This window comes from Polaribacter aestuariivivens (assembly GCF_005885675.1).
GTDB lineage: Bacteria > Bacteroidota > Bacteroidia > Flavobacteriales > Flavobacteriaceae > Polaribacter > Polaribacter aestuariivivens.
The window spans coordinates 115,344-230,686 of sequence record NZ_VANR01000004.1 but is presented as its reverse complement, the minus strand read 5'-3'; the positions used below and the strand labels follow the sequence as shown (position 1 = coordinate 230,686).

At 29.2% G+C, this 115,343-nt stretch carries 96 protein-coding genes and 1 tRNA gene (2 of these 97 cut by a window edge); 41 read left to right on the top strand and 56 right to left on the bottom strand.

From position 1 onward, the window contains the following. Positions 1–610: the 5' portion of a 3-isopropylmalate dehydrogenase gene (leuB, locus tag FDT66_RS08995; RefSeq protein WP_138535841.1), read on the bottom strand. The gene continues 512 nt to the left of window position 1, outside the view; only the first 610 of its 1,122 coding nucleotides appear in the window; the start codon lies at positions 608–610; its stop codon lies beyond the left edge, outside the window. A 120-nt stretch (positions 611–730) separates the two neighbouring features. Next, a complete protein-coding gene (locus tag FDT66_RS08990; RefSeq protein ID WP_138535840.1) occupies positions 731–1,906 on the bottom strand; it encodes a 2-isopropylmalate synthase in 1,176 nt (391 codons plus the stop codon). Between the two features lie 132 nt (positions 1,907–2,038). Here FDT66_RS08990 and FDT66_RS08985 point away from each other — a divergent pair, with 132 nt between their 5' ends. The 4 genes from FDT66_RS08985 (at position 2,039) to thrC (ending at position 8,706) form a co-directional block, all read left to right on the top strand. Next, positions 2,039–3,601, top strand: coding sequence for a hypothetical protein (locus tag FDT66_RS08985; RefSeq protein ID WP_138535839.1), 1,563 nt, complete (start codon positions 2,039–2,041; stop codon positions 3,599–3,601). Positions 3,602–3,914: 313 nt separating this feature from the next. Beyond that, on the top strand, positions 3,915–6,353 hold the full coding sequence (thrA, locus tag FDT66_RS08980) for a bifunctional aspartate kinase/homoserine dehydrogenase I (RefSeq protein ID WP_138535838.1): 2,439 nt from the start codon (positions 3,915–3,917) through the stop codon (positions 6,351–6,353). A 77-nt stretch (positions 6,354–6,430) separates the two neighbouring features. Further along, a complete protein-coding gene (locus tag FDT66_RS08975; protein WP_138535837.1) occupies positions 6,431–7,354 on the top strand; it encodes a homoserine kinase in 924 nt (307 codons plus the stop codon). Between the two features lie 68 nt (positions 7,355–7,422). Beyond that, positions 7,423–8,706: a threonine synthase gene (thrC, locus tag FDT66_RS08970; protein WP_138535836.1), complete on the top strand. Its 1,284-nt coding sequence runs from the start codon at positions 7,423–7,425 to the stop codon at positions 8,704–8,706. A gap of 2 nt (positions 8,707–8,708) precedes the next feature. On the opposite strand, the gene pdeM is transcribed toward thrC, so the two are convergent. The 6 genes from pdeM to FDT66_RS08940 all read right to left on the bottom strand — a co-directional run bounded on the left by pdeM (position 8,709) and on the right by FDT66_RS08940 (position 15,744). After that, positions 8,709–9,371, bottom strand: a complete 663-nt coding sequence (pdeM, locus tag FDT66_RS08965; protein ID WP_138535835.1) for a ligase-associated DNA damage response endonuclease PdeM — start codon at positions 9,369–9,371, stop codon at positions 8,709–8,711. 2 nt (positions 9,372–9,373) lie between these two features. After that, the gene (locus FDT66_RS08960) at positions 9,374–11,821 is read right to left on the bottom strand and encodes a ligase-associated DNA damage response DEXH box helicase (protein ID WP_222927916.1); all 2,448 of its coding nucleotides are present in this window, start codon (positions 11,819–11,821) and stop codon (positions 9,374–9,376) included. Positions 11,822–12,026: 205 nt separating this feature from the next. Continuing rightward, complete coding sequence (locus FDT66_RS08955) at positions 12,027–13,613, bottom strand: ATP-dependent DNA ligase (RefSeq protein WP_138535834.1); 1,587 nt, start codon at positions 13,611–13,613, stop codon at positions 12,027–12,029. 2 nt (positions 13,614–13,615) lie between these two features. After that, the gene (locus tag FDT66_RS08950; protein WP_138535833.1) at positions 13,616–14,635 is read right to left on the bottom strand and encodes a ligase-associated DNA damage response exonuclease; all 1,020 of its coding nucleotides are present in this window, start codon (positions 14,633–14,635) and stop codon (positions 13,616–13,618) included. A 94-nt stretch (positions 14,636–14,729) separates the two neighbouring features. After that, complete coding sequence (locus FDT66_RS08945) at positions 14,730–15,128, bottom strand: VOC family protein (protein ID WP_138535832.1); 399 nt, start codon at positions 15,126–15,128, stop codon at positions 14,730–14,732. A gap of 544 nt (positions 15,129–15,672) precedes the next feature. After that, positions 15,673–15,744, bottom strand: a tRNA-Gln gene (locus tag FDT66_RS08940). A 167-nt stretch (positions 15,745–15,911) separates the two neighbouring features. On the opposite strand from FDT66_RS08940, the gene FDT66_RS14170 reads away from it, so the two are divergent. Then, complete coding sequence (locus tag FDT66_RS14170) at positions 15,912–19,244, top strand: glycosyltransferase family 117 protein (protein WP_246034816.1); 3,333 nt, start codon at positions 15,912–15,914, stop codon at positions 19,242–19,244. A gap of 43 nt (positions 19,245–19,287) precedes the next feature. Further along, entirely contained in the window at positions 19,288–19,896 is a 609-nt protein-coding gene (locus FDT66_RS08930) for a polysaccharide deacetylase family protein (RefSeq protein ID WP_138535831.1), read from the top strand. 10 nt (positions 19,897–19,906) lie between these two features. On the opposite strand, the gene FDT66_RS08925 is transcribed toward FDT66_RS08930, so the two are convergent. Further along, positions 19,907–20,200 carry a thioredoxin family protein gene (locus tag FDT66_RS08925; RefSeq protein ID WP_138535830.1) on the bottom strand — a complete coding sequence of 98 codons (294 nt, stop codon included), beginning with the start codon at positions 20,198–20,200 and terminating at the stop codon, positions 19,907–19,909. Positions 20,201–20,287: 87 nt separating this feature from the next. Continuing rightward, positions 20,288–21,508, bottom strand: a complete 1,221-nt coding sequence (locus tag FDT66_RS08920; RefSeq protein ID WP_138535829.1) for a metallophosphoesterase — start codon at positions 21,506–21,508, stop codon at positions 20,288–20,290. Positions 21,509–21,640: 132 nt separating this feature from the next. Here FDT66_RS08920 and polA point away from each other — a divergent pair, with 132 nt between their 5' ends. The 3 genes from polA (at position 21,641) to FDT66_RS08905 (ending at position 25,771) form a co-directional block, all read left to right on the top strand. Next, positions 21,641–24,499, top strand: a complete 2,859-nt coding sequence (gene polA, locus FDT66_RS08915) for a DNA polymerase I (RefSeq protein ID WP_138535828.1) — start codon at positions 21,641–21,643, stop codon at positions 24,497–24,499. A 1-nt stretch (position 24,500) separates the two neighbouring features. Further along, positions 24,501–24,878, top strand: coding sequence for a hypothetical protein (locus FDT66_RS08910; RefSeq protein ID WP_138535827.1), 378 nt, complete (start codon positions 24,501–24,503; stop codon positions 24,876–24,878). 128 nt (positions 24,879–25,006) lie between these two features. Next, on the top strand, positions 25,007–25,771 hold the full coding sequence (locus tag FDT66_RS08905; RefSeq protein WP_138535826.1) for a hypothetical protein: 765 nt from the start codon (positions 25,007–25,009) through the stop codon (positions 25,769–25,771). Between the two features lie 129 nt (positions 25,772–25,900). Here FDT66_RS08905 and FDT66_RS08900 read toward each other — a convergent pair whose 3' ends face one another. After that, positions 25,901–26,440 carry a hypothetical protein gene (locus FDT66_RS08900; RefSeq protein ID WP_138535825.1) on the bottom strand — a complete coding sequence of 180 codons (540 nt, stop codon included), beginning with the start codon at positions 26,438–26,440 and terminating at the stop codon, positions 25,901–25,903. Between the two features lie 130 nt (positions 26,441–26,570). On the opposite strand from FDT66_RS08900, the gene FDT66_RS08895 reads away from it, so the two are divergent. After that, on the top strand, positions 26,571–27,530 hold the full coding sequence (locus FDT66_RS08895; RefSeq protein WP_138535824.1) for an L-threonylcarbamoyladenylate synthase: 960 nt from the start codon (positions 26,571–26,573) through the stop codon (positions 27,528–27,530). Positions 27,531–27,583: 53 nt separating this feature from the next. On the opposite strand, the gene FDT66_RS08890 is transcribed toward FDT66_RS08895, so the two are convergent. After that, positions 27,584–28,126: a hypothetical protein gene (locus FDT66_RS08890; protein ID WP_138535823.1), complete on the bottom strand. Its 543-nt coding sequence runs from the start codon at positions 28,124–28,126 to the stop codon at positions 27,584–27,586. A gap of 152 nt (positions 28,127–28,278) precedes the next feature. Between FDT66_RS08890 and FDT66_RS08885 the strand changes: the two genes are divergently transcribed. Further along, the gene (locus FDT66_RS08885; RefSeq protein ID WP_138535822.1) at positions 28,279–29,946 is read left to right on the top strand and encodes an RluA family pseudouridine synthase; all 1,668 of its coding nucleotides are present in this window, start codon (positions 28,279–28,281) and stop codon (positions 29,944–29,946) included. 1 nt (position 29,947) lies between these two features. Here FDT66_RS08885 and FDT66_RS08880 read toward each other — a convergent pair whose 3' ends face one another. Continuing rightward, a complete protein-coding gene (locus FDT66_RS08880; RefSeq protein WP_138535821.1) occupies positions 29,948–32,575 on the bottom strand; it encodes a DUF5916 domain-containing protein in 2,628 nt (875 codons plus the stop codon). 243 nt (positions 32,576–32,818) lie between these two features. Between FDT66_RS08880 and rplM the strand changes: the two genes are divergently transcribed. The 4 genes from rplM (at position 32,819) to tsf (ending at position 35,642) form a co-directional block, all read left to right on the top strand. Beyond that, entirely contained in the window at positions 32,819–33,274 is a 456-nt protein-coding gene (rplM, locus tag FDT66_RS08875) for a 50S ribosomal protein L13 (RefSeq protein ID WP_138535820.1), read from the top strand. Then, entirely contained in the window at positions 33,274–33,660 is a 387-nt protein-coding gene (gene rpsI / locus FDT66_RS08870; protein ID WP_138535819.1) for a 30S ribosomal protein S9, read from the top strand. Before rplM ends, rpsI begins: the two co-directional genes overlap by 1 nt. Positions 33,661–33,810: 150 nt before the next feature. Further along, positions 33,811–34,620 (top strand): 30S ribosomal protein S2, encoded by an 810-nt coding sequence (gene rpsB, locus FDT66_RS08865; protein WP_138535818.1) that lies wholly within the window; start codon positions 33,811–33,813, stop codon positions 34,618–34,620. 56 nt (positions 34,621–34,676) lie between these two features. After that, on the top strand, positions 34,677–35,642 hold the full coding sequence (gene tsf / locus FDT66_RS08860) for a translation elongation factor Ts (protein WP_138535817.1): 966 nt from the start codon (positions 34,677–34,679) through the stop codon (positions 35,640–35,642). An 82-nt stretch (positions 35,643–35,724) separates the two neighbouring features. Here the strand turns inward: tsf and FDT66_RS08855 are convergent, their stop codons facing one another. Further along, the gene (locus FDT66_RS08855) at positions 35,725–35,913 is read right to left on the bottom strand and encodes a hypothetical protein (protein ID WP_138535816.1); all 189 of its coding nucleotides are present in this window, start codon (positions 35,911–35,913) and stop codon (positions 35,725–35,727) included. Between the two features lie 192 nt (positions 35,914–36,105). On the opposite strand from FDT66_RS08855, the gene pyrH reads away from it, so the two are divergent. The 6 genes from pyrH to FDT66_RS08825 all read left to right on the top strand — a co-directional run bounded on the left by pyrH (position 36,106) and on the right by FDT66_RS08825 (position 43,530). After that, the gene (gene pyrH, locus FDT66_RS08850) at positions 36,106–36,816 is read left to right on the top strand and encodes a UMP kinase (RefSeq protein WP_138535815.1); all 711 of its coding nucleotides are present in this window, start codon (positions 36,106–36,108) and stop codon (positions 36,814–36,816) included. A 70-nt stretch (positions 36,817–36,886) separates the two neighbouring features. Then, positions 36,887–37,441: a ribosome recycling factor gene (gene frr / locus FDT66_RS08845; protein ID WP_138535814.1), complete on the top strand. Its 555-nt coding sequence runs from the start codon at positions 36,887–36,889 to the stop codon at positions 37,439–37,441. A 97-nt stretch (positions 37,442–37,538) separates the two neighbouring features. Then, complete coding sequence (locus FDT66_RS08840) at positions 37,539–39,911, top strand: efflux RND transporter permease subunit (RefSeq protein WP_138535813.1); 2,373 nt, start codon at positions 37,539–37,541, stop codon at positions 39,909–39,911. 104 nt (positions 39,912–40,015) lie between these two features. Next, a complete protein-coding gene (gene asnS, locus FDT66_RS08835; protein ID WP_138535812.1) occupies positions 40,016–41,449 on the top strand; it encodes an asparagine--tRNA ligase in 1,434 nt (477 codons plus the stop codon). Between the two features lie 24 nt (positions 41,450–41,473). Further along, positions 41,474–42,931 (top strand): RNA polymerase factor sigma-54, encoded by a 1,458-nt coding sequence (gene rpoN, locus FDT66_RS08830; protein WP_138535811.1) that lies wholly within the window; start codon positions 41,474–41,476, stop codon positions 42,929–42,931. Next, the gene (locus FDT66_RS08825; protein WP_246034815.1) at positions 42,931–43,530 is read left to right on the top strand and encodes a hypothetical protein; all 600 of its coding nucleotides are present in this window, start codon (positions 42,931–42,933) and stop codon (positions 43,528–43,530) included. The genes rpoN and FDT66_RS08825 overlap by 1 nt, the downstream gene beginning before the upstream one ends. On the opposite strand, the gene FDT66_RS08820 is transcribed toward FDT66_RS08825, so the two are convergent. The 6 genes from FDT66_RS08820 to FDT66_RS08795 form a co-directional block, all read right to left on the bottom strand. After that, positions 43,525–44,199 carry a porin family protein gene (locus tag FDT66_RS08820; RefSeq protein WP_138535810.1) on the bottom strand — a complete coding sequence of 225 codons (675 nt, stop codon included), beginning with the start codon at positions 44,197–44,199 and terminating at the stop codon, positions 43,525–43,527. The genes FDT66_RS08825 and FDT66_RS08820 overlap by 6 nt on opposite strands. A 112-nt stretch (positions 44,200–44,311) precedes the next feature. Continuing rightward, a complete protein-coding gene (locus FDT66_RS08815; RefSeq protein WP_138535809.1) occupies positions 44,312–44,776 on the bottom strand; it encodes an ExbD/TolR family protein in 465 nt (154 codons plus the stop codon). A gap of 17 nt (positions 44,777–44,793) precedes the next feature. Continuing rightward, complete coding sequence (locus tag FDT66_RS08810; protein ID WP_138535808.1) at positions 44,794–45,423, bottom strand: ExbD/TolR family protein; 630 nt, start codon at positions 45,421–45,423, stop codon at positions 44,794–44,796. Between the two features lie 4 nt (positions 45,424–45,427). After that, positions 45,428–45,889, bottom strand: a complete 462-nt coding sequence (locus FDT66_RS08805) for a hypothetical protein (protein WP_138535807.1) — start codon at positions 45,887–45,889, stop codon at positions 45,428–45,430. 11 nt (positions 45,890–45,900) lie between these two features. After that, positions 45,901–46,626 (bottom strand): MotA/TolQ/ExbB proton channel family protein, encoded by a 726-nt coding sequence (locus tag FDT66_RS08800; protein ID WP_138535806.1) that lies wholly within the window; start codon positions 46,624–46,626, stop codon positions 45,901–45,903. Positions 46,627–46,851: 225 nt separating this feature from the next. Next, a complete protein-coding gene (locus FDT66_RS08795; RefSeq protein WP_138535962.1) occupies positions 46,852–47,889 on the bottom strand; it encodes an asparaginase in 1,038 nt (345 codons plus the stop codon). A gap of 147 nt (positions 47,890–48,036) precedes the next feature. On the opposite strand from FDT66_RS08795, the gene FDT66_RS08790 reads away from it, so the two are divergent. The 5 genes from FDT66_RS08790 to FDT66_RS08770 all read left to right on the top strand — a co-directional run bounded on the left by FDT66_RS08790 (position 48,037) and on the right by FDT66_RS08770 (position 54,003). Next, positions 48,037–48,735: a zinc metallopeptidase gene (locus FDT66_RS08790; RefSeq protein WP_138535805.1), complete on the top strand. Its 699-nt coding sequence runs from the start codon at positions 48,037–48,039 to the stop codon at positions 48,733–48,735. Between the two features lie 266 nt (positions 48,736–49,001). Next, entirely contained in the window at positions 49,002–51,377 is a 2,376-nt protein-coding gene (locus tag FDT66_RS08785; RefSeq protein WP_138535804.1) for a TonB-dependent receptor domain-containing protein, read from the top strand. Between the two features lie 3 nt (positions 51,378–51,380). Then, on the top strand, positions 51,381–52,388 hold the full coding sequence (locus tag FDT66_RS08780) for a sensor histidine kinase (protein WP_138535803.1): 1,008 nt from the start codon (positions 51,381–51,383) through the stop codon (positions 52,386–52,388). Positions 52,389–52,460: 72 nt separating this feature from the next. Next, on the top strand, positions 52,461–53,225 hold the full coding sequence (locus FDT66_RS08775; RefSeq protein WP_138535802.1) for a LytR/AlgR family response regulator transcription factor: 765 nt from the start codon (positions 52,461–52,463) through the stop codon (positions 53,223–53,225). Positions 53,226–53,265: 40 nt separating this feature from the next. Beyond that, complete coding sequence (locus FDT66_RS08770) at positions 53,266–54,003, top strand: hypothetical protein (protein WP_138535801.1); 738 nt, start codon at positions 53,266–53,268, stop codon at positions 54,001–54,003. Between the two features lie 323 nt (positions 54,004–54,326). On the opposite strand, the gene lepA is transcribed toward FDT66_RS08770, so the two are convergent. The 3 genes from lepA to FDT66_RS08755 all read right to left on the bottom strand — a co-directional run bounded on the left by lepA (position 54,327) and on the right by FDT66_RS08755 (position 57,620). Further along, the gene (lepA, locus tag FDT66_RS08765) at positions 54,327–56,123 is read right to left on the bottom strand and encodes a translation elongation factor 4 (RefSeq protein WP_138535800.1); all 1,797 of its coding nucleotides are present in this window, start codon (positions 56,121–56,123) and stop codon (positions 54,327–54,329) included. A 109-nt stretch (positions 56,124–56,232) separates the two neighbouring features. Further along, positions 56,233–56,508, bottom strand: a complete 276-nt coding sequence (locus FDT66_RS08760) for an EF-hand domain-containing protein (protein WP_138535799.1) — start codon at positions 56,506–56,508, stop codon at positions 56,233–56,235. Between the two features lie 14 nt (positions 56,509–56,522). Continuing rightward, positions 56,523–57,620, bottom strand: coding sequence for a TolB family protein (locus FDT66_RS08755; RefSeq protein WP_138535798.1), 1,098 nt, complete (start codon positions 57,618–57,620; stop codon positions 56,523–56,525). A 44-nt stretch (positions 57,621–57,664) separates the two neighbouring features. Here FDT66_RS08755 and FDT66_RS08750 point away from each other — a divergent pair, with 44 nt between their 5' ends. The 5 genes from FDT66_RS08750 to dusB all read left to right on the top strand — a co-directional run bounded on the left by FDT66_RS08750 (position 57,665) and on the right by dusB (position 63,118). Next, a complete protein-coding gene (locus FDT66_RS08750; protein ID WP_138535797.1) occupies positions 57,665–58,888 on the top strand; it encodes a M28 family peptidase in 1,224 nt (407 codons plus the stop codon). Positions 58,889–58,893: 5 nt separating this feature from the next. Beyond that, positions 58,894–59,277 (top strand): DUF4345 domain-containing protein, encoded by a 384-nt coding sequence (locus tag FDT66_RS08745; protein ID WP_138535796.1) that lies wholly within the window; start codon positions 58,894–58,896, stop codon positions 59,275–59,277. A gap of 110 nt (positions 59,278–59,387) precedes the next feature. Then, the gene (locus tag FDT66_RS08740; protein ID WP_138535795.1) at positions 59,388–61,280 is read left to right on the top strand and encodes a sensor histidine kinase; all 1,893 of its coding nucleotides are present in this window, start codon (positions 59,388–59,390) and stop codon (positions 61,278–61,280) included. A gap of 2 nt (positions 61,281–61,282) precedes the next feature. Beyond that, complete coding sequence (locus tag FDT66_RS08735) at positions 61,283–62,044, top strand: LytR/AlgR family response regulator transcription factor (protein ID WP_138535794.1); 762 nt, start codon at positions 61,283–61,285, stop codon at positions 62,042–62,044. 72 nt (positions 62,045–62,116) lie between these two features. After that, on the top strand, positions 62,117–63,118 hold the full coding sequence (gene dusB / locus FDT66_RS08730) for a tRNA dihydrouridine synthase DusB (protein ID WP_138535793.1): 1,002 nt from the start codon (positions 62,117–62,119) through the stop codon (positions 63,116–63,118). Between the two features lie 30 nt (positions 63,119–63,148). Here dusB and FDT66_RS08725 read toward each other — a convergent pair whose 3' ends face one another. The 10 genes from FDT66_RS08725 to FDT66_RS08680 all read right to left on the bottom strand — a co-directional run bounded on the left by FDT66_RS08725 (position 63,149) and on the right by FDT66_RS08680 (position 75,061). Beyond that, on the bottom strand, positions 63,149–63,805 hold the full coding sequence (locus FDT66_RS08725; protein ID WP_138535792.1) for a hypothetical protein: 657 nt from the start codon (positions 63,803–63,805) through the stop codon (positions 63,149–63,151). A 17-nt stretch (positions 63,806–63,822) separates the two neighbouring features. Then, on the bottom strand, positions 63,823–65,055 hold the full coding sequence (locus FDT66_RS08720) for an ABC transporter permease (protein WP_138535791.1): 1,233 nt from the start codon (positions 65,053–65,055) through the stop codon (positions 63,823–63,825). A 9-nt stretch (positions 65,056–65,064) separates the two neighbouring features. Continuing rightward, entirely contained in the window at positions 65,065–65,460 is a 396-nt protein-coding gene (gene rbfA, locus FDT66_RS08715) for a 30S ribosome-binding factor RbfA (RefSeq protein ID WP_138535790.1), read from the bottom strand. 107 nt (positions 65,461–65,567) lie between these two features. Next, positions 65,568–65,861: a FoF1 ATP synthase subunit delta/epsilon gene (locus FDT66_RS08710; RefSeq protein ID WP_138535789.1), complete on the bottom strand. Its 294-nt coding sequence runs from the start codon at positions 65,859–65,861 to the stop codon at positions 65,568–65,570. Between the two features lie 75 nt (positions 65,862–65,936). Then, complete coding sequence (atpD, locus tag FDT66_RS08705; protein WP_138535788.1) at positions 65,937–67,448, bottom strand: F0F1 ATP synthase subunit beta; 1,512 nt, start codon at positions 67,446–67,448, stop codon at positions 65,937–65,939. Positions 67,449–67,624: 176 nt separating this feature from the next. Then, the gene (locus FDT66_RS08700) at positions 67,625–68,986 is read right to left on the bottom strand and encodes an OmpA family protein (protein ID WP_138535787.1); all 1,362 of its coding nucleotides are present in this window, start codon (positions 68,984–68,986) and stop codon (positions 67,625–67,627) included. Positions 68,987–69,104: 118 nt separating this feature from the next. Further along, complete coding sequence (gene kbl, locus FDT66_RS08695; protein ID WP_138535786.1) at positions 69,105–70,298, bottom strand: glycine C-acetyltransferase; 1,194 nt, start codon at positions 70,296–70,298, stop codon at positions 69,105–69,107. Positions 70,299–70,346: 48 nt separating this feature from the next. Next, positions 70,347–73,487 (bottom strand): UvrD-helicase domain-containing protein, encoded by a 3,141-nt coding sequence (locus FDT66_RS08690; RefSeq protein WP_138535785.1) that lies wholly within the window; start codon positions 73,485–73,487, stop codon positions 70,347–70,349. Between the two features lie 84 nt (positions 73,488–73,571). Then, positions 73,572–74,408 carry a ZIP family metal transporter gene (locus FDT66_RS08685; protein ID WP_138535784.1) on the bottom strand — a complete coding sequence of 279 codons (837 nt, stop codon included), beginning with the start codon at positions 74,406–74,408 and terminating at the stop codon, positions 73,572–73,574. Further along, complete coding sequence (locus FDT66_RS08680; RefSeq protein WP_138535783.1) at positions 74,405–75,061, bottom strand: metal-dependent transcriptional regulator; 657 nt, start codon at positions 75,059–75,061, stop codon at positions 74,405–74,407. The genes FDT66_RS08685 and FDT66_RS08680 overlap by 4 nt, the downstream gene beginning before the upstream one ends. Before the next feature lie 107 nt (positions 75,062–75,168). Between FDT66_RS08680 and FDT66_RS08675 the strand changes: the two genes are divergently transcribed. Together FDT66_RS08675 and FDT66_RS08670 are read left to right on the top strand one after the other, a co-directional pair. Beyond that, the gene (locus tag FDT66_RS08675; protein WP_138535782.1) at positions 75,169–77,412 is read left to right on the top strand and encodes a TonB-dependent receptor; all 2,244 of its coding nucleotides are present in this window, start codon (positions 75,169–75,171) and stop codon (positions 77,410–77,412) included. Further along, a complete protein-coding gene (locus FDT66_RS08670; RefSeq protein ID WP_138535781.1) occupies positions 77,413–77,892 on the top strand; it encodes a thioredoxin family protein in 480 nt (159 codons plus the stop codon). On the opposite strand, the gene FDT66_RS08665 is transcribed toward FDT66_RS08670, so the two are convergent. After that, the gene (locus FDT66_RS08665) at positions 77,893–78,435 is read right to left on the bottom strand and encodes a hypothetical protein (protein WP_138535780.1); all 543 of its coding nucleotides are present in this window, start codon (positions 78,433–78,435) and stop codon (positions 77,893–77,895) included. 127 nt (positions 78,436–78,562) lie between these two features. Here FDT66_RS08665 and mfd point away from each other — a divergent pair, with 127 nt between their 5' ends. Next, positions 78,563–81,898: a transcription-repair coupling factor gene (mfd, locus tag FDT66_RS08660; RefSeq protein ID WP_138535779.1), complete on the top strand. Its 3,336-nt coding sequence runs from the start codon at positions 78,563–78,565 to the stop codon at positions 81,896–81,898. A 92-nt stretch (positions 81,899–81,990) separates the two neighbouring features. Then, positions 81,991–82,848, top strand: a complete 858-nt coding sequence (locus FDT66_RS08655) for a DMT family transporter (RefSeq protein WP_138535778.1) — start codon at positions 81,991–81,993, stop codon at positions 82,846–82,848. A gap of 9 nt (positions 82,849–82,857) precedes the next feature. Here FDT66_RS08655 and FDT66_RS08650 read toward each other — a convergent pair whose 3' ends face one another. Further along, positions 82,858–83,925: a hypothetical protein gene (locus tag FDT66_RS08650; protein ID WP_138535777.1), complete on the bottom strand. Its 1,068-nt coding sequence runs from the start codon at positions 83,923–83,925 to the stop codon at positions 82,858–82,860. Between the two features lie 147 nt (positions 83,926–84,072). Then, positions 84,073–85,173 (bottom strand): DNA-processing protein DprA, encoded by a 1,101-nt coding sequence (gene dprA, locus FDT66_RS08645; protein ID WP_171032358.1) that lies wholly within the window; start codon positions 85,171–85,173, stop codon positions 84,073–84,075. 95 nt (positions 85,174–85,268) lie between these two features. Here dprA and FDT66_RS08640 point away from each other — a divergent pair, with 95 nt between their 5' ends. From FDT66_RS08640 to FDT66_RS08630, 3 genes are all read left to right on the top strand, one after another. Then, complete coding sequence (locus tag FDT66_RS08640; protein WP_138535775.1) at positions 85,269–86,192, top strand: HU domain-containing protein; 924 nt, start codon at positions 85,269–85,271, stop codon at positions 86,190–86,192. Between the two features lie 72 nt (positions 86,193–86,264). Continuing rightward, positions 86,265–86,774, top strand: a complete 510-nt coding sequence (locus FDT66_RS08635) for an acyl-CoA thioesterase (RefSeq protein ID WP_138535774.1) — start codon at positions 86,265–86,267, stop codon at positions 86,772–86,774. An 11-nt stretch (positions 86,775–86,785) separates the two neighbouring features. After that, entirely contained in the window at positions 86,786–87,286 is a 501-nt protein-coding gene (locus FDT66_RS08630) for a mechanosensitive ion channel domain-containing protein (RefSeq protein ID WP_138535773.1), read from the top strand. Positions 87,287–87,386: 100 nt separating this feature from the next. Here FDT66_RS08630 and FDT66_RS08625 read toward each other — a convergent pair whose 3' ends face one another. The 7 genes from FDT66_RS08625 to FDT66_RS08595 all read right to left on the bottom strand — a co-directional run bounded on the left by FDT66_RS08625 (position 87,387) and on the right by FDT66_RS08595 (position 96,226). Beyond that, positions 87,387–87,947 carry a type 1 glutamine amidotransferase domain-containing protein gene (locus FDT66_RS08625; protein WP_138535772.1) on the bottom strand — a complete coding sequence of 187 codons (561 nt, stop codon included), beginning with the start codon at positions 87,945–87,947 and terminating at the stop codon, positions 87,387–87,389. Positions 87,948–88,110: 163 nt separating this feature from the next. After that, positions 88,111–89,118 (bottom strand): mechanosensitive ion channel family protein, encoded by a 1,008-nt coding sequence (locus FDT66_RS08620; RefSeq protein ID WP_138535771.1) that lies wholly within the window; start codon positions 89,116–89,118, stop codon positions 88,111–88,113. A 9-nt stretch (positions 89,119–89,127) separates the two neighbouring features. Then, entirely contained in the window at positions 89,128–92,124 is a 2,997-nt protein-coding gene (locus FDT66_RS08615; RefSeq protein ID WP_138535770.1) for an ATP-binding protein, read from the bottom strand. 115 nt (positions 92,125–92,239) lie between these two features. Further along, the gene (locus tag FDT66_RS08610; protein WP_171032357.1) at positions 92,240–93,463 is read right to left on the bottom strand and encodes a murein hydrolase activator EnvC family protein; all 1,224 of its coding nucleotides are present in this window, start codon (positions 93,461–93,463) and stop codon (positions 92,240–92,242) included. Beyond that, positions 93,463–94,164: a DUF4292 domain-containing protein gene (locus tag FDT66_RS08605; RefSeq protein ID WP_246034813.1), complete on the bottom strand. Its 702-nt coding sequence runs from the start codon at positions 94,162–94,164 to the stop codon at positions 93,463–93,465. Before FDT66_RS08605 ends, FDT66_RS08610 begins: the two co-directional genes overlap by 1 nt. 65 nt (positions 94,165–94,229) lie before the next feature. Beyond that, complete coding sequence (locus FDT66_RS08600) at positions 94,230–95,210, bottom strand: tetratricopeptide repeat protein (RefSeq protein WP_138535768.1); 981 nt, start codon at positions 95,208–95,210, stop codon at positions 94,230–94,232. Then, positions 95,210–96,226 (bottom strand): sugar phosphate nucleotidyltransferase, encoded by a 1,017-nt coding sequence (locus FDT66_RS08595; protein ID WP_138535767.1) that lies wholly within the window; start codon positions 96,224–96,226, stop codon positions 95,210–95,212. Before FDT66_RS08595 ends, FDT66_RS08600 begins: the two co-directional genes overlap by 1 nt. A 542-nt stretch (positions 96,227–96,768) precedes the next feature. On the opposite strand from FDT66_RS08595, the gene FDT66_RS08590 reads away from it, so the two are divergent. Next, a complete protein-coding gene (locus FDT66_RS08590) occupies positions 96,769–98,634 on the top strand; it encodes an ABC-F family ATP-binding cassette domain-containing protein (RefSeq protein ID WP_138535766.1) in 1,866 nt (621 codons plus the stop codon). An 11-nt stretch (positions 98,635–98,645) separates the two neighbouring features. Here the strand turns inward: FDT66_RS08590 and FDT66_RS08585 are convergent, their stop codons facing one another. Beyond that, positions 98,646–99,362 (bottom strand): 3'-5' exonuclease, encoded by a 717-nt coding sequence (locus FDT66_RS08585; protein WP_138535765.1) that lies wholly within the window; start codon positions 99,360–99,362, stop codon positions 98,646–98,648. A 92-nt stretch (positions 99,363–99,454) separates the two neighbouring features. Next, positions 99,455–101,137, bottom strand: coding sequence for a T9SS type A sorting domain-containing protein (locus FDT66_RS08580; RefSeq protein WP_138535764.1), 1,683 nt, complete (start codon positions 101,135–101,137; stop codon positions 99,455–99,457). Between the two features lie 231 nt (positions 101,138–101,368). Between FDT66_RS08580 and FDT66_RS08575 the strand changes: the two genes are divergently transcribed. Continuing rightward, a complete protein-coding gene (locus tag FDT66_RS08575) occupies positions 101,369–102,067 on the top strand; it encodes a response regulator transcription factor (protein WP_138535763.1) in 699 nt (232 codons plus the stop codon). Positions 102,068–102,077: 10 nt separating this feature from the next. Then, positions 102,078–103,118, top strand: a complete 1,041-nt coding sequence (locus tag FDT66_RS08570) for a sensor histidine kinase (RefSeq protein WP_138535762.1) — start codon at positions 102,078–102,080, stop codon at positions 103,116–103,118. Here the strand turns inward: FDT66_RS08570 and FDT66_RS08565 are convergent. From FDT66_RS08565 to FDT66_RS08515, 11 genes are all read right to left on the bottom strand, one after another. After that, on the bottom strand, positions 103,083–104,138 hold the full coding sequence (locus tag FDT66_RS08565) for a glycosyltransferase (RefSeq protein WP_138535761.1): 1,056 nt from the start codon (positions 104,136–104,138) through the stop codon (positions 103,083–103,085). The two genes, FDT66_RS08570 and FDT66_RS08565, sit on opposite strands and share 36 nt — an antisense overlap. A 77-nt stretch (positions 104,139–104,215) precedes the next feature. After that, complete coding sequence (gene purD / locus FDT66_RS08560) at positions 104,216–105,490, bottom strand: phosphoribosylamine--glycine ligase (protein WP_138535760.1); 1,275 nt, start codon at positions 105,488–105,490, stop codon at positions 104,216–104,218. A gap of 50 nt (positions 105,491–105,540) precedes the next feature. Next, positions 105,541–106,311, bottom strand: a complete 771-nt coding sequence (locus tag FDT66_RS08555; protein WP_246034812.1) for a glycosyltransferase family protein — start codon at positions 106,309–106,311, stop codon at positions 105,541–105,543. Beyond that, a complete protein-coding gene (locus tag FDT66_RS08550) occupies positions 106,311–107,672 on the bottom strand; it encodes an exopolysaccharide biosynthesis polyprenyl glycosylphosphotransferase (RefSeq protein WP_246034809.1) in 1,362 nt (453 codons plus the stop codon). Before FDT66_RS08550 ends, FDT66_RS08555 begins: the two co-directional genes overlap by 1 nt. Then, the gene (locus FDT66_RS08545; RefSeq protein ID WP_138535759.1) at positions 107,669–108,904 is read right to left on the bottom strand and encodes a WcaI family glycosyltransferase; all 1,236 of its coding nucleotides are present in this window, start codon (positions 108,902–108,904) and stop codon (positions 107,669–107,671) included. Before FDT66_RS08545 ends, FDT66_RS08550 begins: the two co-directional genes overlap by 4 nt. A gap of 100 nt (positions 108,905–109,004) precedes the next feature. Further along, entirely contained in the window at positions 109,005–109,550 is a 546-nt protein-coding gene (locus tag FDT66_RS08540) for a putative colanic acid biosynthesis acetyltransferase (RefSeq protein WP_138535758.1), read from the bottom strand. Continuing rightward, entirely contained in the window at positions 109,543–110,622 is a 1,080-nt protein-coding gene (locus tag FDT66_RS08535; RefSeq protein ID WP_138535757.1) for a glycosyltransferase family 4 protein, read from the bottom strand. Before FDT66_RS08535 ends, FDT66_RS08540 begins: the two co-directional genes overlap by 8 nt. A 2-nt stretch (positions 110,623–110,624) precedes the next feature. Beyond that, the gene (locus FDT66_RS08530; protein WP_171032356.1) at positions 110,625–111,830 is read right to left on the bottom strand and encodes an O-antigen ligase family protein; all 1,206 of its coding nucleotides are present in this window, start codon (positions 111,828–111,830) and stop codon (positions 110,625–110,627) included. Between the two features lie 22 nt (positions 111,831–111,852). Further along, on the bottom strand, positions 111,853–112,935 hold the full coding sequence (locus FDT66_RS08525; protein WP_138535755.1) for a glycosyltransferase: 1,083 nt from the start codon (positions 112,933–112,935) through the stop codon (positions 111,853–111,855). Beyond that, a complete protein-coding gene (locus FDT66_RS08520) occupies positions 112,922–114,175 on the bottom strand; it encodes an oligosaccharide flippase family protein (protein ID WP_138535754.1) in 1,254 nt (417 codons plus the stop codon). Before FDT66_RS08520 ends, FDT66_RS08525 begins: the two co-directional genes overlap by 14 nt. Positions 114,176–114,254: 79 nt before the next feature. Further along, positions 114,255–115,343: the 3' portion of an O-antigen ligase family protein gene (locus FDT66_RS08515; protein ID WP_138535753.1), read on the bottom strand. The gene runs 243 nt beyond the window's last position; only the last 1,089 of its 1,332 coding nucleotides appear in the window; its start codon lies beyond the right edge, outside the window — the gene reads right to left on this strand; it ends in the stop codon at positions 114,255–114,257.

The window sequence follows — 115,343 nt, the reverse complement described above, 5'->3', positions numbered from 1 at the left end:
TAACGGTTTTTCTCCATAAGCGTGAGGTTTCTAACACGTTAGATTTATCTATTAATGTTACTTTTTTCTTTCTGCCTTGAGCTGCTTTGAAAGCTAAATGTGTAATTCTTGAAATTTCGTCTACTGAATAAGAACAAACATCGTAAGCATTTTTACCATCTTGACTTGTTTCTTTTTTTCCAAAATAAATTCCTGCAGTTATTTCTCTAAAAATAAGTATGTCTGTTCCTTTAATTATTTCTCTTCTTAAAGGAGAGTTTTTTATTAATTGATCGTATGCTTTTACAGGGTTTATGTTACTAAAAAGATCTAATTCTTTTCTTAATTGTAATAAACCTTGTTCTGGTCTTATTTTTAAGGAAGGATCTTTATCATATTTAGGATCACCAATTGCACCAAATAAAATTGCGTCTGCTTTTTTACAAATTTCTATTGTTTCTTCTGGCAAAGGATTTCCAGAAGCTTCAATTGCAGATGCACCCATTTGAGCTTCTTTATATAAAAAAATATGGTCATATACTTCAGCAACTGCATCTAATGCTTTTTTTGCTTGATTAGTTACTTCTGGACCAATACCATCTCCTGGAATTACCGCTATTGTATATTTCATTTACTTTATTTTGAAGATTCTTTTGAATCAAAGGTAGTTGCTAATTTACTAATTATTTGGTTGATTAAGAAATGTTACAACTACCCGTGAAAACAAAGTTTATTTTCGATTTGACTAAGATTAAGCGATTGCTATTTTAGAAACGTTGTTTACTTGTTTCATTATTTGATGAATATCTTCATCTTTTACTTCTTTTTGCTTATCCGCAGTTTCTAAAAAAGAAGTATATGCACTATCTAACTGAATTTTGGTTAATTCATACCCTATTTTTTTGGCTCTATAAGCTAGTGCTGCTCTACCACTTCTTGCTGTTAAAACAATTGCACTTTCTGTAACACCAACATCTTCAGGATCCATAATTTCATATGTTTCTCTGTTTTTTATCACTCCATCTTGATGAATTCCAGAACTGTGCGCAAATGCATTTGCACCTACAATTGCCTTGTTTGGTTGTACTGGCATTCCCATACTTTCGCGAACCATAATACTTGTATCATATAATAACTTTGTATTGATAGAAGTTTCTAAGTTTAAATACGGGTGCTGTTTTAAGACCATTACCACTTCTTCTAAAGCTGTGTTCCCTGCTCTTTCTCCAATTCCGTTAATGGTACATTCTATTTGACGTGCTCCATTAATAACACCTGCAATTGAGTTTGCTGTTGCCATTCCTAAATCGTTATGACAGTGACAAGAAAGAATTACGTTTTCAATTCCCTTTACGTTTTCACGTAAATATTTCATTTTTGCACCATATTCTTCTGGTAAACAATACCCTGTTGTATCTGGAATATTTAATACAGTTGCTCCTGCTTTGATAACTTCTTCGCAAACTTTTGCCAAAAACTCATTATCTGTTCTACCAGCATCTTCTGCATAAAACTCAATATCTTCTACAAAAGATTTTGCATAAGAAACAGCCTTTACAGCTCTTTCAATAACCTTGTCTCTTGTGGAATTAAATTTGAATTTTATATGAGAATCACTTGTCCCAATTCCTGTATGAATTCTTGGATGTTTTGCAAATTTTAAAGCTTCTGCAGCAACTTTAATATCGTTTTCTACAGCTCTAGTTAACCCACAAACAGTTGCATTTTTTACAATTTTTGCAATTTCAGAAACAGATGCAAAATCTCCAGGGCTTGAAACTGGAAAACCAGCTTCTATAACATTTACTCCAAGTAAATCTAATCTTTCAGCAATCACTAATTTCTGTTTTGTATCTAATTTACATCCAGGAACTTGTTCTCCATCTCTTAATGTCGTATCGAAAATTTGTACTTTGTTATCTTGCATAATTTCTGAAAAGATTATCTTTATTATAAATCAAATATATATCTTGCATTTTATATGTAAGGGTAATCTTTTTGAAAAGCACGATTTCTAAACTAAAAACAAATATACCAAATAATTGATTTACAGTATATTATGAGTAAAAGCATTACATTCGCCAATCAACAAAATGATGCACTTTTTGTTTTAATTAAATCTTTAACTAAGTCTGAAAAAAGACAATTTAATCTTTATGTAGGTAGATTAGGTGGTAATATTGATGCTAAATTTTTCTCTTTATTTAAATTTTTAGAAAAACTAAAAGTGTACGATGAAAAGGTAATTATTGGTAGTGGTATTGTTTCAAAACAACAACTATCTAACTTAAAAGCACACTTATACAAACAAATTTTAATTAGTTTACGTTTAAACCCTGCTCATAAAAATATTCGAATTCAAATTAGAGAACAATTAGATTTTGCAACGGTTTTATACCAAAAAGGATTGTATAAACAAAGTTTAAAATTATTAGAAAAAGCTAAAAACATGGCTTTGGATAATGAAGAAAAAAACATTGCTTATGAAATTGTAGAACTTGAAAAAGTAATTGAAACACAATATATTACTAGAAGCTTAAGCAATAGAGCAGATCAACTTTCTGTACAAGCAAAAGAATTGAGTCAGCAAAACGTAATTGCAAGTAAATTATCTAATTTATCACTGCAATTATATAGCCACTTATTACAAAACGGTTACGTAAAAAATGAAGAGGAATTACAATTTGTAAATACTTATTTTGAAGATCGTTTACCTAATTATAAATATGCAAACCTTGGTTTTAGAGAGCGTTTATGGTTATATAAAGCGCATTTGTGGCATAGTTTTTTAGTGCAAGATTTTTTACAGAGTTACAAATATGCAAGCAAGTGGGTAAATTTGTTTAAAGAAAATCAAAAACTAATAATTCTACACCCTGTCTTTTATTTAAAAGGAATTAATTATTTATTAGAAGCTTCTTTTTTTGTAAAAAAAACATCAACTTTTAAAGAAGAATTGGCTTTTTTTGAAGAAGAAATACAACAAAAAAATATTCCTTTAAATACAAATACAGAGCTTTTAATTTTTCAATACTTATACGCAAACAAATTGCATTTACATTTTTTAGAAGGCACTTTTTCTGAAGGTGAATATTTGGTAGAAATTATCAATAAAAAAATAAACGATTATAAAAACAGACTTGACAATCATTACGTGGTAATGCTGTATTATAAAATTGCCTGTTTGTATTTTGGAATGGATAAAAATGAATTGTGTATTGCCTATTTACAAAAAATAATAAAATCAAAAAATATTGGTGCTGCCGAAGATTTGCAATGTTTTGCGCGTGTTTTAAATTTAATTGCGCACTACGAATGTGGTTTAGATTACGATTTGGAAAGACAGTTTGTTGATACCTATAAGTTCTTATTAAAAATGGAGAACTTACAGGAAGTGCAAAAAGTATTTTTAACTTCTATTAGAGATTTAAGTGATGTTTTTCCTCATGAAATTAAAAATGAATTTAAGAAAATTCACGCTAAGCTAAAAGTCTTCGAAAATCATCCTTATGAAAAAAGAGCATTTTTATATTTAGATATTTTATCTTGGTTAGAAAGTAAAATTGAAAACAAATCCATTGCACAAATTATTAAGGAAAAATCACAACAACTATCCAAGTAATGTCAAATTTTAAATTTTCACTACTTGTTTTTATCAATATGATATAAATTCATTAAAAACATAAAATAAACACAAGTTCTTGTTTGCTAATTAAATATTTCTAATATTTTTGCCTTGTGAATAATTTAATAATACATACAAAACTAACCAATGCTATTTCTTTAGCAGGTATTATTATTGGCACAACTACAACAATTACCCTTTAGGGGTTTATTATATTTCATATCAGCATAGGTCATTTAAATTGTTTCGAATAATTTTGAAACAACTCTCAATAAAAAATTAATTTCACAGAATATTTATTCTTAAAAAGATGAAAGTATTAAAATTCGGCGGTTCGTCTGTCGCAAATTCAGAAAACATAAAAAAAGTTTTATCAATTGTTGAAAAAGCTTCAAAATCCACAAAAATTGCAGTTGTAGTTTCTGCTTTTGGAAAAACAACCAATGCTTTAATTGAAGGCGCAAATTTAGCAGCTTCAAAAAACGAGGACTATAAAACCGTTTTTAAAAAAATAGAGAATCTACATTTTGATATACTTAGAGAATTGGTTCTAGAAGAAAATATTTCTGAGATCAAGAATTATGTTCAAGAACTTTTAGACCATTTAGAAACTATTTACGAAGGTTGTTACTTATTGCAAGAGTTAACACCTAAAACTTTGGCAACTATTTCTAGTTTTGGAGAACTATTATCTTCTTCTATTATTGCTAAAGCTGCAAGCCTTTCTTTTGAAACTGAATATAAAGATAGTAGAGAATTAATTATTGCTTCTGATAATTATTTAAATGCAACCGTTAATTTTGCAGAAACCAATAAAAATATTGCAACTTATTTCGATGGAAACCAAAAACAAGTGACTCTTTTACCGGGTTTTGTTGCAAATACTTTTGAAGGAAAAACCACCACTTTAGGAAGAGGAGGCTCTGATTATACTGCTGCAATTATTGCTGCTGCTGTAAATGCGGAAGAATTACAAATCTGGACAGACGTTTCTGGAATGTTTACTGCCAACCCAAGTGTGGTAAAACAAGCATTTCCTATTCCACATATTTCGTATCACGAAGCCATGGAATTGTCTCATTTTGGCGCGAAAGTTATTTATCCGCCAACGATTCAGCCAGTATTGAAAAAAGAAATTCCTATTTGGATTAAAAACACATTTAAGCCAGAGGAAGAAGGAACTTTAATTGCCAAAGAAACGAGTAATAAAAAGCCTGTAAAAGGAATTAGCCATATAGAAAACATAACGTTAATTACCTTGGAAGGAAGTGGAATGGTTGGAATTCCTGGTTTTTCGAAACGTTTATTTGAAGCCATTTCTTTTCATAACATCAATATTATTTTAATTACGCAGGCTTCGTCGGAATTATCTATTTGTATTGGTATTGCAGATGAAGATGCCCAAAAAGCAAAAGCCGTAATTGATGAAACTTTCGAGTTTGAAATTGAAAAACAAAAAGTAAATCCTGTAAAATTAGAACAAGATTTATGCATTATTGCTTTGGTGGGTGATAATATGAAAAATCACCAAGGTTTAAGCGGACAAATGTTTAGCTCTTTGGGGAAAAATAATGTGAATATTAGAGCCATTGCACAAGGTTCTACAGAGAAAAATATTTCTGCAGTAATTAATAAAAGTGATGCGAAAAAAGCTTTAAATACGTTGCATGAACAATTTTTTGAGGAAAAAATTAAACAAATAAATCTTTTTGTAACGGGTGTTGGTAATGTTGGAGAACGATTTTTAGCGCAATTAGAGCAGCAAAAAAAACATTTGAAACAGCATTTAAAACTGAAAATTCGTGTGATTGGTTTATCCAATTCCAGAAAAATGTTTTTTGACGAAAAAGGAATCGATTTAAAAAACTGGAAAGAACTTTTAGAAAACGGAGAACAAACAAGTTTAGAAAAGTTCTTTAACAAAACAAAAGAATGTAATTTGAGAAATAGTGTTTTTGTAGACAATACTGCAAATCAAGCTGTTTCCGAAGTTTACGAGAATTATTTAAGACAAAGTATTGGAGTGGTAACCTGTAATAAAATTGCCTGTGCATCTTTGTTAGACAACTATAAAACGTTGAAAGAAGTTTCAAGAAAATACAATGCACCATTTTTGTTTGAAACAAATGTAGGTGCAGGTTTACCAATTATAGACACATTAAAAAACCTGATTAATTCTGGTGATAGAGTTCATAAAATTCAGGCTGTTTTATCTGGAAGTTTAAACTTTGTGTTTAATAATTTTAGTGAAAATTCAACTTTTCACGATGTTGTTGAGCAAGCACAAAAAGAAGGTTATACAGAACCAGATCCAAAAATTGATTTAAGCGGAGTTGATGTTGCCAGAAAAATTTTAATTCTTGCCAGAGAAAGTGGTTACGATTTAGAATTAAGTGATATTTCTAAAAATGCTTTTCTTCCTGAAGAAAGTTTAAAAACCAAAAATAATGATGATTTCTATGCTTCTTTAACAAAGAACGAAGCACATTTTCAACAAATTTTTAAGGAAGCAAATGACAAAAATTGTCGTTTAAAATATGTTGCAGAATTTGCAGATGGAAAAGCAAATGTTGGCTTGCAGCACATTCCTTCAAACCATCCTTTTTATAATTTAGATGGAAGTGATAATATTGTATTATTTTTTACAGATAGATATCCAGAAAATCCTTTAATTATAAAAGGTGCTGGAGCTGGTGCAGATGTTACTGCTTCTGGTATTTTTGCTGATATTATTAGAACTACTAAATAGTTATTGGTTTTTAGTTGTTGGTTGATGGTTCTCATCTGAACTAAAAACCATCAACCATAAACCACAAACCAAAATAAATGAAAACTTTAAAAATATTTTCTCCTGCAACTGTTGCCAATGTTTCCTGCGGATTCGATTCTATGGGTTTTGCAGTAGATGCCATTGGCGATGAAATGACGTTTACAAAAACAACTGAAAAAGGAGTAAAAATAACCAATATTACTGGCGCAGATTTAACCTATGATGTTGATAAAAACGCAGCAAGTGCTGTGGTTAAAAAAATATTATTAGAAGCCAATGCAAATTTCGGAATTGAACTTACCATCCACAAAGGATTTTCTCCTGGAAGTGGTTTGGGGAGTTCTGCTGCAAGTGCTGCAGGTGCTGCTTTTGGTGTAAATCAGTTTTTAGAAAATAAGTATTCTGAACTAGAACTCACAAAATTTGCGATGTTTGGCGAAGAAGTTGCTTGTGGAACTCCAATTGCCGACAATGTTGCTGCCGCAATTTATGGAGGTTTTGTGCTCGTAAGAAGTTACGAACCTTTGGATATTATAAAACTTCCAGTTCCAGAAAAATTGAGGGTGGTAGCAATTCATCCTCAAATTGAAGTAAAAACAAAAGACGCTAGAGAAGTTTTACCAAAAGAAATTCCATTAAAAAATGCCATTACACAATGGGCAAATGTTGGTGGATTAGTGAGTGGATTATACACCAATAATTACGAATTAATTAGTAATTCTTTGGTAGATTTGGTTGCAGAACCTGCAAGAAAATCTTTAATTCCATTTTTTGATGAAGTAAAAGAAAGTGCTGTAAAAGCTGGAGCTTTAGGTGCAGGAATTTCTGGTTCTGGCCCAACAATTTATGCTTTGTGCGAAGGTGATGAAATTGCAGAAAAAGTACATAATGCAATTAACGAAGCATATAAAAATACTGGAATTGATTTTGAGTTGTTTATCTCAAAAGTGAATCCAGCAGGAATGAAAATCATAAAATAGTTGCTGGTTAATGGTTTTTGGTTGATAGTCTCGCCAGAAACCGTCAACTACAAACCAAAAACCAAAAAATGAACTACTACAGTTTACATAGAAAATCGCCAAAAACAACTTTTAAAAACGCAGTTGTAGAAGGTTTGGCAAAAGACAGAGGAATTTATTTTCCGGAAACAATTACGCCACTTTCAAAAGATTTTATTGAAAATATAGAGAATTATTCCAATCAAGAAATTGCTTTTGAAGTAATTAAACAGTTTGTGGGTGATGAAATTCCGACCGAAAAATTAAAAGAAATTATTGAAGAAACGGTTTCTTTCGATTTTCCTGTGGTAAAAATTACAGATAATATTGCTTCTTTAGAATTGTTTCACGGACCAACAATGGCTTTTAAAGATGTTGGTGCCAAATTTATGGCGAAATGTTTGGAATATTTCAACCAAGGAAATGATAAAGAAGTAACAGTTTTAGTTGCGACTTCTGGAGATACTGGAGGCGCAGTTGCCAATGGATTTTTAGGTGTAAAAGGTGTAAATGTAGTTATTTTATATCCTTCTGGAAAAGTTAGCGATATTCAAGAAAAACAACTAACTACTTTAGGTCAGAATATTACAGCTTTAGAAGTAGATGGTGTTTTTGATGATTGTCAAGAAATGGTAAAAACTGCTTTTTTAGATGAAGAAATTTCTAGAACATTAACCTCTGCAAATTCAATAAATGTTGCACGTTGGTTGCCACAAATGTTCTACTTTTTCTTCACTTATAAAGAATTAAAAAAACTAAATAAAGAATTGGTTTTCTCTGTACCAAGTGGAAATTTTGGCAATATTTGCGCTGGAGTTATGGCGCAAAAACTAGGTTTACCTATCAAACATTTTGTAGCTTCTACGAATGTAAATGATACTGTTCCTAATTATTTAAAAGACGGAAAATATACTCCAAAACCATCTAAAGCAACCATTTCTAATGCAATGGATGTTGGAAACCCAAGTAATTTTATTAGAATTCAGGAATTGTATAACAACGATTTTGAGGCTTTAAAAAAGCATTTTTCTTCTTATAGTTTTTCTGACTATGAAACTCGCGAAAAGATGAAAGCGATTTACAAAGAATCTGGTTATGTTGCAGATCCCCATGGAGCAGTTGGCTATTTAGGATTGGAAAAATATGGTTTAAATGAAAACGAATTTGGGGTGTTTTTAGAAACGGCACATCCTGTAAAGTTTTTAGATGTTGTAGAAGAAACTTTGCCTGTTAAAGTGAAGATTCCAGAACAGATTCAGAAAGTAATCAATAATAAAAAAGTGGCTATTAAAGCTTCTTCTTATGAAGATTTGAAGGCTTTTTTGATGAAGTAAAATTACAACTCAAAAATTCCATCATCTGTAAAACAATAATTTTTACATTTTTTTAAACTTTGTCTTGTGTTTAAGCCAGTAAACAAACTAAATGCAGGTAAAATTAATTGATTTTCGGTTACCTGAAAACAAGGTAGTTTTATGCGTTGTTTTCCTTTTCCTTTGATAAAAACTCCTGGATGAACATGTCCTGAAATAGTGAAATAATCATTTATTTCTTCCTCAGGATCATGCACAAATTTTAACGTATTTATATTTAATTCTGACTTAAAAACCTCAATATTAAATTGCTCGTAAATTTTGTTGCTTAATCTATCATGATTTCCTTTTATCAATTGTAATTGTAAGTTTTCGAATTGCAACAACCATTCTTTGAACTCATCTAAATCAGCATTGTATTCTGCGTGAAATAAATCGCCCACAATAATTAAATTTTCTGCTTTAAAATGAAGAATTAACTGTTTTAGGCGTTCTAAATCTGTTGTTAAAACATCTTTTGGAATGGGAATGCCGCTTTTTTGAAAATGGGCAGATTTGCCAATATGCAAATCACTTAAAATTAAACTTTTTTGAGCTTCCCAATACAAAACTCGTTGATTCGTAACTTCTAAAACCTCATCTTTACAAAGTATTTTTTTAGAAATTATTACCAAAGGTTTACTCATATTTAGGCTTTTAAAGCTTGTTTTTGAATGCGTTCTATTCGTTTATTCAAATCTTCATTACTCATAGTTCCTCGTAAACTATCTACTTTTAACGGAAAACTCAAAGGTGTAAAATTTTGTGCTCTTTTCAAAATGATTTTACTTTCTGAAATTCGTTTAAAAGCACTTTGTAAGCGTACTTTTTCTAATTCATAATCGAAAACTTCGTTATAAGCCTGTTTTAATAATAAATTATTGGGTTCATGGTCGTTTAAAACTCTAAAAATTAATCCTGATGAAGATTGCAAACTCTTATTCGATTTTCGATTTCCTGGTTGTGTTTGAATCACCAAACCAGCAACCACAGCAATATCTCTAAATTTTCGAGAAGCCATTTCACTCGCATTTATACTTGCAGTTACATCCTGAATTAAATTTTCTTTCGAGAATATTTCTGCAATATTTTCTTCATTTAATGGAATTTCTTGGTCGCTTAACAACTCGAAACCATAATCGTTTTGTGCAATTGTAAACGTTCTTTTTACAATTTTACTAATTCTGTACGCAATTAAAGACGCCATAATTTCGTGCACCAATCTGCCTTCAAAAGGATAGGCAAACAAATGAAAACCTTCTTTGGTTTCTATGAGTTCTACTAAAAATTCGTCGTGTTTTGGAATGTGAGAATTGGCTTCTTGTCTTTTTAATAATGGATGCAAAAATTTGAGTTCTTTTTCTCTATTATTTGGTGTTAATGCGTCACTTAATTTCAATCTTAAAAAATGGGTTAAATAAGAAGTCAAAGGCAAACTGCCACCCATCCAACTTGGTGTAATCGCTTTTTTCTTTTGGCTTCTTTTTACCAAAACAATCATGTCTTTTATTTGTTTCATCTCTAAAACCCTTCCTCCTAAAATAAAAGCATCACCTTTTTTTAATTTTGAGATAAAATACTCTTCCACCATTCCAATATATCCACCAGAAAAAAACTTTACAAATAGCATTACTTCACTTACAATTACACCAATATTCATTCTGTGCATCATGGCTATTCTTCTACTTTTTACTCGGTAAAATCCATCTTCGTCTAACACCACTTTATGAAATTCTTCATAAGCTTTTAACGTATTTCCACCTTGTGTAATAAAATGGATACACCAATCGAATTCTTCTTTGGTTAAATAATGAAATGCGTGAATTTCCTTCACCAATTCAAAAGTTTCATCTGCTTTAAAACCTTCGCCAACTGCCAACGTCACTAAAAACTGAACCAAAACATCATAGGTTAAAACATACGGAATTCTCGACTCGATTTCATTCTGTTTTACGGCTTCTTTTACTGCAGCAACTTCTATCAATTGCAAAGAATGTGTGGGAACAGCGTAGATTTTAGAGCGCTCAAAAGGTGAATGCCCACTTCTTCCTGCTCGTTGCATAAAACGCGCAATTCCTTTGGCAGAACCAATTTGAATGACACAATCTACAGGTTTAAAATCGACTCCTAAATCTAAGGAAGATGTACAAACAACCGCTTTTAACAATCCGTTTGAAATGGCTTCTTCAATAAAATTACGTTGCACTTTATCAATAGAACCATGATGGATGGCAATTTGACCAATTAAATCGGGTTCTTCTTCAATTAAAATTTGATACCATAATTCACTCTGATTTCTCGTATTTGTAAAAATTAAAGTCGTTGTATTTTCATAAATAATCGGAATTATTTTAGAACTCATCGTTTTTCCTAAATGACCTGCCCAAGACAATTCCTCAACCTCATCTGGCAACAAAGAAATAATATCGATTTTCTTCTTTTCTTTTGCACGAATCATTGTGGTTTTTACGTCATAAGGAATTAACACATTTTTGGCTTCTTCTAAATTTCCAATGGTTGCAGAAATTCCCCAAATACGTGTTTTTGGTGATAAATTCCTGATTCTCGCAATCGCAATTTCTGTAATTACACCACGTTTTGAGCCTAATAATTCGTGCCACTCATCAACAGCAATACAGTTTACATTTTTAAACCAACGCGAGTTTTTCTTTTGAGAAAATAATAAATGAAGCGTTTCTGGAGTCGTTAAAATAACGTCTGGCATTGCACGTTCTTGACGCCTTCTATCTTTGGTGGGCGTGTCTCCATTTCGAACCTCCACTGTCCAATCTAAACCAATTTCATCTACAGCAGTGTTCATGGCTTTTGCCAAATCTTTTGCCAACGAGCGCAAAGGACTTACCCAAATTAATTTTAACCCTTTTTTATAGCTATTTTGATTGTTGAAATAATCAATTACAACCGCTAAAAAAACAGAAAACGTTTTCCCAAAACCTGTTGGAGCAACTACCATTCCACTGAAATTGTTATGATAGCGTTCCCAAGTTTGGATTTGAAAACTAAATGGCGTTTGGTTTTTTTCTGCCATCCAGTTTTCTATGATTTTGTAGCCTTGTGTTTGTTTGAAGTTGCTCAAATTAGTTGTTAGTTATTGGTTGTTGGTTTTTGGTTTTTGGTTTTTGGTTTTTGGTTTTTGGTTGTTGGTTGTTGGTTTCTATATCATTTCGACTTTATGGAGAAATATCATATAAAATAGCTTTATAAATAAAGTTTCTAATCCTCGTAATAAGATTTCTCAATTCCACTATGTTTCGCTCGAAATGACAATCGTCTTTTTAATTTTAATTGGCATCAATTAGGGCTTTAACACTTTCAATCGTATCAATATCTTTTACAGTTTTGTCTTTTCGCCAACGTTTCATTCTTGGAAAACGCAAAGCGACTCCGCTTTTGTGTCTTTTGCTATATGCTATTCCTTCAAAAGCAATTTCGAAAACCAATTCTGGTTTTACAGTTCTTACGGGTCCAAATTTTTCAATGGCGTTTTTATTTACCCAACGTGAAATTTCTGTAATTTCTACATCTGTTAATCCTAAATACGCTTTTGCAACCGTTACTAATTTGTCTTCATTTTTTACTGCAAATGTATAATCTGTGTATTTAGAACTTCTTCTTCCACTTCCTTTTTGGGCGTAAATCATTACTGCATCAATCGTTAAGGGATCTACTTTCCATTTCCACCAATCGCCTTTTTTTCTTCCAACGTGATATATAGAATCTTTTTTCTTCAGCATTAAACCTTCAGAATTAAAACTTCTTGCAATATTTCTTAAGGCATCTAATTCATCCCAATTTTTAAAATTAATGACTTCTGATAATTTTAAAATATCACTCGTATTTTGTTTGAATAATTCTTCTAATTTAACGCGCCTTTCTTCCATTGAAAACGTACGTAAATCGACTTCATTCCATTCTAAAATATCATAAATATACAAACCAACAGGCACCTCTTCCATCAATTTTTTAGTTACATTTTTACGATTCAGTCTTTTTTGTAAATCGTTAAAAAGCAACACAGCACTATCTTTTATTGCCAGAATTTCTCCATCAATAACAAAATTACCTTCTAATTGCCCAACTGCTTCTACCAATTCTGGAAATTGTTCAGTTACTAATTCCTCTCCTCTACTCCAAATAAAAACCTCTTCTTTTCTTTTTATGATTTGTCCGCGAATTCCATCCCATTTGTATTCTACTTGCCATTCGTTCGTTTTGCCTAAATCTTCCAAATCTTTCTCTAAAGAATATGCCAAACAAAACGGATAAGGTTTAGAATTATCGTAATTGATGTGTTCGCCATTCAATAAATCATCAAAGGAAATAGAATTTGGTGTCCAATTTCCGATAATACTGTGCATTAATTGGTTTGCATCAATGCCAGATAATTTTGCCAATGAATTTACCAATGTTTTTTTAGATACTCCAATTCTGAAACTTCCGCCAATTAATTTATTGAAAATTAATCGTTCTTGTGCTTCTAATCCGTTCCAAGCTTCTAAAACATATATTTTTTTTTCTTCGTCTGTTTTTTGTTTTAGGTTGATAAGTTCATCAATCCAAATATGTAAAGGTTTTTCTATTTTATATTCTGGATTTGGTAATAAAAGTGCAATGGTTTCTCCTAAATCTCCAACAGATGCATAACTTTCTAAAAAAAGCCATTCAGGAAGTTGTGTAATTTCCATCACCCAAGTTTTCATTAAGTTCGATTTTACAGGTCTTGAAGGTCTTTTTCCTGTAAATAAAGCGATTAGCCACAGTTTGTCTTTGTCTGGAGCAGTTCTAAAATAATTGACCAAAGCATCAATTTTTGCATTGGTTTTATTGGTGATTTCAATCGCGCTAATTAAGTTGGAAAAGTCTTTCATAATTACGCTTTTTCAGTTTTAATTTCTACTTCACTTGCTAATTCATCATCACCAAACTCGGTTTTTAATTCGTGCGCTTCAATGCCAATTTCATTCAAATATTTAGAAAAAACAGCTTGTGAACCATGAGTTACATACACTTTTTCTGCTTCAGTGGCTTTTACAGCTTCCAATAAACCATCCCAATCTGCGTGATCGCTCACAGCAAAACCTGCATCTACTCCTTTCCATCTTCGGTTTCCACGAATGTGCATCCAACCAGAACAAATTGCAGTTGATGCGTTCGGTATTTTCTTCAACAATCGAGAACCCAACAAACCTGGAGGCATGATTACTATTTTATTTTGAAGGTCTGCTTTTTTAAAATCGTAATTCAGTAAAGTGGTTTCTGGTAGCTCAATTCCTGAACCTGAAATAGCATAGTTTAAGTTGTGGATTGCTGTGTGTACGAAAATATCATCTACACCTTCAATCAACTTCATAATTCTTTGAGCTTTTCCTAAACTGTATCCTAAAAAAACACTTGTTCTGTTATTTTGTTGATTTTGTAACACCCAATTCTGTAATTGAGTTTGCAACGCTGCTTCTTCTTTCCACTTATAAATTGGCAAACCAAAGGTACTTTCTGTAATAAATTCGTGACATTTTACGGGTTCAAAAGGAGTGGAAATAAAATCGGGTTGTGTTTTATAATCCCCAGAAAAAACAACTACAAAACCTTTGTATTCTAACCGAATTTGAGCAGAACCAATGACATGACCCGCTGGAAAAAAACTGACTTGCACTCCATTTATATTTCTAGGTTCATTATACCTCAAACTTTCAATAAAAATATCTTGTCCTAACCTATGTTTTATAATTGCTTTGGAATCATTATGACATAAATAATGCTTATTTCCAGCTCTTGAGTGATCTGCATGACCATGAGAAATAATCGCATAATCTACAGGATACCAAGGATCTAAATAAAACTTTCCTGGAATACAATAAATACCTTTTTTTGTGAATTTTATGAGTTTCAATATAACTTCAATTATTTAAAAAAATCTTTCTATAAAAATAATGGATTACAAACAAATGCAATCCATTATGATATTCTTATTTAGAAATTTAAGATTATTTTTTGGCATTTACCATCCAATTAATTCCATATTTGTCTGTACATCTTCCAAAGAAGCCCCATTCTCTTTCTCTAAAATTATGGTGTTTAATTCCGCTTTCGGCTAGATTATTAAAAACGTCTTCTGCTTCTTCTTTATCATTAAAATCTACACTCATGTGAATTTGATTTCCACTATTTATTGGTGTATCTGGTGCAGCATCATATGCCATTAAATGAATTCCTTTTCCGATTAATTCTGCGTGTTGCAGTTTGTTTCTGAAAGAAGAAGGAACATCCATTTTTTTATCTTCGTAAGTTTCTCTATTTTCTACATTCGCATTAAATAATTCTCCATAAAAATTTAATGCTTCTTGACAGTTTCCATTAAATGCTAAATATGCTTGTACTTTCATTTCTTTAAAAAATTTAAATTAATAATCGTTTAGCAACAAAGTTAGCAGTTAAAAGAGATTTTCTTTTGCTTATTTGATGCATATGGTAACTGTATCCGTATATCAAAAAAATTTTTATAATTGAATTTAAATTATTTAATAAATCTTAAAAAAGACTTACGTTCAATCAAATTTGTTTTACTATTATGATTTCATGCTTTTTTTTGATTTCTGAAGAACTTCTATTTCAGTTGGTTTAACTTTGCACGAAAAATATGATATTGAAACCAAAGATTTAAGCAACACTTATGTACATTTAAACGTAAGTAACAATAAAGTGGTTTATTAAACGCAGGTTTCAGATCGAAAAAAAGCAAACAATTCAACTCAAAACAAAGTTCTAGAGATTTTTATAGAGTAACTATTCGATTCTAAAAAGAATCTTTAAAAAGTATTTCCTAAAAAAACAAAGAATAAACTTTAAAAATACCGATACTAATACCGACACAAAAGTCCTTAAAAAAAGAAAAGCAACTAATAATCAATAGATTAAAAGTTGCTTTTGTTGGCCTACAAGGACTCGAACCTTGAATGACGGTACCAAAAACCGGAGTGTTGCCAATTACACCATAGGCCAATGCTTAATTGCGGGTGCAAATTTAAGGTATTCTTTTAATTTTACAAACATTTTTTTATAAATTTTGACTTTAACAAAGTTTTATGAGCATTTAACTTCGCAATAAAGCTCTCAAAACACTATTTATTCATAATTATTATTAAATTCGCACACATTATTTGTTCATTATGACACCAGAAAATTTTAAAAAGTGGAACATCATTTTAGGATGGGTTACATTTGTTATTGCCTTAATAACCTATACTTTAACTATAGAGCCAACTGTTAGTGCTTGGGATGTTGGAGAATATATTGCTACTTCAGTAAAATTAGAAGTTGGGCATCCTCCAGGTGCACCTCTTTTTCAAATGTTAGGTGCATTTTTTGCAATGTTTACTTCAGATGTTTCTGAAATTGCAAAAATGGTAAATTTCATGTCTGCTCTAGTAAGTGCATTCACCATTTTATTTATGTTTTGGACCATAACCAACTTAGCCAAAAAACTTGCTATAAAAGCTGGTAAAATTACTGAGGGCAGTTATATTGCTATTTTAGGAAGTAGTATTGTTGGTTCTTTAGCTTACACGTTTTCAGATAGTTTTTGGTTTAGTGCAGTAGAAGGTGAAGTATATGCAATGTCATCATTTTTAATGGCTATTTTATTTTGGTTAGGTTTAAAATGGGAAAGTGAAATTACAACACCAAGAGGAAATAAGTGGCTAATATTAATCAGTTTTGTAGTTGGTTTATCATTTGGAGTACACATATTATCTTTACTAGTAATTCCAGCAATTGTAATGCTATATTTTTTCAAAACTTATAAAAACATTACAATAAAAACTACAGCAATTGCAACAATACTATCAGTTTTAGTATTGGCTTTTGTTTTTAAATTTTTATTTCCATTTACATTAAAATTCTTTAGTGCATCTGAGTTGTTTTTTATAAACACAGTTGGGTTGCCATATAATTCTGGATCCATAATAGCAGGTATCATTTTAATTGCACTTTTTTACTTCGGTTTAAAACAAACTCGCAAAAAAAATAAAGTACACACAAATACACTTATTTTATCGGTATTATTTATTATGATTGGTTTTTCTTCTTGGATGATGTTACCAATTAGAGCAAATGCAAATACCACTATTAACGAAAACAACCCTTCTAGTGCTCGTGAATTATTAGCTTATTACGAACGTGAACAATATGGTGATGCTAATGTGTTTTACGACACTTATTATTCAAATTCATTTCAAAGAGAGCAAGACGCAAGTAATCCCTTTAGAGATGACAAGCCAAAGTACGAAAAGAAAAATGGCAAATACGTTATTGTAAATAAATACAAAAACGTCATGCCAAATTGGTCTGATAAACACAAAGGATTTATACCTAGAATGGTAGATCCTTCTACTACTAGTGTTGAAATGTACAAAAAAATTGCAGGCATCCCAGAAAATAGTAAACGTAGACCTACTTTTGGAGAAAACTTAAAATTCATGTTTAGCTATCAATTTGGATACATGTATGGTCGTTATTTTATGTGGAATTTTGCAGGGCGTCAAAATGATATTCAAGGACGATTAGATATTTTAAACGGAAATTGGATTTCTGGAATCGATTTTATTGATGAAATGAGATTAGGCTCTCAAAAACAATTACCATCACAAGTTTTAGAAAATAAAGGGCGAAATAAATATTATTTTTTACCTTTAATATTAGGGCTTATTGGTTTGTTTTTTCAAGTAAAATGGGATAAGCAAAACTTTTTTACACTTTTCTTATTTTTTGCTTTCACAGGTTTTGCCATTATTTTTTATACAAATCCAAAACCTTTTGAACCAAGAGAACGTGATTATGCAGTGGTAGGTAGTTTTTACATTTTTGCTATTTGGATTGGTTTTGGGGTGCTAGGATTATTTCAAAGATTAAAAGATAATATTAAAAATAACTTTAAATATTTAGGTTTTGAAGTAATTTCATTAGGAATATTAATTATACTTTATTTCGCTACTAGATATTTATATACATTAAATTTAAATGATAGTTTGCTCAGTTTAATTCATAACGTAAATCTAGTTTTAATCTTCTTATGTATAATTAATCTTATAATTATACTTATTGACGTATTTACATTCATAATAAATATAATTTTTAAAAAAGACATAAGAATTGCTTATGCGTTTTCAATATTTTCACTTTTAGCAGTTCCAACCTTAATGGCTTCTGAAAATTGGGATGATCATGATCGTTCAAACAGATATACAACTCGTTTAAATGCACAAGCTTATTTAGAAAGTTGTGATCCAAATGCCATTATGTTTACAATTGGTGATAACGATACTTTCCCACTTTGGTACATGCAAGAAGTAGAAGGTATTAGAACTGATATAAAACTGGTAAACACCAGTTTATTTGCCACAGATTGGTATATAGATCAAATGAAACGCGCCACTTATGATGCTCCTCCAATACCATCACAATTAACACACGACCAATATAAATATGGTAGTTTAGACGTTGCATATCATATAGAGCACCCAAGATTTAAAGACTCTGTTATAGCCATAAAAGATTTTATGCGTTGGATTTCTTCAGATAATGATGCAACCTATTATATTGATGAAGAAAATGATGTAAAAGAAAAATTTTATCCAACAAACAGAATTAGAATTCCTGTTAACAAAGAAAATGTTTTAAAAAACGGTATTGTTGCTCAAAAAGATGCTGACAAAATTGTACCTTATATTGATATTGAAATTGATGAAAGAGGTATTACAAAAAACAGGATTTTAATGCTAGATATTTTAGCAAATAACGACTGGAAACGACCTATTTATTTTACAGGTGGTGCAAATGCCGATGAAGAATATATTTGGCTAAAAGATTATTTACAGTTAGATGGTTTGGCATTTAAATTAGTACCTATTAAAACACCAGCAAAATATATAGACCAAAATGGTAAAAAACGTGAAATAAGTTTATTTGATATTGGTAGAATAGATGCTGAAAAAATGTATGAAAACATTCAAAAATTAGAATGGAAAAACATCAATAGTGGTAAAATTTACTTAGATGAACAAACCAAAAGAAATGCAATTTCTTTAAGAAATAGTTTAATGCGTTTATCTGACGCCTTTGCAGAAGAAGGAGATACCATTAAAGCTATAGAAGTATTAGATCTTTCTTTAGATAAACTACCAATCGAAAAATTTGACCATTACAGCCTTTCTATAGGATATCCAGAAATGTATTATGAATTAGGAGAACAAGAAAAAGGAAACAAAGTTTCTGAAACTTTAGTTCGTCTAATCACAGAAAAATTAGTTTGGTTAAGTACTTTCGATAAAGAAGATTCTAATATTATTTTTGATGAAATTGACACCTCTTTATACATGTTTAAAAATTTAATTGAACAAATAGATAGTGGTAGTAATGACAAAGAGTATGTTGCAAAAGTAAAAGCCGATTTTATGAGTACCATAAAACGTTTTGAATATCTTGTACCTGATGAAGAAGAGTAAGAACTAAATGAAAACATATTTCCCCAGAACGCCAAATATTATAATGAGATTTTTCTCAGAATATATTTGGCGTTTTTCTTTAAAAAAGAAAGAAATATATCTCACTTTTGATGATGGTCCAACTCCAGAAATTACCGAATTTGTATTAAGTGAATTACAAAAACACAATGCAAAAGCTACTTTTTTCTGTATCGGAAAAAACATTGAAAACCATCCCGCAATTTTTAAAAAAATTATTGATGGAGAACATTCCATTGGAAATCACACCCAAAATCATTTAAATGGCTGGAAAAGTAACAAAACTGTATATATTAATGATTTTTTAGAGTGTAAGAATGTTATTTCTAGTAAAGTTGAGAAACCTCATAACTCAAAACTTTTTCGTCCTCCTTACGGAAAAATAAAGAAAAATCAAGCGAAACAAATTTTAAAAAAAGGCTATAAAATTATTATGTGGTCTGTTTTATCCGCAGATTTTGACGCTACTATTTCTAAAGAAAAATGCTTGCAAAACGTTTTAAAAAACACAAAAAACGGAAGCATTATTGTTTTTCACGATAGTATTAAAGCTGCTGAAAAAATACGTTTTGTTTTACCAAAAGTTTTGGAAACATTTTCTAAAAAAGGTTTCAAATTTAAAGCAATAGATTAAATATCAAAATTTACAAATACTCTTTTACCAAATCAATTAAAGTTTTTGCATCTTGAAAACCTGTTTGGCGCCATTTCATTTCGCCATTTTTATAAAGCATAAATGTAGGATTTCCTTTTACACGCAAAGCATCTGCTAAATTTTCGTTTTTTGTGACATCTATTTTTATAACTTTAGCTTTGTCGCCCAAAGCAGCAGCAACGTTTCTTAAAGTTTCTACAGTGTTTTCTGCATCTTCCCAGTCTGAATAAAAGTCTATCAGAACAGGTTTTTCAACACTAATTAATTCTCCAAATTTTGTCATGACATAAAATTTTAAGGGGGGAAAAACAAATATTTTTAGTATCGTACATAAACAAAGATAAATAAAAGTATTTAAATTATCTGATTATCAGGCTCTTTTCAATTTTATAACAGTTACTTCTGGCCAAATACCAACTCGCCCTGGAAAAGCGTGATAACCAAAACCACGATTTACATTTATATATTTTCCAGCTTCTTCATACAAACCTGCCCATTGTTTGTAAACGTATTTTGAAGGGCTCCATTTGATCCAACCAGGAATTTCAATACCCATTTGCAAACCATGTGTATGACCACTTAAAGTTAAATGATAATTAAATGCATCGTTTTTTACTTTATATTCCCAATGACTTGGATCGTGTGTCATTAAAATTTTAAAATCTTCTTGTTTTACATTTGCAGATGCTTTTTTTAAATCACCAGCTTGATTAAATCCTTTTCCCCAATTTTCTACTCCTAAAAGTGCAATTTTCTGTCCGTTTTTTTCTAAATAACGATGTTCGTCCAACAATAAATCAAAGCCTATTTTTTTATGAATATCTTTTACTTTCTGAAAATTATCAATTTTGTCTTGCGGATTTTCCCAATCCATATAATCACCATAATCATGGTTTCCTAAAATAGAATATTTACCTTCTTTAGCTTCTAATTTATCAAAAACGTCTATCCAATTATCCATTTCATCAGCCTTATTGTTTACAATGTCTCCTGTAAATAACATAATATCTGACTTTTGTTGGTTAATTAAGTCAACTCCGTATTGTATTTTTTCTTTATTTGTAAAACTCCCTGAATGAATATCTGAAATTTGTGTGATGGTAAAACCATCAAAAGCTTCTGGCAAATCTTTAAATGTTAGCTGATATTTTAAAACTTTATAGTTGTATTTTCCTTGAATTATTCCGTAAATAAAGGAAGCAAAAGGTATGGCTGCCAAACCTAAAGCAATTTGCGAAATAAATTTTCTTCTTCCTGCTAGAGGTTTTGTTTCTCCAGATGAAATTGCAGAAATTAGTTTTAAAAACCATCTGTAAACATCTTCACCAAACATAAAAATTAATACTACCAGTTTAGGTATTAAAACGGTTAGTAACAAACCCATTGCCATTTGAAATTGTGGTGTTTGTCCTTGACCTCTATCATAGGTTAAAGAAACATATAAAAAATTCGCATACACAGCAACGCTTATCAACAACCAAAAATAGCGGATAAATTTATTTTTTGTGATGGTTTTTATTGCCTGAAAAGCATAAACTTCTAATAAAACAATAATAATAAATAAGATAATTAGCCTAATTGCTATTTTCATGAAGCATTTTTTATTGAAAAAATTTTAACAAAGATAGTTGTTATAATTTCGATTGAATTTTAATAGGATGTTAAAGTTTTGTAGCTTTACTGCAAGACTTAAATAAGAATAATTTATTTTCAAAAATATACAATGTCAAATCAAAAAAGAGTTTTTTTAGTTGATGCTTATGCGTTAATTTTCAGAGGATATTACGCGTTTATTAAAAACCCAAGAATTAATTCTAAAGGTTTAGATACTTCTGCAATTATGGGTTTTATGAACTCACTTTTAGATGTTATAAAACGTGAAAGACCAGACAAATTAGCTGTTTGTTTTGACAAAGGTGGTAGTGCAGATAGAGTAGAAATGTTTGAAGCCTACAAAGCCAATAGAGATGAAACACCTGAAGCTATTAAATTGGCAGTTCCATACATTATGGAAATTTTAAAAGCAATGCACATTCCAATAATGGTAAAAGAAGGTTTTGAGGCAGATGACGTCATTGGAACACTTTCCAAGCAAGCTGAAAAAGAAGGATATCAAACTTTTATGGTAACACCAGATAAAGATTTTGCTCAATTGGTTTCCGAAAATATTTTTATGTACAAACCACGTTTTGGTGGTGGTTATGATATTTGGGGCGTTCCTGAAGTATTGGAAAAATTTGAGGTTACAGATCCTTTACAAGTTATCGATTTTTTAGGAATGATGGGAGATTCTTCCGATAATATTCCTGGTTTACCTGGAGTTGGAGAAAAAACTGCAAAAAAGTTTTTAGCAGCTTATGGTTCTATGGAAAACTTATTGGCAAATACACATGAGCTAAAAGGAAAAATGAAAGAGAAAATAGAAGCAAATGGCGAGTTAGGTTTGCTTTCTAAGAAATTGGCAACCATTATGTTAGATGTTCCAGTAACTTTTAATGCAGAAGATTTTGAGTTAGACCAACCTGATGTAGAAAAAGTAACCGAAATTTTTAACGAACTAGAATTCAGGAATTTATTAACCAACTTCTTACGAACTTTTGCCACTGAAACAACTACAAATACTACTGAGAACACAAACAGCACAACCACAAATAATGGCGAAAAACCAAAAACCGTTGCTAAAAAAGTAGCTTCTAATCCTGAAGGGCAGTTTGATTTATTTGCTGCACCAGGAGCAGGAAGCGTTTCTGAAGCAGATGTAGCATCAGGTTTTAAAACCATTGAAAATACCAATCATTTTTATCAACATATAGATTCTCCTTTATCCAGAAAATTACTAATCAAAAAACTGATGCAACAAACTTCGGTTTGTTTTGACACAGAAACTACAGGTTTAAAAGCGTTAGAAGTAGAACTAATTGGAATTGCGTTTTCTTACGAAGTTGGTAAAGGATATTATGTTTCATTTCCTGAAAATCAAGAAGAAACAAAGGCAATTTTAGAAGAATTCAGGCCTTTTTTTGAAAGTGAAATCGAAAAAATTGGCCACAATTTAAAATATGATATTAAAGTGTTGTCGAATTACGATATGCCTGTAAAAGGAAAATTATTCGACACCATGATTGCGCATTATTTAATCAATCCAGATATGCGTCATAATATGGATGTTTTAGCAGAAACATACTTAAATTATCAACCAGTTTCCATCACAGAATTAATTGGTAAAAAAGGAAAAAATCAGCTTTCTATGAGAGAGGTTCCAATTACTGACCAAACTGAATATGCTGTAGAAGATGCAGATATTACTTTTCAGCTAAAGCAATTATTTACAGGCGAGTTAGAAACAGGAAACGTAACCAAACTATTTAATGATATTGAATTGCCTTTGGTTTCGGTTTTAACAGCCATGGAAATTGAAGGAATTAATTTAAATACAGATTTTTTAAACCAACTTTCTGTTGCGTTAACAGACGATATAAATAGACTAGAAAAAAGTATTTATGAAGAAGCTGGAGAAGAGTTTAATATTGCATCTCCAAAACAGTTGGGTATTGTTCTTTTTGAAAAATTAGAACTGGTTAAAAAACCTAAAAAAACAAAAACAGGGCAATACAAAACAGGAGAAGATATTTTATCTTACTTAGCAAAAGACCACGAAATTATAAGAAATATTCAAGAATATCGTCAATATAAAAAATTACAAAGCACGTATGTAGATGCTTTACCAAATGAAATCAATCCAAAAACTGGCAGAGTACATACAGAATATATGCAAGCTGTGGCTGCCACTGGAAGATTGAGTTCTAACAACCCCAATTTACAAAACATTCCAATTAGAACAGAAAGAGGAAGAGAAGTTCGTAAAGCATTTGTACCTAGAAATGAAAACTATGTATTAGTAGCTGCAGATTATTCTCAAATAGAATTGCGAATTATTGCTGCTTTAAGTGAAGAAGAAAACATGATAAATGCCTTTAAAAATGGAGAAGATATTCATGCTTCAACAGCTGCAAAGGTATTTAATGTTCCTATAAATGAAGTTACTCGAGAACAAAGAAGCAATGCAAAAACCGTTAATTTTGGTATTGTTTACGGAGTTTCTGCTTTTGGTTTAAGCAACCAAACAAATTTAAGCAGAAGTGAAGCTAAAGAATTGATTGATACGTACTACGAAACCTATCCAAAATTAAAAGCTTACATGGCTGCACAAGTAGATTTTGCAAGAGAAAAAGGTTATGTAGAAACAATTTTAAACAGACGTAGATATTTAAAAGACATCAATTCTAGAAATGCCATGGTAAGAAGTGGAGCAGAAAGAAACGCTGTAAATGCACCAATTCAAGGTTCTGCTGCAGACATCATTAAATTAGCTATGATAAATATTCACAAACGTTTTCAAGAAGAAAACTTCAAATCTAAAATGTTGCTGCAAGTACATGACGAATTGGTTTTTGACGCTCATAAAGACGAGTTAGAAACCATCAAACCAATTATAAAACACGAAATGGAAAACGCCTTTAAAATGAGTGTTCCTTTAGATGTAGAAGTTGGAATTGGTGATAATTGGTTAGAAGCACATTAATATGGAACTAGATTATATCGATGATTACAATGGACTTGAAGAAAATATTGTTCGCTTATTTGATTTTGATAAAGCTGAAGCCATACAATTTAGAAATTTATTAAAAGAAACAGTAATTGAGAAAAAACAACGATTGGATTTATCTCAAGTAGATTTTATTAATACTGAAAACTATAATTTAATTTTCGGTTTATTTAAGTCTGATGAAGGAATTCTTACCAAAGACAACCAAACTTTTTTCTGCATTTTAACGATGAAAAGTTATCATAAAATGCTTCATCTTTTAGAACCTTTTTGCAAAAAAGAAACAAGAGGATACCAATATTTATACGATGTAGATACCCCAACAGATTTGTTATTTGCACCGAATGCGAATTGATTGAATTAGTAGCTTTTGCTACTTTAACCTAGTTTGTTTCGAAACTCAAAAAAAACTAACTTCGCTAACGACTGATATAAGTTATTAAAACGACATTATATTAGTCGTTATGTTTAACCTAAGAAAAAATGAGAAAAGGAACTAAAGTTGGAAAATGTAAATTATGTCTTGAAACAAAAGAATTGAATTTCGAGCATATTCCTCCACGTTCTGCATTTAATAAGGAAACTAAATATTATACTTTAGATCAAACTGAATATTATAAAAAAGCTAAAGAATATACTTTTGAAAATCTAAAACCAAAATCAAGGAAAGAACAAGGTGGAATTGGTAGTTATAGTTTTTGTATAAAATGTAATAGTTACCTAGGTTCAAAGTATGTTCGGACTTACAAAAAATTTGCACACATAGCTATGAATATTATTCAATCGAATGATATTAAAATTAAAGCATTTCAATTCGACATTTCCGACATAAATCTTCTTAATTTTCTGAAACAAATAACTGCGATTTTCATAGCTTCAAATAATTTTATATTTACAGAATGTTATCCAGAACTTTTGGAATTTGTTAAAAACGAGAATTCAAATGAATTACCTGAAAAATATAGATTTTATATGTACTTGAATAATGAAGGTCAAAATAGAAACGGAAACATTCATTATACAAATTTATACGGAACAATATGTGAATTTACTTTTAGTCCTTTTGGTTTTGTTTTGAGTATTGACAATACAAATCAATTAATAAAATTGACGGAAATAACAAGTTTTAAGAATTATGACAAAAATCGGAAATTGTTAAATTCAAACATAATTTTGAATAAATATCCAACATTTTATCCTTTCCCAATGGATTACAGAAGTGAGAAAGAGTTAAAAGGCGAAACATAACTCTGTATAAAATTAATTGGTGGTAAAAGCCTATCTACGTGAGTCTTCACAGACTTGCTATCTGTGATTATTTGCTAACTTTAGTGCTTAAAACATGCAAATCTTATACATAAACGTTACCGAAAACCCTTAAAAAAAAGAAAATCCAAAACCAAAAGAAACACTATCTAATCTATTATTTTTAAAACCAGCAATACCTTTTCTATGATAATCGATTCTAAAAATAGTATTCCAATGTTTTTCACCAGCAACTTGAATTCCTAAACCAATTCCGTAATAATTTCCATCAGGATATCTAGAAGAAGGTGTCCACATTTTACCATATCTAAATTCTATAAAATGATTACTATCGTCTTTTTCGGTAATATTGTATTTTAAAGCAGCATAAGTTGGAAAAGCATCTACATCGTAATTCCAATGAAAATCATAACCTCCATTAATACTTATAGCAACTCTTTTTTTGAACTCGTAACCAAAACCAACTCTAAAAAATAAAGCAGCAGGCTCTACCAAAGCTTCACCATCATCAGTATCAAAAGGTGTATAATTTTCGTTAATTCCTAGCGTAAAATTTACATCTCCTGTAAAAAAAGGTCTTCCTAGTTTTTCTTGAGAAATGCTATTTTGAAAAGTAAACAGAAAAATAAAAGCAAGTAAAAAAAATTTCATTAGGTTGATTTTTTTGGGTTATTGATGATTCACAAAAACTATTCCGCTTTCGTTTTAAAATCTTGTAAATGAAAAGTTCTTTTCTATTTTATGTTGCAATCATTTTTATATGTAATTTTGCAAATGCATTATGAGCATTATTTCTAAAGACATACAAAAAGCAGTAAAATTATTAACTGACGAGCAATTGGTAGCTATACCTACTGAAACCGTTTATGGTTTGGCAGGAAATATTTTTAGCGAAAAAGCAATAAAAAGCATTTTTTCGACAAAAAAACGTCCGTTTTTTAACCCATTAATTGTACACATTTCTGGAGTAGAAAAATTAGAAAATATTGTAACACATATACCTGAAAAAGCAACATTATTAGCAAATGCTTTTTGGCCAGGTTCTATGACGTTGGTTTTAAAAAAGAACGAAAAAATACCAGATTTAATTACCGCTGGAAAAGATACTGTTGCAGTTCGTATTCCAAATCATCCAGTAACTTTAGAGCTTTTAAAACAGTTGCCTTTTCCTTTGGCTGCTCCAAGTGCAAACCCTTTTGGAAGTATTAGTCCTACAAAACCAACACATGTAGAGCATTATTTTAAAAACGATATTCAGCAAGTTTTAGATGGTGGCTCTTGCGAAAACGGAATAGAATCTACCATTATTGGTTTCGAAAATGACGAACCAATTATTTACAGATTAGGTGCTTTGGCTTTAGAAGATATTGAAGCAGTTGTGGGTAAAGTTACAGTCAAAAATAAGAAAGAACAAAGTCCTGATGCTCCAGGAATGTTGGCAAGACATTATGCACCTTCTACAAAAACGTTTTTGGTAGATAATGTTGCAAAAGAAGTTAAAAAACACGCAAATAAAAAAATAGGCGTTTTAGTTTTTAAAAACTCTTTAAATAATGATAACTTAACTGAAATTATCTTATCTAAAAACGGATTGATACAAGAAGCAGCCTCTAGATTATACGATGCTTTGCATGAATTAGACAGTTTGCATTTAGATGTAATTATTACAGAACGTTTTCCAGATAATGGTTTAGGAAAATCGATTAACGATCGTTTGCAACGTGCTACTTTTAGCGCATAAAAAAAGGATAGCTTTTACACTATCCTTCTTTTAAATTAATCACTATGTATTTATTACGATTTTTTATATTTCGCAATAACTTCATTTAATTCTTCACGTAAATCATCAAATTTTTCATTCAAATCTTCGATGTTTTGCTTTACTTTATCTGTTGCATCATTTTTATTGTCGATTACATTTTTGTATTCTTTCTGAACATTTTTAATGTCTTCTTTCACTTCATCTGTTTGCAACCATTTTGGAATGTCATTTCCTAAACTAGCAATAGTACCTTGTAATTTTTCAATTCTAGTATTTACCTCATCTGGATCTAACCTTTCAATATCATTCAATTCTTTATTTGCAATGGTAAAAGCATCCCAGTCATCAAAAGCTAAAGTACCATCAGAATCTACTTTATAATTCACGCTCATTCCATCTTCTAATTCTAATTTCATTTCTTGGAATTCTTCAGAAATATCATCTCCAATTTCATCCATTTTTTTCTCTACTTCTTCCATTTTATCCTCTACTTTTTCTTTCTTTTTATTATCACAAGAAACAAATAGTAAACCTGATATTGCTAAAACAGCTGTAATTTTTTTAATCGTTTTCATAATTTATTGTTTTTGATTGTTTAAATGTTGATACAAAACTATGGCATACAAGTAATTTCTATTAACACAATTAAATTTAATATGAACTCTTTAGAAAATACATTATCTGCTATTTTTAATTAATAAACTGACTATCTTTGGCAATTATTCTTATGAAACAGAACCATTTTCAATATTTTAAATCTAATATTTCTGGAATTGAAATTCCAAAGAAATTTACCTTTCCTTTTTATTACCAAGCACATTCATTGGCTAAAATTGCGGCGAATGAATTGCAAGACTATTTAGAAAATCAAACAGATTTTACACATAATTTTGGGTTAAATATTAATGACACCAAAAATGCAATCGGAAAAATGTTTGGTGTTTTGGTAGTAAAAAATAAGCAAAATGAATTGGGTTTTCTTGCTGCTTTTTCAGGTAAACTAGAAGATGAAAGTTGTCCTGAAATTTTTGTTCCGCCAGTTTTCGATTTAAGAACTAAAAATAGTTTTTACAGAAAAGGTGAAGAGAAAATTGAGAAAATAAGTATACAATTAGAAGCTTTAAGAAATGATGAAAATTATCTTCAACTTAAAAAAGAAGTAAAAAAATTATCTAAAGCAATTGAAGATGATTTGGCTTTGCAACGTAAAAAGCTAAAGCAAAATAAAACCAAAAGAAAAGCCCTAAAAAAAGAAAATATAAATGCTGATGATTTTATAAATCTTGAAAAAAAACTAACACAAGAAAGTTATAACGACCAGTTTTTTTACAAAGAACTGGTAGCATATTATAAGCAAAAAATTGATGAAAAAAGAACAAAACTTGCTAAAATTGAAGAAGAAATTTCAACTTTAAAAAAATTAAGAAAAACCACTTCTGCTTTTTTACAGCAAACTTTGTTTGAGAAATTTCAGTTTTTAAATCAATATAAAAAGCCTAAAGCACTCATTGAAATTTTTAACAATCCTGCAGTAAAACCTCCTGCTGGTTCTGGTGAATGTGCTGCTCCAAAATTATTACAGTATGCTTTTCAAAATGATTTAACACCCATTTGTATGGCAGAGTTTTGGTGGGGAATTTCACCAAATTCAGCTATTAGAAAGCATAAAAACTTTTATCCTGCTTGCCAAAGCAGATGCAAACCCATTTTAGAGCATATGCTCAAGGGAATTGAAATAGACGAAAATCTTTTAATCAAAGAAATATCAAAAGACAAGGAATTAGAAATTATTTTTGAAGATGATGTTTTAATCGTTGTAAACAAACCTGCAGAGTTTTTATCAGTTCCTGGAAAAGAAATTAGCGATTCTGTTTATTCAAGAATTAAACAAAAATACCCAAAGGCTACTGGCCCATTAATTGTACATAGATTAGACATGTCTACTTCTGGTATATTATTATTAACCAAAACCAAAGAAGCCAATAAAGTTTTACAGAGTCAGTTTATAAACAGAACAGTAAAAAAACGTTACGTTGCTTTATTAGATGGAAATTTACCAAAAAATAAAGGAAAAATACAATTGCCTTTGCGTGTAGATTTAGATGACAGACCCAAACAATTAGTTTGTTACGAACATGGAAAAAATGCAGAAACTGTTTGGGAAGTTATCGAAAGAAAAGACAATAAAACGCGTGTTTATTTTTATCCAATTACTGGAAGAACGCATCAACTTCGTGTACATGCAGCTCATAAAAACGGTTTAAATTCACCTATAATTGGCGATGATTTGTATGGAAAAAAACAAAATAGGTTGCATTTGCATGCAGAATTTATAGAGTTTTTACATCCAAATACTACTGAAAAAATGAGTTTTAGGGTTGCTCCAGATTTTTAAATTATCTAACAAACCTATAAGTTGCCTTAATTAAAAAAGTGTCATTTGCAGGAACATCAAAAACTTGAGTTCTTACACTTTGGCTTAAAGAATCATCAAAATCTTGTAATCCATTAGAACCTCTTGCCCAAACAAAAAAGAGTTCTGAACCTGGAATGTATTCCCATCTTACAACCAAATTGGTTTGCAATTGAACGAAAGAAAAATCTGGTTTTCCAAATGAATAATCTGTTATATTGTCTCTATTTTCATCAATTAAAAAATTATCATTCCCATCAGTAGAAATTTGATTTTCATCATATAAATTTACACGATCGCTAAACGAACTTGCAGTTGGATTATTTACATAGTTAAAATCAGAATAACGTCCTCTAGAAATAAATGGTTGACCGTAAAACTGGACAGAAAAATTAGGGTTTAAGCTGTAATTTAATCGTAAAGTAGTTGTCCATGAATCGTTTTGTATATTTCCTAAAATATATCTTTTTATATTCCCAAAGTCTGTTGTAGTTACATATTGAGATTTGTCTGATGTTTTCTCATATTCATTATCTAAAGACATGCTAAAAGCATCAAAAGGTTGGTAATTCATTCTAAAAACATATCTGTCTCTATCAAAAACATCTTCTTCACTTCTAACGCGAACATACCCGAGAGTAAAGCTAAATTTTTTACTTCTGTCTGATCCAAAAAATGAATAAATAAATTTATCATCTGCAACGCGCCATCTTGGTCCACCTCTTAAAAATGAGTTCCTGTGAATTTGACTACTTGCACCCATACCAATTTCTGTAAACCAATTGTTTTTCCAATTTACATTTCCTTGTAACTCGAACCTTAGTCTGTTTAAATTTCCTCCAAAATCGTAGATTGATGATTGCTCTACTTTTAAGTTCATATCTCTATAAACTCCTTTCGGAATTTGCCATAAGTATCTTCCTTCTGCAAATTGAATCATTTCATCTGTATTTCGTAAGAAACCAATATCATTTAATTCTAATTCTGGTGAACGCCAAACAAAACCTCCATTATAACGCCAATTTCCTCCTCCTTGTTTTCCTGCTTCAATTCTACCTCCAGTTCCTGTTAAAGAAGTTCTTGTTGGGTCTAAGTTTATATAATCTGCATCAGGTCTTTGAAACAATCTGGCAATTGAAGTTTGTGTATCAAAAATTGCTTCTTCACTACCAGTAACGTGACTAAAAACGGTATTTCCTTCAACATAAAAATCTCTTTTTCGCCAAGTGTGTCTAAAATCGATTCCACCTGTATAAGCAGCTTTGTGTAGTTCAGCAAAATTTCCGTTTAAATTTCTATTTGTAGCCGTAAAAATTCCTCCTAAATACGAGTTTCTTTCATTAAAATCTTTTTGAGCTCTACCCACAAAATAGTTTGTTAAAGGTTCTACAATTTCTTCTCTTGTATTTCCGTCAGTTTGTTTTATTTCTGCGAATTCATTTGCAGTTAAACTTTCTAAAATTCCAATAGACCAACCATCTTTGGTTTTTCCAGAAAACTTGGCAGCGCCTAAAATAGTTGAATTTTGAGGTACATCTGCAAATTCACCTGGTTGTAAGTTGGCTCCTCTGTGTGGATTTCTACCAATTCTTCTACTGTAAAAAAGATTGTCTCTTCCATTGGCAAATTCAAAGTCAAAAATGTTTTTATTTTCTACGAAAAAAGGTCGTTGTTCTCTAAAAAATATTTGAAATCCATCTAAAGCAATGGCTCCAGGATCTGCTTCTACTTGACCAAAATCTGGGTTTATTGTTAAATCTAAAGTTAAATCGTTTGTAATACCAATTTTTGCATCTAAACCTCCATTAATTTTAAAGTCGCTACCATCTTTATATGGGTTTCCTATTTCTGCAGGATAATTATCGTATTGTAAAACCGTAAAAGGTTGAATTTCTAATTGCTTTTGTGATTTTAAGTTTACCAATCCATGTAGTTCACCTGCTTCACTTATAAAACCTGCTTGATCATTTGGAATTCTTTGCCATAATGAACGTTCTTGCAATCTAAAAATAGTTCTGTTTACATTGAAACCCCAAATTTGTTCTTTTTCGTTACCAAAACGCAACTGACTGAAAGGAATTTTCATTTCTGCAGTCCAACCTTTCTCATCTACATTTGCATCTGTATACCAAATTGGATTCCAACTATCATCCCAATTATTACCATTTTGTGTAGCAATTTCTTCTCCTTTTACACCTGCAGCAGTCGTTGTAAATACAAATGCAGTTCTTTTATCGTGATAACTATCTATAATTACATTTATTCTGTCTCCAGCAAAACCATCTCTTCTACTCAACCGTTGTTGAATTAATTCTGGATTGTCATCTAAAGCTCTTAACGCAATGTATAAGTATTTTGCATCATACATAACTTTAAATAAAGTTTGATATGTTGGAGGTGTTCCTTCATCTGGATTTTTTTCTGTAAAATCAGACGACCATTCAACAGTATCCCAAGCAGCTTCATTAATTATACCGTCAATAACTGGTACATTAACCAATCTTTTTGTAGTGTAAATTCTTTTTGTTAATGATGTTTTTTTAGATTCTTGAGCTGTAAAACTTAAAACAAAAAAAGCACTTACAAGAAGTGAAATATTATAAAGTTTCATTTATTTTGGGTTGTTTTTTTATTGGAAACCGTTACCTGAATACTTAGATAAATGTTATTGCAAAAGTAACTCTCTTTTTTATTAACGTTATGTTAATTCTTAAGCCCAAATCTTATCGATTTGTATTTCTTTAAAATAATTATAAAGCACTATTTGTCAATCAAATAAATAGTGGTACATTTGCACTCCTTTTTTAAGGAAAACATACATTATTAACAAATAACAAAGACTAAAAGTGTAATTATGAACACATTAAGTTACAAAACAGTATCAGCAAACGCTTCTACAGTAAACAAGGAGTGGGTTTTAGTTGATGCAGACGGGCAAACGTTGGGTCGTCTAGCTTCTAAGGTAGCAAAGCTAATTAGAGGTAAATACAAGCCAAATTATACTCCTCATGTAGATTGTGGAGACAACGTGGTTATTATCAACGCAGAAAAAATTGTTTTATCTGGTAACAAATGGAGAGACAAATCTTACATTCGTCACACAGGTTATCCAGGAGGACAAAGATCGTTAACTGCAACAGAAATGTTTGAGAAAGATCCTACAAGATTAATCGAGAAAGCAGTAAAAGGAATGTTACCAAAGAATACTTTAGGTAGCGCTTTATTCAGAAACTTGTATGTATACGCAGGAGCTGAGCACAAACAAGATGGGCAAACGCCTAAAGCTATTAACCTTAACGATTATAAATAATGGATACAGTTCACAAAATAGGTAGAAGAAAAACAGCTGTTGCTCGTATTTACCTTTCAGAAGGTAAAGGGAACATTACTGTAAATAAAAAAGACTATAAAAGTTATTTTACAACAGGTACTTTACAATATAAAGTACAACAACCATTAATGTTAACAGAAAACTTAGAATCTTATGATATCAAAGTAAATGTTTATGGTGGTGGTATCACTGGGCAAGCAGAAGCGATTCGTTTAGCAATTACAAGAGCATTGGTTGCTATTAACGCAGATCACAGAGCAATCTTAAAACCAGAAGGATTATTAACAAGAGATCCAAGAATGGTTGAACGTAAGAAATTCGGTCAGAAAAAAGCTCGTAAAAAATTCCAATTCTCGAAACGTTAATATTCTACAGAATTTATTCTGTACTTTATTATACCGAGAACTGTTATTATTACACAAAATTAATATTAAACAGTTTAGTATCTAAATAATTAAGACTCGAAAGACTACTTAATTATTGATTTCAAAACAGAAAGTAAACACATTTAAAAAATGGCAAACGTAAACATTCAAGAATTATTAGATAGTGGTGTACATTTTGGACACTTAACTAGAAAGTGGAATCCAAACATGGCTCCATACATTTATACAGAACGAAATGGTGTTCACATCATTGATTTGTATAAAACTGCAGCAAAAATAGAAGAGACTTCAGAAGCGTTGAAAAAAATAGCAAACTCTGGGCGTAAAATTTTATTTGTAGCTACAAAAAAGCAAGCAAAAGACATTGTTTCTGAAAAAGCAAAAGCTGTAAGCATGCCTTACATTACAGAAAGATGGCCTGGTGGAATGCTAACCAACTTTGTTACTATTAGAAAAGCTGTTAAAAAAATGGCTCAAATTGATAGAATGAAAACAGACGGTTCTTTTGATGCACTATCTAAAAGAGAAAAATTACAAATAAACAGACAAAGAGAAAAATTAGAAAAGAATTTAGGTTCTATTTCAGATATGACTCGTTTGCCTGGTGCATTATTTGTAATAGATATTAAAAAAGAGCACATTGCTGTTGCTGAAGCTCAAAAATTGAACATTCCAATTTTTGCTATGGTAGATACGAATTCTGACCCAAGACAGGTAGATTTCGTAATTCCAGCAAACGATGATGCTTCTAAATCTATAAACAAAGTTTTATCTTTTGTAACTGATGCTATCGCAGAAGGTTTATCAGATAGAAAAGCAGATAAAGAAAAAACAAAAGAAGCTAAAGACGCTCCAAAAAAAGAAACAGCTGCTAAAAAAGAAGCAGCTCCTAAAAAGGAGAAAGCTGAAGCTGACGTTGAAGAAAAATCTGCTGAATAAAAAATAATTTCAATACTAATTTAGAAACAAACGTTTCTTAAAAAATATTAAGTGACATGGTAAAAGTAAGTGCTGCTGATGTTAAAAAATTAAGAGAAGCAACTGGAGCTGGAATGATGGACTGTAAAAAGGCATTAGTTGAAGCAGAAGGTAACTTCGAACAAGCAATTGATGTTTTACGTAAAAAAGGTCAAAAAATTGCTGCAAAAAGAGCTGATAGAGAATCTACAGAAGGTGTAGCAGTAACTAGAATTAATGATGCTAAAACAGAAGGTGTAGCAATTGTATTGGCTTGTGAAACAGATTTTGTTGGAAAAAACGAAAAATTTGTAGCTTTAGGTGGTCAATTTGCAGACATCGCTTTAAACTTCGATAATAAAGAAGATTTCTTAGCTGCTGATTTTGGAGGTATGTCTGTTGCTGATAAATTAGTTGAACAAACTGGTGTAATTGGTGAAAAATTAGACATTACTGCTTTTGAAAAAGTAAGTGCTGCTTATGTAGGTGCATACACTCACATTGGTAAAATTGCTGCTTTAGTTGGTTTATCTGCTGCTGTAGATAATGCTGAAGAATTAGCAAAAGACGTTGCAATGCAGGTTGCTTCTATGGGAGCAACAACTTTATCTTACAAAGATTTAGACCCTGCATACGTTGCTGCAGAAACAGAGGCTAGAATTGCTGTAATTGAAAAAGATAATATCGAGTTAGGTAGATTAGGTAAAACATTAAAAAATGTACCTCAATATATTTCTATGTCTCAATTATCTGACGAAGTTTTAGCTAAAGCTCAAGAAGATGCAAAAGCAGAATTAAAAGCAGAAGGAAAACCAGAACAAATTTGGGATAGAATCTTACCAGGAAAAATGGAAAGATTTATTTCTGATAACACTACTTTAGATATAGAACAATGTCTTTTAGATCAGCCTTTTATTAAAGATGAAAAGAAAAACGTTGCTCAATATGTAAAAACGTATGGTGATGTTGAAGTAACTACTTTTAAAAGAGTTACATTAGGCTAAACATAATTTTTATTTCTACTTATGTAGAAACCCATTATAATTTAAAACCTCACAATTTCGAAATTGTGAGGTTTTTTTTAGTTTAAAAAATTAGCCCTTTAAAATAAAAAGGCTTCAAAACTATTTTGTTGTATTTATCAATACCTTTTATTACTTTACTTACACCAGGTAATACTCTTGGGTTTTCATACTTTTCTTCATCTATTTCTGGCGTACAAGAAAAAACAACAAAGAACAGTAAAAACAAACTTACTTTTTTTAAATATTTCATACAACTAGTTTTAAAAATTATAATATCAATAAAATTACTATAAAATCATACTCGCAAACTACTTACAATTAGGTATTTTATATTCTTAAATTAATTTTTTATCAAAAATTAATTTAACTACTTCTTTTTATTTTTTCAAAAAAAAGAAAATCAAAAAAAAAACGTAATTTTGCGCAACTCTTAAAACAAAATATGCAATACAAAAGAATTCTTTTAAAACTTAGTGGAGAAGCTTTAATGGGCGAAAGACAGTATGGAATTGACCCTAAGCGTCTTGCTGAATATGCAAAAGAAATTAAACAAGTTGTCGAAAAAGGAATTGAAGTTGCCATCGTAATTGGTGGTGGAAACATTTTTAGAGGTGTTGCTGGTGCAGCAAATGGTATGGATCGTGTTCAAGGAGACCATATGGGAATGTTGGCAACCTGTATTAACGGTTTAGCATTACAAAGTGCTTTAGAAGATGAAAACGTGCATACTCGTTTACAAACAGCTCTAGAAATAAAAGAAGTTGCAGAACCTTATATAAAAAGAAAAGCAATTCGTCATTTAGAAAAAGGTAGAGTCGTTATTTTTGGCGCAGGAACAGGAAATCCTTATTTCACCACAGATACTGCAGCAGTTTTAAGAGCTATTGAAATTGACGCTGATGCTATTTTAAAAGGAACTCGTGTAAATGGAATTTACAATACAGATCCAGAAAAAGATAAAAATGCTGTAAAATTTGAAACAATAACCTTTAAAGATGTAATTGCAAAAGGTTTAAAAGTTATGGATATGACCGCATTTACACTTAGTGAAGAAAACAACTTACCAATTATTGTTTTTGATATGAACACAAATGGAAACTTACTAAAATTAGTTTCTGGAGAAAAAATTGGTACTATTGTTGATAATTTATAGTTTAAAATGCGTGTTTGATTGATTTTAAAATCAATTTAAAACAACTTTAAAATGACAAATTTTTATAAAAATGAATGAAGAAATTGAATTTATATTAGATACTGCAAAAGAAGCAATGAACAAAGCCATTGCTCACTTAGAGAAAGAACTAGTTTCCATTAGAGCTGGTAGAGCAACACCTGCAATGTTAAGTACAGTTATGGTAGATTATTACGGAGCACAAACCCCTTTAGGGCAAGTTGCAAATGTAAATACTCCAGATGCAAGAACTTTAAGCATTCAGCCTTGGGAAAAAAGTATGCTACAAGAAATTGAAAAAGCAATACAATTAGCCAACTTAGGTTTTAACCCAATGAATAATGGAGATATTATTATGATAAATGTTCCTCCATTAACAGAAGAACGCAGAATTAACCTTGCAAAACAAGCTAAAGCAGAAGCGGAAGATGCTAAAATTGGTGTTAGAAATGCTCGTAAAGAAGCAAATAATGACATTAAAAAGGTAGATATTTCTGATGATATGAAAAAGATTGCAGAAGACAACGTGCAAACGTTAACAGATAGTTATGTTAAAAAAATTGAAGAAAAACTATCTGTAAAAGAAGAAGAAATAATGAAAATTTAATTGATTACAATAAATTTAAAAAAGAGTGTTTTTAAAACACTCTTTTTTTTGCTCCTTACCTATCTAATTTGGTTACCTTTGTTGTAAAATTTTCTTAATGAATTTCTGGACAAAAGCAGCAGGTTTAATTTTAAGAAACCGCTATTTAGTTTTATTAATTATAGCCATTATTACTGGTTTGTTAGCTTCTCAAATGAAGTATATGAAATTTTCATATACAGAAGCAAACTTACTACCAGAAGATCATGAAGCAAATGTAGAGTACAATAAATTTCTAGAAATTTTTGGTGAAGAAGGTAACTTGGTAATTCTTGGAGTAAAAGATTCAACCGTTTTTACACCAAAAAAATTTAATGTCTGGAACAATTTAGTAGAAAAATTTGATGATAGAGAAGAAATAGATTTTACGATTTCTATTGCAGATGTTCAAAAATTAAAGGCAGATAGAAAAAAGAGAAAATTTGTTTTAGAACCTTTGTATGAAGAAAATCCTACGACAAAAGAAGAAGTAAATGCCATCAAAAAGCAACTTTTTGAAAAGCTTCCATTTTATGATAATTTATTATTTAATAAAAAAACTGGTACCCTACAAACTGCTATTTACATTAAAAAACAAATTATAAACACCCCAAAACGTAGAGACTTTATTTTTGACGTTTTAATTCCTGAAATAGAAAAATTTGAAAAAGAAACTGGCTTAGATGTTCGGGTTTCTGGAATGCCATATATTAGAACACTAAACGCACAAAATATTCAAGATGAAATTCTTTTATTTGTTGTTGGTGCTTTAGGCATTACTGCTTTAATATTTTTCTTCTTTTTTCGTTCTTTCAGAGCCACTTTTATAACACTTTTAGTTGTTTTAATAGGTGTTATTTGGGCTTTTGGTTTTATAGGTTTATTCCGTTATGAAATAACAGTTTTATCAGCATTAATTCCGCCCTTAATTATTGTAATTGGTGTACCAAATGCAGTTTTTCTTATAAATAAATATCAGCAAGAAATAAAAAAACATGGTCAACAAGCAAAAGCGTTACAACGTGTTATTTCTAAAATTGGAAACGCTACTTTAATGACCAATATTACAACTGCATCTGGTTTCGCAACCTTTGTTTTTGTAAAAAGTAGTTTGCTACGTGAATTTGGTATTTTGGCCTCTGTAAACATTATCAGTATTTTCATATTGGCATTACTTATAATTCCAATTATTTACAGTTTTATGCCTCTTCCAAAGAAAAAACATTTAAATCATCTTGAAAAACAGTGGATTGAAAATGTGGTAGATTGGATGGAAAGAATGGTAAAAAACCAACGAATTACCATTTACTTTGCTACTGTAACCGTTATTGTTTTAAGCATTATTGGAGTTTATAAAATTACAGTTTCTGGTAGTTTGATAGAAGACATGCCTAAAAAAACAAACTTCTATAAAGATATTAAATTCTTTGAAAAGGAATTTGGAGGTATTATGCCTTTGGAAATTTTAATAGACACCAAAAAAGAAAAAGGTGTTATGAAACTTTCTACCTTAAAAAAAATGGAAGAGCTAAATGAAGTCATAGAAACTTTTCCTGAATTATCAAAACCAATTTCTGTAGTAAATCTTGTAAAGTATAGCAAACAAGCATATTATAAAGGAAATCCAAAATATTACCAATTACCTACAAATCAAGAACAAAGCTATATATTTTCCTACACCAAAAACTCTAATAATGATGCTGGCATGCTTAAAACCTTTGTAGATTCTACTGGGCGTTATGCAAGAATTACCACTTTTATGAAAGATATTGGCACAGACAAAATGGATATAATTCAAGAGCGTTTAAAAGCGGTGATTGCTAAAGAATTTCCATCCAATAAATACTCAGTTTCGCTAACTGGTAAAGCCTTAGTTTTTATAAAAGGAACCAATTATTTAATAAAAAACTTAGTCATTTCTTTATCTTTAGCCATTTTATTAATTGCTATTTTTATGGCGTGGATGTTTCGATCGCCACAAATGATTTTAATTTCCTTGATTCCAAATATGCTTCCTCTGTTAATTACAGCAGGACTAATGGGCTTCTTAAACATACCTATAAAACCATCAACAATTTTAGTATTTAGTATTGCTTTTGGTATTTCTGTAGATGATACTATTCACTTTTTAGCAAAATATAGGCAAGAACTCATTGCCAATAAATGGAAAATAAAACCTTCTGTCTATGCTGCTTTAAGAGAAACTGGTGTAAGTATGTTTTATACTTCAATTGTATTATTTTTTGGTTTCTTGGTATTTACTTTATCAAGTTTTGGAGGTACAATCGCTTTAGGTGGTTTGGTTTCTGTAACACTTTTATTAGCCATGGTTTCTAATTTGCTTTTACTACCTTCATTATTACTAACTTTCGAGAAAAAAATTGCAAATAAAAAGGTGTTTAAAGAACCTGCCATGAAAATTTTTCCACCTTCAGAAGATAAAGCAGACTAATTTTAAGTTTTTATTGATATTCATTCCATTGTTTAATAACGAACAATAAAGTATCTTTACTCTTTTAATTAAGACTTTTTTTCGAATACAATATATTTAAAATGATGATGAATAGTAACGTAGCAGAAATTTTAAAATCAGGTACAGTTTTACAAGAAATACAATTAAAAGGTTGGGTAAGAACATTTAGAAGTAACAGATTTATTGCTTTAAATGATGGCTCAACTATCAATAATATTCAATGTGTTATCGATTTTGAAAACACACCTGAAGAAACCTTAAAAAGAATTACAACTGGAGCAGCAATTGCTATAAAAGGAATCTTAGCAGAAAGTCAAGGAAAAGGACAATCTATAGAAATTCAAGTTTCGGAAATTGAAATTTTGGGAGATTCAAACCCAGATGAATATCCAATTCAACCAAAAAAACACAGTTTTGAATTTTTAAGAGAAAATGCACATTTACGTGTTCGTACAAATACCTTTAGCGCTGTAATGAGAGTTCGTTCTAAACTATCTTTTGCAGTTCATAAATATTTTCAAGACAATGGTTTTAATTATGTAAATACACCAATTATTACAGGTTCTGATGCAGAAGGTGCTGGAGAAATGTTTAGAGTAACTTCTTTTGAAGACAATAAAGCACCAGTTACTGACGATGGTAAAATAGATTTTTCTAAAGACTTTTTTGGAAAAGAAACCAACTTAACAGTTTCTGGTCAGTTAGAAGCTGAGACCTATGCTATGGCTTTGGGCAAAGTATATACTTTCGGACCAACTTTTAGGGCAGAAAACTCCAACACAACGCGTCATTTAGCTGAATTTTGGATGATTGAACCAGAAGTAGCTTTTATGGACTTAGATGGTAATATGGATTTGTCTGAAGACTTTATAAAGTCCGTTTTAAACTACGTTTTAGAACACTGTAAAGACGATTTAGCATTCTTAGACCAACGATTAACACAAGAAGAAAAAAGTAAACCACAAGCAGAGCGTTCTGACATGGGGTTATTAGATAAGCTTAAATTTGTTGTAGATAATAATTTTAAACGAGTTTCCTACACAGAAGCTTTTGATATTTTACGCAACTCAAAGCCAAATAAAAAGAAAAAATTTCAGTTTCCAATAAACGAATGGGGTGTAGATTTACAGTCTGAACACGAACGTTATTTGGTTGAAAAATATTTTAAATGTCCTGTTATTTTATTTGATTATCCAGCAAATATTAAAGCATTTTACATGCGTTTAAATGATGATGGTAAAACAGTAAGAGCAATGGATGTATTATTTCCAGGAATTGGTGAAATGGTTGGAGGTGCACAACGTGAGGAGCGTTATGACGTTTTAGTAGAAAAAATGAAAGCCATGAATATTGATGAGAAAGAACTTTGGTGGTATTTAGATTTACGTAAATTTGGTACAGCTGTTCATTCTGGTTTTGGTTTAGGTTTTGAAAGATTAGTACAATTTACAACAGGAATGGGAAATATAAGAGACGTAATACCTTTCCCTAGAACACCACAAAACGCAGAATTTTAATTCAAATTTTGTATATTTAAATCTATGTTAAAGCAAAGTTTACAATATAAACTCTTACAAAAATTATCTCCTCAGCAAATTCAGTTGATGAAGTTAATTCAATTGCCTACACAAGCTTTTGAAGAACGTTTAAAGCAAGAAATTGAAGAAAATCCTGCACTTGATACAGGAAAAGATGAAGCTGATGCTATTGACGATGATTTATCAAACGAATATGAAGATGATGGAAATGAAAAAATTGAAGCAGAAGACATTAATATAGATGAGTATTTAAGTGACGACGAAATTCCGAACTATAAAACGCAAGCAAATAATTATTCTGCTGATGATGAAGAAAAAAACGTGCCTTATGCAGCAGGAACCAGTTTTCATCAATCTTTAAAAAACCAATTAAATACCATTCGTTTAAATGAAGAAGAAAAATCTATCGCCGAATTTTTAGTTGGTAGTATAGATGATAGTGGATACATTCGTAGAGAAATTATAGATTTAGTTGATGATTTGGCATTTACAGCAAATATTTTTACAACAGAAGAAAAAGTAGTTTCAGTATTAAAAAAAGCAGTACATACATTAGATCCAATTGGTGTAGGCGCACGTAACTTAAAAGAATGTTTAATTATTCAATTAAAAGCGAAAGAATCTAATAAAAACAGAAGTTTAGCCATTGAAATTTTAGAAACTGCTTTTGATCATTTTGTAAAAAAACACTATAAAAAACTACAAGAAAAGTTTAATATTTCTGAAGAAGAATTAAAAGACGTAAATGCAGAAATTTCCAAATTAAATCCAAAACCAGGAAGCTCATACGCAGGTAACAATAAAATTGCTGAACAAATTGTACCAGATTTTTCCATAAAAATTATTGATGGTGAATTAGACTTGACATTAAACTCTAGAAATGCTCCAGAACTGCATATTTCAAGAGAATATAATAATATGCTAAAAGGCTATCAAGAATCAAATGTAAAAACTAAAACACAAAAAGATGCCGTATATTTTATCAAGCAAAAATTAGATGCTGCAAAATGGTTTATAGATGCCATAAAACAACGTCAACAAACTTTATTGGTAACTATGAATACAATTATGCATTACCAATATGAATATTTTTTAACAGGTGATGAGCGAAAGCTTAAACCTATGATTTTAAAAGATATTGCCGATAAAATAAACATGGATGTTTCTACTGTTTCCAGAGTTGCCAATAGCAAATATGTGTCTACACCTTATGGCACAAAGCTTATAAAAGATTTCTTTTCTGAATCTATGAAAAATGATCAAGGAGAAGATGTTTCAACAAGAGAAATAAAAAAGATTTTAGAAACTGTAATTGCTGAAGAAAACAAGAAAAAACCACTTACAGATGAAAAATTAGCCGCTATTTTAAAAGAAAAGGGGTATCCTATTGCTAGAAGAACTGTTGCAAAATACAGAGAACAATTAGATTTACCTGTGGCTCGTTTGCGAAAAGAAATTTAGTGAAATTTTACAAAACCATATCAGTAATTCTGCATCCAATTGTAATACCTACGATTGGAGTAATTCTTTATTTTTTACTTATTCCAAATTATTTAAATAGCAAGCAAAAGTTAATTTTACTTAGTTTAATATTTACAATTACCTACGTAATTCCTTTGTTTGTGCTAATTTTATTTAAAAAATTAAAGCTTATAAAAAGCTTTAATGTAAATAGCATTAAAGAAAGGAAAGTACCAATTGCAATAATGATTGTGTTGTTTTATCTTTTAGGTAATACACTTTTTAGAGTAACTCCATTAGACGATTTAGGGTTATTATTTTACGCAACTTGTGGAGCGTTGGTTTTCATATACCTTTTATTTGCTTTTAGTTTAAAAACAAGTATACATTTAGCCTCAATGGGTATTACTACTGGTTTTTTTTTAATTATTGGTGCAAAGTATAACCATAGTTTTCCAATAATTGTAATTGCGTCAATACTACTTTCTGGTATTTTAGCCAATGCAAGGTTGCATTTAAAAGCACATACTACAACAGAGGTATATTTGGGATATTTCATAGGCTTTTTATCGCCATTTATAACGTTCTACTTCTTATAAGAAGTAGAAGATTAATCCAAATTTTAAAATTTTTGTATTGATATTTTCATTGTTTATTTGGGCGTCTTTAAAAATCGAAGATAAGCCATAAAAAATGTTGATATTAAATTCGTCATAACCAGCAGATAAGGTAAGTCCGTACTGTAAATTGTCGTAAGCAGATACGTTTTTGTATATAAATTTATTGCTATTACTGTCTTCAAATTGAAAGCTATTTGAAATATTATATAAAAACTTTACACCTGTATAAACACGCCAAAAACTATACTCATTTGCTGTTGAAGTTCGCCATCTAAATTCTATAGGAAATTCAATATTATGAGATTTATAAAAATTAGAATTAATTGTGTTATCGCTTGAAAATGTAGTAGTACCATTTTGCTCTTCAACTTTTAATTTATGATTAAAAAAGTCGTAGCCGTAACCAATACCAGCCGCAAAAGAAATATTTCCTTGTTTATTTAGTATAAAGTCTTTGATAAAACCACCTGATAAAGAATATGAAAAACTACTTTTTGATATTAAAGAAGGTTGATCATTTAACTGACTATAAGAAATAGAAACATAAATTTGGTCATCTGCATAGGAATCACCTAAATTTAAAGAATCTTTTTGAGCATAAAAGCTAAAAGAAACAACAAGTAAAGTAAAGAATGAAATCTTTTTCATAATGTATTTAACGAAGTATAAAGATACATTATTTCATAATTCAAGAAGAATAAGAGCATAAAAAAAGGATAATTCAAAATTGAATTATCCTTTTTTATAATGTATATAAAAATTAATTTCCATCTCCTTTAGAGGCAGAGTAACTAATTTTAAGAGCGTTAACATCTCTTAATTTTAGTCTAATGTCTGTAATTGTACCTACATTAGATTCTCTATCTGCTTTAATAGAAGTTGTCATAAATGGAATTTCAGCTTCAGAAACTTTTGTTCTTGAGTTAATGATAAAAGCAGGTACATCATCTGCAGTTGCAATTTTATCATTTAACTGAATTCTATTATAACCTGTTCCGTATTTAGGATCTTTTGCTTTACCAACGTAAATCGTAGTTACTAAACTTTTATGCTCTAATTTTTTTACTTCTGTTGCAGAAGGTAATCTTGGAGCTTCAAGTTTTAAATCTGTTTCTCTCATAGTTGTAGTAACCATGAAGAAAAATAACAACATAAAAACGATGTCAGGTAAAGCTGCAGTGTTTACTGCTGGCATTCCTTTTTTCTTTTTTCTAAATTTAGACATAATTGTTATTTTTTTAATTAATTACCAGAAGATGTTGGTTCTGCATCAGAAATAATTTGAGGATATGCTGTTTTTATATCTTCAACTTTTCTTTTCAAAGCTTCATTTTCTCTATCGCTTTTGTATGCTTCTTCTAATTCATCAAAAGATATGCCATAACGTTCTGTAGATAATCTATTTCTAAGTTCAGTATATGCTCTTAACAATTCATTTTGAACTTTTAAATAAACACCATACTCAGTTCCTCTATCACTTAAAACAGATATAATTGCCTTGTTTGGGTGATCTGAAGATTCTGAACTTTTTTCACCTTTACAATAAGTACAAGGTCCTGTAGCTACACCGTTTTCAACTTTTCCTTCACCTCCACCATTATCTATAAAAGCTTTTGCAGCTTCTTTTAGATCTTTAATTTCCATTCTTTCACCTTCAACTTGAAGCTCATTTCTAAAGTTTAAATTTACTTCAAAAATATTTCGCTCCTTTACAATAGGTGGTACGTAATCTGGTGGTGGTTTTTCTGATAACTTTTTAGAAATACCAGAATCTACATTCATTGTGGTAGTTACTAAAAAGAAAATTAATAGCAAGAAGGCAATATCTGCCATAGAACCTGCATTAATTTCTGGATTCTCTCTTCTTGCCATAATTTTATGATTTTATTAATCCTTTTACTAAATCGTATACGAAAAATAGCGATGCTATTGCTCCTAATATTATGCTGTATATGATACCTGTTCCAACCCATTTATTGGTTGTTGAGCCTTCTTCTCCACCAGGTAAAACTTCACCTTGTGTGTCTAAAACTGCTTGCGTATCTGACATAAAGTAAGCTACAATTAAAACCACTCCTAATACTCCAATACCTAATAAGGTTTTTTTAAGGTTTTGAGGGTTTCTTATTAAATTCCACAAAGACAATACGATTGCTATAACTACTGCTGCGTAAAACAAAATTGTAGAAAAATAAATAATTGGGCTTATTACTTTATTTTGCAAGTCACCATCAACTTTTAGAGTATCTACATCTTCCATAAATATTCTTATGAAAAGAAATGCTCCAATAATGGCGATGACTGCAATTAAAATATTTAAAATTTTATTGCTTTTCATCTGGTCTTTTTTTATTTTTTATATTTTACTAATAAATCTATCAATTGGATAGATGCATCTTCCATATTGTTTACAATACTATCAATTTTAGAAACGATGTAATTATAAAAAATCTGTAAAATAATAGCAACAATTAAACCAAATACAGTTGTTAATAAGGCAATTTTAATACCACCTGCTACTACCGCTGGAGAAATATCGTTTGCTACAGCAATTCTATCAAATGCATCAATCATACCAATTACAGTTCCCATGAACCCAAGCATTGGTGCTAATGCAATAAATAAAGATAACCAAGAAACGTTTTTCTCTAAAAGTCCCATTTGAACTCCACCATAAGAAACTACTGCTTTTTCAGCTGCTTCAACACCTTCATCTACTCTATCTAAACCTTGGTAAAAGATAGATGCTACTGGACCTTTTGAGTTTCTACAAACTTCTTTTGCAGCTTCTACACCACCAGAACTTAAAGCATCATCTACATTTGCTACTAATTTCTTAGTATTTGTAGTTGCCATGTTTAAATAAATAATTCTTTCAATTGCAATTGCTAAACCTAAAATTAAAGCTACCAATACAATTCCCATAAATTGTGGGTCACCTTCAATAAAACGTAATTTTAATTCTTGGTGAAAAGTTCTGTTTTCTTCAGTTGCTGCTTCTTGAGCGAAAGTTGATTGAATAGCTCCAAAAAACATTAATCCTGTTACAGATAGGACATTTACTACTTTTTTCATCTTTGTTATAATTAATTTTTAATAGTTAACGGGTTAAAGATATAAATTTTCGTTTCAAATAAACAAATGTTTGTAACTTTAACTTCTTTTTTAGTCAAAATCTTCTCTTTTTCTCTAAGAGAATGCCAAGTAACAAAAAATTGTTGAGCCTTTAAAAAAAAATTTAATCTATTTATGTAAAAATACTGTTTTTTATGTTCAAATTTATTTTATTTTCAAAAAAATTTATTTGCTTGTGATTTCTCCTCGTAAAGATTTTTCAAAATAATACTTAAATTCTTTTGTTGATAATTTTTCACTTAATAAGTACATTAACTTAGCAATTGCAGATTCTGTTGTGATATCTCCACCACTAATAACACCAATTTCTTTTAACGAAACACTTGTGTCATAATGACCTAAAATTACGCTTCCTCCTGCACATTGCGTAACATTTACTATTTTTATTTCTTTTAAAACTGCTGTTTTTAATAATTCTAAAAACCAATTTTCATTGGGTGCGTTTCCAGAGCCATAGGTTTCTAAAATGACTCCTTTTAAATTTTTAATATTTAATATACTTTCCACAATTTCTTTGGTAATACCTGGAAATAATTTTAAAATAACAACATCTGTTACTAAATTTTTTCGAACAACTAAACTTTCTAAGCTCTTAGTTGGTGTTTTAATTAAGTGCTCATTAAAGTTTAAATGTACTCCACTTTCCGCCAAAGGAGGGTAATTCATGGAAGTAAATGCTTCAAATTGTTCTGCACTAATTTTTGTGGTTCTGTTGGCTCTGTACAATTTGTATTCAAAATACAAACAAACTTCAGTAATTACAGGAGTATTATTTTTTCTTGCGGATGCAATTTCTATAGATGTAATTAAGTTTTCTTTTGCATCCGTTCTTAAATCGCCAATTGGCAATTGAGAACCTGTAAATATGATTGGTTTTTGTGAATTTTCAAACATAAAACTTACTGCAGATGCTATATAAGACATGGTATCTGAGCCTGTAAGAATTACAAAACCATCAAATTTTAAATAGTTGTCTTCAATAATTTCCACAATATCTACATAATATTGTGTATTCATGTTTGAAGAATCTATAGGTTTTTCAAAAGAAATACTTTTAATATTACATGCTAATTGTTGTAATTCTGGAATTTTTTCTACAATTTGACTGAAGTCAAATGCTTTTAAAGCATTCGTTTTATAATCTTTAATCATACCAATAGTTCCACCAGTATAAACAATAAGTATGTTTGGTTTACTTGTCATTTTGTCATTAATTTCTAAAAAATCTATTAAATTTTCATTTTTTCTTCTGACAATCATTAAATTTTGAGTTCAAAAAATAAAATGGAATACTTTATGTTGTAAATTTATCAAACAAAAATGACATAAAAATTTAAAACAATATATATTATGACAGGATTTTATATTTTAATTGGTGTAATCTCTTTGGTGAGTTGGCTAGTTAGTAATCAATTAAAGAGTAAATTTAAAAAATACTCTCAAGTTCAGTTAAGAAATGGAATGTCTGGTGCTGAAATTGCAGAAAAAATGTTAGCTGATAACGGAATTTTTGATGTGAAAGTAATTTCTACTCCTGGTAGGTTAACAGACCATTATAATCCGAAAGATAAAACCGTAAATTTAAGTGAAGCTGTTTACAACCAAAGAAATGCAGCAGCTGCAGCTGTTGCAGCGCATGAAGTTGGACATGCTGTACAACATGCTAAAGCGTATAGCTATTTAACCATGCGTTCTCAATTAGTACCTATAGTTAGTGTTACTTCTAAATTTTCGCAATGGTTGGTAATTGGTGGTTTAATTTTAGGAGCTGCTTCAGGTGGTTCTGGTATTGGTTTTTACATAGCTATTGTTGGTTTGGTTTTTATGGGATTTGCAACACTTTTTAGTTTTGTTACATTACCTGTAGAATACGATGCAAGTAACAGAGCCTTAGCTTGGTTAAAAGACAAAAATATGGTAACAAGAGAAGAATTTGCTGGCTCTAAAGATGCACTTAAATGGGCAGCAAGAACTTATTTAGTTGCAGCTTTGGGTTCTTTAGCAATGCTTTTATATTGGGGATTACAAGTTTTAGGAGGAAGAGACTAATGTCGCAGACATTTTTTGCATCTTACTCATGCTCTTAAAAACTTGAGTGAATTTATATAAAAAATTAAAAATAAACTTATTTAAAATGCTTCGATTTTTTCGAAGCATTTTTTTGTAGGAAACCTTTTCGTCTTTATAAGCGTCTTTGTTTTATAGAAAAGGAATATCCATTCAACCGAAAATTCACCCAATTCGTCAGATTTCTATTTATTCCTTGTAACAAAACAAGCACTTTTACAGTGTCTTATAAAATAAATCAACCCAAAATGAAAACTTTTACAACTACACTTTTTTTATTATTCTTCGGGATTTTTACAACAATTGCTCAATACACCATATCAGGTAAAATTGTTGATACACAAAACAATACACTACCATTTGCAAACATAATTTTATATAAAACTGGAAATGAAGCAAACCCGAAAGGAACCGTTTCGAACGACGATGGAAGCTATAAGTTCGAAAACATTGCTTCTGGGAAATATAAAATTGAAATTTCTATGCTAGGTTTTGAAACTCAAAAAATTAAGGAATTTGAGTTGACTTCTAATAAAATCTTCAACATAACTTTAAAAGAAGAATCGCAAACTTTAAATGAAGTTGTTATTAAAAGTAAGCGACCTGTAATTAAACAAACTGCAGAAAAATTAATTGTAGATTTAGAAAAGTCGGAAATGATTAACACAAATCTGCAAGATGTTATGCGTAAAATTCCAGGTGTTTTAGTTACTAACAATGGAATTTCAATTGCTGGAAAAGGTGGAGTTACCATTCTTATTAACGGAAAAACAACAGAATATATGGATGTTGATACCTTATTAAGAGATTTTCCTGCGGATAATATTGCTAAAATTGAATTGGTAGAACAACCTGGGGCAGAATATCAAGCTTCTGGTTCTGGGGCAGTTGTAAATATTATTTTAAAGAAAAATGTACGTTTAGGAACTCATGGTAGTGTAAATTCTTGGATTGGAGAAGATGAAGGTTTTGAATGGGGTTCTGGAGTTTCTATTGCTAGCTACAAAAACAAATTAAATTGGCAAGCTGGCGTAAATTATTCACAACCAACTTGGAGAGACGATTTGTTTTTAGTAAGAACTGTTGGTTCTGAAACTTACGACCAAGTAACTAGAGAACCTTATGATCCAGATAATTTTACCATCAATGGAAGTTTAGACTACTATATAAATGAAAATCATTCTATAGGAATTGGAGGGCGTTATAATAATAGAAAATCTACAAGAACTGTAAGTAGTGAAACCATTATATCTGATGCAAATAATAGAAACACTTTATTTTCTGAAAATTATTTTGATAGAGATCGTGCAAACTTCAATATAAACCCATATTACGAGTATAAAACGGATACAGATAAATTAGTTATAGACTTTAATTATGTAGATTTTACAAACGATAACACAAATACTTTATACGATATTGCTGGAAGTACCGTAAATTTTACTGACAGAAAATACATACAAGATGGAACATACTCTATAAAAACATATAGAGCAGATTATACAAAAACCTTTTCCGACAATTTTAAAATAAGTGCAGGAACTCGTTTTGCTGATGTAACAACAGACAACGATTTACAAACTTTTGAAGAAAACATGAATAATGGGTTTGATAAAAATGATGAAGCAAGTAGCCGTTTTGTAATTGATGAAACCATTTTCGCCTTATATTCTAAAGTAAATGCAAACTTTGGTAAATGGTCTTTTTCTGGTGGTTTACGCTATGAAGATAGTAATACAGATGGAACATCTACCTTTTTAAAAAATGGAACACCAACTACTGAAGTTCAAAAAAGGCCTATTAAAAAAGTATTTCCAAGTGCATCAATAAGCAGAAAAATTACAGATGTTTTAGGCGCAAGTGTGTCTTATAGTTACAGAATTCAAAGACCATCTTACAATAGTTTAAACTCTTTTCAACAGTTTTTAGATCCTTTTTCTGCTGGCGAAGGAAACCCAAATTTAACACCTGCTTATACTAATAATTACCAATTCAATTTAACCTACGAAGGTCAACCTTTTTTTACTGTTGGCTACAGTAAAACAGAGGATGTTATTTTTCAACTCATAAAACAAGACAATGCAACTGCACAAATTCGTCAGCAAAACGTAAACGTAGAAAACAATGAAAATTGGAATTTTCGATTATTTGCTCCCGTAAATTTTGCAAAAGGTTTAGAAGGTTATACAGGAATTATCGTAACAAATACAGATTTTCAATCATCTACTTACGATATTGATTTAAATAAATGGAACTTAATTTGGTTTATACAAGCCAGCTATCAATTACCTTGGGATGTTAATTTTGAACTAAGTGGAAATTACGGAACAGGAGCTTTAGAAGGTCAAATTGAAGTAGATTGGTTGGCAGAATTAGATTTTTCTTTCGGAAAGAAGTTTTTAGATGATAAATTAAAAGTAAATTTAGGCTTCAATAAAATGCTAAATAGAGGTTTTGTTGGAAATATTGATTATGGAAATGGAACTGCACAAGTAGAAAGTAATGGTTCTAGACAAAATATTCAGTTGCGTTTGGTGTATAGTTTTGGTTCTCAATTTGGGAAGAAAAAATCAAAAAGAAGTAGAAATAATGATGAAGAAAATAGAATTAATGACGGTAATTAATTTATGAATACAAAATTAAATAAATCTGATTGGATAATTTTAGCCATTGTTTTTGGAACCACTATAATTTTAGGTTGTTTCGATTATTATAGAGAAGGCAATAAACTCATAGAGTATTTGGTAGATTTTCCTACAAGTACACTTTTATCAATTATTGTTATCCTTATTTTTATTCAAAAAATTGTACCTGCTTTTTTAGTTGATAAAAAAAATTATGTACTTTTTTTTATTACTAGCTTACTGCTTTTAACAATTTCAGGAACATTAGATAATATTGTAGGCAGGTATAGTGCTGGTGGTAGTTTAAGTACCGTAAAAAATGTACTTTCTTACATAAATGATGGCTTATACAATGCTGTTGACATGGTGGGTTTGCCTTTAGGTATTTTGTTGATTAAGAAGTTTTATGAAGGTCAGCAAGAATTAATCACCATCCAAAAACAACAAAAAGAAAACGAATTAAAATTGTTACGCTCTCAAATAGACCCGCATTTTTTATTCAATAATTTAAATACGTTAGACGCTTTAATTGATAGCAATCCAACAAAAGCAAAAGAATATATTAATCGTTTGTCTTTAATATACAGATATTTAATTCAGACGAAAGACGCTGAAGTGATGGAACTTTCCAAAGAAATAAATTTTGCTGAAAATTATATTTTTCTGATAAAAACCAGGTTTGGTAACGATTACGAATTTACTATTGAAGAAAACACGTCTATTAAAGATAAATTTATTCCAACTGGTGCAATACAAGCTTTGTTAGAAAACGTTGTAAAACATAATAAATCTGATGGAAAAATTTCTATAAAAACAACCATTTTAATTAATGATGGTTGGTTGATAATTACAAATTCTAAATCTGATGTTGTTTCCAAACCAGCATCTTTTGGCACGGGTTTAGCCAATTTAAAAGCACGTTATAAATTGCTTTCAAATGAACAAATTCAAATACACAATATGAATAAAAAGTTTGAAATTTTTATTCCTATTATAACTTTAAGTGAATAAAAGTGTCAGGTCGAGCGCAGTTGAGACCTAAATTAACCTCTCGAATTTGCTCGAGGAAACAAAGTTAAAAATATGAATATTTTAATTTTAGAAGATGAAATTCCTGCATATCAAAAACTAACAAAATGTTTAGGTAATTTTTTTGATATAAAAATTACACATGATTGGGCAAGAACAATTATTGATGGAGAAAACTTACTAAAAGAAAATATGTACGATTTTATTTTGTCTGACATTCAGCTTTTAGACGGACTTTCTTTTGATTTGTTTGATAAAATAAAAATTGAAGCTCCAATAATTTTCTGTTCTGCACATGATGAATATTTATTTAAAGCTTTTAACACAAACGGAATTGCCTATATTTTAAAACCTTATTCACAAGATGACTTTGATAAAGCAATTAATAAATACGAATCGCTCTTTAAAAAGGGAGATTATAACTCATTAGACTCAAATACAATAGATGCTTTAAAAATAGCTTTACAACAAGAAAACACCACTTATAAAAAACGATTTGTCATTAAAAAAGCATCAGGAATTCAATTATTAAATGCCACAGAGATTGCCTTAATTACTGCTTCTGGAGATTTTTGTTTGGTGATTGATCATCTTGGAAAACGACATACCATTTCTCAAAATTTGGGAAGTATATATCAGCAATTGAATCCGAAAAAATTCTTTAAAATTAATAGAAGTGAAATTGTAAATATCGATTTTATTGATAAAATAGAAAGTCATTTTAAAAACCGATTATTAATTTCTATTAAAAATCACCAAGAAAAAGTAATGACGAGTTCTGCTACTACTTCAGATTTTAGGAAGTGGTTGGAGAGTTGATAGAAGATTTTGTATATTTCAACCTATAGAATATTAGGCTATGTTTTGGAAAAAGAAAAATAAATCTCCAATTACAATTGAAGATGAAGAATGGTTGAATAGTGATTTAGGTTGGCTAAAAGATGTTTTAAGTGAACCTCATTTTTTAGAGATAAAAACAGTTACCCCAACAAAAGAATTTTATAATATAGAATTTACTGGTATTGAAAAAGATGCACAATTTGTTCTAAACAGAACAAAAGAATTAATGTGTGTTAAAAACGATAAAATAAAACTTGAATTCTTTGATGATAGTCCAGTTCAAATGGATGATGGTTCTATTTTAACAACTCCTGCTGATATAAATGGGAGTTGGGAAAGTGCTGCAGGACTTTATGAAAAAAAAGAAAATAATACTACTATTTATATTGAAAGACAGCAATTAAAAAATCCTATATCTTTAATAGCAACAGTTGCTCACGAATTATCTCATGTTATTTTACTTGGCAAAAAAATTATTGAAGAAAATGATGAGTATTTAACTGATTTAATGGCAATAACTTATGGTTTTGGAATCTTTTTAGGAAACTCAAGGTTTTCCTTTTCTCAATTTAGTAAAGGTGCAATGTTGGGTTGGCAATCAAGTTCTCAAGGTTATCTACCAGAACAGATAATTGCTTTTTCTATGGCTTGGCTATCTATAAAAAGAAATGAAAACACTGATTACAAACAATTTTTAAATAAAACTATGTTGAAGTATTTCAATCAAAGTTATAAATATTTATCCTCTGATAATTAAGAGTGTTTTGTAATTCCTGCGAAGGCAGGAATCCATAATAAGTAATTACAAAAACAATCAGTTTTAATAATTTATTGCCACTTTTAAATAATTATAGTTAGTTTAGTTTGGCTACTATAGATTCCTGCCTTCGCAGGAATGACAAAGAAGTTAGCAAACAAGTTTAGCCCAGATTGAAACGACATCCTTTTTTCTTTTTCAGAAAAAAGATATAGTGGAAAGCTGGAAATAGCTTCAAATAAAAAACCTTCTTGATTGGTCAAAAAGGTTCTGTCTTGTATTTTGGTTCTAAAAATCTAAACGTCTAAAATCCAATTATCTAATTAGTCATTCAACTTTAAAACAGCCATAAATGCTTCTTGCGGAATTTCTACATTACCAACTTGACGCATTCTTTTCTTTCCTTTTTTCTGCTTTTCTAACAATTTACGTTTTCTGGAAATATCACCACCATAACATTTTGCAGTAACATCTTTACGTAAGGCTTTTGTTGTTTCACGTGCAATAATTTTTGCACCAATTGCTGCCTGAATAGGAATATCAAACTGTTGTCTTGGTATTAATTGTTTTAATTTTTCTACAATTTTTTTACCTATCGTATACGCATTATCTGCATGTAATAAAGCTGAAAGTGCATCTACAGGAGAACCATTTAATAAAATATCTACTCTTACTAGTTTAGATTCACGCATACCTATTGGAGAGTAATCAAAAGAAGCATATCCTTTTGATACGGTTTTTAAACGGTCGTAAAAATCGAATACAATTTCTGCCAAAGGCATATCAAAACTTAACTCTACTCTTTCTGTTGTTAGGTAAGTTTGGTTGGTAATTTCACCTCTTTTTTCGATACACAAACTCATTACTTGCCCAACAAAATCGGACTTTGTAATAATACTTGCTTTGATAAAAGGCTCCTCAACTCTGTCTAATTTTGATGGATCAGGTAAATCTGAAGGATTGTTTAACATTACAATGTCTTCTGGATTTTTCTTTGTAAAAGCGTGGTAAGAAACGTTTGGTACAGTAGTAATTACTGTCATATTAAATTCGCGCTCCAAACGTTCTTGAATGATTTCCATGTGTAACATTCCTAAAAAACCACATCTAAAACCAAAGCCTAAAGCTGCTGAACTTTCTGGTTGAAATACCAAAGATGCATCGTTTAATTGCAATTTTTCCATAGAATAACGCAACTCTTCGTAATCTTCTGTATCTACAGGATAAATTCCTGCGAAAACCATTGGTTTTACGTCTTCAAAACCTTCAATAATTTCTTGTGTTGGGTTTGCGAAATCTGTAATTGTATCTCCTACTTTTACTTCTTTAGCGGTTTTAATTCCTGTTATTAAATAACCAACATCACCTGTTTTTACAGATTTTTTTACAACTTGAGTAAGTTTTAATGTACCTACTTCATCTGCAAAATAATTTTTACCTGTGGCAACGAATTTTATTTCTTGTCCTTTTTTTATTTCTCCATTAAAAACTCTAAAGTAGGTTTCAATTCCTCTGTAAGAATTGTACACAGAATCAAAAATTAAAGCTTGTAAAGGTGCATCTGGATTTCCTTTTGGAGCTGGAATTCTATTAATAATTGCTTCTAAAATATTATCAACACCAAAACCTGTTTTTCCACTTGCGTGAATTACTTCTTCTGGATCACAACCTAACAAATCTACAATATCATCAGTTACTTCTTCCGGATTTGCGCTTGGTAAATCTACTTTATTTAATACTGGAATAATTTCTAAATCGTTTTCTAAAGCTAAATAAAGGTTAGATATTGTTTGTGCTTGAATACTTTGTGCAGCATCTACAATTAACAAAGCACCTTCACAAGCTGCAATAGATCTAGATACTTCGTAAGAAAAATCTACGTGACCTGGAGTGTCAATTAAATTCAATATATATGGCTCTCCATTATGAATATAATCCATTTGAATTGCATGCGATTTTATGGTAATTCCACGTTCACGCTCTAAATCCATAGAATCTAATAACTGCTCCTTCTTTTCACGAGAAGTTACAGAGCCTGTAAAATCTAACAATCTATCTGCTAATGTACTTTTACCATGATCTATATGTGCGATAATGCAAAAGTTTCTTATGTTCTTCATACTTCGTTTTCTAACTACGTTCAACACGCAAAGATATGCTATTTACAAACCTTCTCAAATAAAAAAAATACAATGAAATTCATTGTATTTTTTTTGTGTTTTTTAAAAGTTATACATCTCTTTCTAATTCGGCAATGGCAACTTTAAATTCTTCTTTATTAATAGCATCGTCTCCAGATTTATCATATCCTTTAATCATTTCACCTGCTACTAAACCTCTAATTAAGCCACCAACACCAGCTTCTTTTAACAGAGCCTTAACTTCGTCTCTATTTAATTTACCATCTTGATCTTTATCAAAAAAAGTAAAAGCTTCGTCAGAATTTTTAAATTTTTCTGTCATTAAAGTATGTATGTCTTGTAATATTTTTTCTTTCGGTCCCATTTTTTAAAATTGAATTAATCTTGCCATTCTGCAATAAACAAGTTGGTATCTCTACCACCTCCATTATTTCTATTAGAAGAAAAAATTAGTTTTTTACCATCATTAGAAAATACTGGAAATGCATCAAAAGTTTCTCCATGCGTTACTCTTTCCAAATTTTTACCATCTATATCTATCATATATAAATTAAAAGGAAATCCTCTTTCAGCTTCAAAATTAGAAGAAAATAATATTTTTTTCCCTGAAGGATGAAAGAACGGACTCCAATTTGCATTTCCTAAATCTGTTAATTGTCTTAAGTCAGATCCATCTGCATTACAAATATAAAGCTCCATTTCTGTAGGTTCTACCAAACCTTCTGCCAACAAATCTTTATAAGCTTTTATTTCTCCTGGTGTTTTTGGTCTTGAAGAACGGAAAATGATTTTTGTTCCATCAGGAGAGAAAAATGCCCCTCCATCATAACCTAATTCGTCTGTAATTTGTTTTACATCAGAGCCATCAATATTCATAGTGTATAATTCTAAATCGCCACTTCTGGTAGATGTAAATACAATTTTATCGCCTTTTGGAGATACTGTTGGTTCTGCATCATACCCCTTTTCATTCGTTAATTGCTTTACGATGTTTCCTTCTAAATCTGCTACAAAAATGTCGAAACTATCATACACTGGCCAAATGTATTTTCCGTTTTTACGCAAAGGAACTTCAGGGCAGTTTTCATCTACTAAATGCGTAGATGCATAAATAATGTGTTTGTTATCTGGCAAAAAATAAGCACAAGTTGTTCGTCCTTTTCCTGTAGAAATCATTGGAGGCATTTTGCCTTTAAATGTTTCATCAGCATTCATTAAAAACATCTGGTCGCAGTTTACGCCCCATTGTTTGTAATTAGATTGAAACACTAATTGTTTGTCATCAAAACTCCAATAAGCTTCTGCATTATCGCCACCAAACGTAATTTGTTTAATGCTTTTAAAATGCACTTCTTCTTTATAAATTAAAGGATCATTGGCAATAACTCTTTCTACTGATTTTGTTTCTGTGGCTTTCTTTTCATTTTTACATGAAACCACTAATAATGCAAATACAATTAGGTAAACAACTCTCATTTTCTGTTTTATTAATTAACTTTGCAAAAATAATATTTATCGTCATGAGAAACATTTTATTTCTAATATTTTTATGCTTTTTAATTTCTTGTCAACCAGAAATTAATCAAAAAAACCGAATTAAGGAAGATGTAACTTTTTTAGCTTCTGATGCATTGGAAGGTAGACAAACAGGAACTGAAGGCGAAAAAAAAGCTGCTAAATATATTGCTGAACGTTTTAATGAGTTAAACTTACAACCAAAAGGAACACAAGAATATTTACAACCTTTTACGTTTAAACCAAAAACGAATCCTCATGAGGAAGTAAAATTTGATGTAAATGGAGATGGAACCATTACAGGTAATAATGTGATTGGTTATATTGATAACAAAGCTGAAAACACCATAATTATTGGCGCTCATTACGATCATTTAGGTTTTGGTGGTGAAGGCTCTTTGTATAGAGATTCTATAAAAGCTATTCATAATGGTGCAGATGATAATGCTTCTGGAATTGCAATTTTACTAAATTTAGCTGCAAAATTAAAAAAGAAAAACACCAACAATAATTATTTATTTATGGGGTTTTCTGGTGAAGAAATGGGCCTTTTGGGTTCTAATTATTTTGTAAAAAATCCTACAATCAATACCAAAAAAGTATCTTATATGATTAATATGGACATGGTTGGTCGTTTAAAAAAAGATAGTGCTTTGGCTGTTTACGGAACAGGAACTTCGCCAATTTTTAAGCAAGTTTTAAAATCTTATAACAATAATTTTAAATTAATTCAACAAGAATCTGGTGTTGGCCCAAGTGATCACACAAGTTTTTATTTGGCAGATATTCCTGTATTGCATTTTTTTACAGGTCAGCATGAAGATTACCACAAACCTGGAGACGATTCCGAAAAACTGAACTATGATGGCATGTATTTAATTGCTGATTACATTTTTAACATTATTACAGATTTAGACAATAATGGGAAACTAGCTTTTAGAAAAACCAAGAACGAAAGTGAAAATTCTCCTCGTTTTAAAGTTGGCTTAGGTGTAATACCAGATTATATGTTCGATGGAAAAGGAATGAGAATAGATGGAATTTCTGAAGACAAGCCCGCACAAAAAGCAGGTTTACAAAAAGGAGATATTGTAATTAAATTAGGTGATAGTACTGTTACAAATATGGTGAGCTATATGCGCGCTTTATCTGTTTTTGAAAAAGGAAATACCACTAAGGTGATTGTGAAAAGAGGTGATACTGAGGTTGAAAAGGAAATTAATTTTTAGAATTAATGTTTAAAACGAAACAAGATTTTATCCATAAAATACATTTAATTATTTCTGTATGTATTGTAATTCCTGTTTCTTTTGTATATGGATTTAATCCTTCTTCGCAATTCGATATTCAGTTACAAACTGTAGATGAGCATAATTTTTTTAAAGCAATTATGGGTTTGTACCTTGGTTTTTCTGCACTTTGGGTTTTAGGTATCTTTAAAAATAAGTATTTGAAGATTGCCTTAATTACTAACCTCATATTTATGTTAGGATTAGGTTTTGGAAGAGTCATCAGTTTCTTTTTAGATGGAACTCCAACTTTTGGTTATCAATTTGGCACTTTTGCTGAAATGTTTCTTGGGTTTTATGGATTTTGGGTTTTGAGAAATCTAAAATAATTCTCTTTTTTGCAGTTCACCTTTTAATATTCGCAGTTTACAAAAAACTTATTTTATAAATTTTTTAATGATTGTTTTTTTGTGATGTAAATCATTTAAATTTATCCGTCATGAAAAAAATCATCTTACTTGTTCTCATTTTAATTGCCATTGGTTTTCTTGTTACTTCTAAAACTTCAGAAAAAAAAGCAAAAAATCCAAATTGGGAATATGTTAAAAACAAATTATTTGATGGTAAAACTGCTACTTTTAAAAAACTGAAAGGACCTATTTTAGTAGATCTTAGAAATGCTTCCAAAACTGATAGTTTGCTTATTGCAGAAATTATTGATGAAATTAGAGATATTTTACCGCATAAAGAAGTTGATTTTTTAGAGAGCTATACAGGTAAAAGTTACAGTCAGTTTTTTCGTAATTATTCTTATGATGATGTTTATAATGGCTACACTTTTGAAGACATTATAAGGTCTTTAATAATATTCGAATTTCAAAAAGGGAAAATTCAACCTTCTTCAGATCAAGAAATCATTAGAACATATGATGATTATGGAATTACCAATAGATCATATAAAACTATTAGAAGAAATATTAATAGAACTCACAAGGCATTTATTTGGTTAGAAGCAGACGTTTTTAATACTCAATTAAAAAAAGATATTTTAAAAGGAGAGCTTTTTAGAAGTCTTTGTTTAGTAAATGATAATAATCCTGAAGAAAAACCATCTGTTTTTGACAAAACAAGTTTAACAATTACTACAAAAATCACAGAAAAAGATATTTTTTTAATTCGTAAATTATATGAACCTGATTTTTTAAATCAATTTGAAAACTATTTAAAAAGTTCTTATTCTTGGTTTTATAGGATTTCTTTTTTAAACAAAAACTTAGCTGAAACCATTTCAATTTTTACAATTTTGTTAATTGCAGTGATTGTCTTTTTTTTATTATTTTCTTTATTCAAAAACAAAAAATGTAAGTTTTCTTTCTTCAATTATTTTTTGCCTATTTTATTTATTTGGTTATACCTTTTTGCACTTTCCTCTTTATATTATTATTTAAGTTCATACATAGAAAACTTATCAAAATCTTACAATGGTTATTGGTTTGTTTATATTCGATTTCTAACTGCTGCATCTATAACATCAATAACATTATTTACTTTAGAAAAGTTATTTTTAAGAAAGCAAGTACTTTTTACTTTTGATTTAATTGCCAAAGTAATCTTCACTTTTATTGCATTTTGTACACCAAGAATTATAGAAACTCTTATATCAAGTAATACTTTTATTGGTAATTACTTTTTTTCTTTAGAGTTTTATTTGTTCTTAAGTATAGCAATAGGAAGAGGTTTGCTAATTTATTTAAATCATTTTTCAGCATCTTTAGTCAAAGAAAAAAATATTGAATTAAGTAGGTTGAAAGAAGTAAATGCACAGGCAGAAACTAAATTATTACAAGCACAAATAAACCCACATTTTTTATATAATTCTTTAAATTCTATTGCGAGTTTAGCGCCAATTGATGCTGCAAAAACTCAAAAAATGGCACATTCTTTATCAGATTTATTTAAATACTCTATCAACAGAAAAAATGAAAATTTTGCTACAATTAAAGATGAAATTGAAATGATAAAAACCTATTTAGAAATAGAAAAAATACGTTTTGGAGAGGATTTGCAATTTACAATTCATGTTGATGAATCTCTTGAAAATTATAAAATTCCGTTGTTTTTAATTCAGCCTTTGGTAGAAAATGCTGTAAAACATGGTATTTCTAAAAATGTTGAAGAAGGGAAAATTGACATCAACATAGAAAATAGAAATAACAATATTCTTATTTCTGTAAATGATAATGGTCCAAATTTTCCAGAAGGTTTAATTAGCGGACATGGTTTGCAAACCGTTTACGATTTGTTACGCTTAAATTACAAAAACAAAGCTTCTTTAAATTTTACAAATGAGCCACAAAAAACAATAACTATTAGCATTCCTAAAACTGTATAAATATGAGTAAATTATTTACTACGCTTATTATAGATGATGAAGCTCCTGCAAGGGAAGGTTTGCAAAATTTACTACATCAATTTCCTAAAACATTTGCCATTTTAGATACTGCAAAAAACGGAATTGAAGCTAAAGAAAAAATAAACTCCTTAAAACCAGACCTTATTTTTTTAGATATAGAAATGCCAGGTTTTACAGGTTTTGAATTAATAAAGCAATTAGAAACCATACCAATTATTGTTTTCTGCACTGCTTATGACCAATACTCTTTAGCAGCTTTCGAAACCAATAGTATTGATTATTTGGTGAAACCTGTAAAATTAGAACGCATTGAAAAAACTATAAAAAAATTAAAATCTTTTGAAAAAAATATTTCTTCAGACCAAATTTTAAAGGTTTTACATGAAATTGAACGTAAAAAAGAGGTCAAAAAAATGACGACAATTACCGTTAAAAAAGAAGATAAAATCATTTTTATAAAATTAGAAGAAGTCGCATTCTTTGAATCTGACTCTAATTATGTAAACATTCATTCCCTTTCTGGCAATTATTTAAGTTCTGAAACTATTACCAATTTAGAAACAAAATTACCTAATAATTTTATTCGAATTCATAGAGGAATTATTATAAATAAAGATTTTGTAAACGATATTCAGAAATATTTTAACAGCAGATTTATCATCACTTTAAACGATAAAAAAGCAACAAGTATTACATCTGGTAGAAGTTATAATGAAAGTATAAAAAGCTGGATGAATTTATAATTTCGCATATCAAAATAAGAGTTTAAGTGTTTGATAAAAAAGCAGTAATTTTGCAAAAAAATAAATTCAGTTTTGGTAAAAATAGACAATATAGAACTTCCTGACTTTCCATTATTACTAGCTCCAATGGAAGACGTTTCAGATCCACCTTTTAGGGCTTTGTGCAAAGAAAATGGTGCTGATGTTGTGTATACCGAATTTATTTCTTCTGAAGGTTTAATACGTGATGCTGCAAAAAGTGTTATAAAGTTAGATATCTATGAAAAAGAACGTCCTGTTGGCATTCAAATTTTTGGTGCAAATTTAGATTCAATGCTAAAAACCATTGAAATTGTTGAAAAATCGAATCCAGATATTATTGACATTAACTTTGGTTGTCCTGTAAAAAAAGTAGTTTCTAAAGGTGCAGGAGCAGGAATATTAAAAGATATCGATTTAATGGTTTCGCTTACAGAAGCCATGGTTAAACACACAAATTTACCTATTACTGTAAAAACGCGTTTGGGGTGGGATCATGATTCTATAAGAATTGTTGAAGTTGCAGAACGTTTACAAGATGTTGGTTGTAAAGCCATTTCTATACATGGTAGAACACGTGCACAAATGTATAAAGGCGATGCAGACTGGAAACCAATTGCTGCAGTTAAAAATAACCAAAGAATGCACATTCCTGTTTTTGGAAATGGTGATGTTACAACACCAGAAAGAGCTATGGAAATGCGCGATAAATATGGTTTAGATGGCGCTATGATTGGTAGAGCCTCTATTGGGTATCCTTGGTTTTTTAATGAAGTAAAACACTTTTTTGAAACTGGAGAACACTTAGCAAAACCAACCATTGCAGAAAGAACTAAAGTTGCAAGAAGGCATTTGCAAATGGCTATTGATTGGAAAGGAGAACGTTTAGGCGTTGTAGAAACCAGAAGACATTACACCAATTATTTTAAAGGAATACCTCATTTTAAAGAATACAGAACTAAAATGGTAACTTCTGATGATCCAAAAGATGTTTTTAATGCCTTTGATGAAGTAGAAGCAAAGTTTGGAAATACAATTATTCCTGAGATTGGATAGGTCTGGATATCTTAAAAAATTATAAATATTTTAAATTTCAATAGAATTTACGGCTTTAATTACGTCATCTACATAATAGTCAAAATAAAACTTATCTGTTTGATATCTTAATTTAATAACTCTATCTTCAGTAAAAAGAAACACATCTAAATGCATTGTGTTAAAAAAATTAGATGTAGTTTCATATTTAAAGTAAAATATTTTACCTAATTTTTTATGATTTTCTTTTACTAGTTTATAACTAAAATTTTTCTCATAGCGTTTCTTTTGCATTAAAACGTAATTATCAATTACATCTGAAATACTTTCATTTTGTTTTTTCAAAACGCTATGTATATCAAAATAATTGTTCCAATAATTTCCAAGTTTCTTCTTGCTTGTATTGTTATTCTTTATAATTTTTCTTTTTTGACTTTCTGAATTGTCTATTTTATAAAAATTTAGGTTTCTATGATTATATGACCCTAATGGAGAATATGCTATAAAACCGTGCTTATCACTATATGTATTCCAGTTTTTAGGTGTAGTAATTTTAAAATGTTGATGAAAAGTATTGGCTTCTTCTTGAGTAATTATCCTATTCTCTAATTTTGAATCTAATTTACTATTGTTTTGAGGTATATTTTTCTTACTACAAGAAGAAAAAAATAGCAATCCAAATATAATTATAACAAGTGTTTTTTTCATTACATTTTTTTATGACATCATATTTTATCAATAAACTCTTCAGATATTCTACTACTTGCAATTTTTGCAGCAATAAAACCTAAAACAGTTATAGTAATAAACACAATTAAAAGATTTGTAAATCTGAATTCTACTGGATAAGCCAAGTTTGGAACAATCATAAAAAGCTCGAACTTCTTTTGTAAAAACACCAAAATAATAGCCAAAAACAAACCTATACACATACCGAAAAAGGTGAGTAAAAACCCTTGTAATACAAATATTTTTTTAATTTCTTTAATAGAAGCTCCTAAATTAAATAGGGTTTTTAGGTTTTGTTTTTTATCTATAATCATCATAATTATGGCACCAATTACATTAAATAATGCTATGATAACTATTAATGTAAAAATTAAATAGGACACAAAATTTTCCGTATTTATTACTTTATAAAAAACTTCATTTAATTGTTCTTTGGTTTGAACTTTATAGCCTGTACCTAATTCTTTTTGTAAATCTTCAGCTACATTATCTGATTCATTTAAATTATTTAGCTTTATTTCTATTGCTGTAATTTCATTTTCATGAAACTTTAATAGCTCTTTAGCTTCATGAATATCCACAAAAACAAATTTACCTTCAAAATCTTCAGTTCCTGAATAAATACCAACTATTTGAGTTTCTAATTTATAAAATGGAGCTCTTGGGTTTATAAATCCTGTACCTGGTTTTGGAACATTTATAGTTAAAGGTTCTCCGTAGTTTAGAGTTCCTAAAGTAAGTTTATTAGAAATACCTCTTCCAATTACTGCAGTATTTTTAAAATCTCTTTGAAGCCAAGTTCCTTGACTTAATGAAGAATCTATTTGCGTTATTTTGTTATAGTTTTCATCAACTCCTTTTATATAGGCAATTTCACTTTTATCATTATATTCTAAAAAAACACGTTCTTCTATAACTTTTGATGTTGTTGCTATAGATGTATTATTGATTAAAATATTTTGAATATTATCATCAAACAAAAAAGACTTTCCTTTAACAGTTGTTATTTTAATATCTGGATCTGAAACATCTAACATATTATAGCTAAACGTTCTTAATCCAGAGAAGCCAGAAAGTATAATAAAGAGTGCAAAAGAACCAACTATAACACCAAAAGATGCTATTATTGTAATAATATTTATAGCATTATTACTAGTTTTAGTAAATAAATATCTTTTCGCTATATATAAAGGGAAGGTTAAAGATTTTGACTGCTCTTTATGGAACATTTTTAAAGTTTAGATTTTTTTACGTTTTGGTAAAACATCCGGATTTTTTATAGGATTTTCATCTTGTCCGTTTAACGATTTATCAATTTTTTCAATATAATCTAAAGTATCGTCACCAAAAAATAATAATTCTGGCATTCTTCTAAGTTGATTTTTTGTGCGTTTTGCCATTTCATGACGAATTAAAGGTGTGTTTGATTGTACTCCTTCAATTATTTCGTCTCTTTTTTCTGACGGAAAAATACTTAAGTATACTTTTGCTACTCCTAAATCTGAAGTTACATGTACTTTAGAAACAGAAATAATTACTCCTTTCATACCATCTTGTGCTGCCTTTTGTAGCACATCTACTAAATCTTTTTGTAAAACACCTGCGATTTTACGTTGTCTGTTTGTTTCTTCCATAATGCAAATTTACAATATTTTAAAGAGTTTAATTATTGATTATACAAAAACAAAAATCTCAAAGTATGTACATACTTTGAGATTTTTATAATTATTTATTTTTATAGTTAATCTGCTAAAATAATCGCTTTGTTGTCATTTAATTCTAAAGTACCAGAATTTATTGCTAAAGTGAGTATTTTATCATCATCAGTATGTTGTTCTAATTTACCATGTAAATCATCTAACTCTAAATGTGTTTGAGAATGTACATGAATTTTAATTATACCTTCTTTTAGAACAGATACAATGGGTGCGTGATTATCTAACATTTGAAATGCTCCATTTACACCAGGAACTGATACAGCATCAATTTCTGATGAAAATAAAATCGCCTCTGGCGTCACAATTTCTAAAAACATATTTATTTAGTTTGCAGTTCGCAGTTTACAGTTTGCAGTCATTATAGACTTTTCTCTGAATACTGCTAACTATTTTTAAGCTTCCGCTAACATTTTTTCACCAGCATCAATTGCATCTTGAATTGATCCTCTTAAATTAAAAGCTGCTTCTGGATATTTATCTAGTTCACCATTCATAATCATATTAAATCCTTTAATAGTGTCTTTAATATCTACTAAAACTCCTGGTATACCAGTAAATTGTTCTGCTACGTGGAATGGTTGAGATAAGAAACGTTGTACACGTCTTGCTCTACTAACTACCAATTTATCTTCTTCAGATAATTCTTCCATACCTAAAATCGCAATGATATCTTGTAATTCTTTGTAACGTTGTAACAACTCTTTTACATTTGTAGCACAATTATAGTGCTCTTCACCTAAAATATCTGCTGACAAAATTCTTGAAGTAGAATCTAATGGATCTACTGCAGGATAAATACCTAACTCTGCAATTTTACGAGATAATACTGTTGTAGCATCTAAATGCGCAAATGTTGTTGCTGGTGCTGGATCTGTTAAATCATCTGCTGGTACGTATACTGCTTGAACTGATGTAATAGAGCCTTTTTTGGTTGATGTAATACGTTCTTGCATAGCTCCCATTTCTGTTGCTAAAGTAGGTTGATAACCTACCGCAGAAGGCATACGTCCTAATAATGCAGAAACCTCAGAACCTGCCTGTGTAAAACGGAAGATATTATCTACGAAGAAAAGTACATCTTTTCCTTGACCATCTCCAGCTCCGTCTCTAAAATATTCTGCAATTGTTAAACCAGAAAGTGCAACTCTTGCACGTGCTCCAGGTGGCTCATTCATTTGTCCGAAAACAAATGTAGCTTTAGAATCTCTCATTCCTGGTTTATCAACTTTTGATAAATCCCATCCTCCTTCTTCCATAGAGTGCATGAAATCATCACCATATTTTATAATTCCAGATTCTAACATTTCACGAAGTAAATCATTTCCTTCACGAGTTCTTTCACCAACTCCTGCAAAAACTGATAAACCACCATGACCTTTTGCAATGTTGTTAATTAACTCTTGAATTAATACTGTTTTACCTACACCTGCTCCACCAAATAATCCAATTTTACCTCCTTTTGCATAAGGCTCAATTAAATCAATTACTTTAATTCCTGTAAATAAAACTTCTGTAGAAACAGATAAGTCTTCAAATTTAGGTGCTGATCTGTGAATTGGTAAACCATTTTCGTTTTCTTTGTTTAAATTTCCTAAACCGTCAATAGCATCACCAGTTACATTAAATAAACGACCATAAATATCGTTTCCTATTGGCATTTGGATAGGACTTCCAGTAGCAATTACTTCTGCTCCTCTTTTTAATCCGTCAGTTGCGTCCATAGATATGGTTCTAACTGTATCTTCTCCAATATGTTGTTGTACTTCTAAAACTAAAATAGAACCATCCGCTTTTTTTATTTCTAACGAATCATAAATTTTAGGAAGTTCAGTGTTTTCTGTATTGAATTCAACATCAATTACTGGCCCAATAATTTGAGAAACTTTTCCTGTTGTTGTAGACATTCTGTATCTAATTATAATTATTATTTATGTTTTGAGATTTAACATCTCATTTTCAGGATGCAAAGGTAATTCTTTTGAATGTAATTAAAAAAATTTTTTATTACTAAAAAATATAATTTAAAATAAAAAAGCCTCACCAATATTGGTGAGGCTTTTCATAAAATTTATTAAAAGAATTATTTCTTGTTAGTAACTTTAACAACAACTCTTCTGTTTTGAGCTCTTCCTTCTCTGGTTTTGTTAGTTGCAACTGGCTCACCTTCTCCGTAACCAATAGCTTCTAATCTTGTTGTATTAACTCCTTGTTTTACTAAGTAGTCTCTTACAGCAATAGCTCTTTTTTCTGATAATCTTAAGTTTAATGGTGCAGAACCTGAACTATCTGTGTGACCTTCAATCACAAATGTAGCTTTAGGATTGTTATTCATTACCTCTACTATATCATTTAATTTATCAGTAACACCTGGCTTGAAAGAAGCTTTACCTGTGTTGAATAAAATTGCTTTTGCATATTCACCCATAACAGCTTCATCATCTTCGTTTATAACTGACTCAGGACAACCATTGTTTGATGCTGGTCCAGCTTCGTTAACACACTTGTCATCTTTATCTAAAACTCCATCACCGTCAGTATCTGGCCAAGGGCAACCTGAATTAGAAACAGGACCTGCTACGTTTGGACATTTGTCATTCTTATCAACAACACCATCTCCGTCTGAATCTGGACAACCTTTGTTAGCTTTTGTTCCTTTTTCGTTAGGACACATATCATCTTTATCAGCTACTCCATCTCCGTCTGAATCTGGACAACCATTCATTGCTGCTAAACCAGCAGTATTTGGACAAGCATCATCAGAATCTTTGATTCCATCACCATCAGCATCAGGACAACCATTAAATTCTTTTAAACCTGCAACTTCTGGACAAGCGTCTTCTTTGTCATATACGCCATCACCATCAGTATCTTTCCCTCCAAACTTAATTACTAAACCTAAAGTAGTTTGGTAGTGAGCTCTTACTTCATCAGCAAAACCTTTTTTAGTTCCGGTTTGGAAGTTTAAACCTAAGTTATCGTTAAACCAAGTATTGAAACCAAAACCTGCGTTAATCATTCCTTCTCCGCTAGAATCAACTGCAGTATAACCACCACCTAAATATACATAAGGGTCAAACCAACCAGTTTCTCCAACTAAATTATTAACATCATACTTTACGATTGCGTCTACAGCCCAGTATAAAAAGTCAGAATCGTTTTCCGCAACTACAGTTTCAATCTTATTTATAGATCCTGCTAATTGTAGAGAAAATCCTTTATTTAGGTATTTATCTGCAGAAATTCTAGAAATAGATGGCAATACATTCCAATCTCTATTTCCAAGTAAATCTTTAATCTGCTCACTAAAGTCGCTAGTGTTATAAAAATCTACATTATTCATTCCAAAACCTACTACCCATGGGTTGTTTTCGTCTTGTGCATTTACGTTGCTAACTGTTACCAACGTAAATAAAGCTATCACAGCTAATTTTAATCGTTTCATTATCAAATTTTTAAATTAAAAGTTCGTTATTTTATTCGCAAAAGTAAGTTGTTAAAACTTATCTACAAAGACAAATCTACAAAATCTTCATAAAAAAGACAACTTTTTTTAAGTATGGTTAAATTACACCCAACTCTTTTCCAATCTTTTTGAATGCATTAATTGCTTTATCTAAATGTTCTTTTGTGTGCGCTGCAGATAACTGTACTCTTATTCTTGCTTTTTCTTTAGGAACCACAGGAAAAAAGAATCCAATAACATAAATGCCTTCTTCTAAAAGTTTGTTTGCCATGGTTTGAGACAGTTTTGCATCGTACAACATTACTGGAACAATGGCTGCATCTGCACCTACTAAATCAAAACCTGCTTTTTCCATTTCTGTTCTAAAATAATTGGTGTTCCATTCTAATTGGTCTCTTAATGAAGTGTCATTGCTAATTAAATCAAAAACTTTTAAGGCACCTCCAACTAAAGCTGGTGCTAATGAGTTAGAAAATAAATAAGGTCTTGAGCGTTGACGAAGTATTTCTATCACTTCTTTTTTACCAGTTGTATAGCCACCCATTGCTCCTCCAAGTGCTTTTCCTAAAGTTCCTGTTACAATATCTACTCTGTCCATTACGTTTTTTAATTCTACAGTTCCTCTACCTGTTTTACCTATAAAACCTGTTGCATGACATTCGTCTACCATCACTAAAGCATCGTATTTATCTGCCAAATCGCAAATTTCATCTAGTTTGGCTACAATACCATCCATAGAAAAAACTCCATCAGTAACTATAATTTTAAAACGATGATTTTGTTTGTTTGCTTCAATTAACTGTTCTTCTAGAGATTGCATATCGTTATTATTGTAACGATAGCGTGCTGCTTTACACAAACGTACTCCATCTATAATGGATGCATGATTTAAACTATCAGAAATAATAGCATCGTCTTTTGTTAAAAGCGGTTCAAAAACGCCACCATTGGCATCAAAAGCTGCTGCATAGAGAATAGTATCGTCTGTGGTATAAAAATCTGCAATCTTTTTTTCTAATTGTTTATGAATATCTTGAGTTCCGCAAATAAAACGAACTGAAGACATTCCAAAACCATGAGAATCCATAGTGTCTTTTGCAGCTTGAATTACCTCTGAATTGTTAGACAATCCTAAATAATTATTGGCACAAAAGTTAATCACTTCTTCTCCTGTAGAAATTTTTATCACTGCATCTTGTGAAGATGTTATGATTCTTTCTGATTTGTATAAACCTGCTTCTTTTATTTCTTGTAGCTCTTTATTTAAAGTATCTTTAATTTTTCCGTACATTTTTTATCAATTTAGAAGTAACAAAGTTACAAAGTTTATTTTCTTTGGTTATACTTCAACAACATCAATTTTTTCATTTATGTAAATGAGAATTTTTTTATCAATTTTATAATTCATGGTTTTTAAAACACTTTCGTAGTTTTTTATTTGTTGATGATGTTTTTTTGAAGGAGCTCCCGTTTTATAATCTATAATTGTAACTTCTTTATTCGTGTTGAAAACTAACCTATCTGGAATTATAATTTGATTATCTATAGTTACAATTTCTCGCTCATTAAAAACATTTTCTTCACTTAAATAATAAGCACTTAATTTTGGGTGATTTACAACACTTTTAATCTTTTCTTTGATAAATTTTCTTTTATTTTTATCTAAAATACCTTGTTGTTCATACAGCATAACTACTTCTTCAATTTGCTGATTTGTTTTTATTTTTGAAAATATTTCGTGCAATAAATTTCCATAATCTATGGCTTCACCTTGAGCAGTATTCCATAATTTGGATGCCCCTGCCAACAAAATAATATTATGTTCTTTCCAAGGTGTTCCAATAAATTTTTCATGAATTTCTGTAACACTATTGTCTTCTTTTTTGTAACTAACTCTTTTTTTATTACCAAAAGAATAGTTTAATAAATCATCATTCCACATTGATTTTTCTTTCAAATAATTGATAAAAAAACCTGAATAAAATTTTAAATCTTCTTCTTTATTTTTGCCTACTAATTTTTTATCTGTTATAACATGTAATTGCTCAACAGCTCTTGTTAATGCAACATATAATAAGTTGAAATTATCTAGCTCTAAAGCTTCTCTTTGTGAGTTAAAAATCTCTAATCCTGTGGCATTTACGTAGCTCAAATCACGATTATAGGGCACCAATAATTCTTGAAAATTTGCATAACTTTCAGGTAATTCGTCCAACCAAACTTTCGGATTTATTTGTTGATAAATATCTACGTTACAAGGAAAAATAACGACTGGAAACTCCAAACCTTTCGATTTATGAATCGTCATTACTTGAACCGCATTTGTATTCTCAGGAGCAACTATACTTAATTTCTCTTTTTTGATTTCCCAGAAATCTAAAAAATCTTGCATGTTTGTGCTTTTTCTTTGTTGCTCTAAAACCACGTCTAAAAAAAATTGTATGTATGCATTTGATGAATCTATCAATCGAAATCCTCTAACAATTTCTTCGATTTTTTCATAAAAAGGAAGTTGCTGAAAAGTTGATACCTCGAAAGTGATACCGTATTTTTTTAGATTTTGAAAAATGACCTCGTTCGTAGATTTTGCAAAGGTTTTTAAAAATTGATGTTTGGGTTCTTCAACTTGTAAATGTTCGTGTAAAAAATATAACATTTCAAAACGAGATTCTTCATTATTTGGATGTTGTAAAACCTTTAAAACGTTGATAATAAAGTTGATTTTTACATTATTTTGAAGTAATAATGTTTCTGATGAAATAATATTTATACCATTTTCTGATAAATAATTTGCAACAGCAACTCCATCTTTTTTAGTTCGTGTTAAAATGCAGATTTCACCCAAAGAAAAATCATTTTCGAGTTCTTTAATTTTCTCAAAAACCTTCTTTGGATATTTTAATTTATCAACTTTCTTATCATCTTCTTTTTCCAAGAATGAAAGTGATACAAATCCGCCTTTTTTGGCATTTTCTTTTTGCTGATTTCCCTCAAAAAACAACTTTTTATAATCTTCATTTTGAAGAAATTTAGATGAATGCTGAAAGAACGAATTATTAAAATCGATAATTTCTGAATAGCTTCTAAAATTGGTTTCTAATTCTTTAACATCCTTTGAAATTTGAAAAAGATTTTTTTCATTTTCTGTTTCTGAACCCAAATTAATAAACTGTTCTGCTTTTCCTCCACGCCATCTATAAATGGCTTGTTTACCATCACCAACCAACATTAAATTGCTGTTTTCTTGCGCCAAAGCATTATCTATTAACGGAATTAAATTTTGCCATTGTAAAACAGAAGTATCTTGCATTTCGTCAATAAAATAATGCATAAAACGTTGCCCAATTCTTTCATAAATAAATGGTGCTGGTTGGTCTTTTATATTGTCGGAAATTAACTGATTAAACTCTGCATTTAAGCGAATATTATTTTCTTCTTTTATGGTATCTAATTCAGTATTTATATTATTTAAAACCGCTAACGGAATTATACTTTTTAATGCCAATTTATTCATTAAAAATTGCTGATAAATTTTTTTCGCTTCGTGAAAAAACTCTATAATTTCTGGTACAATTGCATCTATTGAAGCAGTAATTTCTAGTTTTGCTGTTTTTGTGTAATACTGATTGTTTGCTATTGCTTTTTCAATAGTTTCGCTTCTTTTTATAAAGTCGATATTTACTGATTTTTCAGTCAAGTCTGCAAAAAATTTCGGTACAGTTCCACGCATAAAATCTTTTGGCTCTAAACCTGCAGAGTTTATTAAATTCAAACAATTTTGCCCAACTTCTTTTAGTGACTTTTTTAATTCTTTTTGATGTGTAAAAAGCTTTGATTTTAAATTTGTGAAATCATCTAATTTTTTGTCTGCTAATTCCCTAAAATGCTTGTTATCATCTTCATTCAACAAAATTTTAGCAAAATCATTTAAATCTTTAGAAATATCCCAAGATTTATCATCATCAATTTTATCTAAAGAATAATCTATTAAAAGATTGGTTAATTTTTTATCTGTTCCTATCTTAGAAATTAATACATCTACAGCTTCATTTAGTAAAGAAACTGCGTCCATTTCTACTTCAAAATTTAATGGCAAACCTAAATCGTACGCAAAATTCTTAATAATTTTATGCGTAAAACTATCAATAGTGGTAATTGAAAATGCAGCATAGTTTTGCAGAATTGCATCTAAAATTTTTTTACTTCGTTGTTGTATTGTAGGCTTATCAACAGAAATTTCTTCAATAATAATCTTGAATAAATCGTTCTCTTTTCCTTCGGTAAAATCTTCTAAGTTTTCTAAAACTCGCTCTTTCATTTCACCAGCTGCTTTGTTGGTAAAAGTGATGGCTAATATTTTCTGAAAACGAAAAATATCTTCAGAATTTAGTAAAATTTTTAAGTACTCTTTTACGAGTGTAAAGGTTTTTCCACTTCCTGCAGAAGCGTTGTAAACTTGAAAAGTTGAAGGTTGACGCACAGTTTATTTTTACTGCAAAATAATGCTTTTAGGTGCAAGAATCAAGAGAAAAGAAAATAAGAATTGGTAAGAGTATTTTTAATACTAACCCAAACCAACATCTAAAGACATCATTACAATAAAACCACCTATAAAGCCAAGTGTAGCAATATCTGTATATTTATCTCTTTGTGTTTCAGGTATTACTTCTTCAACAACTACAAAAATCATAGCTCCTGCTGCAAATGCTAGTGCATATGGTAAAATTGGAGTAAAAAACGATACTGCTAAAGCTCCTAAAACTGCTGCAATTGGCTCTACAACTGCAGATAATTGTCCGTACCAAAAACTTTTTAATCTACTAACACCTTGCCTTCTTAATGGCATTGCTACTGCAAAACCTTCTGGAAAATTTTGAATTCCAATACCAATTGCCAATGAAATGGCTGCAATAATCATTTCTGTTTGTTCCACACCAACCAAAGTGGAAGCTGCTCCAAATAAAACTCCAACTGCTAAACCTTCTGGAATATTGTGTAAGGTAATTGCTAAAACCAATAGGGTTGTTCTATGCCAATTTGTTTCAACACCTTCAGCTTCACTTTTATCAAAATTAATATGTAAATGTGGTAATAATTTATCCATTCCAAAAAGTGATAAGGCTCCTAAACCAAAACCAATTGCAGCTGGAAAAACTTTTATAAAACCTTCTCCAGGACTATTTTCTATTGCTGGTGATAACAAACTCCAAAAACTGGCAGCCACCATTACGCCTCCAGTAAAACCCAACATACCATCTAAAACTGCTCTGTTTGCTTTTTTAAAAAAGAATACTAAAGCTGCACCTAAAGCTGTTAAACCCCAAGTGAAAAGTGAGGCATACAATGCTGCTTGAATTGGATGTTCTTTTCCAAATTCCACTAAGTGATTAAATGTTATCATGATTTTTTTATGTATAAGTTATTTGCTATTTTATTTGATATTGATAGTTTTTTTTCGTCAACTAAAATGGATAAAGAATCGTCGAAATTTTCTTTTTCTAATACCGTAATTTTTTTACCTAAAACAATTCCTTTTTTATCTAAAAACTGTAAAAACTCTGAAGATGAATCATCTACACCTACACAAATTCCTGTTTCATTTTTATGCAAAGTAGATAATAAACTTTTCTCAATGGTTTTTAAATTTCCTTCATTATCTGGAATTGGATCTCCATGAGGGTCGTGTGTTGGAAATCCTAAAAACTCATCTAACTGATTAATTAATTTTGCAGATTTAATATGCTCTAACTGTTCTGCAACTTCATGCACTTCATCCCAAGAAAAATTTAATTTTTCTACTAAAAAAACTTCCCATAAACGATGTTTTCTTACAATATTTGCAGCAGTTTTTTTACCTAGGTCTGTTAATTTTACTCCTTTGTATTTTTTATAAATAACAACTTTTTTGTCAGATAGTTTTTTAATCATATCTGTAACAGAAGAAGCCTTTGTTTGAAGTTTTTCTGCAATGGAATTAGTACTAATTCCTTTAGTACCATCTAGTTCTAAATGATAAATTGCTTTTAAATAATTTTCTTCAGAAAGCGTAAACATTTTTAATTATTTAGACAACAAATATATACTTTTTATTTTAATAAAAATATATATTTAGTCTTAACTAAAAATTATACATATATTTGTCAAAAATATTATTTATACAAATGAAAAATACGTTTGAGATTATTTGTTTTTTGGTTTTTGGATTTTTTTCTACTTACGCACAAAACAATAGTATTTCTGGTAGAGTAACTTCAAATGGATCTTCTTTACCATATGTAAATATCTATTTAAAAAACACAAAACAAGGTACTTCAACAAACGAAAAGGGCTTTTTTGAGCTTAAAAATATTCCAAATGGTACGTATACAATTGTAGCAAGTTCTGTAGGTTTTAAATCAAAATCGGCAAAAATTGTACTTAATGGTAATAAAAACTTTACTAAAAACTTCAATTTAAATGAGAATAGCTCTTTAGATGAAATTGTTATTTCCGGAACTTTAAAACCTGTTACAAAATCAAACAGTCCTGTTCCTGTAGAGGTTTACAGTAAAACATTTTTTAAGAAAAATCCAACACCATCTATTTTTGAATCATTACAAAATGTAAATGGTGTTCGCCCACAATTAAATTGCAATGTTTGTAATACAGGTGATATTCATATTAATGGTTTAGAAGGACCTTATACGTTTGTTCTAATTGATGGAATGCCAATTGTAAGCGGACTTTCAACCGTTTATGGTTTAACAGGAATACCACAAGCCTTGATAGAAAGAGTTGAAGTTGTAAAAGGACCTGCATCCACATTATATGGCTCTGAAGCTGTTGGTGGAATTATAAACATCATCACCAAAAAACCTTCAAACGCACCAAAATTAACCACAGACGTTTTGTCTAGTTCTTGGGGAGAAGTAAATACAGATATTGGTTTAGGTTATCAGATTTCAGAAAAAACATCTGGTCTTTTAGGTGTAAATTATTTTAATTATCAAAATAGAATTGATAACAATAATGATGGTTTTACAGATTTAACTCTTCAAAATAGAATATCAATTTTTAACAAAATCAATATTGAAAGAAAAAGCAATAAAGTTTTTACAATTGCTGGGAGATATGTTTATGAAGATAGATGGGGAGGAGAATTAGACTGGGAAAAAGAATTTAGAGGAACAAATAAAAAATATGGAGAAAGTATTTATACCAATCGTTGGGAAACCTTTGGAACCTATCAATTGCCAACATCAGAAAATATTAATTTTCAGTTTAGTGCAAATGGACATTATCAAGATTCTTTTTATGGAACTGATGCTTACGATGCTAAACAACTCATTGGTTTCGGACAACTTGTTTACAACAAACAAATTACCCAAAAAAACGATTTGTTAATAGGTTTGGCGTATAGATACACATTTTATGATGATAATACTTTTGCTACTTTAAATGAAAATGGAACAATAAATCAACCCTCTATTACGCATTTACCAGGTATTTTTGTACAAGATGAAATTGCTTTAAATACACAAAATAAATTGCTTTTAGGCGCAAGATGGGATTACAATAGTTTGCATGGAAGTATTTTTTCACCAAGATTAAATTACAAGTGGAATTCCAAAGATAAATCAGATATTTTTAGAGCAAGTATAGGTAATGGTTTTAGAGTTGCTAATGTATTTACAGAAGACCATGCTGCATTAACTGGTGCTAGAGAAGTAGAATTTGATGGCGAATTAGAACCAGAAACTTCATGGAATGTAAACTTTAATTACGTAAAGAAAATAAATACAGAAAACACTTTTATTACCTTAGATGCTAGTGCCTTTTACACCTATTTTGATAATCGAATTTTACCAGACTATGAAACAGATCCAAATAAAATTATTTATGCCAATTTAGAAGGATTTTCCGTTTCAAAAGGTATTTCGTTAAATACAGATATTTTATTTACAAACGGATTATCTATAAACGCTGGAGCAACTTTAATGGATGTTTCTATTACAGAAAACAATGTAAAAAAAAGGCAATTATTAACTGAGAGTTTTAGTGGTGTTTGGTCTATTTCATACAAATTCAATAGTAGTTTTTCTATGGATTATACTGGAAATGTTTATGGTCCAATGAGATTACCTTTGTTGGGCGAAAAAGATACAAGAGCGCCAAATTCTCCTTGGTTTAGTATTCAAAATATTCAGTTGACAAAAAAATTTACAAACACTTGGGAAGTGTATGGAGGCGTGAAAAACTTATTAAACTTTACACCTGCAGTAAACAGTATTAATAGTGCAAACAACCCTTTTGATGTTGGAGTTGATACAGAAAAAAACCCAGAACAAGCTTTTGATCCTAGTTACGTATATGCTTCTAACCAAGGTATAAGAGCTTTTTTAGGGATAAGATATACTTTGTTTTAAATGAAAAAAATATATTTAATTTTTATTTTAATTAGTAGTTTAAATACTTTTTCACAGAAAGAAATAAGTAGTTTAAAAACTTATACCTTTTCTGAAGTTGAGAAAACTTTTGTGCAAAAGCCAAAACCAATAATTATTTTCACTCATACAGATTGGTGCAAAATTTGCCACGGAATGCAAAAAACAACTTTTAAAAACGATGAAATAATTCAACTTTTAAATGAGAATTTTTATTTTGTCAAATTAAATGGAGAAGAAAAAAATAACATTCATTTTTTAGGAAAAACTTTTAAATACAAACCTACAGGAGCAAATACAGGAATTCATGAATTAGCAAATGAATTAGCATCAGTTAAAGGAATAATCTCATACCCCACAACAACAATTTTAAATACTAAATTTGAAATTAGTGCGCAACTAATAGGCTTTTACAACAGTAAAAAATTAAAAAAAATATTAGAAAAGTATTTGAAAAAATAATTATTGCTCCCAAAGTCTTGGGTTTAAAGACCTATTTCCAAAACTATAAACAATCCCAAAAGAAAAATAAATATGTGATTTCTGACTCTCAAACTTAGATTCAGAAAATTTATACATAAGTTGAAGATTCAAACCATATTTTGGTGTAAACCAAAATGTATTTCCTGCTCCAAAATTTAAAGTTGGCGTAAATTTTAAGGCACTTATAAAACTTCCTCCTAACAAAATATAAGGCACAACATTATTTACAGATGTACCAAAATCATATCGTAAAATTCCATCAAAAGTGGTATATTTTTGGTTATCGCCAACAGCAGTAGCAAAAGCCCCATCTAATGTTAAGCCTTTAAATAAATATCTAGAAATGTTTAATCTCGGTGATTGATATGCTAATTGTCCGCCAACAATTTTTGCATCTTCAAAAGAATATTTTGCACCAGCAAGACTAACACCTGCAGTCCATTTACTTCCTTCATTTTGAGCATTTACATTTAATAAAAATGTAAAAAGAAATAATGCTGTAATGATAATTTTTTTTTCCATAAATGAAGGATTGCCTCGTTTTTTATATAAACTGATTATTGGCAAATATATTGTAATCTTCAACAAATCAAAATACTAAATGGTTTTTTATTAATGAACTTCTTACATTTGCACAAAATTTAGCACGTTGAGTAAGCAGAATATTGTAAACCAATACCAAAAATCTGCGTTAGTATCGCAGGTAAATTCACAACTTCAACAAGAACAAAACCATTTTCAAATATCGAATTTGGTAGGATCTTCGTTGTCTTTTGTTATTTCCGAAACTTTTAAAAAGGCAGACAAACCTTATCTTTTAATTTTTAATGATAAAGAAGAAGCTGCTTATTATTTAAATGATTTAGAGCAACTTTTAGGAGACAAAAACGTGCTTTTTTATCCTGGATCTTATAGAAGACCTTATCAAATTGAAGAAACCGATAATGCCAATGTTTTATTACGTTCTGAAGTTTTAAACAGGATAAATTCTCGAAAAAAACCTGCTGTAATTGTAACCTATCCAACTGCACTTTTCGAAAAAGTAGTTACTAAAAAAGAGTTAGAAAAAAATACGCTTAAAATTACAGTTGGCGAAAATTTGTCGCTTGATTTTGTAAACGAAGTTTTATTTGAATACAAATTTAAACGTGTAGATTTTGTTACAGAACCTGGTGATTTTTCGGTTCGTGGAGGAATTATAGATGTTTTTTCTTTTTCAAATGATGAGCCTTACAGAATCGAATTTTTTGGCGATGAAATTGATAGCATCAGAACTTTTGATGTAGAAACACAACTTTCTAAAGAGAAATTGAAAAAAGTTTCTATCATGCCAAATGTAGAAAATAAAACTCTGAAAGAAAGTAGAGAAAGTTTTCTGAAATACATCTCATCAAAAACCATCATTTTTACCAAAAATATCGATTTATTAGTTGGAAATTTAGACAAATTCTATCAAAAAGCAGAAGAGGCTTTTAACGATTTATCTAAAGAAATAAAGCACGCAAAACCAGCTGAATTATTTTGCGATGGAACTTTTATAAAAAATCAGCTACACGATTTTTTATTAGTTGAAATGTCTCCTCGAGCGCAGTCGAGAGGTCTTTCTGAAATCAATTTCGATACAATTCCACAACCTTCATTTAATAAAAAATTCAATTTATTAATTGCTGATTTAAACGAACATCATAAAGCTGGTTTTACCAATTACATTTTCTGTGCAAACGAACAACAAGCAAAGCGTTTTCATGATATTTTTGATGATGCTGAACAGGAAGTACACTACGAAACTGTTGTTTTTCCATTATACCAAGGTTTTGTAGATGTTGATAAAAAATTAGTTTGTTATACAGATCATCAAATTTTTGAACGTTATCATAAATTCCGATTAAAAAATGGCTACGCAAAAAAACAAGCCATTACGCTTCAAGAACTAAATAAACTGGAAATTGGCGATTATGTAACCCACATGGATCATGGAATTGGAAAATTTGGTGGTTTGCAAAAAATAGATGTTCAAGGTAAAAAACAAGAAGCTATTAAGTTAGTTTATGGCGAGCGTGATATTTTATATGTAAGCATTCACTCGCTTCATAAAATTTCTAAATTTAATGGTAAAGATGGTAAAGCACCAAAAATATACAAATTAGGTTCTGGTGCTTGGAAAAAAATTAAACAAAAAACCAAAGCCAGAGTTAAACATATTGCATTTAATTTAATTCAATTATATGCAAAAAGAAAACTTCAAAAAGGTTTTGCTTTTGGACCAGATACACATATTCAACATGAATTAGAAGGAAGTTTTATGTATGAAGATACTCCAGATCAATTTACTGCAACGCAAGATGTAAAAAATGACATGGAAAAAGAGCAACCTATGGACAGATTGGTTTGTGGTGATGTTGGTTTTGGAAAAACAGAAGTTGCAGTAAGAGCTGCTTTTAAAGCGGTTGATAATGGAAAACAAGTTGCCATTTTAGTACCAACTACAATATTGGCATTTCAACATTATCAAACATTTACAGAGCGTTTAAAAGATTTTCCAATTCGTATAGATTATTTAAACAGATTTAGAACCGCAAAACAAAAAGCAGCTGCCATTAATGGTGTAAATGATGGTTCTGTAGATATTATTATTGGCACACATCAATTAACAAATCAAAAAATAAAATTTAAAGATTTAGGTCTTTTAATTATTGATGAAGAACAAAAATTTGGTGTTGCTGTAAAAGATAAATTGAAAACTTTAAAAGAAAATGTAGATACGTTAACCCTAACTGCAACTCCAATTCCGAGAACACTACAGTTTAGTTTAATGGCTGCCAGAGATTTATCTGTCATAAAAACACCACCACCAAACAGACATCCAATAGAAAGTCACGTAATTCGTTTTTCTGAAGAAGTAATTCGTGATGCCATTTCTTATGAAATTTCAAGAGGTGGTCAAGTTTTCTTTATTCATAATAGAATCGAAAACATAAAAGAAGTTGCTGGTTTGTTGCAAAGATTGGTTCCTTCAGCAAAAATAGGTATTGGTCATGGACAAATGGAAGGTAAAAAATTAGAGCAATTAATGCTCGGTTTTATGGATAACGAATTTGATGTTTTGGTTTCTACCACAATTATTGAAAGTGGTTTAGATGTGCCAAATGCAAACACCATTTTTATTAATAATGCAAATAATTTCGGCTTGTCCGATTTGCACCAAATGCGTGGTAGAGTTGGACGTAGTAACAAAAAAGCATTTTGTTATTTTATAACACCTCCTTATCATATGATGACAGATGATGCTAGAAAACGAATTGAAGCTTTGGTGTTGTTTTCTGATTTAGGAAGTGGAATTAACATTGCCATGAAAGATTTAGAAATTCGTGGAGCTGGAGATTTATTGGGTGGCGAACAGAGTGGTTTTATTAATGATATTGGTTTTGATACATATCAAAAAATATTACAAGAAGCTATTGAAGAATTAAAAGAAAATGAGTTTGCAGATTTATATCCAACAGATAATTCTAAGCCAAAAGAATACGTAAAAGAAGTACAAATAGATACCGATTTTGAAATTCTTTTTCCTGATGATTATGTAAATTCCGTCACTGAAAGATTGGCTTTATACAACAAACTAGGAACTTTAGAAAAAGAGGAAGAGCTACAAACTTTTGAAAAAGAAATTACAGATAGATTTGGAGAAATTCCAACACAAGTAGAAGATTTATTGGATTCCGTACGAATAAAATGGTTAGCGAAGGAGTTAGGGTTAGAAAAAATTATTTTAAAACAAAAAAGAATGCTTGGTTATTTTGTTTCTGATCAACAAAGTGATTTTTATCAAACTGAAGCTTTTTCACGTGTTTTAAAATATGTACAACAAAACCCTAAAAGTTGTGTAATGAAAGAAAAACAAACTAAAAATGGTTTGCGATTATTAATCACTTTTATAAAAATTGATTCAGTTAAAACTGGATTGAGTATTTTACAGAAAATTTAAACGCGAAGTCAGGTTGAGCGCAGTCGAAACCTAAATAAGTAATTCTTTTAAAAACCTCTCGAATGCGCTCGAGTAAACATTCTTAAAAACAAATGCAAAACTCTCATATAAAAAATTTATCTGTACTTCTTTTAGGAACGTTATGTATTAGTACTTCTGGAGTTTTAGGTAAGTATATAAATATGTCTCCAGAAGTAATTATCTGGTTTCGTTCTATTTTTGCAGGAGTGTTTTTACTTATTTATTGTAAGTTTAAAAATGTAAATTTAAAAATAAAACAACGAAAAGACTTAATGCCATTTCTAATCAGTGCCATTTTAATGGCAACTCATTGGATTACCTATTTTTATGCTTTAAAACTATCTAACGTTGCTATTGGAATGTTATCAATTTATACATTTCCAGTAATTATTGCGTTTTTAGAACCGTTTTTTATCAAAACGAAATTTAATCCAATACATATTTTTTTGGGACTATTGGTGTTAACAGGTTTGTACATTTTAACACCTGAATTAAGTTTGGGAAATTCCGATTTAAAAGGAATTCTTTTAGGTGTTTTTTCTGCGTTTTGTTATGCGATTAGAATCTTAATTTTAAAACAACATGTTGGCAGTTATAATGGAAGTATGCTCATGTTTTACCAAACTTTAATTATTAGTATTTTAATGCTTCCTCTTTTATTTTTTGGAAATTTTTCTAACTTCCAAAGTCAATTACCTTATTTGATTTTATTAGCATTAATAACTACAGCAATTGGGCACACAATGCTGGTGCATTCTCTAAAACATTTTTCGGCTTCTACAGCAAGTATAATAAGTAGTATTCAGCCAATTTCTGGAATTGTAATTGCTTATTTAATTTTGAATGAAATTCCTAAGCAAGCAACTTATATTGGTGGAAGCTTAATTTTGTTAACTGTTGTTATTGAAAGTTTTAGAAGTAAAAAGTAAATCTAATTATTAAAACAACTCTTTATTAGAAATATCTAAATAATTACGTTTTACAAAAGCCAAAATTGTTTCTAAAATTTCACCCATATTTTTACAATCTTTAAACTTTACATCACCCACATATTTTATTAAATGCGACTTTAAAAGCTCTATATTTTCTGGATAAGAAATGGTATCTGACTTCATACATTTTATTAAACGTGCAGTTCTTCTTGGTGCAGTAATCATTCTTTTTGCCATATAAGAACGTTCTTCTATTTTATATTGACGAATAGAATCGTTTTGTAATTTTTTTCCCACCATTTCAATCATTTTAAAGTTCTCTTTCATGAACTGCAAGTTGTAAACTTTTAAGTTTCCTTCAAAAGATTGTTGGTCAAAATCTATGGCTCTAATTTTATAAATAATATGATCAAAATCGTGCGTAGGCGTTATTACATAATTGTAAGAACGCATATCACCTAACAAACGCACTAAACAACGCTCTTTAAATTTTACAAATTCTTTGGCTATTTGTGATTTTTCTAATTCTGTACAATGTGGTAAAAAATCTCTTATAAAATCGTCACCAGGAATTCCAGCAATATGCTCTTCAATTAGTGTGTTTCCATGTACTAAAAAGTTCATACTATGTGGAGACAAAATGTGCTCTAACTCTAAGCCGTAAATTCTGGAAGCATCAGCTTTTTTAACATAGAAATAAGTAAAATTGTCATTTAAAATATTTCTTATTTTAATACGAAATGGTTTTGAATTTCCAAAAGTACAGTAATCAATTGCATCAACATTTAAAAACGGAATACCATCATCATTTCCATCTGAATGCAACATTGTGTAAACTTTTTTTAAGCTTCTATCAATTTCTGCTCTGTCTGAATCTGAATAATAAGTTCGTATCCAAAGTGTGTCTTCATCATTTTTATCGTAAACAGTAACAGAACCTTGAAAACGCAATAAATCTTCGTAATAGATAGAAATTTTTATATTTCTCTTGTAATTTTTTAAATATGCATTCAGCATTTCATTTACGGGAAATGCTGGTTTTTTTTTAGACATCAATTTTTTTTCTACTGCCATCTCTCTTTTCTATTGATTTTGCTCAAAAATAAGAATAATTAAAGGATTTTTTGTTGAAATGATTTTGCTGAAATGATTTTGTCAAGAATTGATGAATTAAAAAAATTAAATTTGAAACTCTTTTCTCTTACTTCTCTTTCCAAACTTCTAAACCAACTCAAACATTTTTCCTGGTAAAGGTTTGGAAACACCTTTTAATTCCATTTGAAGTAAAATAGATGATAATTGATATACTGGAATATTACATTCTAAAGAAATTACATCTAATAATTGCGCTCCTTTTTCATGCAATAAGTCATAAATTTTTTGCTCGCTTTCATTTAACTTTACAAATAATTGTTTTTGAATTGTTTTGGGTTTTTGTTTGATATCCCAGTTTAGCATTCTAATAATTTCATCAGCAGAGTTTAATAAAAAAGCTTTGTTATTTTTTATAAGATTGTTGCATCCTTTGCTATACAAATCTGTGGTTCTTCCAGGAACCGCAAACACATCTCTATCATAAGAATTTGCAATATCTGCAGTAACTAATGAGCCTCCTTTTTCAGCAGATTCAATAATTATTGTTGCTTTAGAAATGCCAGCTACAATTCTATTTCTTTTTAAAAAATTTTCTCTTAATGGTGTTTCTTTATGCCAAAATTCGGTTAAAAACCCACCATTTTCATTTACTGAATTAATGTATTTTTTGTGAACTTTCGGATAAATTTCGTCTAAACCGTGTGCTAAAACTGCAATGGTTTGCAAATTATTTTTAATGGCAGCTTTGTGTGCACAAATATCTACACCATAAGCAAAACCACTTACTATTATTGGGTTATATTCTTTTAAATCGTCAACTAATTTGTTACAAAAATCGCGTCCGTAAGAACTCATGTTTCTTGTACCTACTATTGATATTATGTTCTCATTAGAAAAATCAATATTTCCATCTTTAAATAGTAAAATAGGGCTATCTATACAATGCTGTAAATTGGTTGGATAATCGTCATCTAAAAAATAAGAATAGGCAATTTTACTATGTTGAATGTATTTTAGTTCTTGTTCTGCTGCTTTGATGTTTTCTTTATCAAAAAGATGTTTTAAAACATGATTTCCAATACCATTAATTTTTGATAAGTTTATAGCTTTTTCTTTGAAAATTTCAGTGACATCTCCCACATTTACAATGAGTTTCTTCGCTAAAATATCGCCAACAGCTTTACTTTTTTGCAATCTTAAAATGGCAAGTAGTTTTTCTTCTTTCAAAAGGTAACAATTTGACAACCAATATATAAAAATTTTGTTGATAATTTTTAGAGAACTTTCTTTTAAGAAACCTCAAAAATTATATATTTGTTATAATGAATTTAGCCAACTACATTAACGATTTACTGTACAGATACGATTGTGTAATTGTACCCGATTTTGGAGGTTTTGTAACCAATAAAATTGGTGCAAAATTAAATAGTGATTCTCACACATTTTATCCACCAACAAAACAAATTTCGTTTAACAGCCATTTAAAAAATACTGATGGTTTGTTGGTCAACTATATTGCATCTTCAGAAAATATTTCTTTCGAAAAGGCCTCTACAGCTGTTTCTTTATCTGTTATTAAGTGGAAAAACGAATTACAAACAGCATCAATTCAACTAAATAATTTAGGAAAATTATCTTTAAACGATGAAAAGCAAATTGTTTTTGAGCCAACAAAAGAACTTAATTTTTTAACAGATTCTTTTGGTTTATCTACATTTAATTCTCCTGAAATAACAAGATATAAAGCACAAGTAAAACCTTTAATACCTGTTGCCAAATCAGAAAGCAAAAAAGGTATTCCTACTTTTATAAAATACGCTGCAACTGCTGCAATTTTATTAACATTAGGATTTGCTGGTTATAATGGTTATCAACAAAATAAACAGCAAGAAGCACAACAAAAAGAGTTTGCAAGTCAGCAAAAAAAATTAGAAAAAAAGATTCAAGCTGCAACTTTTGTAATTTCTAATCCTTTGCCAACTATTGAGCTAAATGTTGCCAAAGAAATATCAAAACCTTATCATGTTATTGCTGGAGCTTTTCAGTTTCCAGAAAATGCAGAAAAAAAGGTAAAAGAACTAACTTTAAAAGGGTATGATGCTAAAATTATTGGCATAAACAAATGGGGGTTAACACAAGTTACTTTTAATAGTTATGCTGATAAAAATGATGCGATAAACAGTTTAAATAAAATTAAAAGAACTGTTTCTAAAGATGCTTGGTTACTTGTTAAACCTGTAAAATAATTTTACTTTTCTTTATACTTTTTGGGTTCGCTTTTAAATAAGCGATTACTATCTTTGCACAAATTTTTTTTCATGGAAACAAAAACACCAAAAGACTCTTTAACTGTACTTACAGATTTAGTTTTACCTGGAGATACCAATTATTTAGACAACCTTTTTGGTGGTGAATTGTTGGCAAGAATGGACAGAGCTTGTAGTATTGCTGCAAGAAGACACTCTACAAGAATTGTGGTTACAGCCTCTGTAAACCATGTTGCATTTAATAAATCTGTACCTGTTGGAAGTGTGGTTACTTTAGAAGCAAAAGTTTCAAGAGCTTTTAAATCGTCAATGGAAATTTATGTTGATGTTTGGATAGAAGACAGACAATCTGGACAAAAAACAAAAGTTAACGAAGGAATTTATACTTTTGTAGCTGTAGATGAAACTGGAAAACCTGTTCAAATACCACAAATTGTTCCAGAAACTGCTTTAGAAAAAGAACGCTTTGATGGTGCTTTGCGTAGAAAGCAATTGAGTTTAGTTTTAGCAGGAAAGTTAAAACCTAGTGATGCTACAGAATTAAAAGCTTTATTTAATTAAAAAAATAAACCATGGAAGTTTATAACTACAAAATCATAATATCTATTGTAATTTTTTTGTTAGCAATTTTTATTCGTTTATTAATCACAAAATCACTGCGTAAAATTCAATTAAAATTTGGGTTTCAAAAAGCAAGAATTTTAGTTACAAATAAAATAATTACAATTTTAATTTACGTAACCGTAGTTGTAGTTATTTCTTTTCTTTGGGGTGTAGATGAAAAGCAATTACTGGTATATGTATCGTCTTTTTTAACTATTTTGGGTATTGCATTTTTTGCGCAATGGTCCATATTATCTAACATTACAGCTGGTATAATTTTGTATGTAAATTATCCAGTAAAAATTGGAGATTCTATAACGGTTTTAGAAAAAGATAATGACATTACTGGAGAAATAAGAGACATTGGTGCCTTTTTTATAACCATTAGAACTCCTAAAAAAGAGTTGATTACCTTACCAAACTCTATAATACTTCAAAAAAATATTCGATATTCTCCTCAACCAGATTAAATTTATTTTAAAATAAAAAATAAAAAAACCAGTGAAATTATCACTGGTTTTTTTTATGATATTAATCTCTTTTCAATTTTGAGATTTGTTATTCAAAAGGTTATGCCATTTGCTCTTCGTGTTTTTCCTCATATACTTCTTCCACTAGTTTTGCATTAAATGCTGGTAAATCTTTCGGGTTTCTACTCGTCACTAATCCTGCATCTACAACAACTTCTTCGTCAGACCAATTTGCCCCTGCATTAATAATATCTGTTTTAATGGAACTGTATGATGTTACGTTTCTTCCTTCTAAAACTCCTGCTTCTGCTAATAACCAAGGTGCATGACATATTGCTGCTACTGGCTTATGATTTTCAAAAAAAGATTTTACAAATTTTACTGCATTTTCATCATTTCTTAATAAATCAGGATTGATAACTCCTCCTGGTAACATTAATGCGTTATAATCTGCTTGTGAAACTTCATCTAAAGTTTTATCTACTTTGTAACTTTTACCCCAATTACCATCTGCCCAAGATTTTATTTCGCCAGATTTTAAAGAAACTACATGCACTTCTGCACCAGCATTTTCCAAGGCTTTTTTTGGTTCTCTTAATTCACTTTCTTCAAATCCATTCGTTGCTAAAATTGCAACTGTCTTTCTGTTTAAGTTTTCCATTTTGTAATTTTTAAAGTTAATATGTATTGCAAATAGATATAATATCTATATACAATACTAAATTACAAAGTATAGGAAACAGTAATTGACGTTATCAAAAACAAAGTTGACACAAATACTATTTTAAGATAATTTTAGCTTTGTATTAACTTTTTTAGAAAGTTTATCTTAAATCTTTAGGATCAATTATGTTTTGTTGTAAAAGCTCTTTCATTACAATTTCTGTCATATCACTTTTAAAGGCAAATTCATAACGAATATCTACAACATAAGCTTTTAAACGCATTTTTAAATACGAACGACCTTCTTTTACTTCATTAAAAAATAACACGTAAATAGGTTTGTTTAAGTAAATGTATTTAGATGTTTGGGCAGACTCGTTTGCCAATTGACGTACACGTTTGGTATCTACAGTAATTGGTAAATAAATTTCTGCAACAACTTGACAGTTGGCTTCACCTGTATTTGAGTTTGATACAGATTCGTTCATTAACTCTCCATTTGGAATACTCACCAAAGAATCGTCTGCAGTTACAATTCTTATTGATCGCAAACCAATTTCTACAACTTCTCCATAATGACTCCCAACCTCAATTTTATCGCCAACAGTAAAGGGTCTGTCTAACAAAATAATAATACCTCCAAAAATATTTTTAATAATGTCTTGTGAAGCAAAACCAACTGCAATACCTAAAGATGCAGAAACTGCAATTAATGTAGCTGCTGGAGGCTGAAAAACACCAACAATTATTAAAACAATAATAAAGATCCATCCAAAAATTTTAACTACAGGAATAATTCCTTTTATTGTAATTCGTTGATTTGTAAATTTTTCTGCATATCGTTCTAATAATTTTACCGTAAACTTTATAAGTAAATAACCAATAATAATAAATATAATTGCCCAAATAATTTTACCCGCAGAAAAGAACTCCCAAATTGGTGGGGGAGTTAAATTTTCAACTATTTTATCTTTGGTGTTTTTTACTTCTTTCTTTACCTCTTTTTTAGCTTCTTCTTTTACAACAGAGTTTATTTTTAAAGAATCTACTTTTATAGTATCAAGTTGTTGTACAGTTGAAGATTGAATTGGTAAAAATGCGACAGTGTGTTTATTAACTGCTACTAAATGAGCAGAAATAAACAAGAATATGATAATTATTTTTTTCATTGTATTTATTTAATGAATCACATTTTTGCTTTTTAATAAAGAAGTAATTTGACGATATAAAAATATGTTTATCGTATAAAATTCTTCATTTTCCATTGTTAGCAAGCCTTTTTCATATAAAGCATGTACAACATTTTTGGTGTGTTGTTCATTTAAGCTAGAAAGCTCTACAATATCATCTATCGTTAATCTTTCTTGCAATAAAATACTATTTAATAACAATAGTTTTGCAGGAGCTAATTTGTTTAAAAATGATGTGTTGATACTTTTTAATGAACGCATATAAATGGTACTTCCAGAAACTTTTACTGTAGAACGAATCCAGTACATAAAGGCAATTCTAAAATTACTTTGCGCGATTTTATTGATGTCGCTAAAAAACTCTTCTTTTAAAATTTCTTGTTGAACTTCTGCAGGAGATTTTAAAAACTTTTTGGTTAAATAAGCAACTGGTGGTTTTTCAAAATGTAAATTGTAACCACTAATTTTATGTCTTTTAATTAAAGCTTCTGTAATTGTTTGTTTGTCAATTTCATTCATTTCTATTTGGAAAGCGAAAAGCTCTGAAATTTGAATGGATTTATCTAAATATTGAAAAGCGTATTTAGATGATGTAACTATCCAAAAAATATTTTTTTTGGTAGCCGAAATTACATTAGCTAACAAATGAAGCGCATTAAAACCACCTACTTTTCGAAAATATAAATATTGTAAATCTTCCAAAATGATAATTTTTTGCTTTCCACTATTAAAAAAAGAAATCCATTCTTCTACAGTTTCAAAATCTTTCTTAAACGATGTTTTTAAAAAAGTAATGAATTCAGTTGGTTCGCTAATATTTACTTTTGGCGTTAAAAAAATGGTTTTTGGTAATTTTTTTTGTTGATTTAAAAAATGATGAATTAAAGACGTTTTTCCTGAACCCTTTTCTCCAACAATTACTGAAGCTGCATAATGATTTTTATTAAAGTTCTCATAAGCCGTATCTAAACTTTTTAATGCTTCTGTTCTTCCAATAAATAGCGTTTCATTTTGTAAAGTTTCCGAACGAAATAAACGTTGATAAACGTAAGGCAACTCATCTAAAGCTTGTTCTGCTTGTTTTAAAAAATCAGACAAATCACTATTTACATCTACAATTTCTTTATACAAACCTGTTCTAATTAACAGGTGTTTTACACGTGATGCTGTTTTTGTATATTTTTTTTGAGAATAGTTTATAGCAACAGGAACAAAGTTTTTAATATTGTTTATTACTTTTTCTTTTAGTAATTTACTTTTTTCAATAGATTTTGCCTTTGCAATTGTTAACCGAATTTCTAAAATATTTTCTGTATCAGTTAACTCTAAAATACTTTTATGAAATTTATGAATACTAGGTTTTATAAATTCACCATTTGAAACATTTAAATTAGCTAACGTACTTTTTAATTCTTCAATTTTTTCTTCACTTCTTTCTAAGCCTTCTAATGCTACTTTTTTAGGAGAATTTTCTGTAGAAATACTATCTTCAGTATCATTATCAAAAAGAGATAAAGCCGATTCTAAGTTAAACTCACTTACTTGAGCCAAAGCATTTATATCGTCTATAAATGACGTTACTTTTACATTTAAATCTACCTTTGCTTGTTTAATTGTTGTGAGTAGACTTGGCCAACTTTGGTACATTACCAATTCGTAAGGTGAAATATAATTGATGGAAGATGTTGCTGTTTTGGTAGCAAAATCCATATCTGAGCTAATCGCTCTTTTTGTAGAAAGCGTTTTTAAAACTTGTAAAACATTCTCTTCAAACTGATTGATTTGTAATGGTAATTCTAAATTTGTAACTCGTATTGAAGTTTCTTCAACAAGTTTTTTAAAGCTTTTGTTTACGTTTTTTAATTCACTAACAAACGTACTTTTTATATCTGCTTTTGTTTTTGCTTTAGATATTGTACTTTTTACGTTAGATAAATATGTTTTAATATTTTCTAATTCGTTTTGAATAACGTCTGATCTTTTGTCTATTGATCTTTCTAAAAGATTGTATTTAAATATGACACTAAAAATGATTTTAAATATTTCAATATCTAACTCCCAATCACTTTCTAAAACATTAAACGTATTCTGCCAAAGTTTTGTGTCTTTTTCGTATTTCTCAGAAACTGATTTTTGATAATTTTCAACTTTATTTGAATTGAAAAAATTGGCAGACAATTCAAAAGTATCTGCTTTGTACAAGGCATCTGTATATTGTAAAGCATTTGTTTCAAAAATTTCTGTAAATGCTAATCTATGGCGCTCAATTCTGGTTTCTAAAGAAGGTACATCTTCTAAAACATCAACTATATTTTCAGAAAAAGAAAGTGCTTTTTTATCTGATAAAAGGCGTTCAATAGACTGGTCAATTACATTATCAATTTTCCAATAAACGTTTGTAATTTCTGAAATTTCTTTATGTATAGCATCTATAGCTGGTGCTAATTTTTTTGTGAGTTCACTTTTAAAATAATATGCTGTCGCATTTTTAAAAGGAACTTGTTGTTGCCAAAAAACAACTTCCTTTTTCGTTTTTCTAAAAACATTGACAGTTTTTAAAGGAATTTTTGAAACATTAAACAAGGTGCGTTTAACTCCTTTTTTAAACTTTAAAGTTTTAGAATCTGTATCTGAAGCAAAAAAACGTTCTCTATCTTGAGTTCTTGTAACAGTAACATCTAACCTTTCTAAATGAGTATCTAAAGACGTATAATAATTATGAAACGAAACTTCTTCAACCGAACTAATGTTAGAAAAATAACTAGTTACAATATTTTCTAATTCTTTTTTATAAGTATCTAATGCTTCAAATGCTTTTGTTTCCTCTTCTTCTGTAAATGTTTTAGCAATAAGTTCTTTTTGAAGATGTGCTATTTTTTGCATCGTTTTATGATGCGTGGTAACTTTTTCTAAAAAAACAGATAGCAACTGATTCTCATATAAAGTTGCTATGGTATTTTTTTGTTGTAAAATAATTTCTTCCATTGACGGTTGTTGATATATCAAAGATATCTAATAAAAATAAATAAATATAAAAAATTTATTTTATTGATTTTTAGATACTAAAGTGAGGTTATGAAAGTTTTACAAGACGCAAAGCTTATCTTTTTAAAATCCAAGAAGCAGGATTTAAGGGAACTGTGTTTTTGTAAATCGCGAAAATAAGGTTTGTTTTTCCAGATACTTTATCGGTAAATATTTCACCAATATTTTGTCCTCTTACAACAATATCACCCTTTTTTACGTATAATTTACTTAAATTATTGTAAGAAGATATGTAGTTACCATGTCTAATTAGCACATTTTTTTTCCCTTCTGAAGATACTAAAATATTCATAATTTCTCCACCAAAAATTGCTTCTGCATTGTTGCCATTTTTGGTTGCAATGTGCAAACCTGTTCCATTAATTGTAATTCCTGGAAAAGTTGGATGTGGCTGTCGCCCGAATTTTCTTGTAACCAAACCTTCTTTTACTGGCCAAGGTAATTTTCCTTTATTCAGCTCAAATTTTGCAGCTAATGCTTTGGCTTCAGGACTTAAAATAAACTCGTTTTTCTTAGAAGATTTTGGCTTATTTTTTACTTTTTTATTTGCTTTTGCAATTTCGTCTCTAATAATTTTATTAATTTTTGCAGCAACCTTTTTTTCTTCGTCAACTTTTTTTCTTAAATCTTTTTTGTATTTATTTTCTTTTTTCTTGATGGTAGAAATAAGTCGTTCTTGGCTTTTTTTATCTAACTCAATAATATTTTTTTGTTCTTTTTCAAATGATATTAAAGAGTCTTTAGATTTCTTTTTTAAAGATAAAGAATCGTTTAATTTTTGAATAACATTGGTTTGTACAACAATTTCTTCTCCTTGTTTTTTTCTAAAAGAAGTATATTGTTTCATATACTCCAAACGTTTGTATGCTTGATAAAAATTTTGTGACGATAATAAAAACATGGCTCTACTTTGTTGTGATTTGCTTTTGTATGATTTAAAAATCATATCACCATAATCTTTTTTTAAAGCTGCCAGTTGTTTTTCGAGTTTTTCTATTTCTTTTTGATTTTTTTGAATTTCGTTAGATAAAAGTTTTGCTTCTAAATTAATGGTATTTATCAATTCTAAGCGAACATCTATTTTTTGATTAATGTCTTTTAAATTTTCTAACGCATTTTTTTCTTTCTTTTGCTCCGTAAAAAGTAAATTGTTTACTTGTTTTATCTCTTCTCTTAACCTTTTACGTTGTTGCTCTAGCTCTTTTTTTGTTTGTCCTAAAACGGAAAAACAACTAAAGAGAAATATAATAAAAGCGATATAAAATTTTTCTTTTTTCACTATAAATCTATACGTTTATAACCATTTGGTATGGAAAATGAAGTATCTATTGCTGTATTAAACTCAACCGATTTTAAGGTAAAATCTATTTTTGTTATTTGTTTGCCTTGTTTTGCTTGAATATTTATTTCTTGCGGAAAAATTTCATCTTTTACCATTCTGTAAGCAGGATATTTAACTTGTAACATTTGATCTGTAAAAACATTTATAACCGATTGAAAATCTAACTTAAAATGCCCTGGATTTACTCCAAAATGTTTATGAAAAACACCATCTGAACTTTGTGGCCTTAAAACATAAGTATTGTTTACAATTTCTACATCTTGTTTATTTTCTTTTAAATCTAAAATAGATTGCCCAAGTAATAAATTTTGTAATTGATTGTAATTTATTTCTGTACCTAATATTTTTTCTAAAATAGAAAAATTACCTTCAAAATAATTTTTTGCATAAGGTGAATAATAACTTACAGATGTTGGAGTAATTTTTGCTTTAAAAATTGTAATAAACTTGGTGCCTTTTAACCAAATAACCTTGTCCTTATCTATTCTCATATAAACAGATATGCTTTGGTTTATTTTACCATTGTCAAAATTGGCACTTAATTTTGCATCAATAGTTTGTTTATCAAAATAAACAGAAACATGTTTTTTTGCTACTTTTTTTGCAGACATTTTTTCTGCTATAACAGGAGTTCCCATTACGTATTTTTTTGCTTTACAAGAAGTAAAAACAAGCAAACAAACCAACAAATACTTTAAAACCTTCATATTCCTTTCAACTTTTTATACTTTTCTAAAAACTTTTGAGCGTCTTTAGTGTTTCCTAAACCTTTATATGAAACAGCCATTTCTTTATAAAAATCTGCTTCCATAGCATCTTCAATTACAAAATCGATGCCATTTTGTAGGGTTTCTATAGCTTTTTTAAATTCTTTTTTTTCGTTTAATGATTTGCCATTTATCAAATAAACAAATGGTTGTGCTGGAAACAATGTAATGCCTTTTAAACTATATTTATAAAGTTGCTCTGTATTTCCTTTAGATTTGTTTAAAATTTCTTCTAAAATTTTATATGATTTATCTGTTTCGAAACTTGATAATAAATCATCCAAATTTGCTTCTAGCTTTTTAGGTTTTGGTATTACTTTTCTCTTATCCAGTGTAAATTTTAGTTCTCGTAAATTTTCGGAAAGTAAATCTTCACTTTCTAAAGTATTTAATAAAGAACTAGCACTTTTATAATCTCTATTTTGAAGAAAAAGGCGTACCAAATATTCTCTTTCTTTTTTATTAATGGCAATAACTTTTTGTTGAGTTTTGATAGCCTCATTAAAATTTCTTGCACGAACTTGTATTTTTACCAAATGTTTTAACATCCAAATATTTGTAGGCTCTTTTTCAAGTGCTCTATTTATGTATTCTTTTGCTAATAAGGTATTATTTAGGCTTAAGTAATTTTTAGAAAACTCAAAAAAAACAGTTAAATTATTTGGTAGTATTTGATTACAGTTTTCTAAGTTTTCAATTGCTTTTTGATAATTACCAATAGATTTTTCTGACAATGCTTTAAAAAAAGATTGTTGAAATAAAAGCTCTTTTTCTTCAGATAAATCTTTTGCAGCTGGTATGCTATCTTGCGAATAAATTTGAACAGAAAAGAGAATAAAAAACAAAGAAAACAGAACTAACTTTAAATAAGTGGTTCTGTTTTTTCTATTATGCGTATTTTTATTTTTTAATATCATTAAATTAACTCTGTGTAATCACCAATACTTACAGATGTGTATTTGCCATTATACTTAGCATGATTTCCTATCATAGCTTTATTTAAGTTTGCATTTGAAATTGATACATTTGATTGTATTAATGAATTTGAAATGATAGAATTTAATACAACTCCATTGTCACCAATAGAAACATGAGGTCCTATTTTACTATCTTTTAAAACTACGTTTTTACCAATATAGCAAGGTTGTATAATTTCTGAATTTTCTAATAAAACGTCATCAGACACCAAATTATTACCTGCTTCTTGCTCAAACTCTAAAACTTGTTTATTGGTATCTACTGTTGGGTCTTTTTTACCACAATCCATCCAAGCATCTACAGTTCCAGGAACAAATTTTGCACCATTTTGTTTTAATGTTTCTAAAACATTGGTTAATTGATATTCGTTATTTTCTCTTAAATCGTTATCTATTAAATATTGTATTTCTTTTCTTACTTGATCTCCATCTTTAAAGTAATAAATACCAATAATTGCTAAATCTGATACAAAATCTTTTGGTTTTTCAACAAAATCTGCAATAAAACCATCTTCTAATTTTACAACACCAAAAGCACTTGGATCTGCTACTTTTTTTACCCAAATTGCTCCATCTGCATTTGCATCTAATTTAAAATTTGCCTTAAACAAAGTATCTGCATATGCCACAACGCAAGGTCCAGATAAGGATTCTTTTGCACAATACAATGCATGCGCAGTTCCTAAAGCTTCTTTTTGAACATAAACAGAACCTTTTGCTCCTAATTTCTTAGCTATTTTTAACAAATTTTGTTCTGTTTCAATAGGAAACCCTTTTTCTGTAGGTCCAATTATAAATGCAATTTCATCAATTTTTTGATTTACAACAGCTGTAATGTCTTCAACCAAACGTTGTACAATTGGTTTTCCTGCAATTACAGTTAAAGGTTTTGGAACTGTTAATGTATGTGGTCTTAAGCGAGACCCAATTCCTGCCATTGGAACAATTATTTTCATGGTATTTTTTTTCTATTTATAGAGTTGCAATATACCATTTCTCAATAGATAGTAAAAATTTTACAAAACCATTCTTTATCTCAAAAAGGCACAAAAGAATGCATTGTTAATTTCATGTTTTAAATTCAAAATTTTAGTTGCTTTTTTTAAAATTTGACGTCTTTTTAAAAACATCATTTTTTAAAATTTACAAAAACATCATTTTTTAAAATTTTTGTTACTTTCTTAAAGTTAAGCTATCAATGGTTTTTTTTAGCCTTCTATCCCTGCTGTCAGGGATAGACATCCCTGACAGCAGGGATAGTAAAAATATACGGTCTTCAGGGATAGCCAAGTATTATTTTTCCTCTTATATTTACCATATCATAGTGCATTTAATTTTATTTCCCCTAAAAATACCCCCCAAAAAATTAAATGAGCAGATAAAAACCCAAGACAAATCTTGGGTTTTTCTTTTTTTAAGCAAAAAGTATTTATGAATTGATTTGAAAACTCAAGTGAACGACAAGCTTTTTTTGTTTCTTTGCAAAAAATAAAGATTGATGAATTATTTATCAGTAGAAAATATATCTAAAGCTTACGGAGAACGCATTTTATTTGAAGACATTTCTTTTGGAATAAATAAGGATCAAAAAGTAGCTTTTGTTGCAAAAAATGGAAGTGGAAAAACATCCATCTTAAATATTATTGCAGGTTTGGATGTACCAGATTCTGGTCAAATTGTTACTCGCAAAGACATTTCTATTGCGTATTTAGCACAAAAAGACGATTTAAATCCAGATTTAACAATTGAAGAAACCATTTTTGCTACTGATAATCAAATTTTATCTATTGTAAACAGGTATGAAAAAGCTTTAAAAAACTTAGACGATACAGATACTTATCAAGCTGCATTTGAACAAATGGAGCAGTTTAATGCTTGGGATTTTGAAACACAATACCGTCAAATTTTATCAAAACTAAAATTAGAAGATTTATCGTTAAAAGTAGGCAAGCTTTCTGGTGGTCAAAGAAAGCGCCTTTCTTTAGCAATTGTTCTTATTAATAAACCTGATTTGTTAATTTTAGATGAGCCAACAAATCATTTAGATTTAGAAATGATTGAATGGTTAGAAGCTTTTTTCGCAAAAGAAAAAATTACCTTATTTATGGTTACACACGATCGTTATTTTTTAGAACGAGTTTGTAACGAAATTTTAGAACTAGATGAAGGAAAAATTTATAAATACAAAGGAAATTATTCTTATTACCTTCAAAACAAAGAAGAACGTTTAGCTTTAGAGGCCACCAATTTGGGTAAAGCAAAAAGTTTGTTTAAAAAAGAGTTGGATTGGATGCGTAAGCAACCAAAAGCAAGAACCACAAAGTCAAAATCTAGAATTGACGATTTTTATCAAATTAAAGAAAAAGCGCATCAACGTAGAAAAGACCATCAAGTTCAATTAGAAATTAATATGGAACGTTTAGGGAGCAAAATTTTAGAGCTTCATAAAGTTTCTAAATCGTTTGGAAAAAAGAAAATTTTAGACGGTTTTGACTATGTTTTTAAACGTGGAGAAAGAATTGGAATTATTGGTAAAAATGGAACAGGAAAATCTTCTTTTTTAAATATTATTACAGAAAAAGCTCCTGTAGATTCTGGTAAAGTTGTTTTAGGAGAAACTGTAAAGTTTGGATACTATACTCAAGCAGGTATTCATGTAAAAGAAGGGCAAAAAGTTATTGAAGTTGTAAAAGAGTTTGGAGAAGAAATTCCGTTAACAAAAGGAAGAAGAATTTCTGCTTCACAATTATTAGAACGCTTTTTATTTGATAAAAAGAAACAATACGATTTTGTTGAAAAATTATCTGGAGGTGAACAAAAACGCTTGTATTTATGTGCTGTTTTAATTCAAAATCCTAATTTTTTAATTTTAGATGAGCCAACGAACGATTTAGATGTTGTGACTCTAAATGTTTTAGAAAGTTTTTTATTGGATTACCCAGGTAATTTGTTAGTGGTTTCTCACGATAGGTATTTTATGGACAAAATTGTTGATGCTTTATTTGTTTTTAGAGGGAATGGTGTTGTTGAGAATTTTCCTGGAAACTACTCTGATTTTAGAGCTTATGACGGTTCTAACGACATTAACGAAACTGAAAAAACCGACAAAATTATTGAAAAAAAGGTTGTAAAAGAAACCACAAAAAATACTTTAAGCTTTAATGAAAAAAGAGAATTTGGAGCTTTAGAAGTAGAAATTGAACGTCTGCAAAAAAGAAAAAACACTATTGAAAGTCAGTTTTTAAATGTTGAAATAGCTACAGAAGATATTCCAAAAAAATCAGAAGAGTTACAAGAAATTATCAACGAAATGGAACAAAAAGAAGAGCGTTGGTTAGAACTTTCGATGAAACTAGAAGACTAGTTTGAAAAAAATTAAACACTCACAATATCATCTGCATTTAAGAGTTTTTCATTGTTAAATCTTAATAAAACTTGCGCAACAGCAATGGTGTCTTTTTCACAATACTTTACAATTCTTTGTATGTTTTTTTCTTTGTAATAAACGCTCGCAACCTCACTACCATCAATATCATCTTTAGGCGAAGGAATTCCTAAAATAGAGGTGAGTAATTTTAGTGAAGTATAATGTTTATAATCACCAAACTTCCAAAGCTCTAAAGTATCTAAATGTGGTACTTCCCAAGGTTTTTTACCAAATAAATTTAGTTTTTTAGGAAGTTCTATTTGATGTACAATCATTCTTCTGGCAATAAAAGGAAAATCGAATTCTTTTCCATTATGTGCACATAAAATATTTGATGCTTTTGAAAAGTGTTTATTTAAAAGATGTTTAAAATCTACTAAAATTTTATACTCATTATCACCAAAAAAAGAAGTTACTCTAAATTGATTTTTGTCTTCATTTGTAATAAAATATCCTGCAGAAATGCATACTATTTTACCAAATTCTGCCCAAATTCCTGCACGTTCATAAAATTCTTCTGCTGTAAATTCATCTTTTCTTTGGTATTGTGTTTTCTTTTCAAAAAGTTGCTGCGTTTCATGAGAAAGGGAATTCCAGTTTTCTTCTTGTGGAACAGTTTCTATATCTAAAAATAAAATATTAGAAATTTTTTGAGTTAAATTCATAGTTTTTATTTTAAAGATAATAAAAAATAAAAAAAGCTCTGAATTAACTTCAGAGCTTTTATATTTAGAATATGTGAAATTAGAATTTTAAATTATCTAATTACTACCTTTTTTGTTGCTGTTTTACCGTTTTCAGTAACTTTTAAAATATAAATTCCTGAATTAATAGTAGATACATCTACAGTAGATTTTGTTCCCGTAAAACTAGTTGATAATACTTTTTTACCTAACACATTAAAAAGTACGATTTCCTTTTTACTTGAATTGTTAGAGGTAATTGTAAATTCGTTATTTGTTATTGGGTTTGGGTAAGTTGCAAAACCTAAGATTGAATTACTTTGTACATCCAAAGTAATATTAGCTTTAGATATTCCAAAAATTTGTGCAGTTCCATTAAATTCTGAAGCAATACCTGTTATATCTACAGGCGCAGAAGGAATTACATCTCCAATAAAATCAGCATCACTAAAATTAGTTCTAAAAACTAACATATCAGTTTCTTTAGATAAATCATAATTTTTACTCGCCTCAAAAACGGCTGTTCCATCTCCAGCTGCAAAACTTACCGCAGAAATTGTAATCATTTCAGACTCATAATTATCTAAATTTGCATTTAACTCAGATAGTGTCACACTTACTGGAACTACTGTATTTCCTGAAGAACTTTTTGAACCAGAATTAGAAACCGGAACTATCTGTAAAACTCCATTAAAAATACTAAGTTTCCCATTTAAGTTTGTAATACCATCTCCAACCATAAAATTTCCTGGAGCTAAAACATCTGCTGAATCATCTATTAAAATTGCACCAGAAGTATCTTGTATATATTTTTGATTTCTATTTGAAGATGTATAGGTTACTGTAGCTTCTCCAGTTAATCTGTAATAGCTATTTACTGTTCCAGCTCTCAAACCTGCAATGTTAGAAACATCTGAAAAAGATCCAACACTAAAAGACGATACATATTTTAATTCTGGGGTTAAGGAAGCACCAGCATTATCAACTAATTCTAATATTAATGTATAACTTTCTCCTGCTGAAACTTGAATATCGGGCACACTTGTTGAGAAAAAATTTGATACAGTTGTACTACCTCCTAGAACTTCTAAAGTTGCTTTTAAAAAACCGTCTCCAGAATTATCACTAGCACCTGAGCCATTATCCATAGAAAAATTAAAGTTCTGGACGTTCATAGTTACTGCAACAGAGGTTGTATTTGGAGTATAATTTGTACCGTCTGTAGGAGAAGTAACTAATAAAGAAGGTTCTGTCGTTACTTTTTCTGTTACTGTATAATCATCAATATACATTATTGATGGGCCTCCTTCCCAATCAGCAGATATATCATAAAATCTTAATCCTATATCAATACTCTTAGTATCTGTAGCAGTATATTCATAAGTTACTTGTTGCCAAGAATTTAAAGTTTCTGGATTTGAATATCCCTGATATCCATCAAAATATAATCTAGCTCTTGCTTTTTTATCTTCTTGGTAAACCCAAACACTCACTTCATAAATTTTTCCTAATTCGACGTTTAGAGACTGTCTAAAATCTGTATCAGCTTGAGTTTGTGTTGTTATTTCAAATTTTGCAGAACTTGTACCACTTCTAAATTTTGTAGTTTCTTTTGTAATTGTAGTTCCAGCTTCACTTGTCCATCCATCTGGAGCATCATTCGTCCAAGTTTCAAAATCTCCATTAGTAACCTGTCCTAAAGCAGAAAATACTGAACAGATTGCAAGAAATAAAGTAAATAAGTAATTTTTTTTCATATGTAAGGTTTAAATAAATTCGATTCTCAAAGGTACAATTTTATACGAATATTCTTGTTATTAAATTATTAACAATCTAACTACCAATTAATAAGTGATTTATAGTCAAGTAAAAAAGAAAGAGTTAAGATAATGTTATGTATTCTATTTTAAAAATTAAATGTGTGTTAAGAAACTATATTTTATAATAATTATGGCTATTTTTGAAATTAATTGATTCTTTATTTAAATATGAACAGTAACGAAATTAAAATTTTATTAGTTGATGATGAACCAGACATTATAGAAATTGTTGGGTATAATCTTAAAAATGAAGGATATCAGGTTTTTACAGCAACTAATGGACTAGAAGCAATAAAATCTGCAAAAAAAAATAAGCCTCATTTAATTTTACTAGACATTATGATGCCAGAAATGGATGGTATTGAAGCTTGTGAAAAAATTAGAAAAATTAGTGCTTTAGAAAACGTAATTATTTCGTTTTTAACTGCAAGAGGTGAAGACTACTCTCAAGTTGCTGGTTTTGAGGCTGGTGCAGACGATTATATTACCAAACCAATTAAGCCTAAAGTTTTAGTAAGTAAAGTAAAATCTTTACTTAGAAGACTTAAAACTGAAAATGAAAGTGACGAAACTTTTAAAATTGGAGATATTGTAATTGATAGAGATGAATATGTTGTATACAAAGCAGGCAACAAAATTTCATTACCAAGAAAAGAGTTTGAACTATTTTCTTTGCTAACATCTAAACCTGGAAAAGTTTTTAAACGTGAAGTAATTTTAGACACAGTTTGGGGCAATGAAGTGGTTGTTGGTGGTAGAACCATTGATGTTCATATTAGAAAACTTCGAGAAAAAATTGGTGACGATCATTTTAAAACTGTTAAAGGTGTTGGCTATAAATTTGTTTTAGAAGAAGCAGATAAATAAATTTCTTTACATGAAATTTAAAAAAACATACTCATATGCACTTTGGTCTGCAATATATTTAACATTATTATCGGTTATAGTTGCGACTATTTCCTACTTTTTTATAGTTAAACACTTAGGTATTGGAGCTATTATCGTTTCTATAATTGTGCTTTTTTTAATCTCTTTTTTTATCATACAATACAGAGCAGAACATTTTATTTATAGACGATTAAAAAAGATTTACGAAGAAGTTTCTATTTTAGATGTAAAAGATTTACGAAGAGATTCCGTAACAACAGATATCGAAAAACTTTCTAAAAGAATGCAAAAATTTGTGGAAGGTAAACGAATGGAAATTAAAAGTTTAACCGAGAGAGATTCTTTTCGAAGAGATTTTTTAGGGAATGTTGCGCATGAACTTAAAACTCCGCTTTTTACAGTACAAGGTTATATTTTAACTCTTTTAGAAGGCGCTGGAAATGATAAAGAAATAAGAAAAAAATATTTAGAAAGAGCAAATAAAGGTGTAGAAAGATTGGTAGCTGTTACCAAAGATTTAGATATGATTGCCAAACTAGAAACAGATGGCTTAAAAATAAACTCTGAGGTTTTTAATATTTTAGAATTGATACAAAATGTGTTTGATTTATTCGAAATGAAAGCCAAAAAAAGAAATATAACTTTAAAGTTTGATCGGGTTTACGAATTTCCTGTTTTTGTAAAAGGTGATATTGAAAAAATAGAACAAGTTTTGATTAATTTAATCGTAAATTCTATTAAATACGGAAAACCAAATGGTACCACAGTTGTAGCAATAGACAACTACAACGAAAATAAATTTGTAATAAGGGTTGTTGATAATGGTGAGGGTATTAAATCTACACATTTACCACGTTTATTTGAACGTTTTTATAGAGTAGATCAAAGTAGATCTCGTGAACAAGGTGGTTCTGGTTTAGGCTTATCTATTGTAAAGCATATTGTGGAAGCACACAATCAAACAATTTTCTTGAAAAGTGTTTTTGGTGAAGGATCAGAATTTTCTTTCACCATGAAAAAGGCTAAATAAACTTTTATTGAAAGGTTTTTTCATAGATTTTAATCCGCTATAATTTTCTATTTCCTTCAACTTATCTAAAGTAAATCGATGCTCTTCACAAAAAGGAGCCATCTTTTTTTGTTGTAAATATTTTGCCAAATACTCTTGTTCTGGTTGATTTTTCGTGGGAATAAAAAACACCTTTTTTTCTAAAATTGCCAAATCCATTATTGACGAATATCCAGATCTACAAAGTACAATTTTGCTCGAATTTAATAACTCTTGAAGCTTATCTGAAAGTGCATAATTATAAAAAGTACAATTATTTTCAATCCATTTTTTTTGTGTTTTCTCCACTTTTCCTAATATAAAAACAATTTTTCTGTTATCATTTTTAAAAATAGAAATTAATTTTTCTTCTAAAAAAGTTCTGTTAGGTTCTGGTCCAGAAAGTAAAACCAAAACATCTATAGTATTTTGAGTTTCTTGTTTTTTGAACCTACTTAAAAGTCCTACAAATTTTTGATTTAACGTATTTTCTGATGAAGATAATTTTCCTGAAAAAGTTGAATGTTTAGTATCAGGAATCCAACATTCATCAAATTTATTTATAATTTTTTGATGTATTTTACTAGTGAAAAAGGTAGTAAAACCAGACAAAACATTAATTTGATGTGTAATATATACTGAAGTAACTTTTTTATTTCTTACTCCAAATCTGTTGTCTGAAATAATGCCTACTACACTTTTATCAGAATTAATAAAGTTATGTATGATTTCCTTTTCTTGCTGAATTGCTCTAAAAATAAACGGTGTTTGAAGTAGTAAGCTCCATTTTAATTTTTTACCGTATTTTATTTTGTAAGAAGGTAATATTATACTTTCTAGCGCAGGAAATTCTTGCTGTAAAAATTCTAAAGCTTTACCATCTGAAGCAATTATTGGTACAAAATTTTCTGAAATTAAAGCGTGAATAATTGGTACACAACGTGAAGCGTGACCTAAACCCCAATTTAATGGCGCAACAATTACTTTTTTTTGATGTGTCATTCTTACAAAATAAAAAGTATTAAATACAGAGATTTCCTGTGTTTATGGAAATGGGAATGACAGTACTTAAAATTGGTTTAAGTTAAATCGAATCCAATATCTTTTCTGAAATTCATTTTATCGAAACGTATTTCATCAATACTTCTATAAGATTTTTCCAAAGCATCTTCAATCGTATTTCCAAATGAGGTAATTGCCATAACCCTACCTCCACTTGTTACAACCTTATTATCTTTTAAAGTGGTTCCTGCATGAAAAACTGTAGATTCTTTAACGTTTTCAAGCCCTGTAATTTCCTTATTTTTTTCATAACTTTCTGGATATCCACCAGAAACTAGCATTACTGTGGTTGCAGTTTTTGGTGTTACTTGAAATAATTTATCCTTTAAATTTTGGTTGGCAACACCATCAAATAAATCAAATAAATCGGATTCTATTCTTGGTAAAACAACTTCTGTTTCTGGATCTCCCATTCTAACATTGTACTCTACTACTGATGGATTTCCATTATCATTCATTAAACCAATAAAAATAAAGCCTCTGTAGTCTATTCCGTCTTTTTGCAAACCATTTATGGTTGGTTTTACCACCAATTCTTCAACTTTATCTAAAAAAGCATCGTCTGCGAAAGGTACTGGAGAAATGGCTCCCATTCCACCCGTATTTAAACCAGTATCACCTTCTCCAATTCTTTTATAATCTTTTGCTGAAGGTAATATTTTATAGCTTTTTCCGTCTGTTAACACAAACACCGATAGTTCAATTCCTTTTAAAAACTCTTCAATAACCACTGTTGATGAAGCTTCTCCGAATTTTTGATTGGTAACCATTTCTTTTAATTCTGCTTTTGCTTCTTCCAAAGAAAACAAAATTAAAACTCCTTTACCTGCTGCTAAACCATCTGCTTTTAGTACGTAAGGTGCTTCTAAAGTTTCTAAAAAAGCATAACCTTCTTCTAAATTATCTTTTGTAAATGATTTGTATTTTGCGGTTGGAATGCCATGTTTTTGCATGAATTGCTTTGAAAAATCTTTACTGCCTTCTAACAATGCTCCATCTTTTTTAGGGCCAATTACCGGAATATTTTTTAGCTCATTATCTGCAAGAAAAAAATCGTGAACACCGTTTACTAAAGGAGCTTCAGGACCTACAACCACCATTTTTATATTATTTTTTAAAACGGTTTCTTTTACAGCTTTAAAATCGGTTGGATTTATATTAATATTGGTTGCAATTTTGTGAGTACCAGCATTTCCTGGTGCTACAAAAAGTTGATTCACTTTATTACTTTCAGATAGTTTTAATGTAAAAGCATGTTCTCTTCCTCCTGAGCCTAAAATAAGAATGTTCATTTGTGTTGTATTGTTTGAGATGCAAATATATTTTATAATTTTTTAGGAAACTAAAAACCCCACTTTAAAAAATATTTTATTGCAGAAGATGTGTGTCTTAAAAAAAGTTTTAAGTTTTTGGATGATCCTTGTTTTAAAACATGTGTGATTTCTTCTTTAGGATAATATAATTTTTGTTTATCTATTTTTTCTATTTTTTTGCAAATATCAACATCTTCCATATACAAGAAATAGCGTTCATCAAATCCTTTTAACTTTAGAAAATCTTCAGTCTTATATAGATGAAAACAACCTGTTATATAATCTGCAAAAAAAGAAGCATCTAATTCTTTATCATTGTATTTTCCTTTTTTTACAAAAGATTTAAAAAACGGTTCTAAAAATTGAAATCTTCTAGCTATTAACTCAGGGACTTTTGGATATCTTCTACATGAAAACTGGTGTTTCCCATCTGAAAATAAGACTTTAGGTGCTATCATAGTAACTATTTCATGCCTTTCTAGTTTTGTTATTAAATTAGGAAGCACCCTAGGTTCAAAGCTAACATCTGGGTTTAATATTAAATGATGTTTTGAAAGATTTTTTATTCTATCTAAAATTATATTATGTCCAGCTCCAAAACCTATATTTTTGCCTATAGCAATATATTCTACATCTTCTTGATTAAACGTATTTTCAAATTGTTTATCCTCATTATTATCAATTAAAAAAAGTTTCTTTTTTAAAGGGGTATTCAAAAAACAACTAATAGTATTTGTTAGCTCTTCTAAATCTTCTTTATATAAAACTATAGATGCAGATATATCAACTTTATTCATCATTAATAAGCTTTCTCTTCTCCTTTAAAAACACTTAAAACTGTTTGTACTATAATTTTTAAATCTAAAAAAAAAGACCAATTTTCTATATAAAAAACATCTAAACGCACTCTATTTTCTATGTCAGATTTTTGTTTTACTTCGCCTCTATAACCAGATACTTGAGCTAAACCTGTAATTCCTGGTTTTACAGAATTTCTTAATAAATAATTATCAATTTCTATCAAATATTTTTTTGTTTGAAAATTCATATGAGGTCTAGGACCAACAATACTCATATCTCCCAATAAAACATTAAAAAACTGAGGTAACTCATCCAAACTTGTTTTTCTTAAAAAAGCCCCAACACTAGTTATTCTATCGTCATTTTTGGTTGTTGATTTTCTATCAGCTAAATCATTTTTTTTCATAGATCTAATTTTATAACAATAAAATTGTTTTCCATTGATACCATCTCTTTTTTGCTTAAAGAAAAAACTTCCTCGAGAGTTAAATTTCACAATTACCCATAATATTGGAAGCAACCAAGAAAGCAATAGAACACATATAATTAATGAAAATACTATATCAAATGATCTTTTGATTAAATGAGTTTCAACTCTTTCAAAAGGTAATTGTTTGGGTTTTAAAATAGGTAAAGTACCATAATGCTCTAAAATAAAATCCTTGCTATAAATTGCTTTAGTTTCTGGTATTAAGCTAAATTTAATTTTATACTGATTGCAAAAAGTTCTTACCTCAAGAAGTTTTTGCCTTGTTATTGAGCTTTCTTCACAATATACTTCTTCAATTTCATTTTTTTTAATAAACTCTAAACCATCTTTGATGGTACCTTTATAATTTTTTAGATTACTTGTTCTATCTGAAAAGAAACCTTGAAAACGATAACCTAAACCTTGTTGTTTGTTAAACATTTCCGCAACATTTTGAGCAGATTTACTTTGTCCAAAAACTACAACGTTTCTATAATTTTTACCACTTTGCCTATAGTACTTTAATAAAAAAAAGAAAAGGAACTTGAGAAAAGTTATTATTACAATAAAAAAGAAAACTATATTAGATTGTTTACTTACAATTTCACCCTCTTTAAATAAAGTAAAGTAAGCAAAAAAAGATAAAAGAAAAACAAAAAACTGAGATATTAATAGCGTTAACAGTCTTAAAACGTGTGTATATCTATATACATTATAAAACTTTGTATAGTAAGAAATCAGTAACCAAAACAGTGTTAAATATGCTGAAAGCTGTATATTAAAAGATGATTTTTCAGAAAAATAATATACTACAGCATTTACAATTAATACATCAAAAAAGATGATTAAAGGTCTAATTAAACTAGAGTATTTTTTTATTTTTTTTATCACTTTTGTGCTAACTTAATAAATGTATTTTTAAATTGACTTAAAATTTTAGTTTTAGAATATGTTTTAGAGACAAACTCTCTTGCATTTTTACCGTATAAATTTTTTAAAACTGTATCATTTTTTAGTAAGTTTACAAAATCAACTACTTCATCAATATTTTCAGATGTAAAATATTTACCCCCTTCTGATTTTTCAATAATAGAAGCTACTTCAGATTGTAAATTACCTGTAATAATTGAGGGCTTTTTACTAGACATCATTGCTAAAATTTTAGAAGGCATAACAGTATCTATAACATCATTTTTTTGAAATAATATATGTAAATCTGCGCTACACAATAAATTAGACAATTCAGAATATTGCACAGGGCTGTAAAAATAAATATTTTCTAAATCTAATAACTTTTCTTCTAACCAAATTCTTTTACTACCATTTCCAACTACAATTATTTCTATATCTAATTGGTTTTCTAATTCTTTTACAAATTTTATAAAAAATTCCCAATCTTGCTTTTCACCTATGTTTCCAGAATATAAAATTTTAAATTTATTAGATGATAAAAATTGATGCGTTTGAAATTCTTCTGGTTTAATAAAATTTGAGTCTACCCAATTAGGTAAAAGCGCTTTATTTTCATAATCATTTCCTGTTTTATTCTTTAATTTTATAATCATTGATGAACTTATAGTACTTATAAAATCTGCCGATTTTAAAAGTTTTCTTTCAACCCAAAACAATATTTTAAAAAGAAATCCTTCATTGGTTTTGTTTTTAACAATATTAGAATCAGATACAGCATCAAATTCAAAATCTTGGATATGGACCCACAATTTAGCACCTTTTATTTTTGATAAAACTTTACCTAAAAACACACTTCCTATAAATGGAACGATACAAAGAACAACATCTGTGTCTTTAATTTTTAAAACATTAAAAAAAGTACCGAAAGAAAAGTCTAGAAGATGAAGAATTCTTTTAAAAAAAGTAGGTTTTTTAGGAACATATTGTTTGTATCTTAACACTTTAATTCCGTTTATATATTCTTGAAAAAAAGTTTTTTTTGACAAATATTCTTTATTTATTCTCCATGCAGGGTAATAAGGAAATCCAGTAACCACAGTTACTTCAAAATTGTTTTTATTAAAATATTCTGCAAGTTGAGAAGTATATAAACCAATAGCTGTATCTTCTGGAAAATAGTTTATTCCTATAATAGTAATTTTTTTCTTCAAAATTTGTAGCTACCGTTGTTATAGTTTAAATTTTTATCAAAAATACTAATTATTTGATTAAATCAATCTAATATCAAACTCTTAAATACCTATTAAAAAACTAAATTCTATCTCTTATTTCTTTTGCAGGATTGCCTACAAAAACTTTATTTGAAGAAAGATTATGGTATACACTGCTCCTTGCACCAACAACTGTTCCTTTTTTTATTGTTATACCTGGAGCAACAAATACATCAGTAGCTATCCAACACTCATCTTGAATTACTATTTTTTTAGAATAAATAGGAAAATCTGATTTAGTTAAATCATGAGATCCTGTGCATAAATATGATTTTTGGGAAATGACTACATTCTTACCAATTTCAATTTCTCCTAAAGAGTACAAGGTTACATCATCCCCAATCCAAGAATAATCTCCAATAGATACTTTCCAAGGATATGTAATTTTTACAGATGGTCTAATGATTACTTTTTCACCAACTTTTGCTCCAAAAAGTCTTAACAAAAACCTCCTATAACCATATAAAAACTGAGGGGAAGTGTTAAAAAGTAAACTTTGAACTAACCACCAAAGTTGCACAACAAAAGCGTTTTTACCTCTAAAATTTTGTGGTAATTTAAATTTATCTAATTGTTGTTTATGCATTGATTATATTTTTTAATTCTCTACCAAATTTATCAATTGTAAAGTTAGTATTAAAATACTTCCTATTTCTCTGGGCAAAAATTTCAATTTCATTTAAATTATTACTCAAATATTCTAATTTTTCGAATATAGCAATCGCATTTTTAGGCTCTACCAAAAATCCGTTAAAACCATTTTTAATAATATCTGGAATACCTGCGTGCTTTGTGGTTATAATTACATTATTAGTTGCTAGAGCCTCAATAATAGAAATTGGCTGACCTTCCATTTTATAAAACGTTGGTAAGATAAATGTATTACTCCATTGTAAAAGCTCTTTTTTGGCATCTCCTTCAACTACTCCTATATAGTTAGTATTATTTAGTTTACTTAATTTATTATGAATTTTCTTTTTTAAGGACTCATCAATATTACCTGCTATTTTAGCCTCATACGGAATATTTTGTTTTTCTAAAATATAAAGTGAATCTAGTAAAAACAAAATACCTTTTTCTTCCATTAAATTGCTTAAATATGTTATTTTTAATAATGAATTATCAACATTTAGACCTTCTTGAAATAAATAATCTTCAGCAAAATTATGGAGAATAAAAATTTTTTCTTGAGGTAGAAACGGTATCAAATTAGTTTTTAAAGATTCTGACAAAACAATCCCTTTGTTGCATTTAGAAATCAAATAATGAAAGATTCTTTTCTTGAATCCTTCTAAATTTAAGTATTCTGTTCTTAAATGATTACCGTGAACGTGAATTATTAGCTCCTTTTTAAATAAAGAACCTATTAAGATATAAACTGCATATTTTAGAATACCAAAAAAGGTTTGACCAGGAGTAAAGTATATCACATCATTATTTAAAATTTTATAAAACTTAAAATTTAGTCCTAAGAAGAATAAAAATTTCTTAAAAGAAAAAGTGCCTATATCTTCTTGAAAAACAGGATATGAAGTATCAATCTTACTAACCTTATTATTTTTGCTTTGAGAAAGTAAATTATAAGCTACTTCATTAGCTAGGGAAACTCCAGAAATAGGGTTTGGAAATGGACCAATAAATAGCACTTTCTTTGTCATTCTTATTTTGCTTTTTTTAAACTGAAAAAATTAATAAACAAAGCAAAAAATATAACTCCATTTTCTCTTTCTAAAATATTTTCAAATAACATTGTTACTCCGTAAAAAATCAAAATTGAAATTAATAAAGTATTATTAGTTTTATACGCTAGTATTATTTTTTTGCCATAAAAACTAAGAAAAGAAACGAGTAATAATACACCTCCGATAAGCAAGAAACCTAAGTATTGATTATGAGAATTATACTTTTTTTCAAGCAAAATAGGTGCATTTTTCTGATAAGATTTATTTAGTTCTTCCTGATAATCTCCAATCCCATAGCCCAAAAATGGTGCATTTTTTATTAATTCGATAGAATTATTATATATAGTATATCTAATATTTGAAGAAGAAGAACCATCTACCGTAGTTGTCGACATTTTTGAAAGCTCTAAAAAACGATTTCTGGTTGTAGGTATTAGTGAAAAAAGCGTAATTAACCCAAAAATTAATATTAAATTATATTTAAAATATTTCCTGTATTCTAGGTAAGAAAAAAAAATTAGTGTAATTATTAAGGCTATTATAGGCCCTTTTCTTGCATAAATTAATAAAAAAAAGAAAATAATTAAGTTTAGTATTAAAAGTAAGATTTTTTTATATTTTTTCTTTATAAACAAAAACACTTTTATAGAAAATATAACTGCAATACAACAATGCATAGACATATATATTGGGTGAATTCCATACTTACCAATATTATTCATTATAAAATTTTTCAAATGGTAGCTCATACCCAAAAAAGAATAATTAGGGATGCCACTATAAAACCATAAAAATGGTATAGTATTATATACAACTACACTTATAATATATATCCAAAAATAATTTATTTTAAATTTTATCAACCTTTTTTTAGCTTCATTGTTAAGTAAAGAGAAAATTAACGGAAAAACAATAAGAGAGAGCATCGTTTGTATTTTTAAAAAGGCTACATCTAAATTGTTTGAAAATAAAAGAGTGAATAGTAAAACGAAAAAATAAAAAGTGTTTGACAAAAAATAATTTTTATCAAATGTATTTTTACTACTAAAGAAATTGATTAACACAAAAATACTGGTAACTATAATAACTATTGATTTTACATTAGAAGGAAAAAGCATTAAGCCAAACAAAAGACCAAAAGCTATTTGAATTAAAGCGATGTAAATTGATTTACTACTATTCATAATCTTCATTTAACCAAATATTCTAATCGTTTAATTTAACTAAACCTATAAAAATTTTAGACATAGCCTCTATTGAATAATTTTTTTTACAAAATTTTACAATAGAACTTCTCTTTTCTATCCAATAATTTTTTTTCTCAAAAGCAGAGGTTAAAATTTCATTAAAACTTTGTATTGAATCTGTTTGAAAAAACAAAGCGTTAGACTCTTCCTTAACAGCCTCTATTTCAGGACCATGTTTTTCATCTTTAGAAATTATCATAGGAACTCCAAAACTAAAACTCTGTGTTATTGATAAACCGGCTAGACTTGGAGAAACACTGAAAAAAGAATTATTGTATAAGTTTTTTAGTTTTTCATAATCTGAAATATGGCCCATTAATTTAACTCTATTTTCTACTTGATTATCTATTATAAATTTCTCAATTTTTTTACTTTCTACTCCTTTACCAACTATAATTAAATTTGTGTTTAAAGGATATTTATTTATATTGTTGACAAATGCTTTTACTAAAAAAAATGGTTTTTTATGGATTGATAATCTACCAACATAAATTAAATTTAAAGACTTATTTGGAGTTTTAGTTAACATTTTAGACCTATTTACCAAAGAGTTTGGAGCCGCTAAAATTACTTTTTTAGGCATTATTTGCTTCAATTCATCTTTTTGTTTGTTGGTATATACTATAATTTTAGTACTTAGTAACTTCATTAAAGTTCTTAATCTTTCTGAATTACTATTCTTTCCATTTTTAGACCATGCATGTCCCCACAAAATAGTTTCTTTATTAAGTATTCTCCTAATTACTAAAAATATCCAGTTAGATAATATTCTTGGATTCATTTCTAGAACTAAAACAACATTTTTAAAAAGCAAATGCCAAATACCTATTTGAAAAAGTAATTTTCTATTGAATAAGAAGTAATTTTTTACAGCACTTTTTTCTATGCTAACATCACTTTTAATAGATTTATCAAAGTAATATTTACCCCCAAACAATTCAAAGTTTTCTTTAAGTTTTTGCCTTATTTCTTTAAAAAACTCTGACCTGTAATCTGGTATTACAGTTTGAACGACAACCAATTTGTTACTAAATACTTTCATGTAATGTTTTTTTATAAAAATAAAGTGAAAAAACCAGTATAAAAAGTTCTGTAAAGATTGCAGATGAAGCTACACCATAAATAGAATAAGCTTTTACAAGCGAAAGCGCTACAACTAAATTAAAAAACCCACCAGAAACCAGTATTTTCATTCTAGTTTTGTATTTTTTAATGGCAGGAAAATACAAAGTAACATAAAGCATATTTAAAGATGATAAAAATGCCATTAATCCAATTAATTGAAAAACCTTGTAGTAACTGGTAATTAAATCATCGTTAAAAATAATTCTTAAAATTGATTCAGCTCCTAGAAAAATAATAAAAGAGATTATTAAACCCGAAAGTGCAATTGGAAGTTTCATTTTACCAATAGTTTTTTGAATCTCTTTATTGTTTTTTGTTGATAAATTAGGAAATAATGCTTGATAAATAGGTGTATACATTGTCTGAATAGCCTGTATTAATTTTTCCATACTTGCATATACTCCAGCAACTGAATTTCCTATAAAAAAGCCTAAAATTAATGTATTACTAGAAGTATATAAACTTACTGCTATATTTGAAACAAACAAACTAAATGTTTTGGTAATATTAATTTTAATTTCTTGAAATGTAGGTAATATTAGTTTAACATACTTTAAACTATAGAAAAAACCTAATAAACCTGCTAAAATAAAGCCAATTCCATTTAAAATAGGAACATAATAGTAATCTTGTGGACCTAAAACAATAAAAAATATAGTCATGGTAAAAAACACCTTTGCAATTACATTTATTATCGTAATAATTTGCATTTTTTCAATTCCCTGAAAAAACCAAGTTGGAAAAATACTTTGACCAAATACAATACCGAAACTTAACAAGTAAATTAGGGGGTCTAGTTTTAATTTATCTACAGAGATGGTTAATAAGAATAATGTTAAAAATGTTAATATTAAAAGTAAACTTTTAACAATTAATACATTCCAATAAAACTTAGATAGTTTTTGCATATCATTTTTTAACAAAGCTACTTCTCTTGTAGCACTTATATTAAAACCAAAATCTACTGTTATAATGAAGAATTTCATTAGAGAATAAGCTATCATTACTAAACCATATTTCTCAGATCCTAATACTCTTACCAAGTAAGGGAATGTAATTAATGGTAAAACTAAATTTGTACCTTGTATTAACAATAAATACAAATAGTTATGATAAACTTTTACAAAATCATTCTTCTTTAGAAGTTTTTTTAACATATAACTTAAAATTTCTTTAGAGTATAACTAATTAAGAAAAACTCAATTCGACGAAAAATAGTTTTTATTCTAAAAGCCATTATTCATAATTAACCTTTTTATCATTTTCAAATTTTTTAGATTTCAAAAATTTAAATTTAAAAACAGAATAGAGAGCTAAGGCAAAATACCATCCTTTATGTGTACTTAAAGTAAAACTAAATTGCGTTTCAAAAAAATAAAAAGTGACAAGTATTATTGAGGTAAAAAAAAGATAATCTGAAAAAATCTTTTTTTGATTCTTAATTATAAAATTATATTCATACAAACATATATAAATTATAAAAAGTGATAATAACAACCCAATTACTCCAAAGCTTGAAATTAATTCCATAAACAAATTATGTGCATATGAACTACCTGCACTATCTGATTGATTTGAGTAAAAATCTTCAAAAGTTCCAACACTAATACCCCAAGGTCTTTGGACAAGTAGCTTAATAGAATCTGCATATGCTAAAATCCTTGGGCTTAATGAATTACCTTCTTTTGGCACAAGATCTATAAATCTCATTGCAATTTTATTAATATCAAAAGCAGTTACTAAAACAATTAGTCCTGCAAAAGAAGTAACTATAAATGCTAGTATAATTTTAATATTCAATTTAATCTTAAAAAACATCCCCAAAATAACTATAGATGCTAGGAACATTGCAAAAACGGGCCCTCTAGTATTACTTTTAATAATTGAAAAAAGAATAATTGCAAAAACAGGTAAACTAAATAGAATTCTGGCATTTCTTGTAACAGCATTCTTAAAGTTAGGTTTTATATAATAAGTAATAATAAAAATTGAGGCTGTACATAAGAATAAACAAAAGGGTATTGGAAAAACTCCTGGAAAAGTCATTCTTGCGTAAGGATATTTTGCAATACTATGAAGGTATAAACTAATTACAGAAAAACAGAAAGCAAAAAATATTAAACCAAAAACAAATTCGAAAAATTGCTTTTTAATATTAAGAGAATTAGAAAATAATAATTTTACTACAAAATAAAAAGGACAGCCTAAAAATAAAAATATACCCGTATAATAAATTGATTTTGAGAAATTAGGAGAAATTATTAAAGAAAAAATCATTGTAAAGCTGATAAGCAACATGAATACATCAATAATATCAACCTTGTA

What these genes read in the sequence shown, in the direction of transcription:
- FDT66_RS08755 (WP_138535798.1), bottom strand. Translation starts at nt 57,620, where the DNA reads ATGAGAGTTGTTTACCTAATTGTATTTGCATTATTAGTGGTTTCATGT.
- FDT66_RS08815 (WP_138535809.1), bottom strand. Translation starts at nt 44,776, where the DNA reads ATGTCTAAATTTAGAAAAAAGAAAAAAGGAATGCCAGCAGTAAACACT.
- FDT66_RS08925 (WP_138535830.1), bottom strand. Translation starts at nt 20,200, where the DNA reads ATGACAAAATTTGGAGAATTAATTAGTGTTGAAAAACCTGTTCTGATA.
- FDT66_RS08900 (WP_138535825.1), bottom strand. Translation starts at nt 26,440, where the DNA reads ATGAAATTTTTTTTACTTGCTTTTATTTTTCTGTTTACTTTTCAAAAT.
- FDT66_RS08585 (WP_138535765.1), bottom strand. Translation starts at nt 99,362, where the DNA reads ATGAATTTAACTCAAAAAATTTCTAATATTTTATTTTTAGATATAGAA.
- FDT66_RS08930 (WP_138535831.1), top strand. Translation starts at nt 19,288, where the DNA reads ATGAGATTTTTCTCAGAATATATTTGGCGTTTTTCTTTAAAAAAGAAA.
- FDT66_RS08710 (WP_138535789.1), bottom strand. Translation starts at nt 65,861, where the DNA reads ATGTTTTTAGAAATTGTGACGCCAGAGGCGATTTTATTTTCATCAGAA.
- FDT66_RS08635 (WP_138535774.1), top strand. Translation starts at nt 86,265, where the DNA reads ATGGAAACAAAAACACCAAAAGACTCTTTAACTGTACTTACAGATTTA.
- FDT66_RS08955 (WP_138535834.1), bottom strand. Translation starts at nt 13,613, where the DNA reads ATGAAAGACTTTTCCAACTTAATTAGCGCGATTGAAATCACCAATAAA.
- FDT66_RS08720 (WP_138535791.1), bottom strand. Translation starts at nt 65,055, where the DNA reads ATGTTCCATAAAGAGCAGTCAAAATCTTTAACCTTCCCTTTATATATA.
- tsf (WP_138535817.1), top strand. Translation starts at nt 34,677, where the DNA reads ATGGTAAAAGTAAGTGCTGCTGATGTTAAAAAATTAAGAGAAGCAACT.
- FDT66_RS14170 (WP_246034816.1), top strand. Translation starts at nt 15,912, where the DNA reads ATGACACCAGAAAATTTTAAAAAGTGGAACATCATTTTAGGATGGGTT.
- FDT66_RS08945 (WP_138535832.1), bottom strand. Translation starts at nt 15,128, where the DNA reads ATGAAAGTACAAGCATATTTAGCATTTAATGGAAACTGTCAAGAAGCA.
- FDT66_RS08810 (WP_138535808.1), bottom strand. Translation starts at nt 45,423, where the DNA reads ATGGCAAGAAGAGAGAATCCAGAAATTAATGCAGGTTCTATGGCAGAT.
- FDT66_RS08680 (WP_138535783.1), bottom strand. Translation starts at nt 75,061, where the DNA reads ATGTTTACGCTTTCTGAAGAAAATTATTTAAAAGCAATTTATCATTTA.
- FDT66_RS08975 (WP_138535837.1), top strand. Translation starts at nt 6,431, where the DNA reads ATGAAAACTTTAAAAATATTTTCTCCTGCAACTGTTGCCAATGTTTCC.
- FDT66_RS08910 (WP_138535827.1), top strand. Translation starts at nt 24,501, where the DNA reads ATGGAACTAGATTATATCGATGATTACAATGGACTTGAAGAAAATATT.
- FDT66_RS08675 (WP_138535782.1), top strand. Translation starts at nt 75,169, where the DNA reads ATGAAAAATACGTTTGAGATTATTTGTTTTTTGGTTTTTGGATTTTTT.
- FDT66_RS08520 (WP_138535754.1), bottom strand. Translation starts at nt 114,175, where the DNA reads ATGTTAAAAAAACTTCTAAAGAAGAATGATTTTGTAAAAGTTTATCAT.
- FDT66_RS08895 (WP_138535824.1), top strand. Translation starts at nt 26,571, where the DNA reads ATGAGCATTATTTCTAAAGACATACAAAAAGCAGTAAAATTATTAACT.
- FDT66_RS08700 (WP_138535787.1), bottom strand. Translation starts at nt 68,986, where the DNA reads ATGAAACGATTAAAATTAGCTGTGATAGCTTTATTTACGTTGGTAACA.
- rbfA (WP_138535790.1), bottom strand. Translation starts at nt 65,460, where the DNA reads ATGGAAGAAACAAACAGACAACGTAAAATCGCAGGTGTTTTACAAAAA.
- thrA (WP_138535838.1), top strand. Translation starts at nt 3,915, where the DNA reads ATGAAAGTATTAAAATTCGGCGGTTCGTCTGTCGCAAATTCAGAAAAC.
- FDT66_RS08685 (WP_138535784.1), bottom strand. Translation starts at nt 74,408, where the DNA reads ATGATAACATTTAATCACTTAGTGGAATTTGGAAAAGAACATCCAATT.
- FDT66_RS08555 (WP_246034812.1), bottom strand. Translation starts at nt 106,311, where the DNA reads ATGATGAATAAAGTTGATATATCTGCATCTATAGTTTTATATAAAGAA.
- FDT66_RS08530 (WP_171032356.1), bottom strand. Translation starts at nt 111,830, where the DNA reads ATGAATAGTAGTAAATCAATTTACATCGCTTTAATTCAAATAGCTTTT.
- FDT66_RS08820 (WP_138535810.1), bottom strand. Translation starts at nt 44,199, where the DNA reads ATGAAAAAGATTTCATTCTTTACTTTACTTGTTGTTTCTTTTAGCTTT.
- FDT66_RS08770 (WP_138535801.1), top strand. Translation starts at nt 53,266, where the DNA reads ATGTTTTGGAAAAAGAAAAATAAATCTCCAATTACAATTGAAGATGAA.
- FDT66_RS08750 (WP_138535797.1), top strand. Translation starts at nt 57,665, where the DNA reads ATGAGAAACATTTTATTTCTAATATTTTTATGCTTTTTAATTTCTTGT.
- polA (WP_138535828.1), top strand. Translation starts at nt 21,641, where the DNA reads ATGTCAAATCAAAAAAGAGTTTTTTTAGTTGATGCTTATGCGTTAATT.
- thrC (WP_138535836.1), top strand. Translation starts at nt 7,423, where the DNA reads ATGAACTACTACAGTTTACATAGAAAATCGCCAAAAACAACTTTTAAA.
- lepA (WP_138535800.1), bottom strand. Translation starts at nt 56,123, where the DNA reads ATGAAGAACATAAGAAACTTTTGCATTATCGCACATATAGATCATGGT.
- FDT66_RS08630 (WP_138535773.1), top strand. Translation starts at nt 86,786, where the DNA reads ATGGAAGTTTATAACTACAAAATCATAATATCTATTGTAATTTTTTTG.
- FDT66_RS08625 (WP_138535772.1), bottom strand. Translation starts at nt 87,947, where the DNA reads ATGGAAAACTTAAACAGAAAGACAGTTGCAATTTTAGCAACGAATGGA.
- FDT66_RS08880 (WP_138535821.1), bottom strand. Translation starts at nt 32,575, where the DNA reads ATGAAACTTTATAATATTTCACTTCTTGTAAGTGCTTTTTTTGTTTTA.
- FDT66_RS08840 (WP_138535813.1), top strand. Translation starts at nt 37,539, where the DNA reads ATGAATTTCTGGACAAAAGCAGCAGGTTTAATTTTAAGAAACCGCTAT.
- FDT66_RS08570 (WP_138535762.1), top strand. Translation starts at nt 102,078, where the DNA reads ATGAAATTTAAAAAAACATACTCATATGCACTTTGGTCTGCAATATAT.
- pyrH (WP_138535815.1), top strand. Translation starts at nt 36,106, where the DNA reads ATGCAATACAAAAGAATTCTTTTAAAACTTAGTGGAGAAGCTTTAATG.
- FDT66_RS08890 (WP_138535823.1), bottom strand. Translation starts at nt 28,126, where the DNA reads ATGAAAACGATTAAAAAAATTACAGCTGTTTTAGCAATATCAGGTTTA.
- FDT66_RS08620 (WP_138535771.1), bottom strand. Translation starts at nt 89,118, where the DNA reads ATGAAAAAAATAATTATCATATTCTTGTTTATTTCTGCTCATTTAGTA.
- FDT66_RS08590 (WP_138535766.1), top strand. Translation starts at nt 96,769, where the DNA reads ATGAATTATTTATCAGTAGAAAATATATCTAAAGCTTACGGAGAACGC.
- FDT66_RS08740 (WP_138535795.1), top strand. Translation starts at nt 59,388, where the DNA reads ATGAAAAAAATCATCTTACTTGTTCTCATTTTAATTGCCATTGGTTTT.
- FDT66_RS08920 (WP_138535829.1), bottom strand. Translation starts at nt 21,508, where the DNA reads ATGAAAATAGCAATTAGGCTAATTATCTTATTTATTATTATTGTTTTA.
- frr (WP_138535814.1), top strand. Translation starts at nt 36,887, where the DNA reads ATGAATGAAGAAATTGAATTTATATTAGATACTGCAAAAGAAGCAATG.
- FDT66_RS08615 (WP_138535770.1), bottom strand. Translation starts at nt 92,124, where the DNA reads ATGGAAGAAATTATTTTACAACAAAAAAATACCATAGCAACTTTATAT.
- rpsI (WP_138535819.1), top strand. Translation starts at nt 33,274, where the DNA reads ATGGATACAGTTCACAAAATAGGTAGAAGAAAAACAGCTGTTGCTCGT.
- FDT66_RS08760 (WP_138535799.1), bottom strand. Translation starts at nt 56,508, where the DNA reads ATGGGACCGAAAGAAAAAATATTACAAGACATACATACTTTAATGACA.
- FDT66_RS08745 (WP_138535796.1), top strand. Translation starts at nt 58,894, where the DNA reads ATGTTTAAAACGAAACAAGATTTTATCCATAAAATACATTTAATTATT.
- FDT66_RS08990 (WP_138535840.1), bottom strand. Translation starts at nt 1,906, where the DNA reads ATGCAAGATAACAAAGTACAAATTTTCGATACGACATTAAGAGATGGA.
- purD (WP_138535760.1), bottom strand. Translation starts at nt 105,490, where the DNA reads ATGAACATTCTTATTTTAGGCTCAGGAGGAAGAGAACATGCTTTTACA.
- FDT66_RS08665 (WP_138535780.1), bottom strand. Translation starts at nt 78,435, where the DNA reads ATGGAAAAAAAAATTATCATTACAGCATTATTTCTTTTTACATTTTTA.
- FDT66_RS08655 (WP_138535778.1), top strand. Translation starts at nt 81,991, where the DNA reads ATGCAAAACTCTCATATAAAAAATTTATCTGTACTTCTTTTAGGAACG.
- FDT66_RS08600 (WP_138535768.1), bottom strand. Translation starts at nt 95,210, where the DNA reads ATGATATTAAAAAATAAAAATACGCATAATAGAAAAAACAGAACCACT.
- FDT66_RS08535 (WP_138535757.1), bottom strand. Translation starts at nt 110,622, where the DNA reads ATGACAAAGAAAGTGCTATTTATTGGTCCATTTCCAAACCCTATTTCT.
- asnS (WP_138535812.1), top strand. Translation starts at nt 40,016, where the DNA reads ATGATGAATAGTAACGTAGCAGAAATTTTAAAATCAGGTACAGTTTTA.
- FDT66_RS08855 (WP_138535816.1), bottom strand. Translation starts at nt 35,913, where the DNA reads ATGAAATATTTAAAAAAAGTAAGTTTGTTTTTACTGTTCTTTGTTGTT.
- FDT66_RS08565 (WP_138535761.1), bottom strand. Translation starts at nt 104,138, where the DNA reads ATGACACATCAAAAAAAAGTAATTGTTGCGCCATTAAATTGGGGTTTA.
- atpD (WP_138535788.1), bottom strand. Translation starts at nt 67,448, where the DNA reads ATGTCTACAACAACAGGAAAAGTTTCTCAAATTATTGGGCCAGTAATT.
- FDT66_RS08525 (WP_138535755.1), bottom strand. Translation starts at nt 112,935, where the DNA reads ATGAAAGTATTTAGTAACAAATTGGTTGTCGTTCAAACTGTAATACCA.
- FDT66_RS08670 (WP_138535781.1), top strand. Translation starts at nt 77,413, where the DNA reads ATGAAAAAAATATATTTAATTTTTATTTTAATTAGTAGTTTAAATACT.
- FDT66_RS08785 (WP_138535804.1), top strand. Translation starts at nt 49,002, where the DNA reads ATGAAAACTTTTACAACTACACTTTTTTTATTATTCTTCGGGATTTTT.
- FDT66_RS08640 (WP_138535775.1), top strand. Translation starts at nt 85,269, where the DNA reads ATGAATTTAGCCAACTACATTAACGATTTACTGTACAGATACGATTGT.
- rplM (WP_138535820.1), top strand. Translation starts at nt 32,819, where the DNA reads ATGAACACATTAAGTTACAAAACAGTATCAGCAAACGCTTCTACAGTA.
- FDT66_RS08805 (WP_138535807.1), bottom strand. Translation starts at nt 45,889, where the DNA reads ATGAAAAGCAATAAAATTTTAAATATTTTAATTGCAGTCATCGCCATT.
- FDT66_RS08905 (WP_138535826.1), top strand. Translation starts at nt 25,007, where the DNA reads ATGAGAAAAGGAACTAAAGTTGGAAAATGTAAATTATGTCTTGAAACA.
- FDT66_RS08885 (WP_138535822.1), top strand. Translation starts at nt 28,279, where the DNA reads ATGAAACAGAACCATTTTCAATATTTTAAATCTAATATTTCTGGAATT.
- kbl (WP_138535786.1), bottom strand. Translation starts at nt 70,298, where the DNA reads ATGTACGGAAAAATTAAAGATACTTTAAATAAAGAGCTACAAGAAATA.
- FDT66_RS08595 (WP_138535767.1), bottom strand. Translation starts at nt 96,226, where the DNA reads ATGAAAATAATTGTTCCAATGGCAGGAATTGGGTCTCGCTTAAGACCA.
- FDT66_RS08790 (WP_138535805.1), top strand. Translation starts at nt 48,037, where the DNA reads ATGACAGGATTTTATATTTTAATTGGTGTAATCTCTTTGGTGAGTTGG.
- FDT66_RS08725 (WP_138535792.1), bottom strand. Translation starts at nt 63,805, where the DNA reads ATGAAAAAAACACTTGTTATAATTATATTTGGATTGCTATTTTTTTCT.
- FDT66_RS08800 (WP_138535806.1), bottom strand. Translation starts at nt 46,626, where the DNA reads ATGAAAAAAGTAGTAAATGTCCTATCTGTAACAGGATTAATGTTTTTT.
- FDT66_RS08735 (WP_138535794.1), top strand. Translation starts at nt 61,283, where the DNA reads ATGAGTAAATTATTTACTACGCTTATTATAGATGATGAAGCTCCTGCA.
- rpsB (WP_138535818.1), top strand. Translation starts at nt 33,811, where the DNA reads ATGGCAAACGTAAACATTCAAGAATTATTAGATAGTGGTGTACATTTT.
- rpoN (WP_138535811.1), top strand. Translation starts at nt 41,474, where the DNA reads ATGTTAAAGCAAAGTTTACAATATAAACTCTTACAAAAATTATCTCCT.
- FDT66_RS08985 (WP_138535839.1), top strand. Translation starts at nt 2,039, where the DNA reads ATGAGTAAAAGCATTACATTCGCCAATCAACAAAATGATGCACTTTTT.
- FDT66_RS08795 (WP_138535962.1), bottom strand. Translation starts at nt 47,889, where the DNA reads ATGACAAGTAAACCAAACATACTTATTGTTTATACTGGTGGAACTATT.
- FDT66_RS08775 (WP_138535802.1), top strand. Translation starts at nt 52,461, where the DNA reads ATGAATATTTTAATTTTAGAAGATGAAATTCCTGCATATCAAAAACTA.
- FDT66_RS08780 (WP_138535803.1), top strand. Translation starts at nt 51,381, where the DNA reads ATGAATACAAAATTAAATAAATCTGATTGGATAATTTTAGCCATTGTT.
- FDT66_RS08650 (WP_138535777.1), bottom strand. Translation starts at nt 83,925, where the DNA reads ATGGCAGTAGAAAAAAAATTGATGTCTAAAAAAAAACCAGCATTTCCC.
- pdeM (WP_138535835.1), bottom strand. Translation starts at nt 9,371, where the DNA reads ATGAGTAAACCTTTGGTAATAATTTCTAAAAAAATACTTTGTAAAGAT.
- FDT66_RS08575 (WP_138535763.1), top strand. Translation starts at nt 101,369, where the DNA reads ATGAACAGTAACGAAATTAAAATTTTATTAGTTGATGATGAACCAGAC.
- FDT66_RS08580 (WP_138535764.1), bottom strand. Translation starts at nt 101,137, where the DNA reads ATGAAAAAAAATTACTTATTTACTTTATTTCTTGCAATCTGTTCAGTA.
- FDT66_RS08605 (WP_246034813.1), bottom strand. Translation starts at nt 94,164, where the DNA reads ATGGGAACTCCTGTTATAGCAGAAAAAATGTCTGCAAAAAAAGTAGCA.
- FDT66_RS08540 (WP_138535758.1), bottom strand. Translation starts at nt 109,550, where the DNA reads ATGCATAAACAACAATTAGATAAATTTAAATTACCACAAAATTTTAGA.